Source organism: Enterobacter sp. AN-K1, assembly GCF_020971765.1.
Classification (GTDB): Bacteria; Pseudomonadota; Gammaproteobacteria; order Enterobacterales; family Enterobacteriaceae; genus Enterobacter; species Enterobacter hormaechei_C.
Map to the genome: position 1 here is coordinate 171,736 of NZ_CP087390.1, position 115,343 is coordinate 287,078.

At 56.2% G+C, this 115,343-nt stretch carries 108 protein-coding genes, 1 pseudogene and 1 riboswitch (2 of these 110 only partly in view); of the genes and pseudogenes, 38 read left to right on the forward strand and 71 right to left on the reverse strand.

Going from position 1 to position 115,343, the window contains the following annotated elements; genetic code table 11:
• The 26 genes from LOC22_RS00820 to LOC22_RS00945 form a co-directional block, all read right to left on the reverse strand.
• Positions 1-1,421, reverse strand: partial view of a type VI secretion system Vgr family protein gene (locus LOC22_RS00820; protein WP_230239260.1) — the 5' portion only. The gene continues 1,162 nt to the left of window position 1, outside the view; 1,421 of the gene's 2,583 nt are visible here — the first part of the coding sequence; it begins with the start codon at positions 1,419-1,421; the stop codon falls past the left edge of the window.
• Between the two features lie 197 nt (positions 1,422-1,618).
• The gene (locus LOC22_RS00825; protein ID WP_017384288.1) at positions 1,619-2,380 is read right to left on the reverse strand and encodes an ankyrin repeat domain-containing protein; all 762 of its coding nucleotides are present in this window, start codon (positions 2,378-2,380) and stop codon (positions 1,619-1,621) included.
• The gene (locus tag LOC22_RS00830; RefSeq protein WP_047747132.1) at positions 2,377-3,843 is read right to left on the reverse strand and encodes a hypothetical protein; all 1,467 of its coding nucleotides are present in this window, start codon (positions 3,841-3,843) and stop codon (positions 2,377-2,379) included. Before LOC22_RS00830 ends, LOC22_RS00825 begins: the two co-directional genes overlap by 4 nt.
• Before the next feature lie 25 nt (positions 3,844-3,868).
• A complete protein-coding gene (locus LOC22_RS00835) occupies positions 3,869-5,302 on the reverse strand; it encodes a serine/threonine protein kinase (RefSeq protein WP_017693286.1) in 1,434 nt (477 codons plus the stop codon).
• A 24-nt stretch (positions 5,303-5,326) separates the two neighbouring features.
• Positions 5,327-7,942: a type VI secretion system ATPase TssH gene (gene tssH / locus LOC22_RS00840; protein WP_045330006.1), complete on the reverse strand. Its 2,616-nt coding sequence runs from the start codon at positions 7,940-7,942 to the stop codon at positions 5,327-5,329.
• Between the two features lie 38 nt (positions 7,943-7,980).
• Positions 7,981-9,024, reverse strand: a complete 1,044-nt coding sequence (gene tssG / locus LOC22_RS00845) for a type VI secretion system baseplate subunit TssG (protein ID WP_230239261.1) — start codon at positions 9,022-9,024, stop codon at positions 7,981-7,983.
• Positions 9,021-10,892, reverse strand: a complete 1,872-nt coding sequence (gene tssF, locus LOC22_RS00850; protein ID WP_023296775.1) for a type VI secretion system baseplate subunit TssF — start codon at positions 10,890-10,892, stop codon at positions 9,021-9,023. The genes tssG and tssF overlap by 4 nt, the downstream gene beginning before the upstream one ends.
• 2 nt (positions 10,893-10,894) lie before the next feature.
• On the reverse strand, positions 10,895-11,458 hold the full coding sequence (gene tssE / locus LOC22_RS00855; protein WP_015570336.1) for a type VI secretion system baseplate subunit TssE: 564 nt from the start codon (positions 11,456-11,458) through the stop codon (positions 10,895-10,897).
• A complete protein-coding gene (locus tag LOC22_RS00860; protein ID WP_230239262.1) occupies positions 11,451-12,263 on the reverse strand; it encodes a type VI secretion system accessory protein TagJ in 813 nt (270 codons plus the stop codon). Before LOC22_RS00860 ends, tssE begins: the two co-directional genes overlap by 8 nt.
• A gap of 9 nt (positions 12,264-12,272) precedes the next feature.
• Entirely contained in the window at positions 12,273-13,259 is a 987-nt protein-coding gene (locus tag LOC22_RS00865; RefSeq protein WP_230239263.1) for a hypothetical protein, read from the reverse strand.
• Positions 13,260-13,275: 16 nt separating this feature from the next.
• Positions 13,276-14,073, reverse strand: coding sequence for a PP2C family protein-serine/threonine phosphatase (locus LOC22_RS00870; protein WP_003859969.1), 798 nt, complete (start codon positions 14,071-14,073; stop codon positions 13,276-13,278).
• Positions 14,070-15,845, reverse strand: a complete 1,776-nt coding sequence (tagH, locus tag LOC22_RS00875) for a type VI secretion system-associated FHA domain protein TagH (protein WP_062938816.1) — start codon at positions 15,843-15,845, stop codon at positions 14,070-14,072. The genes LOC22_RS00870 and tagH overlap by 4 nt, the downstream gene beginning before the upstream one ends.
• A 90-nt stretch (positions 15,846-15,935) precedes the next feature.
• Positions 15,936-16,352, reverse strand: a complete 417-nt coding sequence (locus LOC22_RS00880) for a hypothetical protein (protein ID WP_040117764.1) — start codon at positions 16,350-16,352, stop codon at positions 15,936-15,938.
• Positions 16,346-17,335: a hypothetical protein gene (locus LOC22_RS00885; protein WP_230239264.1), complete on the reverse strand. Its 990-nt coding sequence runs from the start codon at positions 17,333-17,335 to the stop codon at positions 16,346-16,348. Before LOC22_RS00885 ends, LOC22_RS00880 begins: the two co-directional genes overlap by 7 nt.
• 75 nt (positions 17,336-17,410) lie before the next feature.
• Positions 17,411-17,893: an Hcp family type VI secretion system effector gene (locus LOC22_RS00890; protein WP_014884229.1), complete on the reverse strand. Its 483-nt coding sequence runs from the start codon at positions 17,891-17,893 to the stop codon at positions 17,411-17,413.
• 180 nt (positions 17,894-18,073) lie between these two features.
• Positions 18,074-18,499 carry a T6SS amidase immunity protein Tai4 family protein gene (locus LOC22_RS00895; protein ID WP_017693279.1) on the reverse strand — a complete coding sequence of 142 codons (426 nt, stop codon included), beginning with the start codon at positions 18,497-18,499 and terminating at the stop codon, positions 18,074-18,076.
• On the reverse strand, positions 18,496-19,002 hold the full coding sequence (locus LOC22_RS00900; RefSeq protein ID WP_017384301.1) for a type VI secretion system amidase effector protein Tae4: 507 nt from the start codon (positions 19,000-19,002) through the stop codon (positions 18,496-18,498). Before LOC22_RS00900 ends, LOC22_RS00895 begins: the two co-directional genes overlap by 4 nt.
• Before the next feature lie 65 nt (positions 19,003-19,067).
• On the reverse strand, positions 19,068-20,567 hold the full coding sequence (gene tssC, locus LOC22_RS00905) for a type VI secretion system contractile sheath large subunit (RefSeq protein ID WP_230239265.1): 1,500 nt from the start codon (positions 20,565-20,567) through the stop codon (positions 19,068-19,070).
• A gap of 3 nt (positions 20,568-20,570) precedes the next feature.
• Positions 20,571-21,095: a type VI secretion system contractile sheath small subunit gene (gene tssB / locus LOC22_RS00910; RefSeq protein WP_008502644.1), complete on the reverse strand. Its 525-nt coding sequence runs from the start codon at positions 21,093-21,095 to the stop codon at positions 20,571-20,573.
• A 75-nt stretch (positions 21,096-21,170) separates the two neighbouring features.
• A complete protein-coding gene (tssA, locus tag LOC22_RS00915; protein WP_017693278.1) occupies positions 21,171-22,187 on the reverse strand; it encodes a type VI secretion system protein TssA in 1,017 nt (338 codons plus the stop codon).
• Between the two features lie 11 nt (positions 22,188-22,198).
• A complete protein-coding gene (gene tagF / locus LOC22_RS00920; RefSeq protein ID WP_015570330.1) occupies positions 22,199-22,915 on the reverse strand; it encodes a type VI secretion system-associated protein TagF in 717 nt (238 codons plus the stop codon).
• Positions 22,916-22,931: 16 nt separating this feature from the next.
• Entirely contained in the window at positions 22,932-26,552 is a 3,621-nt protein-coding gene (tssM, locus tag LOC22_RS00925) for a type VI secretion system membrane subunit TssM (RefSeq protein ID WP_047727188.1), read from the reverse strand.
• Between the two features lie 2 nt (positions 26,553-26,554).
• Entirely contained in the window at positions 26,555-27,793 is a 1,239-nt protein-coding gene (locus LOC22_RS00930; RefSeq protein WP_230239266.1) for a DotU family type VI secretion system protein, read from the reverse strand.
• Between the two features lie 17 nt (positions 27,794-27,810).
• Entirely contained in the window at positions 27,811-29,154 is a 1,344-nt protein-coding gene (tssK, locus tag LOC22_RS00935) for a type VI secretion system baseplate subunit TssK (RefSeq protein ID WP_015570328.1), read from the reverse strand.
• Positions 29,155-29,182: 28 nt separating this feature from the next.
• Positions 29,183-29,686 (reverse strand): type VI secretion system lipoprotein TssJ, encoded by a 504-nt coding sequence (tssJ, locus tag LOC22_RS00940; protein ID WP_022648418.1) that lies wholly within the window; start codon positions 29,684-29,686, stop codon positions 29,183-29,185.
• 23 nt (positions 29,687-29,709) lie between these two features.
• A complete protein-coding gene (locus LOC22_RS00945) occupies positions 29,710-30,204 on the reverse strand; it encodes a hypothetical protein (RefSeq protein WP_006810964.1) in 495 nt (164 codons plus the stop codon).
• 848 nt (positions 30,205-31,052) lie between these two features.
• Between LOC22_RS00945 and LOC22_RS00950 the strand changes: the two genes are divergently transcribed.
• Together LOC22_RS00950 and gap are read left to right on the forward strand one after the other, a co-directional pair.
• Positions 31,053-32,033 (forward strand): GlxA family transcriptional regulator, encoded by a 981-nt coding sequence (locus tag LOC22_RS00950; RefSeq protein ID WP_063859186.1) that lies wholly within the window; start codon positions 31,053-31,055, stop codon positions 32,031-32,033.
• 78 nt (positions 32,034-32,111) lie between these two features.
• A complete protein-coding gene (gene gap / locus LOC22_RS00955; protein ID WP_015570325.1) occupies positions 32,112-33,122 on the forward strand; it encodes a type I glyceraldehyde-3-phosphate dehydrogenase in 1,011 nt (336 codons plus the stop codon).
• 87 nt (positions 33,123-33,209) lie between these two features.
• Here gap and LOC22_RS00960 read toward each other — a convergent pair whose 3' ends face one another.
• Positions 33,210-34,547 carry a carbohydrate porin gene (locus LOC22_RS00960; protein WP_230239267.1) on the reverse strand — a complete coding sequence of 446 codons (1,338 nt, stop codon included), beginning with the start codon at positions 34,545-34,547 and terminating at the stop codon, positions 33,210-33,212.
• A gap of 437 nt (positions 34,548-34,984) precedes the next feature.
• Between LOC22_RS00960 and LOC22_RS00965 the strand changes: the two genes are divergently transcribed.
• Positions 34,985-36,667, forward strand: a complete 1,683-nt coding sequence (locus tag LOC22_RS00965; RefSeq protein ID WP_230239268.1) for an alpha,alpha-trehalase — start codon at positions 34,985-34,987, stop codon at positions 36,665-36,667.
• A gap of 90 nt (positions 36,668-36,757) precedes the next feature.
• On the opposite strand, the gene LOC22_RS00970 is transcribed toward LOC22_RS00965, so the two are convergent.
• On the reverse strand, positions 36,758-38,860 hold the full coding sequence (locus tag LOC22_RS00970; protein ID WP_230239269.1) for a TonB-dependent siderophore receptor: 2,103 nt from the start codon (positions 38,858-38,860) through the stop codon (positions 36,758-36,760).
• Positions 38,861-39,020: 160 nt separating this feature from the next.
• On the opposite strand from LOC22_RS00970, the gene ycgR reads away from it, so the two are divergent.
• Positions 39,021-39,752 carry a flagellar brake protein YcgR gene (ycgR, locus tag LOC22_RS00975; protein ID WP_017384309.1) on the forward strand — a complete coding sequence of 244 codons (732 nt, stop codon included), beginning with the start codon at positions 39,021-39,023 and terminating at the stop codon, positions 39,750-39,752.
• Between the two features lie 37 nt (positions 39,753-39,789).
• Here the strand turns inward: ycgR and emtA are convergent, their stop codons facing one another.
• Positions 39,790-40,401, reverse strand: coding sequence for a membrane-bound lytic murein transglycosylase EmtA (gene emtA, locus LOC22_RS00980; RefSeq protein WP_032648573.1), 612 nt, complete (start codon positions 40,399-40,401; stop codon positions 39,790-39,792).
• Between the two features lie 107 nt (positions 40,402-40,508).
• On the opposite strand from emtA, the gene ldcA reads away from it, so the two are divergent.
• Complete coding sequence (gene ldcA / locus LOC22_RS00985; RefSeq protein ID WP_193135702.1) at positions 40,509-41,423, forward strand: muramoyltetrapeptide carboxypeptidase; 915 nt, start codon at positions 40,509-40,511, stop codon at positions 41,421-41,423.
• Between the two features lie 97 nt (positions 41,424-41,520).
• The gene (locus LOC22_RS00990; RefSeq protein ID WP_017693270.1) at positions 41,521-43,254 is read left to right on the forward strand and encodes a potassium/proton antiporter; all 1,734 of its coding nucleotides are present in this window, start codon (positions 41,521-41,523) and stop codon (positions 43,252-43,254) included.
• A gap of 97 nt (positions 43,255-43,351) precedes the next feature.
• Here the strand turns inward: LOC22_RS00990 and dadX are convergent, their stop codons facing one another.
• Both dadX and LOC22_RS01000 read right to left on the reverse strand, forming a co-directional pair.
• On the reverse strand, positions 43,352-44,422 hold the full coding sequence (gene dadX, locus LOC22_RS00995; RefSeq protein WP_230239270.1) for a catabolic alanine racemase DadX: 1,071 nt from the start codon (positions 44,420-44,422) through the stop codon (positions 43,352-43,354).
• Positions 44,423-44,431: 9 nt separating this feature from the next.
• Positions 44,432-45,730 (reverse strand): D-amino acid dehydrogenase, encoded by a 1,299-nt coding sequence (locus LOC22_RS01000; RefSeq protein ID WP_230239271.1) that lies wholly within the window; start codon positions 45,728-45,730, stop codon positions 44,432-44,434.
• 321 nt (positions 45,731-46,051) lie between these two features.
• On the opposite strand from LOC22_RS01000, the gene LOC22_RS01005 reads away from it, so the two are divergent.
• Positions 46,052-47,584, forward strand: coding sequence for a SpoVR family protein (locus LOC22_RS01005; protein WP_017384314.1), 1,533 nt, complete (start codon positions 46,052-46,054; stop codon positions 47,582-47,584).
• Positions 47,585-47,693: 109 nt separating this feature from the next.
• On the opposite strand, the gene fadR is transcribed toward LOC22_RS01005, so the two are convergent.
• On the reverse strand, positions 47,694-48,413 hold the full coding sequence (fadR, locus tag LOC22_RS01010) for a fatty acid metabolism transcriptional regulator FadR (protein WP_015570315.1): 720 nt from the start codon (positions 48,411-48,413) through the stop codon (positions 47,694-47,696).
• 201 nt (positions 48,414-48,614) lie between these two features.
• Here fadR and nhaB point away from each other — a divergent pair, with 201 nt between their 5' ends.
• Complete coding sequence (gene nhaB / locus LOC22_RS01015; protein WP_017693269.1) at positions 48,615-50,153, forward strand: Na(+)/H(+) antiporter NhaB; 1,539 nt, start codon at positions 48,615-48,617, stop codon at positions 50,151-50,153.
• Between the two features lie 46 nt (positions 50,154-50,199).
• The gene (gene dsbB / locus LOC22_RS01020; RefSeq protein ID WP_230239272.1) at positions 50,200-50,730 is read left to right on the forward strand and encodes a disulfide bond formation protein DsbB; all 531 of its coding nucleotides are present in this window, start codon (positions 50,200-50,202) and stop codon (positions 50,728-50,730) included.
• Positions 50,731-50,829: 99 nt separating this feature from the next.
• On the opposite strand, the gene LOC22_RS01025 is transcribed toward dsbB, so the two are convergent.
• From LOC22_RS01025 to LOC22_RS01035, 3 genes are all read right to left on the reverse strand, one after another.
• Complete coding sequence (locus LOC22_RS01025) at positions 50,830-51,270, reverse strand: YcgN family cysteine cluster protein (RefSeq protein ID WP_015570314.1); 441 nt, start codon at positions 51,268-51,270, stop codon at positions 50,830-50,832.
• 93 nt (positions 51,271-51,363) lie between these two features.
• Positions 51,364-52,023, reverse strand: coding sequence for a fumarylacetoacetate hydrolase family protein (locus tag LOC22_RS01030; protein WP_015570313.1), 660 nt, complete (start codon positions 52,021-52,023; stop codon positions 51,364-51,366).
• Positions 52,024-52,070: 47 nt separating this feature from the next.
• Complete coding sequence (locus LOC22_RS01035; RefSeq protein WP_032653932.1) at positions 52,071-52,346, reverse strand: YcgL domain-containing protein; 276 nt, start codon at positions 52,344-52,346, stop codon at positions 52,071-52,073.
• Positions 52,347-52,469: 123 nt separating this feature from the next.
• On the opposite strand from LOC22_RS01035, the gene minC reads away from it, so the two are divergent.
• Genes minC through minE form a run of 3 tightly spaced genes read left to right on the forward strand, consistent with a single transcriptional unit; the run spans position 52,470 to position 54,282 of the window.
• Positions 52,470-53,177 (forward strand): septum site-determining protein MinC, encoded by a 708-nt coding sequence (gene minC, locus LOC22_RS01040; protein ID WP_015570311.1) that lies wholly within the window; start codon positions 52,470-52,472, stop codon positions 53,175-53,177.
• A gap of 22 nt (positions 53,178-53,199) precedes the next feature.
• A complete protein-coding gene (gene minD, locus LOC22_RS01045; protein WP_003859938.1) occupies positions 53,200-54,012 on the forward strand; it encodes a septum site-determining protein MinD in 813 nt (270 codons plus the stop codon).
• Positions 54,013-54,015: 3 nt separating this feature from the next.
• Complete coding sequence (minE, locus tag LOC22_RS01050) at positions 54,016-54,282, forward strand: cell division topological specificity factor MinE (RefSeq protein ID WP_003859937.1); 267 nt, start codon at positions 54,016-54,018, stop codon at positions 54,280-54,282.
• 86 nt (positions 54,283-54,368) lie between these two features.
• Here minE and rnd read toward each other — a convergent pair whose 3' ends face one another.
• The 5 genes from rnd to LOC22_RS01075 all read right to left on the reverse strand — a co-directional run bounded on the left by rnd (position 54,369) and on the right by LOC22_RS01075 (position 60,748).
• Positions 54,369-55,484: a ribonuclease D gene (gene rnd, locus LOC22_RS01055; protein WP_230239573.1), complete on the reverse strand. Its 1,116-nt coding sequence runs from the start codon at positions 55,482-55,484 to the stop codon at positions 54,369-54,371.
• An 83-nt stretch (positions 55,485-55,567) separates the two neighbouring features.
• A complete protein-coding gene (gene fadD, locus LOC22_RS01060) occupies positions 55,568-57,253 on the reverse strand; it encodes a long-chain-fatty-acid--CoA ligase FadD (protein WP_017693264.1) in 1,686 nt (561 codons plus the stop codon).
• Positions 57,254-57,456: 203 nt separating this feature from the next.
• Positions 57,457-58,038 (reverse strand): Slp family lipoprotein, encoded by a 582-nt coding sequence (locus tag LOC22_RS01065; protein WP_015570309.1) that lies wholly within the window; start codon positions 58,036-58,038, stop codon positions 57,457-57,459.
• Positions 58,039-58,075: 37 nt separating this feature from the next.
• Positions 58,076-58,771: a tRNA (adenosine(37)-N6)-threonylcarbamoyltransferase complex dimerization subunit type 1 TsaB gene (tsaB, locus tag LOC22_RS01070; RefSeq protein ID WP_230239273.1), complete on the reverse strand. Its 696-nt coding sequence runs from the start codon at positions 58,769-58,771 to the stop codon at positions 58,076-58,078.
• A 66-nt stretch (positions 58,772-58,837) separates the two neighbouring features.
• Positions 58,838-60,748, reverse strand: a complete 1,911-nt coding sequence (locus LOC22_RS01075) for an ATP-dependent DNA helicase (RefSeq protein ID WP_230239274.1) — start codon at positions 60,746-60,748, stop codon at positions 58,838-58,840.
• Positions 60,749-60,881: 133 nt separating this feature from the next.
• Here LOC22_RS01075 and LOC22_RS01080 point away from each other — a divergent pair, with 133 nt between their 5' ends.
• A complete protein-coding gene (locus LOC22_RS01080; protein ID WP_230239275.1) occupies positions 60,882-61,226 on the forward strand; it encodes a RidA family protein in 345 nt (114 codons plus the stop codon).
• Between the two features lie 5 nt (positions 61,227-61,231).
• Here LOC22_RS01080 and LOC22_RS01085 read toward each other — a convergent pair whose 3' ends face one another.
• Positions 61,232-61,414: a YoaH family protein gene (locus tag LOC22_RS01085; RefSeq protein WP_003859925.1), complete on the reverse strand. Its 183-nt coding sequence runs from the start codon at positions 61,412-61,414 to the stop codon at positions 61,232-61,234.
• A 61-nt stretch (positions 61,415-61,475) separates the two neighbouring features.
• On the opposite strand from LOC22_RS01085, the gene pabB reads away from it, so the two are divergent.
• The 4 genes from pabB to LOC22_RS01105 all read left to right on the forward strand — a co-directional run bounded on the left by pabB (position 61,476) and on the right by LOC22_RS01105 (position 66,662).
• Positions 61,476-62,810, forward strand: a complete 1,335-nt coding sequence (gene pabB, locus LOC22_RS01090) for an aminodeoxychorismate synthase component 1 (protein ID WP_045348652.1) — start codon at positions 61,476-61,478, stop codon at positions 62,808-62,810.
• Positions 62,807-63,385 (forward strand): CoA pyrophosphatase, encoded by a 579-nt coding sequence (locus LOC22_RS01095; RefSeq protein WP_017384324.1) that lies wholly within the window; start codon positions 62,807-62,809, stop codon positions 63,383-63,385. Before pabB ends, LOC22_RS01095 begins: the two co-directional genes overlap by 4 nt.
• Positions 63,386-63,569: 184 nt before the next feature.
• Positions 63,570-64,934, forward strand: a complete 1,365-nt coding sequence (gene sdaA, locus LOC22_RS01100; RefSeq protein ID WP_003859920.1) for an L-serine ammonia-lyase — start codon at positions 63,570-63,572, stop codon at positions 64,932-64,934.
• Positions 64,935-65,063: 129 nt separating this feature from the next.
• Positions 65,064-66,662: an EAL domain-containing protein gene (locus tag LOC22_RS01105; protein ID WP_015570305.1), complete on the forward strand. Its 1,599-nt coding sequence runs from the start codon at positions 65,064-65,066 to the stop codon at positions 66,660-66,662.
• Between the two features lie 6 nt (positions 66,663-66,668).
• Here the strand turns inward: LOC22_RS01105 and yoaE are convergent, their stop codons facing one another.
• Both yoaE and LOC22_RS22295 read right to left on the reverse strand, forming a co-directional pair.
• Entirely contained in the window at positions 66,669-68,228 is a 1,560-nt protein-coding gene (yoaE, locus tag LOC22_RS01110; protein WP_006810992.1) for a CNNM family cation transport protein YoaE, read from the reverse strand.
• Positions 68,216-68,425: a protein YoaL gene (locus tag LOC22_RS22295; RefSeq protein ID WP_077579975.1), complete on the reverse strand. Its 210-nt coding sequence runs from the start codon at positions 68,423-68,425 to the stop codon at positions 68,216-68,218. Before LOC22_RS22295 ends, yoaE begins: the two co-directional genes overlap by 13 nt.
• Positions 68,426-68,690: 265 nt before the next feature.
• Between LOC22_RS22295 and manX the strand changes: the two genes are divergently transcribed.
• The 5 genes from manX to mntP all read left to right on the forward strand — a co-directional run bounded on the left by manX (position 68,691) and on the right by mntP (position 72,845).
• Complete coding sequence (gene manX / locus LOC22_RS01115; RefSeq protein ID WP_017384327.1) at positions 68,691-69,653, forward strand: PTS mannose transporter subunit IIAB; 963 nt, start codon at positions 68,691-68,693, stop codon at positions 69,651-69,653.
• Between the two features lie 47 nt (positions 69,654-69,700).
• On the forward strand, positions 69,701-70,501 hold the full coding sequence (gene manY / locus LOC22_RS01120) for a PTS mannose transporter subunit IIC (protein ID WP_003859914.1): 801 nt from the start codon (positions 69,701-69,703) through the stop codon (positions 70,499-70,501).
• Positions 70,502-70,513: 12 nt separating this feature from the next.
• On the forward strand, positions 70,514-71,365 hold the full coding sequence (locus tag LOC22_RS01125) for a PTS mannose transporter subunit IID (RefSeq protein WP_006810994.1): 852 nt from the start codon (positions 70,514-70,516) through the stop codon (positions 71,363-71,365).
• 54 nt (positions 71,366-71,419) lie between these two features.
• Positions 71,420-71,878, forward strand: a complete 459-nt coding sequence (locus tag LOC22_RS01130) for a DUF986 family protein (protein WP_230239276.1) — start codon at positions 71,420-71,422, stop codon at positions 71,876-71,878.
• Between the two features lie 198 nt (positions 71,879-72,076).
• A riboswitch (yybP-ykoY riboswitch) is annotated at positions 72,077-72,277 on the forward strand.
• A gap of 1 nt (position 72,278) precedes the next feature.
• Entirely contained in the window at positions 72,279-72,845 is a 567-nt protein-coding gene (gene mntP, locus LOC22_RS01135; RefSeq protein WP_023296797.1) for a manganese efflux pump MntP, read from the forward strand.
• Here mntP and rlmA read toward each other — a convergent pair.
• From rlmA to mgrB, 6 genes and pseudogenes are all read right to left on the reverse strand, one after another.
• On the reverse strand, positions 72,842-73,657 hold the full coding sequence (rlmA, locus tag LOC22_RS01140; protein WP_033486812.1) for a 23S rRNA (guanine(745)-N(1))-methyltransferase: 816 nt from the start codon (positions 73,655-73,657) through the stop codon (positions 72,842-72,844). The genes mntP and rlmA overlap by 4 nt on opposite strands.
• A gap of 39 nt (positions 73,658-73,696) precedes the next feature.
• A complete protein-coding gene (gene ftsI / locus LOC22_RS01145; protein WP_032648589.1) occupies positions 73,697-75,442 on the reverse strand; it encodes a peptidoglycan glycosyltransferase FtsI in 1,746 nt (581 codons plus the stop codon).
• A gap of 216 nt (positions 75,443-75,658) precedes the next feature.
• Positions 75,659-75,868, reverse strand: coding sequence for a transcription antiterminator/RNA stability regulator CspE (cspE, locus tag LOC22_RS01150; RefSeq protein WP_001062678.1), 210 nt, complete (start codon positions 75,866-75,868; stop codon positions 75,659-75,661).
• Positions 75,869-75,880: 12 nt separating this feature from the next.
• Positions 75,881-76,025: pseudogene (locus LOC22_RS01155) on the reverse strand (DUF2627 domain-containing protein).
• Positions 76,026-76,694: 669 nt separating this feature from the next.
• Entirely contained in the window at positions 76,695-76,982 is a 288-nt protein-coding gene (locus LOC22_RS01160) for a YebO family protein (protein ID WP_230239277.1), read from the reverse strand.
• A gap of 74 nt (positions 76,983-77,056) precedes the next feature.
• Complete coding sequence (mgrB, locus tag LOC22_RS01165; RefSeq protein ID WP_003859906.1) at positions 77,057-77,200, reverse strand: PhoP/PhoQ regulator MgrB; 144 nt, start codon at positions 77,198-77,200, stop codon at positions 77,057-77,059.
• A gap of 160 nt (positions 77,201-77,360) precedes the next feature.
• Between mgrB and LOC22_RS01170 the strand changes: the two genes are divergently transcribed.
• On the forward strand, positions 77,361-77,600 hold the full coding sequence (locus LOC22_RS01170) for a YobH family protein (protein ID WP_017384332.1): 240 nt from the start codon (positions 77,361-77,363) through the stop codon (positions 77,598-77,600).
• A 63-nt stretch (positions 77,601-77,663) separates the two neighbouring features.
• On the opposite strand, the gene kdgR is transcribed toward LOC22_RS01170, so the two are convergent.
• Positions 77,664-78,455, reverse strand: coding sequence for a DNA-binding transcriptional regulator KdgR (gene kdgR / locus LOC22_RS01175; protein WP_015570299.1), 792 nt, complete (start codon positions 78,453-78,455; stop codon positions 77,664-77,666).
• 178 nt (positions 78,456-78,633) lie between these two features.
• On the opposite strand from kdgR, the gene LOC22_RS01180 reads away from it, so the two are divergent.
• Entirely contained in the window at positions 78,634-80,007 is a 1,374-nt protein-coding gene (locus LOC22_RS01180; RefSeq protein ID WP_230239278.1) for an MFS transporter, read from the forward strand.
• A gap of 51 nt (positions 80,008-80,058) precedes the next feature.
• Here LOC22_RS01180 and htpX read toward each other — a convergent pair whose 3' ends face one another.
• From htpX to LOC22_RS01200, 4 genes are all read right to left on the reverse strand, one after another.
• Positions 80,059-80,940 carry a protease HtpX gene (gene htpX, locus LOC22_RS01185; RefSeq protein WP_230239279.1) on the reverse strand — a complete coding sequence of 294 codons (882 nt, stop codon included), beginning with the start codon at positions 80,938-80,940 and terminating at the stop codon, positions 80,059-80,061.
• Positions 80,941-81,133: 193 nt separating this feature from the next.
• Positions 81,134-83,182: a carboxy terminal-processing peptidase gene (prc, locus tag LOC22_RS01190; protein ID WP_058700630.1), complete on the reverse strand. Its 2,049-nt coding sequence runs from the start codon at positions 83,180-83,182 to the stop codon at positions 81,134-81,136.
• 19 nt (positions 83,183-83,201) lie between these two features.
• Complete coding sequence (proQ, locus tag LOC22_RS01195) at positions 83,202-83,888, reverse strand: RNA chaperone ProQ (RefSeq protein WP_003859895.1); 687 nt, start codon at positions 83,886-83,888, stop codon at positions 83,202-83,204.
• Positions 83,889-83,984: 96 nt separating this feature from the next.
• Positions 83,985-84,482 carry a GAF domain-containing protein gene (locus LOC22_RS01200; RefSeq protein WP_006811006.1) on the reverse strand — a complete coding sequence of 166 codons (498 nt, stop codon included), beginning with the start codon at positions 84,480-84,482 and terminating at the stop codon, positions 83,985-83,987.
• A gap of 132 nt (positions 84,483-84,614) precedes the next feature.
• On the opposite strand from LOC22_RS01200, the gene yebS reads away from it, so the two are divergent.
• The 4 genes from yebS to LOC22_RS01220 all read left to right on the forward strand — a co-directional run bounded on the left by yebS (position 84,615) and on the right by LOC22_RS01220 (position 90,365).
• Positions 84,615-85,898, forward strand: a complete 1,284-nt coding sequence (gene yebS, locus LOC22_RS01205; protein ID WP_047728099.1) for a membrane integrity lipid transport subunit YebS — start codon at positions 84,615-84,617, stop codon at positions 85,896-85,898.
• The gene (locus tag LOC22_RS01210; RefSeq protein ID WP_047738742.1) at positions 85,867-88,500 is read left to right on the forward strand and encodes a PqiB family protein; all 2,634 of its coding nucleotides are present in this window, start codon (positions 85,867-85,869) and stop codon (positions 88,498-88,500) included. The genes yebS and LOC22_RS01210 overlap by 32 nt, the downstream gene beginning before the upstream one ends.
• A gap of 56 nt (positions 88,501-88,556) precedes the next feature.
• Entirely contained in the window at positions 88,557-90,020 is a 1,464-nt protein-coding gene (gene rsmF / locus LOC22_RS01215; protein WP_193135691.1) for a 16S rRNA (cytosine(1407)-C(5))-methyltransferase RsmF, read from the forward strand.
• A 105-nt stretch (positions 90,021-90,125) separates the two neighbouring features.
• Positions 90,126-90,365, forward strand: coding sequence for a YebV family protein (locus LOC22_RS01220; protein ID WP_006811010.1), 240 nt, complete (start codon positions 90,126-90,128; stop codon positions 90,363-90,365).
• A 34-nt stretch (positions 90,366-90,399) separates the two neighbouring features.
• Here the strand turns inward: LOC22_RS01220 and pphA are convergent, their stop codons facing one another.
• On the reverse strand, positions 90,400-91,044 hold the full coding sequence (gene pphA / locus LOC22_RS01225) for a protein-serine/threonine phosphatase (protein ID WP_193135690.1): 645 nt from the start codon (positions 91,042-91,044) through the stop codon (positions 90,400-90,402).
• A gap of 167 nt (positions 91,045-91,211) precedes the next feature.
• Here pphA and LOC22_RS01230 point away from each other — a divergent pair, with 167 nt between their 5' ends.
• Both LOC22_RS01230 and LOC22_RS01235 read left to right on the forward strand, forming a co-directional pair.
• The gene (locus LOC22_RS01230; protein ID WP_230239281.1) at positions 91,212-92,192 is read left to right on the forward strand and encodes a VirK/YbjX family protein; all 981 of its coding nucleotides are present in this window, start codon (positions 91,212-91,214) and stop codon (positions 92,190-92,192) included.
• Positions 92,193-92,237: 45 nt separating this feature from the next.
• Positions 92,238-92,435 carry a hypothetical protein gene (locus LOC22_RS01235; protein WP_193135688.1) on the forward strand — a complete coding sequence of 66 codons (198 nt, stop codon included), beginning with the start codon at positions 92,238-92,240 and terminating at the stop codon, positions 92,433-92,435.
• A 125-nt stretch (positions 92,436-92,560) separates the two neighbouring features.
• Here LOC22_RS01235 and LOC22_RS01240 read toward each other — a convergent pair whose 3' ends face one another.
• From LOC22_RS01240 to yobA, 3 genes are read right to left on the reverse strand one after another with little or no spacing between them, the layout of a single operon-like run.
• The gene (locus LOC22_RS01240; protein WP_003859787.1) at positions 92,561-92,899 is read right to left on the reverse strand and encodes a YebY family protein; all 339 of its coding nucleotides are present in this window, start codon (positions 92,897-92,899) and stop codon (positions 92,561-92,563) included.
• 16 nt (positions 92,900-92,915) lie between these two features.
• Positions 92,916-93,785 carry a copper homeostasis membrane protein CopD gene (copD, locus tag LOC22_RS01245; RefSeq protein WP_193135687.1) on the reverse strand — a complete coding sequence of 290 codons (870 nt, stop codon included), beginning with the start codon at positions 93,783-93,785 and terminating at the stop codon, positions 92,916-92,918.
• A 1-nt stretch (position 93,786) separates the two neighbouring features.
• Positions 93,787-94,158 carry a CopC domain-containing protein YobA gene (gene yobA / locus LOC22_RS01250; protein WP_194302691.1) on the reverse strand — a complete coding sequence of 124 codons (372 nt, stop codon included), beginning with the start codon at positions 94,156-94,158 and terminating at the stop codon, positions 93,787-93,789.
• 137 nt (positions 94,159-94,295) lie between these two features.
• Here yobA and LOC22_RS01255 point away from each other — a divergent pair, with 137 nt between their 5' ends.
• The 3 genes from LOC22_RS01255 to exoX all read left to right on the forward strand — a co-directional run bounded on the left by LOC22_RS01255 (position 94,296) and on the right by exoX (position 95,975).
• Positions 94,296-94,526 (forward strand): DNA polymerase III subunit theta, encoded by a 231-nt coding sequence (locus LOC22_RS01255; RefSeq protein ID WP_003859784.1) that lies wholly within the window; start codon positions 94,296-94,298, stop codon positions 94,524-94,526.
• Positions 94,527-94,637: 111 nt separating this feature from the next.
• A complete protein-coding gene (locus tag LOC22_RS01260; RefSeq protein WP_230239282.1) occupies positions 94,638-95,288 on the forward strand; it encodes a nitrilase-related carbon-nitrogen hydrolase in 651 nt (216 codons plus the stop codon).
• Between the two features lie 24 nt (positions 95,289-95,312).
• Positions 95,313-95,975, forward strand: a complete 663-nt coding sequence (gene exoX, locus LOC22_RS01265) for an exodeoxyribonuclease X (protein ID WP_194302659.1) — start codon at positions 95,313-95,315, stop codon at positions 95,973-95,975.
• Here exoX and ptrB read toward each other — a convergent pair.
• A complete protein-coding gene (ptrB, locus tag LOC22_RS01270; protein ID WP_062933475.1) occupies positions 95,957-98,032 on the reverse strand; it encodes an oligopeptidase B in 2,076 nt (691 codons plus the stop codon). The genes exoX and ptrB overlap by 19 nt on opposite strands.
• Positions 98,033-98,107: 75 nt before the next feature.
• A complete protein-coding gene (locus tag LOC22_RS01275) occupies positions 98,108-98,758 on the reverse strand; it encodes a tellurite resistance TerB family protein (RefSeq protein WP_015570286.1) in 651 nt (216 codons plus the stop codon).
• 171 nt (positions 98,759-98,929) lie between these two features.
• Between LOC22_RS01275 and purT the strand changes: the two genes are divergently transcribed.
• Positions 98,930-100,108 (forward strand): formate-dependent phosphoribosylglycinamide formyltransferase, encoded by a 1,179-nt coding sequence (gene purT, locus LOC22_RS01280; protein WP_230239283.1) that lies wholly within the window; start codon positions 98,930-98,932, stop codon positions 100,106-100,108.
• 74 nt (positions 100,109-100,182) lie between these two features.
• Here the strand turns inward: purT and kdgA are convergent, their stop codons facing one another.
• The 3 genes from kdgA to zwf form a co-directional block, all read right to left on the reverse strand.
• Positions 100,183-100,824, reverse strand: a complete 642-nt coding sequence (kdgA, locus tag LOC22_RS01285; protein ID WP_003859774.1) for a bifunctional 4-hydroxy-2-oxoglutarate aldolase/2-dehydro-3-deoxy-phosphogluconate aldolase — start codon at positions 100,822-100,824, stop codon at positions 100,183-100,185.
• Between the two features lie 39 nt (positions 100,825-100,863).
• The gene (edd, locus tag LOC22_RS01290; RefSeq protein ID WP_017384346.1) at positions 100,864-102,675 is read right to left on the reverse strand and encodes a phosphogluconate dehydratase; all 1,812 of its coding nucleotides are present in this window, start codon (positions 102,673-102,675) and stop codon (positions 100,864-100,866) included.
• Between the two features lie 233 nt (positions 102,676-102,908).
• Positions 102,909-104,384, reverse strand: coding sequence for a glucose-6-phosphate dehydrogenase (gene zwf, locus LOC22_RS01295; protein ID WP_003859771.1), 1,476 nt, complete (start codon positions 104,382-104,384; stop codon positions 102,909-102,911).
• 356 nt (positions 104,385-104,740) lie between these two features.
• Between zwf and LOC22_RS01300 the strand changes: the two genes are divergently transcribed.
• Together LOC22_RS01300 and pyk are read left to right on the forward strand one after the other, a co-directional pair.
• Entirely contained in the window at positions 104,741-105,610 is an 870-nt protein-coding gene (locus LOC22_RS01300; RefSeq protein ID WP_003859769.1) for a MurR/RpiR family transcriptional regulator, read from the forward strand.
• A 114-nt stretch (positions 105,611-105,724) separates the two neighbouring features.
• A complete protein-coding gene (gene pyk / locus LOC22_RS01305) occupies positions 105,725-107,167 on the forward strand; it encodes a pyruvate kinase (protein WP_003859767.1) in 1,443 nt (480 codons plus the stop codon).
• A gap of 43 nt (positions 107,168-107,210) precedes the next feature.
• On the opposite strand, the gene lpxM is transcribed toward pyk, so the two are convergent.
• From lpxM to znuA, 3 genes are all read right to left on the reverse strand, one after another.
• Entirely contained in the window at positions 107,211-108,182 is a 972-nt protein-coding gene (gene lpxM / locus LOC22_RS01310; RefSeq protein WP_017384348.1) for a lauroyl-Kdo(2)-lipid IV(A) myristoyltransferase, read from the reverse strand.
• A gap of 117 nt (positions 108,183-108,299) precedes the next feature.
• A complete protein-coding gene (gene mepM, locus LOC22_RS01315; RefSeq protein WP_230239284.1) occupies positions 108,300-109,619 on the reverse strand; it encodes a murein DD-endopeptidase MepM in 1,320 nt (439 codons plus the stop codon).
• A gap of 15 nt (positions 109,620-109,634) precedes the next feature.
• A complete protein-coding gene (gene znuA / locus LOC22_RS01320; protein WP_026080689.1) occupies positions 109,635-110,579 on the reverse strand; it encodes a zinc ABC transporter substrate-binding protein ZnuA in 945 nt (314 codons plus the stop codon).
• Positions 110,580-110,656: 77 nt separating this feature from the next.
• On the opposite strand from znuA, the gene znuC reads away from it, so the two are divergent.
• Complete coding sequence (gene znuC / locus LOC22_RS01325; RefSeq protein ID WP_017384350.1) at positions 110,657-111,412, forward strand: zinc ABC transporter ATP-binding protein ZnuC; 756 nt, start codon at positions 110,657-110,659, stop codon at positions 111,410-111,412.
• Positions 111,409-112,194: a zinc ABC transporter permease subunit ZnuB gene (znuB, locus tag LOC22_RS01330; RefSeq protein WP_015570280.1), complete on the forward strand. Its 786-nt coding sequence runs from the start codon at positions 111,409-111,411 to the stop codon at positions 112,192-112,194. Before znuC ends, znuB begins: the two co-directional genes overlap by 4 nt.
• A gap of 52 nt (positions 112,195-112,246) precedes the next feature.
• On the opposite strand, the gene ruvB is transcribed toward znuB, so the two are convergent.
• The 5 genes from ruvB to nudB form a co-directional block, all read right to left on the reverse strand.
• Entirely contained in the window at positions 112,247-113,257 is a 1,011-nt protein-coding gene (gene ruvB, locus LOC22_RS01335; protein WP_003859753.1) for a Holliday junction branch migration DNA helicase RuvB, read from the reverse strand.
• 8 nt (positions 113,258-113,265) lie between these two features.
• Complete coding sequence (gene ruvA / locus LOC22_RS01340; protein ID WP_003859751.1) at positions 113,266-113,880, reverse strand: Holliday junction branch migration protein RuvA; 615 nt, start codon at positions 113,878-113,880, stop codon at positions 113,266-113,268.
• 80 nt (positions 113,881-113,960) lie between these two features.
• On the reverse strand, positions 113,961-114,482 hold the full coding sequence (gene ruvC, locus LOC22_RS01345; protein WP_003859749.1) for a crossover junction endodeoxyribonuclease RuvC: 522 nt from the start codon (positions 114,480-114,482) through the stop codon (positions 113,961-113,963).
• Positions 114,483-114,516: 34 nt separating this feature from the next.
• On the reverse strand, positions 114,517-115,257 hold the full coding sequence (locus LOC22_RS01350) for a YebC/PmpR family DNA-binding transcriptional regulator (protein WP_003859747.1): 741 nt from the start codon (positions 115,255-115,257) through the stop codon (positions 114,517-114,519).
• Between the two features lie 27 nt (positions 115,258-115,284).
• Positions 115,285-115,343, reverse strand: the 3' portion of a protein-coding gene (gene nudB, locus LOC22_RS01355) for a dihydroneopterin triphosphate diphosphatase (RefSeq protein ID WP_006811037.1). It continues 385 nt past the right edge of the window; 59 of the gene's 444 nt are visible here — the last part of the coding sequence; its start codon lies off the right edge, out of view — the gene reads right to left on this strand; the stop codon is at positions 115,285-115,287.

The following is a 115,343-nucleotide window of genomic DNA, read 5'->3' on the forward strand; positions in this document are numbered from 1 at the left end:
CCGTCTTTCGTGCGGCTCATAAAGCCCATCTGCGTCGCGGCAGCCGGCAGCGCCCACGGCGGCATGCTTGCTTCGTTGTATACGCGGCCGGTGATAATCGGACGGTCCGGGTCGCCGTTGATAAAGTCCACCACCACCTCATCGCCGACGCGCGGGATTTGCACCCCGCCGTAGCCCTGGCCCGCCCAGGCGCTCGACACGCGCACCCAGCAGGAGCTGGTGTCATCGCCCTTCGCCAGGCGGTCCCAGTGGAACTTCACCTTCACGCGGCCATATTTGTCCGTCCAGATACTCTCCCCCTGCGGTCCCACGACTTTCGCCGTCTGCGGGCCGTAGGTGCGCGGCCACGCCGTGCTCTGCGCCGGACGGTAGGACACCGACGCCGGGATAACGGTGAAATCGGTGCGGTGAATGGTTTCCCCCTCACCGCTCGCGTAGCGGTTCTCCTCGAAGTGATAGCCCGCCGCCGTCACCAGATACTCGCCGTTGTCACTGAAGAACGGCGCGTTGGTCAGGGTAAAGATGTGGCCCGGCGCAATGCCCGCCGCCGTGGCCGTCGCCTGAATCTGCTGATGCTCCACCTGCCAGCGCTCCTGACGGATGCGGGCGTAGAACTCCGCATGCCCTGTCTCCACAAAGCGGCCCGGCCAGTCGTACACGTCGATGCTGCCCGGCTTCGGGGACGCCGGGTTCTGCTGCGCCTGGAACAGCCACGCGTTCGGCTTGCGGAAGTCATAGTCGTCGAGGCTGTAAATTCCCGGCGTGACGCTGTCCTCCAGCGCCCACTGGCTGATGCCCTCTTCATCCGTACTGCCGCCGGACGGCGTCTGATGGTAAGGAATGACCTCATAGCCGCTGAACGGCTGGTGCTGTGTCGCGGCGTCGGTCAGTACCAGGGTATGCTTGTCCGCCTCGTGGCTGAAGTAGTACGCAATCCCCTCCAGCTCCATCAGGCGGCTGATAAAGTCCAGGCTCGATTCCTGATACTGCACGCAGTAGTCCCACACCCGGTAGCTGCCGGTAAGTTTGTCTTCGAGGTTAACCTGATGCTCACCCAGCAGGGTTTTGACAATCTGCGGTACCGTCTGGCCCTGGAAGATACGCAGGTTACGGTCGCGCTTCATCGGCCACAGGTCCGGCTCCACCGTCAGCTGGTACACCGCGTAGCGGGTGCCCGTCAGCTCCACGGCGCTCACCGCCACGCGCGTCACCTTGCCGTTGATATAGCGGGAAGTGAGCAGGTTCTGCGTCGGGATGGTCACCGTGACCGGCTGGCCCAGCAGCTTGCTGCGGTCAATGCGCGCGTCCGTACCAAGCAGGGTCAGCGTCAGCGCGAACGACTCGGACATCGCCTCACGGCCGGAGAGTTTCCAGAAGAGCAGCCCCTCAACCGGGAGCTGGACGGTAATTCGGTTGAGCATAATCTTTATTCCGTAATGGTTTATGCTGGGAACGTTTATGAACGTAAAGCTAATTTCGACGAGGTGGTTTTGGATTGATGCAATGCTGGGTTGATTTGTCTGGAGGTACGAACTTTCGTTTTTATAAATCCAAAGAGTGCAGGCTTATGGAAACTCCGGAAAAAACCTTATCTCTGGCTTTCATGAAAGTTGAGCAATCACTTAACCGGCGCAGGTGGCCACACGCCCCCTTTCTGAATAAGTTTCTCTTTTATTTCATTTAACTTCTCGTATTGCTCGCTGCCTCTATCAAGTCCACTCAGCGCGTCCGCAAGCGCATTGCTCATTGACCAGCCATTTTTAGCCTTAACTGACGGGTCCGCTCCACGATCGAGCAGTAACAAGACATGATCGTAAGCCTGGTTATCCAGCGCATCAAACACCAGCGTTTTACCCAGTGAATTGGTTGCATTGACGTCAGCTCCGCTATCGAGCATGGCTTCCAGCGTCTCTGTATTTTTCGCTTTTAGCGACTGGAAGATGATGGGTTCGTGGAAGACCTTATCTTTCACATTGGGCGAAAGGCCACCGTCCAGCATAGCGTTGATCCAGTCTGCGCTATCCCCCTTCAAGGCAAATTCGGCAGGGCTGCTTTTTCCCTGCGGTCGAGGCTGGAGCGGATCTGCGCCGGCCTTAACAAGCAACGTAATCACCTTTAAATGGGGCGATGTTTTTTTATCATTAATCGCGTTGCCGATGGCCCAAAAAAGCAGGGTCATATCCTGCTTTCCCGGTTTATTAAGATCGCTGTCTGGTGCAAGCGTCTTCACCGCGTCGACATCACCTTCTTCAATCGCTTTCGCCAGTTCAAGCTGCTGACCGCTGAAGTAGTCCTGTGGATTAAGGTCCATATCCTGCTTACACCCCTGAATCATGAATAAAAAACATAACGCGACAAAAGCCATCAACCGTTTTTTCACAATCGACTCCCGATTATCGAAATATCCTCGTCCTTCTGTTGCTCTATGCAATCAATCGCCTGATTAATCCCGTGGCGGTCCAGCGCGCTTCCGGTTCCACCGGGAAGATCGTGGGGTATTCCGGCAGCATTAGGGCTCAGCGCAGAGATTTCCTCTTTGAGGATCCACGAAGGGACATGCCCTTTCATCGTTTTCAGATCCTCCCAGGGGTTAACTTCCTGAATCTTCGTCAGCAGCTCACCTTCAACCCGATAAGCCTGGATATTATCCGTACTGCCTAATATCTTGCCGCCGTATTTTTCTACGGTTCCGGCATTCAGGCCGGCGGCGTTGAACGTCCACCCCGCTTTCCCGCTGCCCATAGAGGTTGCAGAGGCGAGGCCACCGCCAAGGGAATGACCGGCAATATCAATATTCTGGCCTGACCTTGCCAGCTCCTTACCGATACTCACGGCCTTTTTATAATAATCTGAAGCCATACCCATGCCCTGTGAGAAGTTATTCGACCAGTCAGCCCCGTTTACCACCGGCGCCAGCTCCCCTTTGGTCAGTAAAGAGGAGACATTCTCAGACAGAGAGGCGAAACCAGGCTCGCGCGATCCCCTGAATACCAGTGTGGGGTTCATATCTGTACCAAACACTTCCGGCTTCGGTTGATAGACGCGCGCCAGAAAATTGGGGGACGTATCATCGTCAAAGAGCATTGATTTGTTCAGCCCGAACTTTCCTAACAGCGCATCGTCATTACTGATATCAGTCCACCCCTCCGGCACGCCCGGTGTGGTTTCCAGCGGGTTCACGGTCTTATAAATATTTTCCGCAAGCTTCGCTTTTTCCACCGCGATATTATTCGCCGCCAGACGCTTCGCGGCGATCTGGGCATCCGGATAAAGGCTATTACTCCCCTTCGCAATCAGATCTTTACGCGCCTGCCAGCGCTCTGCTTTGGTCATCTTCTGAAGCTGCCCGGCATAGGTTTTACCGTCCTTGCCCGGAGTAGGTTCATCCGGCACCTGTGCCGTTTTAGATTTCACCACCTGTTTTGGCAGTACCGTTGGCGCAGGGCGAGATCCGTACGTTCTCACCATGGTTTCGTAGCGGTCGACAATCGTACTCACCGGATACCAGCCCAGGCCGACCAGCGAGGCAGCCTGGAGTTGCCCTTTGGCATTGATGTAAAAAATTTCCGTTACTGATGACCAGTCACGAAAACTTTCGTCAATGGCAACCACTCTGCCCATCTCTAAATCCTGCACGATCAGCGTGCGGGTATCGCGCCCGGACTGATAAGGATTCGCACCGGTGATCGTGCGCAGCAGATCATAGCGCGTGAAGAGCGAGCGCAGCGAATGGTCGGGAACCGACATAATCCACTGTCCGGCAACGGACGGGCGGATTATTTTCGCAAACAGCGCTGGCGAGACGTTCTCGTGGAACAGATAGACAAACTTGATGTTATACATTCGCTCTGTCCTGTTACCCGCAGGCTTACGGATTCACCAGCCAGGTGCCTGGCTTCGCAATATCCAGCGTCTGGGTACGCGTTCTTCCATTGCCTTCCAGTTCAATGCGGGTCTCGCCCGCAGGCAATTTCAGCGATGCGTAACCGTTATTGCCCGGACGCAGCGCTTTAGACTCGCCGTTCACCTTCAGCGTCTCGCCATCAAGCATGCGGATGTAGACCAGCGCGACCGGGCTGGCGTCGACAGGCGGCGCACTCTGCTGCGCCGTAGAAGGTGACGCAACCGGCTCGCTCACGTCTGCGGTTGCCGGTCTGGTTTCCGCCTGGGCGGAGGTCTCAGCCGGAGGGCTCACGGCAGGCGTTTGCGCCGTCTGCGCTGGCGTTTCCTGGCTGCCGCCGCCGAACAGCATCGCACCGGCAACCACCCCAACCAGCACGCCCGCGGCCACCAGCCCCGGAAGCTTGTAACGTCGCCAGTCCAGCGCGGAAGCAGATGTCTCCTCTTCCACCGGCACCAGCATCGTGCCGGTCTTCTTCGCGGTAAGCACCTCGTCGATACCGGCGACGGGCATCTCGATCAGCGCCGCGAACTCCTCAATGGATTGCGGACGGTCTTCCATATGCAGCGCCAGCGCCTTGTCGATGGCCTGTAGCAGCGGGATGGAATAGCCCTGCGGCATCAGCTCCACCAGCGGTTTGCAGGTGTCCTGAATCGAGCGTACCACGCTGACCGGTGGCGGAGAGCCGACGATGAGGGTGCGCAATACGGCGCCGAGCGCGTAGATATCCGTCCACGGCCCCTGCTCGCTTTCATTGTCGTCGGTATACTGCTCGATAGGCGCGAAGCCCGGACGCAGCATGGTTTCCGTCTCATCCGAGAGATTACCGATGGTGCGGCGCGCCGATCCGAAATCGAGCAGCACCGGCAGGCCGTTATCCTGAATCTGAATGTTATCCAGCGAGATGTCGCGGTGCAGATAACCCTCGTCGTGGATCGTTTTGATGGCGCCGAAGAGCATTGGCAGCATGCGGCGGATCCACGCCTCGTTAATCAGCTCCGGTTTCTCTTCGCGCAGACGCGACAGCGTGGTACCGCTGTAAAACAGCGTCCCCATATAGGCCGTGTCGTTTTGCACCCAGAAACGCAGTACGTGCAGCAGGTTCGGGTGGTTAAAGCGCGCCAGCAGGCGGGCTTCCTGGATGAAGCTGTTCAGACCGGCAGAAAACGCTTTGCCGAAGCGCTCGCTGCGCAGCACCAGCGTCATATCCTCGCCGCGCACGGCGAGGGAGGAAGGCATAAATTCTTTGATAGCGATAGTGCGTTCGAGCTGGTGATCCCAGGCGCGATAGACGATGCCGAATCCGCCGCCGCCAATCACCTCTTTTATCTCAAACTCATTGAAACGGTACCCGACCGGGAGCGCGTTTGGGACAGTCCGATTGTTATCATTATCCGTCATCTTTTACAGTTCTCTTGATGATTATTACGCGGCAAACTGACAGTGGAACTCGCCCTGCTCGCAGGTGACATGCAGACGTCGGTACTGCTCGTCGCTGCGGCTGGCGGTAAGTAAAATCTGGCTCATCTGAGGCAGCAACGTATTGGTCAGAATCGCATCCACCATACGCCCGCCCGACTCAACCTCGGTACAGCGCTGAACAATCTGTTCGACCACGCTGTCGTCAAATTCAGAAATAATGTTGTGATTCTCTTCCAGACGACGCTGAATGCGCCTGAGCTGAAGACGCACAATCTGCCCCAGCATCTCGTCGCTCAGCGGGTAATACGGCACCACCAGCAGGCGGCCCAGCAGCGCAGGCGGGAACACCTCCAGCAGCGGCTGGCGCAGGGCGCCGCTTAACGCGTCAGGCTCCGGCATCAGTTCCGGGTCGGCGCACATGGCTGCGATCAGGTCGGTGCCGACGTTAGAGGTCAGAATAATAATGGTGTTACGGAAATCAATGTGACGCCCTTCGCCGTCCTCCATCCAGCCCTTGTCGAAGACCTGGAAGAAGATCTCGTGCACGTCCGGGTGCGCTTTTTCAATTTCATCCAGCAGCACCACGCTGTAGGGACGGCGGCGCACGGCCTCGGTTAAGACGCCGCCTTCACCATAGCCCACATAGCCCGGAGGCGCACCTTTTAACGTCGAAACGGTGTGCGCTTCCTGGAATTCACTCATGTTGATGGTAATAACGTTCTGCTCGCCGCCGTAAAGCGACTCCGCCAGCGCCAGCGCGGTTTCGGTTTTACCCACGCCGGATGGCCCGCAGAGCATGAATACGCCGACCGGTTTGTTCGGATCGTCAAGCTTCGCCCGCGAGGTTTTTACCCGACGGGCAATCAGATCCAGACCGTGACGCTGACCAATAACCCGCTGGTTCAGCGTGTCGGCCAGATTCAGCACCGCGTCGATCTCATTTTTCACCATCCGGCCCAGCGGGATCCCGGTCCAGTCTGAGACCACCGCAGCCACCACGTTCTCATCCACCGCGGCAAACAGCAGCGGTTCGTCACCCTGTAAGGTCTTCAGCGCCTGCTGCTGTTCTGCCAGCTGGCCGCGCAGTTCAGCCGTATCCTCATCACCCGCCGCAAACAGCGCGGCACGCAGAAGGATAATCTCCTGCACCCGCGTGCGCTCTTCTTCCCAGCGACGGGCCAGGGCTTCGCGCTGGGTTTCGAACGCGTCACGTTCGGCGGTTAAGGCCGCCACACGCGCCGGATCGCCCGCCCCCACGCGCGCTTCGCGTTCAGCAATCTCCAGCTCCACGTCCAGGGCCGCCAGGTGACGCAGACAGTCTTCCAACTGGGCAGGCGGCGCGCTCTGGCTGACGGCCACGCGCGCGCAGGCGGTGTCCAGCAGCGCCACCGCTTTATCCGGCAGCTGACGCGCAGGAATATAGCGATGCGACAGTTTCACCGCCGCGCTGACCGCTTCGTCGAGGAGTAAAACCTGATGATGAGTTTCCAGCGGCGACACGGTGCTGCGCAGCATCAGCACGGCTTTGGCTTCGTCCGGCTCGTGAACCTGTACGGTCTGGAAACGGCGGGTCAGCGCCGGATCTTTCTCAATGTATTTTTTGTATTCCGCCCAGGTGGTCGCGCCGATGGTGCGCAGTTGCCCGCGCGCCAGGGCAGGCTTGAGCAGGTTAGCAGCATCGCCGGTGCCCTGTTGACCGCCTGCGCCAATCAGAGTGTGGATCTCATCGATAAACAGAATAATTGGCGTGGCGCTGGACTGCACCTCGTTAATCAGCGCCTGGAGGCGCGCCTCAAATTCCCCTTTCATGCCCGCGCCGGCCTGAAGCATGCCGATATCCAGCAGCCACAGCTGAACGTTTTGCAGCGGCTCCGGCACGTCGCCGTCAGCGATACGCAGCGCCAGCCCTTCCACCACCGCCGTTTTCCCGACGCCGGCTTCCCCGGTCAGCAGGGGGTTGTTCTGGCGACGACGCATCAGAATATCGACCATCTGGCGGATCTCTTCATCGCGCCCCACCACCGGGTCGATTTTCCCTTCCCGGGCGCGCGCCGTCAGATCCTGACCATACTGCGCCAGCGTGCCCTGCGCAGCCGGTACTGCCCCGGCAGGCGCGTCCGCAGCGGCGGCGGCCTGCTGGCTCTCTTTGCTGCTGGCGCAAATGGCGTCGAACTGCTCGATCAGCACCTCGACGTTAAGACGGGTGAACTGCGCCGAAATGCTTTTCAGCACGTTAGCCAGATTCCACGTTTTCAGTATGCCGATCAGCAAATGGCCGCCGCGGATGCGGCTGACGCCAAACTTCAACGAGCCGTAGACCCAGGCGCGCTCGACGGCGCTGTCGATATGCTCGGAAAGATCAGACACGGAACTCGCGCCACGCGGCAGGGCATCCAGCGCCGCCACGATATCGCGTGTCAGCTGCTGTTCATCAAGGGCGAAGTGACGAATAACCTGTTGCAGATCGCCATCCTGCTGCTGCATCAGCTGATGCAGCCAGTGCACCAGCTCAACGTACGGGTTGCCGCGCAGCTTACAGAAGGCAGTCGCGCTTTCCAGAGAGGTAAATAACAGCGTATCCAGTTTGCCGAAAAGCACGGCACGGCTAATTTCTGACATGTTAGTTTCCATTAACAATGATTCGGTATACGGAAGGATTATCGCTCTGCGCGATACACCAGATCGCCACGCGGAACAGGCTGAGACTGAAGGCCGAGCCAGGTGTTGTACCCTAATCGCCCGGCGCTACCGAGCGTGGCGCCCTGCACCGCATCGGCGCGCAGGATCACCCGTGTTTCCCATTCAAATTCCACCCCGGCGTACTGTCGCACCCAGTCGCGCAGCTCGGTCACCCACCCTTCGCCCGGCAGAAAACGGTTGTAGTCGTCTGCGCTCAACGGGCCAATCTCGAGCCGGAATTTATGCTGCACGTCGCGTACCGCAATGCCGAGAAAAGCGGACTCTCCCATGCGCGGCAGGCGACGCCCCTCACCCAGCTGTGCCTGCTCCCGCATTGAGAGCGGCATCCACTGCGGGACGTTGGCCACCAGCCTGACCGGCACGTTGAAATAGTTGCGCAGGATTTTCTCCAGCCCTTCCGGGTCCCGTCCGTGGCGGGTCAGGTGCCCGGCGTGAGTAAAGCGGGCGTGCGCGCTCAGGCTGCCTTTCGACATCTGGGCAGGCTGCCCCATACCAATCAGCGATGCCAGATACCCTTCGAAGCGCCTGTTGTCGTCGCGATCCAGTGAAGCGGCAGGCTGCGCGTCCGCCCAGGCGCGGTAGAACAGCAGCGTCAGGCGGTGGTGAAAGAGGTCGGCAAACGCGCTGAGGCTGTGATCCTGATGATGATGAATACGCTCACGGGCATACTCAGTCATGTGCACCGGCAGCGGGCCGTTAGGACCAAACAGGCCGAAGCTCAGTATGGAAACGTCATGCAGTCCGTTCTCTTCCCGCTGCCGGACCTCAGCAACCGTTGACGGCGCAAAGCCCATTGAAGGCTGCTGACCAATACGCAGCGGCTCAAATTTAGGCAGCGGCGCGCGCCCCAGCGGGTAACGTTCACCGCCCTGGGCATCAATGCGTCTTAACAGCTGGAACAGATCATAGCGCCACGGCGTCTCGCGCACCCCGCGCCAGAACGCATCGGGCAGCGGCGTCAGGCGATGCACGCGCAGCGTTGCAGGGGCAACTTCACTCATACCAGCGCCCTTTTACCCATGCGCGGCGCCCAGTAGCCGATTTCGCCGCGCTGCTGGCTCTTGAGCGTGAACTCCGTAAAGCTGTTGATGGAGACCAGGCGGGCAAAAAGGCGTTCCAGCACGCTGCCGAAAAGCCACGGGCTGGCACCGGAAAAGGCGCGTTCGTCCACCGTCAGGGTGATGCCGATCCCGCGGGCGAACACCACCGGGCCGGGTTCCGGCACGCGGCGGTGCACCGGCTCCAGCACGCAGTGACGAACGCCATCCACCTGACGGGCAACCGGGGTCTCGGCCAGGTTGGCGTACAGCCCTAACAGCTGACGCAGCGCGGCAGCGCCCTCTTCGTTTTCGCTGTCCATCAGGCTGAGGTAGTTCATTTGCAGCTGGCTAATGAGCCGCCAGGTGCTGAACCCTTCCGCCAGCGCCGGACGCGGCGGCGTCGGGCCTTTACGCAGGGTTAACGCCTTCACCGGCATGGAGTCGGCCATAATAAACTGCCCAAGCTCCTGCTGGAGCATCAGCGGCAGGTCACGGCTGGTGCACAGCACCTCGGCGGAAATGTAGCGCAAATTCTCCTGCCACGGCGCGTGCTGCGCATCCACCAGCGAGACGAAGACCTCCGAGCCGATATAGCCCGTGCGGGTGCCATAGCGCAGCGCGTGTTCGGAGAGAACGCGTTGCTCACGGCGCAGGGAAAAATAGGCGCCGTAGTTGCCCGCGTCTCCGCTCCAGGTGCTCCAGAAAGGACGAAACGTCTGGTCGTCCCGCTGACCATCCGCGCTGGCATAGATTTTTTTCACGGCATAAATTTCATAATCCAGCGGGCGGATGTTATCCACCACCAGGTGGTATTCATGCTGGCTTTCGCTCAGCTTCTGCCGGGCCGCCACTTTCGGGAACAGGTTGATCACCGGCGTGCAGTGCAGCGCCAGGTGGCTGGCATCCACCACGCGCTCCAGCTGATCGTCGCTCTTGTCGAGCAGAATGAAGATATCAAACGCTTTTTCGTCTTCGCAGCGCTGGATCAGCTTGCCCAGCCCACTCAGGCTGATGAAACGAAAACGCGCCGGGAACGCAAAGTACTCCTGCAACAGGCGATAGCCGTCGAAGTTGCGCAGATCGTCCGGGAGCAGCGCCTGGTCCGCATTAAAGCCTTCCTGACGCAGGGCGTCAGACGACAGCAGCTGGCGCTGGGGCTGCTTGCTGACCGTCTGGCAGACAATACCCGCGTGGTGCTCCATCACCAGCTCCAGCAGCTTCAGCGCCTCGATGTCCGGGCCGCTTAAGAAAAACTCCAGGCGGTCAAAGTCCAGGTGCCCGAGATGCTGCGGGCCATCGCAGGCAATGCGGATCCGTAAGGCGCTGCTGATCCCCCGCTGGCTCAGGCCGAGCTGGGCCAGCGGCAGATCGGCGGGAACGCCGCCCAGCTCGATCCGCTCAATTTTTAACGGCAGCAGGTTCACCTCGTGCGCCGTGGTATAGCTGCACGTAACGCCGGTCTTTTTCAGCGCCAGGCTGTCCATCATGGTGCCGCGCGGCACAATAAAGCCTTTGCTCAGGTCGCCGCGGCTGCTGTCGGGCTGAATTTCAGCGATCGCCATCGACGGCGTAGGCGCCAGATAATTTGGCGCAATCATCTCCAGCATACGCTGTGAAAAGCGCGGAAATTCGGCGTCCATTTTCATCTGCACGCGGGAGGTCAGGAAGGCGAAACCTTCCATCAGGCGCTCAATGTACGGGTCCGCCACTTCGATGCCGCGCATGCCGAGCCGCCCCGCCACTTTCGGGTAGCGCTCGGCGAACTCTGCGCCCATCTCGCGCAGATAGGCCAGTTCACGGTTGTAATATTCGAGCAGTTTGCTTTCCATAATTACCCCGCATCCTTCAGTTCAAAATGGCCGTTCTCAAGATCGACGTCGGTGCGAAAGAGAAATTCCAGCGGATACGGCACGCACCACAGGCGACCTTTGATTTCGATAGACAGAACGTTGTGCAGATCTAACGAGGAGGTATCGGACACGCAGCGAACCTGAAGCCCCTGCGGCAGGATCCGCGGTTCAAAGTTAATAATCGCTTCGGTGAGCTTGCGCTGAATGTCGTGCCATTCAATATCGGACATTCTTTTCCCCGCCAGCGGCGCCACGCCAAAGTTAACGACGGAACGGCTCACCTGCGTCAGCCCGCTCAGATCGCTGGAGGCATCGTGGTTAATGGTGTTAAACAACCACTGTAAATCCCGCAGGACGTTACGACGCAGCGCGGCGTGGGTAATCAGATTGCTGTTGGCGGACTCGCGTTTTTTTTCCGGATCGTTATCCGTCAGGCGATCCAGCAGTGAGGGCTGCATTTTGTCGCGCGCCCCCACTTTCTCCTGCCTGCTGCGGGCCTGCCAGCCGCTGCGCAGCAGATCGCCTTCGCCAGCGGGATTACTCATCCGCACCATCCGAGGTAAATGTCACCAGGCTCAGGGTAAGCAGCGGGCTTTCGCTTTGCTCGCTCAGCCAGGCTTTCTGCCCCATGCCTTCATACAGGGCGGCGTCATCGTCCAGCGGGAGCCACTCGGTGGTGCGCCCCAGCTTAACGCTGTCTGGCGCCCCGTCAGCAAACGGATAACGCGCCGGGATCTGACACACCTGCTCGGTGCCGTCCGTGAGGCGGACCAGCGCATGACGCCACACCAGATCGGTCACGCTGGCCGGAGCCTGAAAACGGATCGCGTCGATGGCGCAGAACGGCACCCAGAAATAACGGCCATTGACCAGGGTTTCACACACCGGCCCCAGACGGGCATCGCCGTCCATCAGCCATTCAAAGGTGTGGCTCTCTTCATTCTCCAGCGTGACCTGCCCGCGGCTTGCCGGGGCCTGTTCGAGTGCCGCCAGGCGCAGCGTTTGCGCTTGCCCTGCGCTTTCGGTCAGCGCCTGGGCTAACGTCGTCAGCCACGGCCACTGCGCCTCGGGCATTGCCGGTCGTACCTCTCCCGCGAACACGCGCGCCCGCTGCTGTTCACCCTGAATGGCCTGCTCCAGCAGCGTTACGGTCGGTTTTGCCTGCGGCTTCAGCGCCAGCCAGCTTTTCAGCTGGGTCAGGGCGCGCGCCCAGTTGCCGCTGAGGATCAGAAACTGCACAAACGCGGCGCGCAGATCGGCATCCGCCGGACGGGCTTTGATATCGGCTTCCAGGCGAAGCAGCGCGTCGCTAATCGACTCCCCCGCCAGACGTTGATAAAGCGTATTCATAGCCCCTCCTTAATTCGCCGCGCGCCAGGCGCCCACTGCCGGATCGCGCAGCTGCGGACGCAGCGTGTCAATCAGAACAACGTTCAGCTCCGCGCCCGGTGCAACCCATGCGTTCCAGATCTTCTTCACCTCTGCGATACGCGCCTGGAGTCTGGCGTCGTCGCTGGCGATCTCACGGGTGATTTCCACCGCCACCGTGCCGTTGCTCTTCCAGCCGTTCAGGGTGCTGTCGTATAGCAGGATCATCCAGCTCTGGTCGCTGTTCGGGGTGCTGAAGACCATGCGTTCTTTGTTGACGGAGGTGATCAGCGCCTTTTCAGGATCGACCGTGTTGTTCAGCCCCATCACCGGGAAGCCGTGAATGTAGGTGACCGGAATCGCTTTCTGCGTCCCGTTACGGTTCTGCGTCACCACGGTGTGGCCGCTGAGCCAGCTGCCGTTGCCGCAGCGGGTGGTGTCGGAATCCGGAATAAACAGCGCTGGCGCGGAGGAACCGCCCTCCCAGAAGGTGCGCAGATGGCAACCGTCCTGAAGGGTGAACTCCTGCCAGGGCGTACGATCTGCCGCCACGGTGTGCGTCTCCGGATTCTGGTCAGGCGGCAGCAGCGCGCCTGAGGTGGAGGTCGTTGCCGCCGCCGTTTCCTGCTGCTTCACCACCAGCGCCCAGTCCTGCGCTTTAGCCGCTGTGCCCCGGGCAAGCGTCGTGCCTTCCGGATCGTTAAGCGTCCAGTTCAGGGTATTCAGCTTGCTGCACTGGTGCTCCAGCAGCGAGCCAAGGCGCGGCACGAAGTTTTCCAGCACCGAAACCTCTTTCTTGCCGTTCGCCACGATACGCAGCGCCACGTCCGCCTTACACCAGCTTTGCGGCGTATTGTCTTTAATGTTGTCGATCCAGATATCCAGCTTCTGCGCAGGAGACTGCACGATGCGGAAGTTTTCAGCCTGTGCGGTGGTCGCCACCGTCAGAAGAGCCAAACCCGATAGCCAAAGTTTCATATCAATCCTTGTGTGTCTAATCAGTTCCGCAGGGAAGAAATTGTGCTGCGTCAGAGAGCGTATGCAGCAAAGTGGTGTCCTGAGGGTTGCCCATCCACACCGCCACGGCGGTATAGTTATCCTGAGCATTGCCCTCCTGTTCGGCATTCTTTTGAATGATTTGGTTCATTAAGGTCAGCCACTCCTGTGGCGTATTGACCATGTGCAGCGACTGCTTCATCTGCTCTTCGCTGACGCCGTGCCAGAAACCGTCGGTGCAGAGCAGGAAGGCATCACCGTCCTCAACCTGCACGACATCGCTGTAGCTCGCTTCCGGTCCGCCATTCTCAATACCCAGCGCCAGATACAGCAGGTTGCTGTTGAGATCGTCGGTCTGATGCCCGGCATCTTTCATCTGCTGGACGAGGCTGTGATCGGTGGTGACATGCCACAGCCAGCCGCGGCGAAACAGGTACAGGCGGCTGTCTCCGGCGTGCGCCCAGTAAGCCAGACGGTAATCCCTGTCGATAAACAGGCTGACCAGCGTGGTGCCCATCCGGCGATAGTCCTGCACGGCCTGTTGTTCGCTGAGGATGGTGCGGTTCGCCGTTTGGACGTAGTCACGAATATGCTGCGCATTCAGGTGCTTGTCGCCGTCAAAGCGGGAAATAATGCTGTTGCGGGCCAGCTCAGCGGCCACCTCGCCGCCCGGCAGGCCCGCGATGCCGTCACAGACGACAAAGCAGGCTGAACGTTCCCCGATGGTTTCTCCCGTCTGATCCTGGTTGCTGGCGCGCGTCCCCTGGCGGGAGAGAGAAGCCGTTGCGATATTCATTTTTCTTCCGATCCGCTTTGTGAGTCTTTGTACTGATTGACCTCCATGTCATAGGCATGGAGGAAGGCTTCGCCAAACAGGGTATGGAAGTCGTCCTCGATCTCGCCCGCCGTCTCGCCATAGCTGCGAACGAAATAATCCCACAGCGCGGCTTTACGGCTGCCCGGCAGCGCCAGGCGTGACGTCATCCCGTTCTGCTTCGCCTGCTCTTCCAGTTGTTCCGGGTTAAAGGATTGCAGCATAGCGGCGATAATGGCGCGGATACCGGAGATCATCCCTAGCTGGTGTGCCTGGAGATCGATCAGCGCATCACGCACCGATTTGGTCGGCGGCATAAAGCCCGGCATCGGCGTGCCGAACATCTGGATCAGCACCGTTTTCCCGGTCGGCAACAGTTTGAACGGGTTGTTCGCATCGTCGAGCACCATGGTCATATCGGCTTTCACCCCACGCTTGAGGATGGAGCGCGAGGAGAGCAGCGCCACGGTCCCCTGCGAGAACATGCCCAGGATCTGCCCCAGCTGACGCATATTTTCCCGGTCAAACTGCGGCACCGGCTGCATTTCGCTCAGGCCCATGCCCTCCAGCAGCGCCTCCAGCAGTTCGCCCTGAAGCACCTCGCCCCGCTCGCCGGTCTGCGCGGAGGCAGCAGGCGATGCAGCGTTTTTAACCGGGTCGATACGCAGACGTCCCTTCGGCGTCTGTGCGCTACTGCGTGCGACGGCCTGCGGCGTTGGCATGGTGAAGCCAGCGTAATCGGGACGCGCGGGCTCTTCTTCCGCGCGCGGCGCATCCTGTGGTTCAGTCGGTTCCGGATCGAACAGCGGTGAGCTGGCCAGCGCATCCTCTTCCTGTGCGGCTTGCGCTTCAGGCTTTGGCTCCGGCTTATCGGCCACGATTTCATCCGGATGGGTTAACGGCGCGCCGCCCATCAGGCCGAGAGGGTCATCGTGACGCGCGGCAGGTGCGCTCGCCGACCCGCCAAACAGGGCTAACGGATCGAGTTCGTCAGACGCCTCTTCCTTTGGCTGGGCAGGTTTGCTTTCGTCCGGCTGTACCAGCGTTGAAGGGGTGACATCGTCAAAGATGCTCTCTTTTTTAAACAACGCTTCATCACTGAACAGCGTGTCCGGGTCAACGTTTTTACGTTCAAGCGACGGTTCGGCGTCGTTAAACATTGCCAGCGGATCTTCGGCATTCCGCTCCGGGGCCGCAGGCTGGGAGAACGGGTCGTGGGAGGCCGCGGGCTGTGGTTTTGCCCGGTTGCTGGAGATGCTGTCGGAGATGGAAAACTCCTGCATCAGGCTGTCCCAGATTTCCGACGGCACGGCCGTAGGTTCAGCTTTTCCGCGAGGCGCGGCGCTGGCCGGTTTCGGTTGCGGTGCTGGCGCAGGTGTCGCCGCTGGACGCGCCTGCTGCATGCTTGCCGCCATGCGGCTTACGGGCTGGGTGTCATGAATGAGTTCGCTGACTTCAATGCGATAATCATCAATACCGAGAATATCCCCATCCTGAAGCTCAACCTGACGCCCACGCTCCAGCGGGATATCATTCAGTACCACGCGGGTAACGCTGCCGCGGTTTGTGACGCGGCATTCGCCACTGGCGTCGACGTGAACGATGGCCTGCAAACGCGAGATGGTGCGGTCATTGTCCGGCAGCACCAGATTGTTATCCGTACCGCGCCCAATGGTGCCGCCCGGGGCATAAAAATCACAGCTGCTTTGCGGCGGCTGATGACCGGGTTTCGTAGAAATAATCGTGAATCGCATGGCGTATTCCTGCTGGTATGATTAGCGCTCAAACGCTGCCGCTCTCAGGGGTGAGAACGGCGGGGTTTGGGGGTTAAGGGCTGATTAAAACTATTTGACTACATTCAGGAAAATAATACCGATAAGCAGCCATAGCGTAAAAAGTAAGGCCTGAGCTTTATAGCGTCGATGCAGTTTTAATATCCAGCCGATTCTCTCTTCCGGTAATGCCTGAACGAATTTATAGGCATCGTCCTGAACATTTCTGTCTTTGGTAAATTTCATCTTCACGCCTTTGCGAAGACGAACAAACCAGATTATTTTTTGATAGTTCGCCAGCGAACCGAAAAAAGATGCGTAATTTGTCACCAGATCGAGATCGTAGCCTTTTTGCCGATATTCTGAAAGAAGCTGATTATATTCGGTCTCGTGTTTTTTAAAATAACGGGAACTGATGAGGTCCATAATTACGACAAGTAAAAATAAAACTACAATCAGAAATAAAAGAATATTTTCTACATTCACCATAGTTTATCCATGACATACTCAGTTGCTCCACCGGCAACTTCGCCACCAATGTATCCACCCGCAGCGGCGCCTACCACAGAACACGCGAGCAACCCTACACCACCTGTTGCCACGCCCAATGCAACACATACGCCAGCCCCAGCCATGGCGCCATATTTTCCGCCATAAATCCCGCCCGCAAGACTGGCCCCGAATTGACTGTACTTCTTAACGGCGACTTTGGAACAACTCTGCTCTCTACCTACAGTACAGGCATCGTAAACTTCATTGGTTGTGTTTGCACCAGCGAAGCCGATAGCAAGCCATCCTCCCATTTTCAGAAAACGGGCAGCTTTTGAAGCATTGTCTACATATGTTGAATACCCTCGTATCGAGGCAACACCCGCAGTACTCCATTCATGGACAATTGACCTGCTTGATAAACCTAAAGCGTGCTTGATTTCTTCATAAGGTTTCAGTTTCAGCGTTAGTCTGGACAGCTTATTTAATAAAACGTCCAGCTCAGAAAAAAGTTTTTGCCTTTCAACAAAAAACTGCTGCCCGATCAATGTGCCTTGCGTTTTGTATTGATTTTGATAAGCCAGTTCGATAGCTTTTAATTTCTTTTCTATTTCGCTAAAGTACCTTTCACCTGCATCAGCAACCACCCCGAGAGATTTATCCATAAAATTAGTTAATGCTGCGATGGTACTAAAATGCTTGTTAAAGAAATTAGCTTCATCTGTATTCAGTTCTGCCAATGCTCCATTAACCTTTTGCTTTGCATTTTGTAATTGTTTTAGCTGAACCGCATTTTCAGCACCCGGAGCATTAAGGATCAATATTTGCCCGGGTTTTAACCACCGTGTGTCCCTGTTCACTTGCATAAAATAACGTGCCGCTTCACTGTCTGGTTTATTGAACAGTAGTCTTGCCTGGAAATCTAACGTACCAGCCTGCTGAACAACACAATAACCAGGAGCAACCGTTGATTTTACGCTCATATTGACATCCCTTTGCAAACGAAATTAAGTCTCTGTAAATAATGACCGGGGAAAACTCCCCGGTCACGCGCGCAATTACGCTTCTTTGTTTTCTTTGATGTTCCAGCCAGCGCTGCTTTCAGCACCTTTACCACCGGCAGTGGTCTGCTCCCAGTACTGCTGTTTCACTTTCGCAGCCTGGAATGCATAGGTCACGCCAACGGTATCGCCGTTGTCTGCACCCGTGTACTGAACGGAAGTCACGAGAACGTCTTCCAGGGTAATGCGGGTGTATTCAACCTGCTGACCACCCGCTTTGCAGACGGACAGTTCAACTTTGGTCAGGTGTTTACCGCTTGCGCAGTGTTTCAGGATTGCTGTAGTGGATTTGTCGATCAGAGCGTTAACGTGCAGATCGTTAAAGTTCACTTTACCGGCACCGCCGCCACCGCCAACGCTCATATTACCTGGCTGGGACGCGCCCCAGGAGAAGGAGGTAATATCAGTCCAGCCGGTGTGGTTAGAATCTTTAGATTCGCCCGTAACACCCTCGACCTTCAGAAACATATCAATAGCCATAATATCTACTCTTCGTGGATGAACAATATTGCTTTCGAAAAAGCCCTTATATGGCAAACAGGAAAGCATGGGGCTGAATAAAACCGTCCATATTTTACCTCTGCCTCATATCAAACGACCCGTGTCATTTGACAGTCTTACATTCCCCCTGAACGAAAGGAAAGAATGTGAAGTCTTATACTATTGTGGATTATCCTGAATCCAGGTGCGGTCAGGATTTCCGATGATTAATTGAGGAGCAAGTTGATTAAGTTCGTCACTATGATAAAGACGCAGGCAGTTTAAGGTTACGCCTTTTACATCGGGTTTTCTCTCAGAATGAAAGGCATTGGTTGCACCTTTATATTTATTAATAAGAGCATTAATTTTGTCATTGCCATTTTCAATATCGAAAGGCACCCATTCCAGTAATGCGCTACTGCTACGGGCTGCATCCAGAGAAAACTGGCTTTTATCATCTGCAACTTGTGCCAGGCAGCGAGAAAAAACAACGTCTTTAACAACTTGCTTATAAGGCATTTTTTTGACAAACGACACCGGATCGTCAGTTGCATACACAGAGGCGGAACTGGTGAGCAACAGTAGACTAGCAATCATTTTTTTCATGGCAACTCCCAAAAATTAGCTTTGGTCGTCGTGTAATTCGTCTCCGGCGCATTGAAATAACAGTGATCCGAACAGGTTAAACCATTCCAGAATGTTGCATGACCTGCGGCGTCACTCCAGCCCTGTACCTCAAACAGAATTACGCCCTTTTTGTTGGCTAATTGCTCAACGGGTAAGGAAGGATAACTCACGATCATGTCAGGTTTACCCCACTGACGCGTCAACCAGGCAATGACATCCTTTACGCGGTAGAAGTACCATTTATTATCAGCACCGGATACCGTGAGATTTGCAATACGAGGAACGGGATGCCCGGTATAGTTAAGAACATAACTCATCCGTACGGCACAACTATTTGACCACCCGCCCTCATCTGGCGCTATTTCGAAGTTGTGCTTAACTTTGCCGCCGATAACTTGCTTAACTTTGCCGATAGAATCATTTGCATCGTAAATACGTGTTGCCGCCGCCCAGGCAGCAACAAACGAAGGTCTCGCGGTCATATTTCCTCTCAAATTTCCATACTATAAAGCTAACGCCGGGCATGGCCCCCCGGCGGCAATTATCATTACGCGTCCTTCGTCTTCAGCGACGGCAGTTTAGATACCAGACGCAGGGAAACGGTCAGACCTTCCAGCTGGTAGTGCGGACGCAGGAAGAACTTCGCGGCGTAGTAGCCCGGGTTGTCTTCGATTTCCTGCACCTGCACTTCCGCCGCCGCCAGTGGTTTGCGGGACTTAGTTTCCTGGGAGGAGTTAGCCGGGTCGCCGTCCACGTAGTTCATCACCCAGTCGTTCAGCCAGCGTTCCATCTCTTCGCGCTCGCGGAAGGAGCCGATTTTGTCGCGCACGATGCACTTCAGGTAGTGAGCAAAACGGCAGCAGGCGAACAGGTACGGCAGACGGGAGGCCAGGCGCGCGTTAGCGGTGGCATCCGGGTCGTGGTACTCGGCCGGTTTTTGCAGGGACTGCGCGCCGATGAAGGCGGCGAAGTCGGAGTTTTTGCGGTGAACCAGCGGCATAAAGCCGTTTTTCGCCAGTTCCGCTTCACGACGGTCGCTGATGGCGATCTCGGTCGGGCACTTCATGTCCACGCCGCCGTCATCGCTCGGGAAGGTGTGGCACGGCAGGTTTTCCACCGCCCCGCCGGATTCCACGCCGCGAATCGAGGTGCACCAGCCGTACTCTTTGAAGGAGCGGTTGATGTTGGCCGCCATCGCATAGGCAGCGTTTGCCCACGAGTAGCTGTTGTGGTTCGCGCCGTCGGTCTGCTCTTCAAAATCAAAGCTGTCGACCGGGTTGGTGCGAATGCCGTACGGCAGACGCGACAGGAAGCGCGGCATCACCAGGCCCAGATAGCGGGCATCTTCGGATTCACGCAGTGAACGCCAGGCAGCGTATTCGGTGTTCTGGAAGATTTTGGTCAGGTCGCGCGGGTTAGCCAGCTCCTGCCAGGACTCCATCTGCATCACGCCCGGCGCGGTGCCGGTGATGAACGGACAGTGGGCCGCAGAGCCGATGCGTGCCATCTCGCCCAGCAGCTCAACGTCCTGCGGGCTGTGGTCGAAGTAGTAGTCGCCCACGATGCAGCCAAACGGCTCGCCACCGAACTGGCCGTACTCCTGCTCGTAGATTTTCTTGAAGATCGGGCTCTGGTCCCAGCCCACGCCCTTGTAGCGCTTCAGGGTGCGGCCCAGCTCCTGCTTGGAGATGCTCATAAAACGGATCTTCAGCATCTCGTCGGTTTCGGTATTGTTCACCAGGTAGTTCAGCCCGCGCCAGGCGCTCTCCAGCTTCTGGAACTCCTCGTGGTGAATAATCTGGTTCACCTGCTGTGAAAGCTGCTCGTCAATACCGGCAATCAGGTTCTGAATGGTGCGGTAGGTATCGTTTGAGAAGGTCACGGTGTTTTCCAGCGCCTGCTGCGCCAGGGTTTTAACCGCGCTTTCTACGGCAGAGCGCGCCTGATCGGTTTTCGGGCGGAACTCTTTATTCAGCAGCGCGCTGAACTCGTCCTGGCTGAACGCCTGGCCCGCCTGCTGATCGTGTTGTTGAGTCTGGTTGCTCATCGATTATTCCTCGCTACCTTTCGCACTTTCGTCATTTTTTGGCAACTGGCTCAGGGATTTGAGCAGCGTCGGATCCTGGAGAATTTTCGCGATCAGCTCTTCCGCACCGTTTTTACCGTCCATGTAGGTCAGCAGGTTGGAGAGCTGGGTACGGGCTTCCAGCAACTTGTTCAGCGGCTCTACTTTGCGGGCCACCGCGTCCGGCAGGAAGTCGTCCATGCTGTCGAAGGTCAGATCGACATTGAGCTTACCTTCGCCGGTCAGGGTGTTATCCACCTGGAACGCCACGCGCGGCTTCAGCGCCTTCATGCGTTCGTCGAAGTTGTCGATGTCGATTTCCAGGAACTTACGCTCGTCGACGGCTGGCAGATTTTCCACCGGCTTGCCAACCAGATCGGCCATAACGCCCATCACAAACGGCAGCTGAATTTTGCGTTCTGCGCCGTAGATCTCTACGTCGTACTCGATCTGCACGCGGGGAGCACGGTTGCGTGCGATGAATTTCTGTCCACTGTTACTCATTGCCATGATGTTCTCCATCAAAGATGCGCGGTGAAGGTGAAACGGCAGACTCCATGCCTGTCGTCATAATGCCAGGACGCGTCATTCGCGGCGTCCAAAGATGTTTTCCAGTTGGTTAACGCCGTCTGGCGCCAGGTCGCGAATAATGTCCATAAAGTTGAGTTCGGACAGCCGCTGCACCCGTTCAATCATCAGCGGTGCGGGATGGCTGGGTTCGTACTGCGCAAAATACTGTTTCGCTTTTTCCAGCATCAGCTGGGCGTCGGCGCGGCTGGTCACCTGCACGCTGCGCCAGTCCGTCACCTGCTGAACGGGCGACGCGGCCACCGGCTGCGGCTCGGCGTGCTGTTCAGCCTGCGCGTCACGGTTCGGCAGCAGCTTGCTGATATCGGTCACCTGACAGGCGCTGGAAACCAGTCCGACGGTTTTCAACAGCTGTTCCATCTCCGGTACGCCACTTTCCCCGAGATAGCCGGTAAGCAGTTCGCGGATGGCCAGCAGGCGTTCGTTGATCACGATTACCGCTTCGGTGCCGGGCTGATCGCCCCGGGCCAGCTCATCGATCAGTCGTGGACGACCGCCCGGATAATCCGGACACTCGGTTTTACTGCCGTCAAGCAGCGCCTGGGCGTCACGGAGTGAAATCTCATCGCCGTTTGAGCGGAGCAGTGAGGCGTTACGCACCGCGACCGTCAGGTCAGATTTATCACTCAGCCCGGCGAGGGCATTGATGCGGTAGAAGGGATCGGTTTCGCCATACTCTTCCAGCAGAGGGTAAAGTTGCTCCCAGTATCGGGACAGGGCTTCCTGCACCAGCACTAGCCCGTCGGCGTAACCTGCCAGACCGCGACGACGTGTCCAGGCATGGGTTAACGCCAGCATGACGCGAAGATCTTTGGTGCGACCCAGCAGGCTGGTGGCGAGTTTTTCCACCGTGTTCCAGTCGGCAGGCTCTGCCGGAATGATGGTGTCGCCAAACTGCTGCTCGGCTTTGCCCTGACTGGCCTGACCCATGGCCTGGAAATCGGCGTCGTACTCCAGATTTTCACCGCAGGGGTTATCGGGGCTTATCGGCGCGAGAAATTCATCGATATTCATAAGATCCCTGCTTATTCAAACATAGGCGGGTAAAGACCGTGGCGGCCCGGACGGGCGCCGCCTGCCGGATCGAACAGCAGCGTAAAGAGCTGCCCGGTGAAGTTTCCACTGTGGACGTGGGTGTACAGCGGATAGCCGTCGCAGCGGTTTGTCCACCAGTAGCTGGTCTGGCGCAGCGGATCAAAACACTCCGCCGCCTGCGGCCAGCCCAGCGTGCTCTGACCATCGTCGTCATAGCCAATCACGTCGAGAATGTCGGAACGCTTTTGCGGCTCAACCGGCTGGGGCGCCGGGATGGTCATCAGCATTTCATCCAGCTGGGAGGCAGAATAGCTGTTACGCACGGCGTGCAGCCCCAGACGGCCAAGCTGCTGGTACCAGCTTTCAGCCTGCCCGAGCAGGCGGGATGACCACTCGGCGGGGGTGAAGCTCAGTTGCAGGCATACCGGATAGTGGCGGCCTACGCTGTCACGGCCCGGCAGCAGGCAGCCCATCTGAATCATCTGGCTACCGAGCATCGGCGGGACGACAAAGTTCCACACCGGGGCTTTTGAAAACGGGCGCTCGCCGCTGCGCTGCTCTTCCTGTTGCCAGGCCAGCAGGCCGACCTGGAACCAGTGCGACCACTGGCGTTGCAGGGTATCCGGAAAGCGACGCTGCAAAAAATCTCCGGCGCTGGGTAATTTGCCATACCAGCTATAACGGTTCATCGCAGGGGTATTCGTCATACGGCTGTCCTTGCGGTTATGGGCATGAGAAACGGGGAAGCTGGAACGGGTTGCGGATGCTGTTCGGGGCAAACTCCAGCGTGACCTGATGTCCGTCGACGTTGAAGGTGGCCTGACGGCTCAGGCTACCCGCGCCAGGGCTGGTGCGCGCCTTGTCGAAAAAGCGGTTGAGCGCCCAGGAACCGTTAGTTACCAGCGTTGCGGTGCTGCCATTGGCCAGACCGAGCTGCATACGCACCTGGTTCGTCCCGCCCGGCCCCGGCCAGGTCATGATCTGCACCGCCTGCGGACCGTGGCTGTAGCGCAGCAGCTGGCCGTCCACGTCCAGCGTCAGGTTCAGAATGGTGTTGTCCATCCGCACGGTGCGCACCGTCACCTTAAAGGATGGCGTGGTCGCGCCGTTGGCAAAGAAGGCATCGCGGACAGACTGCGCCTGCTGGAACGGACGCAACAGCCCTTCGCTGCCCGGCAGCGTTTTACCGTCAATACCCGGCATAAAGCGCCAGTTCGCCTGGGTGGTGTCCACCTTATTGGTCAGGTTGTCGCGGAAAAAGGTGTCCATCAGTCCGGTGCCCGGCGCGAACATGCGAGCGAGGTCGTCCGGCGTCACCTCGGTGCTGGCGCTGCGCACCAGCGGATAACGCCCGGCAATCGCCTGACGGCAGAACCCACCCACTTCCACGTTGATGCGCTTACGCACGTTCTCCAGATCGCGACGCTGGGTGTCGCTGCTGGCGCCGACGGCCATATTGCTGAACATGGTTTGCAGCCCGCCCGGCAGACGGCCCGCGCTGGCTTGCAGGCGGCTGATTGCATCCCCGCCCGGCGCGGGCATACCGCTGTTTGCCGCATCCTGAACGGCGGTCAGGTAGCGATAAAGCTCGTCAACCTGCTTAAGAAAATCGTCAAAGACGATGGTCTTGCCACCCTTCTCCAGCGGCTGCGCCAGCTCAATCATCGGCGCATAGTGGTCGGTCACCAGTTGCTCAGGCGCCTGCGTCACAACCGCGCCCTGCGTCGGGGCGTTGTCACCGTTGCTGAACAGCGCTTCCAGCGTGCGGGTGGCGCGGTTGCTTTGGTCTTCCGCTTTCTGCGCATCTTCCGGCGCAGGCGCAGTGCGCGACAGGGTCAGCACCTTGCTCAGGTTAAGCACCAGACGGCGCAGCGGCGAGTTGGTGCCTGAAAGCAGGCGCGCGGTGTTGATGCGCTGGGAAAGATCGGCGCTGTTGTTGAGCTGAATGTCAGCGAGAAAGCGATCCCAGTTGACGATAAAGTCGCGCATGTAGAGCTGGCGCACGGCGTTGTCGATCTGCTGTTTATCTTCCTGGGCGGTGGTCGCTCCCAGTACCCAGGCGTCGTCCTCGTGCAGGGCGGTGGTCACGCTGTCGATCTGGTCGTTGAAGCTCTTCCAGTAGCCGTCCGGCGTATAGAGGCCCGGTACGCCTTCACTCACCGGCTTGCCGCTTTTACGGGAAAACACCAGCTCGCTCTGCGGGCCGCCGAGATCTGAAAGCGAAACCGGCTTCAGGTTCTCATCATGCTCCAGCAGACGTTTCAGGCGGCCATATACGCGAGTTGAGAGCGGCTGCTGGTTGATAAGCGCCCTTTCACGTGCCACCAGATCCTCATCCTGCGCATACGGTGAAGCCTGAATTTTTGGCTCCAGTAGCTGGGTCAGGTGCCATTCCAGCTCCTGAAGCTGCGCCTGCGTCACGTTCTGCGGCAGGTTGCGTTGCAGGTTGAGCATCACCCACGAGTGCAGGAATTTGCCGTCATAGTGCTTCGGCTGGTAGAGCATCTGATAGGCTTTCAGCGCCTCATAGCTGTACTCCACATCGCTGCCGTTGTCGTTGCGCAGCCAGGTGGTAATGTGCATCGCCACGGCGGGCAGCAGCATCTGATCCAGCGCCTTCTGGTACAGAGACTGCGAGGCATCGCTGACGTCATCCCCGCGATAAAGCCCCATGCGGCGGGAAACCGGCGGGTCGTTAACGTCGAAGGCATTGCTTTTCGGCAGATCCACCAGGCTGTTAAGCAGCGGCAGAAGCGCAAACAGATCGCGCTGGGGCTGGTTTTGCAGCGCCTTGCTCTGCTGCTCCAGCATCGGCACTTTTGCGTCCACTTCTTCCAGATAGGCTTTATTTTTGGCGTAGCTGGTCAGCCACAGGCCACCCAGGATCACCAGCAGGGCCAGCAGCGCCGCGTAGCCGGACCACATCACGGCGCGGTTGCGCAGTTCCCACCAGCGGTTTTCCCCGGCGATGCCCGCTTCCTGGAAAATCACGTTTTGCAGCAGGTTTTTAATGAAGAAGCTTTGGCCCTTCGCGCCTGGGATCGGCGCCTCTTTGCTCACCGAATCCCAGCGCGTGCTTTCCCCCCCTTCAGGTAAGGAGAGCGCGCGATTCAGCTCGCCCATCACGCGGTCAAACGGCATCCCTTCCTGAGTGCCGCTGGCAAAGTAGATGCCACGCGGCGAAAATTCGGTTTCGAAGTTTGAGCGGGCAAAGACCGTGCTCAGGTAGTCAGCCAGCAGCGGACGCAGCGCGGCGAACTCCTGCGGGAAGAGATAGGCTTCCGCACGGGTTTTGGCGTCATGCTCTTTGAGCATGGTTTCCGGAAGGCCAGCATCCAGACGCTGTTGCAGCAGGGAAAATTCCTGCTGGAAGTTGCCCATCAGGTCGTAATCTGCGTGTTTGGTCTGCTCCCACGGCAGCGTAAAGCCCCAGATCTGGTCGCGCTGGGCTTTGTCGTAATCCGCAAACCAGGCGCGGAAGCCTTTAAGCAGGTCCGCTTTGGTCACCATCACATACACCGGGAAGCGAATACCCAGCTGTTCATGCAGCTCGGAGAGACGCTGGCGCAGGTTGACCGCCTGCTGGCGCGAGGCCTCAGCGGACTGCGAAAGCAGGTCGGAAATGCTGATGGTGATAATCACGCCGTTGATGGGCTGGCGACGGCGGTATTTACGCAGCAGGTTGATAAATTCCAGCCACTCCCCGGCGTCCTGAACCTGCTCGCTCTCCTGAGTGGTGTAGCGCCCCGCGGTGTCCAGCAGAACCGCCTCGTTGGTAAACCACCAGTCACAGTTGCGCGTGCCGCCAATGCCGCGCAGCGCGGTTTTACCGAAGCGATCCGCCAGCGGGAATTGCAGCCCGGAGTTGGCCAGCGCGGTGGTTTTACCTGAACCCGGCGCGCCAATAATGACGTACCACGGCAGCTGATAGAGGTACTGTGTGCTGAAGCGCTGCGTCCACTGCGCGCCATGTCCCGCTTTGCTGAAGTGGGCTTTTTTCAGCATCTGGGCGGCTTCATCGAAACGCCCGGCAAGGATCTGCTCCTCGCTGTTCAGACGTTTCTGCGGATCGGCCGCCTCCGGGCTGGTGGTATTTTCGTTGAGCTTGTCCATCAGCTTACGGTTCAGCCAGGCGTTATACAGCCGCGGCAGAATGTGGCTCTGGGCCCAAATCAGGTAGACCACCGCAATGCTGATGACGCGGTTCTGCTCTGATTCAAGGGGCCGGGTATCCACGATGGACAACAGCGGGCCAATCATCCAGATGACCGCCGCGAGCGCCGTTACGCCCAGGAAGCTCCACAGAATGCGATTGGTCAGTATAGAAAGTAGAGTTGTCAGCATCCTTAGTTTCCTTGCGGCAATCCGTTCAGCTCGGCCTGGGTATTGTCAGGCGATACCAGCAGCGTAATCTCTACGCGGCGGTTACGGGCGCGATTTTCAGGCGTGGTGTTAGGCGCTACCGGGTTGATCTCACCCCGTCCTTCGGCTTTGACGCGCCCAGGCTGTGAGAGGCTGCCCTGGAGCTGTTTTTGCACCGAACGGGCGCGCTCAAGCGAGAGTTCATAGTTGGAGGCGAAGCGTGCGCTGCGGATCGGCACGTTGTCGCTGTACCCCACCACCAGAATTTTGCCGCTGACGTTATTCATCGCCTGAGCGATGCGGTCGATGACCGGCTCATAGCGATCGCGCACCACCGTTGAGGCCGAGGCAAAGAGTCCGTCCCCTTTCAGGATCACCACGCTACGATCCGCCTCATCCTTAACGGCCACCAGACCGGCATCAATTTCTGGTTTCAGGAAGCCGCGCAGGTTCAGCACCGCCGGCAGCTGACGCGCAGGCTGCTGGATGGTGGTTTCCGGCAGTTGGGACTGGTAAATTTTCGCCAGCACCGGGCTGGTGTTATCACCCAGACGCCAGTTCAGCACGATATAGAACAGGCAGGCGATAAAGCCGACCAGCGCCACGCACGCCCAAAGAGGGATCATCGGCCGCCAGAGCTTGCGCAGAACGGGGCGATCTTCCGGGTGCGGCGAGAGCGGCGGCGGGTAGCTGCCGCGCACGCCACGGATCATCTGCCACAGGCGCTGTTTGATGGTTTCAAGCTGGGTCCGGCCATTGTCCAGCACGCGGTAGCGGCCTTCAAAGCCGAGCAGCAGACAGTAGTTGATCATCTCCAGCAGCAGAATGTGTTCGCGCGGATTCTGCGACAGACGCGCCAGCAGCTGGAAAAACTTCTCACCGCCCCAGGTTTCGTTATGAAACGTCACCAGCAGACCATTGCTTGACCAGACGCCGCTGCTTCCCCACGGGGTCAGCGCGGCGGCTTCGTCCAGCGCCGTGCAGAGGCAGTAGCGCGCGCCGACAATCACTTCATACGGTAAGCCCGCCTGCTGGCATCGCACTTCGAAACGGCGAATTTCGTCAATCAGGCGCTGGCGCAGCCCGACCTGATCGTCGTGGGAAACCGAATGACGGATTTGCGGAATCGCATTGAGCAGCGGATTGGCGGCCGCCACCAGCTGATTGTTCCCACTGGCTCCGGTAAACACGGCATCACTGCCGGTATCCTGTCGTTCCTGCATATTAAGCGCTCGCTTTATTATTCTGTCGGGCTACGGATGGCCCAGAACTCCATATCGAGACCCGGGAATTCCCCTGCGAGATGCAGCGCGAATGCCCCGGACTTGTCCATCTCGTGCCACAGTTCGCTGCCCCTCTCGAGCTCGAAATAGCTGTAGCCTGCATGCCACGGGATCTGCGGCGGCGCGACGGGCATTGCCCGAAGCATGATGCCCGGCAGCTGGAGCTGGACCAGATCGCGAATTTTCGACACTGGCGCAACCTTCATTTGGGCAGGGAAATGGGTTTGCAGGTGTTCGCCGGGGACATTGGCTTTTACCGCCAGCACGAAGCCAAATTCGCGGACCATGCTGGTCTCCGGCACGGTGGCGATGTTCAGCCCGTGGGAGCGTTCGTGCAGCGGCAGCTGGATGGCATGATCTTCCATGACCAGCGACAGCCCCTGACGCAGCATCAGCATCAGTTTGCTGAAGCAAACGGCGAGATCGTCATGGTCGTATACCGGCAGTATGCTCTCTGCGGTACGCTGCGGCGTCCAGGTGGCGAGCTCCGTGGCAAACGGCAGCCAGCTGCGCCAGAGCGCTTCCGGGTGAAGCAGCGGCAGCGTTTTTAAATGTGAGACGTCGCCAAGGTGGCGGTTGATCAGCGAGAGAAGCGTGAACTCAACCATCTCGGACGTATTGAAACGCCCCGGCTGGCGCAGTCGACCGCCGATCTGCTGGCTACGCTGCACCAGCAAGCCGTGCAGGTCATTGATCATGCCGTACAGCTGCGGGCTGTTATTGGCGTTCAGCATTGGCGGAATGTAGCTGTTATCCAGCCGCACGTGGTTGTCGTTGCGCTTTTCGGTGACGTACGCCACGCCGATGGCGGTCCATTCTGCCGTCAGATCTTTCTCCAGCATCAGGGTCAGACGCAGGCGGCCAAACTGGACCGTCGCCTCCCCGACCGACATGGCGTTGTCGTCTTCCACCTCTTGTTCAAAGGTAATAAAACGCGCCAGAGAAGACTGCTCCTCGCTGAAAATCACCTCTTCACGGCCACCGCGACGAACCGGCAGCGCAAGCACCACCTTTTCGTTGGTGAGATTATCGGGGATTTTTAGCGGGGCCGGACCATTGCGGTCGCTGCGAACCTGGAAAAAGGTGCCGTCAGGCAGCAAACCGCTACAGTAGCTCAGGGCAATACAGCCCTGGCGAAGCATCGCTTCATCCAGCTCAAGGTCGAGAAAGCCCCAAAGATACGATCGCTGCAAGGCCCCCCACTCACGAACGTGGTTGAGGAGGTAACTTTCTGTCCGCTGAAAATGGTGGGGACGCAGGAACATGCCCTCGGTCCAGACGACCTTTTCTGCTTTCGTCATGATGATCTCTTTCCTGTTATGAAGGGCGTTACTGGCTGATGACCCGGATACCATTTACGTCAAGAAAGACGCTGGCCTGGAGTTCATCTGCGGACCATTTCCAGAACTGGTAAATCGCGTTTTCGCCGGGAACAGGCAAAGGAAGTGAGACGCGCCATTTTTTGCCGTCCAGCGCCTGGTATTCCGCCATCACGCCGATATAGCGCGCTTCCGGTGAGCTTTGTCCGCTCAGGGTTTTCGAAAGCTGGCCCGGCATCAGGAAGAACACATCGCTGTTCAGCAGATTCGCGCCAAGCGTGGCTGACGCGTTGTTCTGTAAGGAGTAGAAGTCACTGGACATGAAATCCGCATCGGATTTCAGCAGCAACACTCTGACCTTAAGCGGTGCAGAATCATTGATTTGAGGATGAGCCTGAAACTGAAGATTGTAGCGGGAGGGGTCGCTGTGTGAAGACGACGTACAACCACCGATCAGCGCGAGAATCAACGCAAAAAAAGGGAACCACATCCGATGAAAATTTTTATTATTCATAAAAATATGCTCGTGAAACCCGTTTAGTTCAGGATCCAGGTACCGTTCGCGCTGTCTTTGCAGGCTTTGCTGTTGCCATCGACATCAACACAGGTGGTTTTCTTACGCGCTTTCGGGCGCAGTGCCTGTTTACGCACGGTGGCTTCGTACTGGTCAGCCTTGATCACGGCACGCATCGGCACGTAACCAATCAGCTGTTCACTCCCTTCATCGGCCAGCGCCATCCAGAAATGTTCAACCTGCCCCAGCACAACGTAAGTTTTGCCGGTCTCAAGCGTACGGATCACTTTTCCGCCGTAGTCAGGACGGCTCATCAGGGATGCCGGGTACATGGCACGGTACGGTTCATTCACCTGAGTGAACTCCGCCGGAGGGGTAACAGCGTGACGGTGCGTCAGCGTGATGCCATTCACCTGGCTGGTCACAATCGTATCATCGGTGATCGCTGGTTTCTGCGGCGCCTTACAGCCCGCCACCGCCATAACAAACAAAAGTGATAACAATACGCGCAGTTTCATATGCTTTTCCGTAGCGATATTTAGAGGATGAAGAGAGGGGATAAAATTTGACTTAGGTGCTATTGTTAAAATAGTCGGAATATTTTCAGCAGGTAACTATTTTAAGGCATAGCTACCGCACGAACCCGAAAGAAATGGGCCCAGCATGCTCCTGACATATTTTGACAAACGGTAGACAAGTTTACATGAGCTTGTCATCAATTCAATATTTCCCACCTGCTTAATGGCGTTTAATGATACGCCCAATGCATTATAGGATTAATCTCATAAAAAATGCGCACTTAGGTAAAATCGTCTTTTTCTTAGACAGATTTCGAGCATAACTCTATGAAAATTAATGGCTAAACAGGAAAAAGAGAACCACTATCATTAACGTAACCCCTTATTATCTCCACTACCATAATTAGTAGAATTTCATTTTTTCTGTGCGCTGCGGGATATATCTGGGATATTTTCATTGTTGCATTCAGAAGATAACTTTTATTGTGCACGAGCGTCCCGCATAAACAAATGGCGGCTAAGAAAATGGCAGAAATTTAATTTCGCGATCCGAAATAACCTGAGCAAAATTCCCCTTTGGGGTTATTTTTTGCACCTAAACAATTAAGCCCGGCTACATCTTTTTGCTCTCTCATCGTTCAGCGCGCTCCCTTGCAGCCCATAAACTGGGGGGGTTCAGCGGCGCTGACAGTGAACCTCACGCAAGAAGTTTTACCGTTACTACATATTTATTTTACTTCTTCCCAACATCTGCCGTTCTACTCTTTCACCCGGCACGCCTCATTTGTCTCTTCTACAATGTTCGCCTGCCGCTTGACTTATTTTGTGATAAAGGTACTTTTCAGGACATGAAGAAGATCCTGATTATCGTTCCCGATGGTGGCATGTTGTTTGAGGCCGCCGGTATCGCCGACATTCTGATGCAGGCCAACCGGCTGCACCCGGACGGCCTTGCGCAGCCCCGCTACCGCACCATTATCGCCACCACCCAGCCTCATCTGGTGATCCACGGCCAGTCCGGCTTGAACCTGCTGGCGGACTATCGCCTGCCGGAGCTTGATCCGCGCGAGCCGCTGGACACGATCATCATTACCGGCCGCGGCATGAATGAGCTGGAGAGCACCGCCGTGGTGGACTGGCTGCACCTGGCCGCGCCACATGCGCGCCGCGTCGCCTCTGTCTGCGGCGGGGCCCTGCTGCTGGCACAGGCCGGACTGCTCGATGGGCGCCGGGCAACGACCCACTGGCGGCTTCTGGAAACCCTGAAAACCCGCTATCCTGCGGTCAACGTTGAGGGCGGCCCGCTCTATGTTCAGGATGGCCCCGTCTGGACGTCCGGCGGCGTCAGCTCCGGGTTTGACCTGACGCTGGCGCTGGTGGAAGATGATTACGGCTTCACCCTCGCCCGCAATGTGGCGCAGGATATGGTGATGTACCTGCGTCGGCCTGGCGGTCAGCTACAGTTCAGCCGCTATAATCTGGAGCAGTCCGGCGCGAGCGGACCGGTCAGCGAACTGCAAAGCTGGATCCTGCAAAACCTCACCGCAGATTTGTGCGTCGAAAGGCTGGCCGAACGGGTCGCCATGAGCCCGCGCAATTTCACCCGCGTGTTCACGCGTGACGTGGGCGTGCCTCCGGCCCGTTATGTCACCGAAGCGCGTCTGGCCGCCGCCCGACAGCTTCTGGAGCAGACCCAGGATCCGCTTGAGGTCATTGCCGAAAAAAGCGGGTTTGGTACCAGCATCAACCTGCGCCGCGTTTTTGAAAAGCAGCTTCATCTTACGCCGGGCGAATACCGCCAGCGCTTCCACTGCCGTAGAATGGCGTAATATGATCCTTTTTTGTCATTTACGCCATACGACCTGACGCCTACAGTAACTCCAGACAACACAGATAAGGAGTGCATCATGGTTAAGGTCGGTATTAACGGTTTCGGCCGTATCGGACGTAATGTCCTGCGCGCGGCGCTGGGCAACCCGGATCTCCAGATTGTGGCCATTAACGATCTGACGGACAGTAAAACCCTCGCCCATCTGCTGAAATATGACTCTCTGCTCGGCACGCTGCCGGTGCCTGTGGAAGCGGCGGACGGCGCGCTACAGGTTGACGGGCAACGCATCACCGTATTCAGTGAACGCGACCCGGCAAACATTGCGTGGAAAGACGCAGGCGTTGAGGTGGTAATTGAAGCAACCGGCTTCTTCACCGAACGTGAAAAAGCGGCGGTGCATATCACGAGCGGCGGCGCAAAACGCGTCATTATTTCCGCCCCGGCTAAAAATGATGATCTGACGGTGGTGATGGGTGTGAACCACACGCTGTACGATCCGGCCCAGCATTTTGTGGTCAGCAACGGGAGTTGCACCACTAATGGTCTGGCGCCAGCGGCGCAGGTGCTGCACCAGCAGTTTGGCATTGAGCACGGGCTGATGAACACCACGCATGCCTACACCAACAGCCAGGCGCTGCATGACCAGCCGGAAAAAGATCTGCGCGGCGCGCGCGCGGCAGCATTATCCATTGTGCCTTACTCCAGCGGCGCGGCAAAAGCGCTCGGGAAAGTGATCCCCGAGCTTGATGGTAAACTCACCGGGTATTCTCTGCGCGTGCCGGTTCCGGTGGTGTCGATTGTCGATCTGACGGTGACGCTGAGCCGCAACGTGACCGCCGAAGAGGTGAATGACGCGTTCCGTCAGGCTGCCGCCAGCGGGCCGCTGAAAGGCATCCTGGGCTACAGCGATGAACCGCTGGTCTCCCGTGATTATCAGGGCGACCCGCGCTCATCCATCATCGACGGGCTTTCAACGCTGGTGATTGGCGGGAATATGGTGAAGATCCTGTCGTGGTATGACAACGAGTGGGGCTTCTCGAACCGTCTGGTGGATCTGGCGGTGCTGATGGATAAGAAAGGGTTGTAGCCGATCGTATTGCCGGGTGACGCTTGCGCATACCCGGCCTGCAAAATGGCCCCTCTGCCTGCTAACAGAGGGGCATCATGACACTCTTCAGAAATAATATTTAAACCGCACACGACCGCCATAACGATCGTCGTTCTTATCGCTTCCCTTTTTCGGCGACGCGTTCACCCACGAAGCGTAGGCGCCCAGGTAAATGTTAAAGTTCTTCATCTTCATTACGTTGGGAATAAGGTACGACGCATGGACAGTGTGAATATCATACTCACCCGGATCGGTGATCCAGCAATCATTCTCACACTCTGCGTCAAAGGTTGAAGTGTTAAATTCGTCGATTTCGTTATGCGCATAAATATAGCCCAGCTCAGCGTTACGCCACAGGGCATTGACGCCGGAGGTGAAGTCCGTTTCGTCTGCGGCGTCAAGATACGCTGTGTTGAGATTCACGACTATGCCATCCTCAGGATCGGCTTTCAGACCATCCCAGGTCATGGTGAATCCGTAACCGGTGCGGTCAGACTGATCGACCCAACGACCCGCGTCATCCCGATAGCCATAAGCATTGTTGACCAGATTGGTTTCCATGGCGACGGCCGTTGAGAACGGGCCGTCCTGCCACGAAATAACTGGCCGGACATAGGCGACGTTCTTATCATTTTCCAGTTCCGCGCTATGGTAGCGCTGGTCGACGTACAGATCGCTGCCGTCTTTGAACAGCGTATTCAGCTCGAAATACCAGTTATCCAGCGTTTTACTCATCAGGAAGTTACCGCCGCTGTCGGTACGGCCACGCCCCTCTTTCAGCATATAAATGTAACCATAGCCGTCGCTATAAAGATCGTCCGCTGTATTGCCTGAGTATTCAACAAAGGTATCCTGGTTGAGCGGGAACATATCGTAGGCTTCAAAACGTCCAACTTTAATTTCCCAGTCGTTTTCTGCGCCAAAGAAAAATACCGCATCATCAAGGTACATTTGCCCTGCCAAATCGCCCAGTGGTTGTACAGAAAATCCGGAAAAATGGCCGTTATCCATTTTTCGATAACCATCAAACCCCAGCAAAATACGACCATTAATATCCCACCGTTCTTTATCTCCCGGCGCCCAGTCGCTATTAGCACTTTGCTTAACAGAAGTCAGACTGCCGGTTTTGCTGGCAGCATCCATATTAAATTCCACATCGCCATAAAATTTTATATCTCCAAAGCCCGAAAGCGTCAGCTTCGGTGGTGCGTCTTTATTGACGGGCTCTTCTGACTGGACGACCACGGGAGCAGCCTGCTGACTGGCCGCCTGCTGTTGTTTCAACGCCTCGATTTGCGCCTCCAGTTGCGCCAGTTTTTCATCTACGCTCGTCGCGCTTTGTGCCGCAAAAAGAGAGCCAGAACAGAGTGCCCCCACGAGGACAACCATTTTTTTTAATTGCATAGAATCCATCCTGAAATAAAAGTGAATACCCAAAGTGATGGGCCACTCTATTTCGTCTAAATGCTTTTCGGCAGGCTATTATGTTTTTTGTTATGTCGGTTATGTTTTTTACTTTGTGTGACCTTCACGGAAAGTTATTCGCGGAATGTAATAAAGAAACACAACCCCGTTCACAGAATTAAAAAAGGTTGCAACCCATAAGCCTGGTCAATATTCATAGTGTGCCCTGACAGGATATTTAATTAAAATCATTCCCCAAAAAACATTCCCCGAGTAAATAGTTTTCGGCGCGCTTCTCGCGTCCGGGCGCGGCGGTAAATTGTCTGGTAATGCGCAAAATGGGATATCTAACACGCGAAGCGGGCAATATTCGTCTAAGGTTTTCAGGTGATTGACGACAGCGGTGACGCTGCCCAGCGACGAATGGAGATGAACCGATGATAAAAACTCGAATGCTACGCCCTGGCTTGTTACACCTTACGTTGGCAGGCGCCCTACTCGGTGTTACCGCATTTGGTTATGCTGAAGACCAGCCAACGAGCCAGCAAAGCTCACCTGATATTCTCCTTGGCCCCCTCTTTAATGAAGTACAGAGCGCCAAACTGTTCCCGGATCAGAAAACCTTCGCGGATGCCGTTCCCAAAAGCGACCCGCTAACCATCCTGGCGGATTACCGGATGCAGCATACCCAGTCCGGTTTTGACCTGCGCCACTTCGTAGAGATGAACTTTATCCTGCCGAAGGAAGGTGAGAAATACGTTCCCCCTGAAGGCCAGAGCCTGCGCGAACACATAGACGATCTGTGGCCTGTACTGACCCGCACCACTGACAAAGCGAACAAATGGGACTCCCTCCTGCCCCTGCCAAAGCCCTATGTCGTGCCGGGAGGACGCTTCCGCGAAGTCTATTACTGGGACAGCTATTTCACCATGCTGGGCCTGGCCGAGAGCGGCCACTGGGATAAGATCGGCGACATGGTGGACAACTTCGCTTACGAGCTTGATACCTGGGGCCATATCCCTAACGGTAACCGCAGCTACTACCTGAGCCGCTCTCAGCCGCCGTTCTTCTCGCTGATGGTGGAATTGCTGGCCACGCATGACAGCGACGCGTTGAAGAAATACCGTCCGCAGATGGAGAAAGAGTACGCTTACTGGATGGAGGGGGCTGATGGGCTCCAGGCTGGTCAGGCGAACAAACGCGTGGTGAAACTGGATGACGGCTCGATCCTCAACCGCTACTGGGACGATCGGGACACGCCGCGCCCTGAGTCGTGGCTGGATGACGTGACCACCGCCAAAAATAACCCTAACCGTCCGGCCACCGAGATTTACCGCGATCTGCGCTCTGCCGCGGCCTCGGGCTGGGATTTCAGCTCCCGCTGGATGGACGATCCACAGAAGCTGGGTACCATCCGCACCACCAGCATCGTGCCGGTGGATCTGAATGCGCTGATGTTTAAGATGGAAAAACTGCTGGCCCGCGCCAGTCAGAAAGACGGCGATAACGCCAGTGCAAGTAAATATGACGCGCTGGCCTCCGCACGTCAGAAAGCCATGGAAAGCCACCTGTGGAACGATAAAGAGGGCTGGTATGCGGATTACGATCTGAAAACCGGGAAGGTGCGTAATCAGCTGACGGCCGCAGCCCTCTTCCCGCTGTATGTGAAGGCCGCATCACAGGATCGCGCGGATAAAGTGGCCGCAGCCGCGTCGTCACGCCTGCTGAAACCGGGCGGTATTTCTACCACCACCATCAACAGCGGGCAGCAGTGGGATGCGCCGAACGGCTGGGCGCCGTTGCAGTGGGTAGCGGTGGAAGGGTTGCAGAACTATGGTCAGCAGAAAGTGGCGATGGACGTAACCTGGCGTTTCCTGAAAAACGTTCAGCATACCTACGATCGCGAGAAGAAACTGGTTGAGAAGTACGATGTCTCTTCGACCGGTACCGGCGGTGGCGGCGGTGAGTATCCGTTGCAGGACGGTTTCGGCTGGAGTAACGGCGTGACGCTCAGGATGCTGGACATGGTCTGCCCGAAAGAGAAGCCGTGCGACAGCGTACCGGAGAATCAGCCTGCGGCAAACGATGATGTTGCACCTGCGAAACAGGCGGCGCAGTAGCGCCCCTCACCCTGACCCTCTCCCCGGTGGGGCGAGGGGAAGGTTCCGTGCAATAGATTGGCCCGGTAGCGAAGCGCCACCGGGCTTTTTTCAGAAGCTGTAACTCGCCCCGACCTGGAACGTGCGGTCGCGGCCTATCCAGCAGTTGGTCGCGTCATAGCAGGTGAGCGTCTCTTTGTTGGTGACGTTCTGCGCGCTCGCTTTCAGCGTCAGCCCCTCCAGCGATGGCGCCAGCTCGCCCATGCGGTAAGATGCCGCCAGATCGTATTGCGTCGTACCGCCCAGCTTGCCTGCGTCGTTGGCTGGCGAGATCTCCATCGGCCCGGTGTAGCGTGCCCCTGCCCCCAGCGTTAACCCTCTCAGCGGTGTGCTGTCAAAGGTGTAATCTCCCCACAGATTAAAGGCGTTCTCAGGGACCTGCGTCGGTCGTTTGCCCTGGTACTTGTCATCTTCGGTATTGATGGCGTGGGTGTAGGCATAGTTGGCAATCAGCGTCAGGTTATCCGTTGGACGACTCATAGCGGAAAGCTCCGCACCTTTCGATTCCACTTCCCCGGTCTGGCGATAGTTGAGGAAGCCCGGATCGCTGGTCACCACATTTTTCTGACGAATGTTAAACACCGAGGCGGTGAAGGTGGTTGCGTAATCCGCCAGCAGGTATTTCACCCCACCCTCCACCTGCTTGCTGGTGGTGGGCTTAACGTCTTTCGCGGTCAACGTGCCCTGCGGCGATACCGGGGCGAACCCTTCCGAATAGCTGATAAACGGCGAGAGACCATTGTCAAAGGCATAAAGCGCGCCCAGTCGCTTAGTGAGGCGATCCTGCGATACCCAGGCTTTGTCACCGTTTTGCAGATAGTTGGTGGTGACAGAACGGTAGTCGTCATAGCGCAGGCTGGCCAGCACGTTCAGCCCGCCAAACGCAATCTGATCCTGGAGGTAATAGCCATTCTGCTGATAGCTGAGACGGTTTTTCTGCGCGGTTTCAAGCCCCAGCGCATCGTTATCGATCTGCGAGTGATCCGGATTACGCATATCGATACCCGGTGTGGACGAGGCGTAACGATAATGGAAGTGAGAGTTCAGCTTCTGGTAGTCAAAGCCCGCCAGCAGATGATGTTTCCAGTCCCCCAGCGCGACGGTTCGGGTGACCTGGTTATCAATGTTGAAGCTCTGTAAATCTTCATCCGTGGTATAGGCGAAGCGGTTAAGCTGGTAGACCTCGCTGCCCGTCCCGGTTGAATAGGCGCTGCGCTGGTGGGTGTCCACGTCAAAGTAGCGCGCTTTCTGGCTAAAGCCCCAGCCACTGTCAAACTCATGTTCAAAGCTGTAGCCCAGCATCCACTGACGCTGCTTAAAGCCGCTCCACTCATCCCCGGCATAGTCACGACGATCGGCGTATTTAGACCGTAGATAGCTTAGCGGCATCGGATCAGACGGCGTCAGGCTCGGCGTATTTTGCGCCAGCGCGTCAATGGACAGGCGCGTTTTGTCATCCGGCTGCCAGGTCACGGAGGGGGCCACCAGATAGTTTTCATAGCGCGTGGTGTGCGCCTGTTCGTCACTCTCTGTCGCTTTACCCAGCAGGCGATAGTTCCAGTCGCTGGTCGCAATCTGCCCCGTGGAGTCCAGGTACCCCTCTTTCAGATTGCGGTTTCCGGTGTTAAAGCCCAGTTCTGTTTTCGCCTCTTTCTGCGGCTTTTTACTCTGAATATTGACCAGCCCGCCCGGGGAGCCACCGCCATACAGCACGGATGACGGCCCCTTCAGGATATCGACGCTCTCAATCAGCAGCGGATCGATTCGCGCTTTAGTGTTCCCGGTGACGTTATAGGGAAGTTGCAGGCCGTTGTAGAACTCCTGCTCGACGTTGAACCCGCGGATTTTGTACTCGCTCATGTAAGAGGTGCTCCCGCGCACCTCCGTGGAAACGCCCGGCGCATAGCGCAGGATCTCGTTTACCGAACTGGCGTGCCGCTGCTCAATCTCTTTAGCGGCGATGGTGTTGATCACCTGGGGCGTTTTACTTTCCGCGACGGCTGATTTCGTGGCGCTGTTGGTCCAGGCAGGGAGCGCGCTGCCCTGCTCTGTACCGGTCACCACGATGGTGGGTTCTTCTGCAAAAGCCTGTGTTTGCAATGCCAGCGTGACGGCGCCTGCCAACGCGCATAACGCAAAACGTGAGGTGCTCATAGTGTCGTCTTGTTATTAGATGGTATTGGGAACGCCAATTATTATCATTTCCATTAGCAAATCAATATCGGCGGAGAAAAACAGATCGTTTGTATTAAGTTTCATGCCAGCGTGCCGATAACCCAGAGACAGTCTGTCATCTATCGAGGAGCCATCTGGCGTGAGTAGCTACAGTGAGCAGTTCCTGAAACAAAATCCGCTGGCTGTATTAGGGGTATTACGCGACCTGAAAAAGGGCGAGGTGCCGCTGCGCATCAACTGGTCAACCAGCCAGTTTATCAGTAAGATCCTGGACGTGACGGCAGAACACCTGATCGTGGATCTGGGTAGCCAGAGCGAAGAAAACCGTGCCGCGCTCCAGGCAGAAAACCTCTCGGTGATGGCCGAAACGCAGGGGGCTAAAGTCGAGTTTATACTGCCCCGCCTGACCACGATCGCGTACCAGGGTTTGCCTGCGTTTATCGCTCCCCTGCCCGCTAACCTCTGGTTCGTGCAACGCCGCGAGTTTTTTCGCATCAGCGCCCCGCTTCACCCGGCCTATTTCTGTAAGGCAAAAATGCCGGACAAAAAAGAGATCCGCTTTCGTCTCTTCGACCTGTCACTGGGCGGGATGGGCGCGTTAATGGATACGCCGAAGCCGGAAGGACTGGTGGAAGGCATGCGTTTTAGTCAGATTGAGCTGGATATGGGCGGATGGGGACGCTTCTGGTTTGACGCCCAGCTGATTGCCATCAGCGAGCGTAAGGTGGTGGACAGCAAAAACGAAACCATTACCACGCCGCGACTGAGCTTTCGCTTTCTGAATGTCGGGCCAGGCGCCGAACGCGAACTACAGCGCATCATCTTCTCACTGGAGCGTGAAGCGCGGGAACGCGCGAACAAAGTGCGCTGAAAGGCGTCGGGCAGCATGCAGCCGCCCGACAAAGGCGTTACATGGCGTCCATCGCTTTCTGTACTTTCCAGATATAACGTGGAGCCTGTACTGACGGATGATTCTTCACAACGTGCTCGAAGAATTCATCTTTATCCATATCGTTAATCTCTTCTATCGCCTCTTTGCGATCGGATGAGAAGGTTCGGAGCAGCGCGCCGGCTCCGTTAACGTACGACACCACCAGCGCATATTGCATCACTTCCGGATCGTCAATCCCCTTCAGAATGCCATGCTCGAGAATGCTCAGGTAAGCGGTTCCCATAGAGATATTACGTTCCGGGTTTTTCAGCTCGCTGGTGGATGGCTGTCCCTTCCAGCCCATGTAGCGATAGACCTCTCTTCCCGCCGTCGAGGCTTTTAACTGCATCAGCCCCACCGCATTCGATTTACTCACCAGCGTCGGGTTGCCGCCGGACTCCACGGCAATGATCGCCGTGATCAGACGCGGGCTCACGCCCCAGGCCTTCCCGGCTTGTTCGCTGATCGGCATCCACTGCATGGCCCGCTTTACCGGCACTTCAGGGTTCCAGGGGGGATTTTGATAATCATGTTTTGAACTACAGCCAGCGAGCAGCACAATCAAAAAAGCAAACCATCTCAATTTCACGTCATCTATCCTTATAGCCGGTCATCGCGGTACGTCGCCCCTTGAAGCAGGCGGCGTATAAGCGGCATGATATAGACAATTAGATTCTCATTCAGCAAGGAATTGCCATGCCTCAGTTTCATCTCATCGCACCGTCAGGCTACTGCATCAACCAGGAGGCGGCACAGCGGGGCGTTCAGCGCCTGCTGGAAATGGGCCATCAGGTAGAAAATCAGACAATTATCCCCCGCCGCATGCAGCGTTTTGCCGGTACGGAGGCGCAGAGACTGAGCGATATCAACAGCCTGGCGACGCTGGAAGGTGAAAACACCATTGTGCTGGCCGTGCGCGGCGGCTATGGCGCAAGCCGGTTGCTGGAGAGCATCGACTGGGCAGGGCTGGCCGCGCGCCAGCAGCAGGATCCGCTGTTAATCTGCGGACACAGCGATTTCACGGCGATTCAGCTCGGCCTGCTGGCGTTGCATAACGTCATTACCTTTAGCGGCCCGATGCTGGCCGGCAACTTTGGTGCGCCGGAGCTGGATGCGTTTACCCAGGACCATTTCTGGCGCGCCCTGCAAAACCCGACGTTTACCGTCGAGTGGCAAGGCAACGGACCGCACTGGGAATGTGAAGGACAGCTGTGGGGCGGCAACCTCGCGATGCTGGTGTCGCTGATTGGAACGCCGTGGCTGCCGCAGATCGCGGACGGCATACTGGTGCTGGAAGATATCAATGAACACCCGTTCCGCGTCGAACGTATGCTGTTGCAGCTGTATCACGCCGGGATCCTGGATCGGCAGTCGGCCATTGTGCTGGGCAGTTTTAGCGGTTCAGCCCCTAACGATTACGATGCGGGCTATTCCCTGGAGACGATGATTGATTTCATTCGTTCCCGACTGGATATCCCGGTGATCGCCGGTCTGGATTTCGGCCATGAGCAGCAAACCGTTACGCTGCCGCTGGGTGCCCGGGCGCACCTTGTACACGATAATGCAGGCAGTCGGTTAACAATCAGCGGTCATCCGGTCTTAAAGGCATAAAAAAGCCGTTATTCCCCCTCAATAAAACGCTGTTAACGTTGTTAATATGTTAGGGTTTTAATAACAGCGTTCACATTGAGGTGGGAGTAAGACAACATTGGGTGCCACAGCGATAATCAGTCTTTTCATTCTGGGTTCCATCCTGGTAACCTTCAGCATTTTATTAAGTTCATTTTCATCGCGTCTTGGCATACCTATTCTTGTCATTTTCCTGGCTATCGGCATGCTTGCCGGGATCGACGGAATCGGCGGTATCCCCTTCGATAATTACCCTTTCGCCTATATGGTGAGTAACCTCGCACTGGCGGTGATTCTGCTGGACGGCGGCATGCGCACCCAGGCAAGTTCGTTTCGCGTTGCCTTAGGTCCGGCGCTGTCTCTGGCGACCGTCGGCGTGCTGATCACCTCCGGCCTGACCGGTATGATGGCGGCCTGGCTGTTTAACCTCGATATAATGGAAGGCCTGCTGATTGGCGCGATTGTCGGCTCTACCGATGCGGCGGCGGTTTTCTCCCTGCTCGGCGGCAAGGGGCTGAACGAACGCGTTGGCTCCACGCTGGAGATTGAATCCGGCAGCAACGATCCGATGGCGGTGTTCCTGACCATCACCCTGATTGAGATGATCCAGCAGCACGAAACCGGCCTGAGCTGGATGTTCGCCTGGCACATCCTCCAGCAGTTTGGCCTCGGGATTATCATTGGTCTCGGCGGCGGTTACCTGTTACAGCAGACGATCAACCGTATTACGCTGCCTTCCGGCCTTTACCCGCTGCTGGCCCTGAGCGGTGGGATCCTGATCTTTGCCGTCACCACCGCGCTGGACGGCAGCGGTATTCTGGCGGTTTACCTTTGCGGTTTCCTGTTGGGCAACCGACCGATTCGCAACCGTCACGCCATTTTGCAGAACTTCGACGGCCTGGCCTGGCTGGCGCAGATTGCCATGTTCCTGGTGCTGGGCCTGCTGGTGACGCCGTCGGACCTGCTGCCTATCGCCGTACCGGCGCTGCTTTTGTCGGCCTGGATGATCTTCTTCGCCCGTCCGCTGTCGGTGTTTGCCGGGCTGCTGCCGTTCCGCGGGTTTAACCTGCGTGAGCGGATATTTATCAGTTGGGTGGGTCTGCGCGGCGCGGTGCCAATTATTCTGGCCGTGTTCCCGATGATGGCCGGGCTGGACAACGCCCGTCTGTTCTTCAACGTCGCCTTCTTCGTGGTGCTGGTGTCGCTGCTGTTCCAGGGGACGTCACTGGGCTGGGCGGCGAAAAAAGCCAAAGTGGTGGTACCGCCCATTGGCTGGCCGGTCTCCCGCGTGGGGCTGGATATTCACCCTGAGAATCCCTGGGAACAGTTTGTCTACCAGCTAAGCGCCGATAAGTGGTGCGTGGGCGCGTCCCTGCGCGATCTGCATATGCCCGCTGAAACGCGGATTGCCGCCCTGTTCCGGGATAACGCCCTGCTGCACCCGACCGGCAGCACGCGGCTGCGTGAGAACGATATCCTCTGCGTGATTGGCCGCGAGCGCGACCTGCCTGCCCTCGGCAAGCTGTTCAGCCAGTCGCCACCGGTGGCGCTGGATCAGCGTTTCTTCGGCGATTTTATCCTCGAAGCCAGCGCCCGCTTTGCGGATGTGGCGCTGATTTATGGCCTGGAAGGGGGACTGGAGAATCGCGATAACCAGCAAACCCTGGGTGAGATTATTCAGCAATTATTAGGGGCTGCACCGGTCGTCGGTGACCAGGTGGAGTTTGCCGGGATGATCTGGACGGTAGCCGAGAAAGAAGATAACGCGGTGCGCAAAGTTGGCGTCAGGCCGATGGAGGAGGAGGCGGAGTAGCTGCTTTTTTTGCCGGGTGGCGCTAACGCTTACCCGGCCTACGTTCGGGCTTTTGTAGGCCGGGTAAGGCGAAGCCGCCACCCGGCACACACACAAGTTACACCGTCACAACAGGCACTCTTGGCGCCAGCGCGCACATCAGTTCATACCCGACGGTGCCCGCCGCAGCGGCCACATCATCAATTTTAACCTCGTTGCCCCACAGCTCAACCGGTGACCCGATCCCCGCCTGGGGACACGGCGTTAAATCAATAGCCAGCATGTCCATTGAGACGGTGCCTACCGTGCCCGTGCGCACGCCATCGACCCACACCGGCGTGCCGCTCGGGACGATGCGCGGATAACCATCTGCATAGCCCCCCGCCACGATACCGATGCGCTGTTCACCTGCTGCCCGATAGCGGCTGCCATAGCCCACCGTATCGCCCGCTTTCAGGGTTTGCACGCCGATAATCTCGCTTCGTAACGTCATCACCGGCTTCAGGCCGCTGTTGGCGATATCCTGCCACTGACCTGAGGGTGACGCGCCGTACAGAACGATCCCCGGACGTACCCAGTTGTAGTGCGCTTCAGGATGCCAGAGCGTTGCCGCTGAGTTCGACAGCGAGCGCGGACAGTCCAGCCCTTCTGCCGCCTGCTCAATGCGGACCATGGCATCGGCGATTCCGTCCGGCTTTTCCGCATCGGCGAAATGCGCCATCAGCGTCATCTCACCGACATTTTTCAGCGCACGAAGCTGCTGCCAGACCGTGTGCACCCGTTCAGGCTGGAAGCCCAGACGGTTCATCCCGCTGTTCACTTTGAGATAGATATCCAGCGGGGCATGCAGCTTCGCGTCCTGGATGGCCTTGATCTGCCAGTTACTGTGAACGCTGGTCGTCAGGCGGTACTTATCCAGCAGAGGCAGATCCTGCGCATGAAAGAATCCTTCCAGCAGCAGGATCGGTCCTTTCCAGCCGCGCTCGCGCAGCAGGATGGCCTCTTCCAGATTCAGCAAGGCAAAACCATCGGTGGCGCCGAGCGCACTCCAGATACGGTCGATACCATGACCGTAGGCGTTGGCTTTCACCACCGACCAGACACGAGAACCCGGCGCAGCACGGCGAACAATTTGCAGGTTATCCTTCAGCGCCTGCAAATCCAGCTGGGCCAGAATAGGACGGGACATTGCGACTCCTTAATTATGCGCGCCGTGCAGGTGTTGTGGACGCGATGGGGTAAACCCTGATTGATAGCGTGCGGCGCTCAAATCGTCAAACGGAATTGCCGGCGTCCGCCCGGAGATCAGGTCGCTCAGCAGCTGGCCCGAACCGCAGGCCATGGTCCAGCCAAGCGTGCCGTGGCCGGTGTTGGTCCACAGATTTTTGTATGGCGTACGGCCCACAATCGGCGTGCCGTCCGGGGTCATTGGGCGCAGGCCGGTCCAGAACGTTGCCTGCTCAATGAAGCCGCCGCGCGGGAAGAGATCGCCCACCACCATCTCCAGCGTTTCACGACGCGGTTTGAGCAGCTCGGTATTGAAGCCCACGATTTCTGCCATGCCGCCGACGCGGATCCGGTTATCGAAGCGGGTGATGGCGATTTTGTAGGTTTCATCAAGAATGGTCGAGACCGGCGCGCCGCTGTCCTCTTTCACAGGAATGGTCAGGGAGTAGCCTTTCAGTGGATAGACCGGGATATCCAGGATCCCTTTCAGCATCGCGGTTGAGTAGGAGCCAAACGCCATCACGTAGGCATCGGCTTTGATTACCTCTTCCCCACACTTCACGCCGTAAATCTTCTCCCCTTCCGACAGCAGTTTGTCGACAGAAGTATTGAAGCGGAATTTCACCCCGGCCTGCTCACACATGCGCGCCAGACGCTGGGTGAAAAGCTGGCAGTCGCCGGTTTCATCGTTCGGTAAACGCAGACCGCCCGTCAGCTTATGCGCGACCTCGGCAAGCGCTGGCTCCACCTGCGCCAGCTGGCTGGCTTCCAGCAGCTGATACGGTACGCCCGCATCTTCAAGCACGGCGATATCGCGGGTCGCGTTTTCGTACTGTTGCGCGGTACGGAACAGCTGAAGCGTGCCGCCCTGACGCCCTTCATATTCAATGTCCGTCGAGGCACGCAGCGCTTTCAGGCAATCGCGGCTGTATTCCGCCAGCCGCACCATGCGCCCTTTGTTTTCCATATAGTGGCGGGTGTCGCAGTTGCGCAGCATCTGCCACATCCACTTAAGCTGGAACTGCGTGCCGTCAAGACTTATCGCCAGGGGCGCATGTCGCTGAAACATCCATTTGATCGCCTTCAGCGGAACGCCCGGGGCCGCCCACGGCGCAGCGTAGCCCGGAGAGATTTGCCCCGCATTCGCCGCACTGGTTTCCAGCGCCGGACCGGATTCGCGATCGATAACGGTAACCTCATGTCCCGCCTGACTTAAATACCAGGCGCTGGTTACGCCAACGACACCACTTCCCAGTATGACAACACGCATAGCCACTCCATTATGAGCAAAAGAACAATCATCTAATTACAGATTGATAACCTAGTTGAAAATATTATTCAACATATGACTTTTTTATGGTGACTCAACTCACATATCCCGCTGTATCAGGGGATGGCGCTTATTTGGGATCTCCTGCTGCGCGTTATTTTTAACCAGTAGAAAATTCTGTGAGCACCGCTTTATTTGCCGTATCGAAAACGCGAAATCGCAAAGAAAAAATTTCTGCGCCCCGCGTATTTGAATGGGGTGATCTATGCTTGAAAGGAGGCTCTCCAGTCAGAGAGAGCGACCAACAACGAGGGCGCGCTAATGGCTACACTAGATTCCATGTCCAGGGACAGCACCCGTCTGAGCGATGGACCCGACTGGACCTTCGAGTTGCTGGATGTCTACCTGGCGGAGATCGACCGGGTGGCCAAACTCTATCGTCTGGATACCTATCCCCATCAGATTGAAGTCATCACCTCGGAACAGATGATGGACGCTTACTCCAGCGTCGGGATGCCAATTAACTATCCGCACTGGTCGTTTGGCAAAAAATTCATTGAAACAGAGCGGCTGTATAAGCACGGGCAGCAGGGACTGGCGTATGAAATCGTCATTAACTCTAACCCGTGTATTGCCTATCTGATGGAGGAGAACACCATTACCATGCAGGCGCTGGTGATGGCGCACGCCTGCTATGGACATAACTCGTTCTTCAAAAATAACTATCTGTTCCGCAGCTGGACGGACGCCAGCTCCATCGTCGATTACCTGATCTTCGCCCGCAAATACATTACCGACTGCGAAGAGCGCTACGGCGTGGACGAGGTGGAGAAGCTGCTGGACTCCTGCCACGCGCTGATGAACTACGGCGTTGATCGTTATAAGCGTCCGCAGAAGATCTCATTGCAGGAAGAGAAAGCCCGGCAGAAGAGCCGCGAGGAGTATCTGCAAAGCCAGGTGAATATGCTGTGGCGCACCCTGCCGAAACGTGAAGAGGAGAAAACCGTCGCCGAGGCGCGTCGCTACCCTTCCGAGCCGCAGGAAAACCTGCTCTACTTTATGGAGAAAAACGCCCCACTGCTGGAGCCGTGGCAGCGTGAGATCCTGCGCATCGTGCGCAAGGTGAGCCAGTATTTCTATCCGCAGAAGCAGACCCAGGTGATGAACGAAGGCTGGGCGACCTTCTGGCACTACACCATTCTTAACCACCTGTACGACGAAGGAAAAGTCACCGAGCGGTTTATGATGGAGTTTCTGCACAGCCACACCAACGTGGTATTCCAGCCGGCATATAACAGCCCGTGGTACAGCGGCATTAACCCGTACGCGCTCGGCTTTGCCATGTTCCAGGATATCAAGCGTATTTGTCAGTCGCCCACCGAAGAGGACAAATACTGGTTCCCGGATATTGCCGGTTCCGACTGGCTGGAAACGCTGCACTTCGCGATGCGTGATTTTAAGGATGAGAGCTTTATCAGCCAGTTCATGTCGCCGAAGATCATGCGTGATTTCCGCTTCTTCACCGTACTGGATGATGACCGCAACAACTACCTGGAGATCTCCGCGATCCACAACGAAGAGGGCTATCGCGAGATCCGCTCGCGCCTGTCATCCCAGTACAACCTGAGTAATCTTGAACCGAACATTCAGGTCTGGAACGTGGATCTGCGCGGCGACCGCTCCCTGACGTTGCGCTATATTCCGCACAACCGCGCGCCGCTGGATAAGGGGCGTAAGGAAGTGCTGAAGCATGTGCATCGCCTGTGGGGATTTGACGTGTTGCTGGAGCAGCAGAACGAAGATGGCAGCGTGGAGCTGCTGGACCGGTGTCCGGCGCGGTTGAATACGCTGTAGTTTGTTGCCGGGTGGCGGCTACGCCTTACCCGGCCTACGGGTTTTGTAGGCCCGGTAAGCAAAGCGCCACCGGGCGAAAAAAAACCTCTCAATCGAGAGGTTTTTTATTTTAGCGACTCTGAATCGCTAAATCACCCGGCAGCGTTTTCTGCATCCGGTGCCAGATTTCACCGGAGTCGTGGCCGTAACGACGCACCGTTTCATAGACCTGATCGTGCAGCCCTTCGGTGCAGAGTTTGCTCAGTTTATGGTAGAAGCCGAGCGCCAGGCTGCGGGCTTCAGGGTTAGCAAAGTAGTGACGACCAATGCGCGTATATAACCCTTTCATTCCATTCAGGATCAGACCGTAAACCGGATTGCCGGAAGCAAACGCCAGACCGCGGAACACATTGTAATCCAGGGTCGCAAAGGCATCCGCGTGGTCTTCCACCTCATTAGCGGTGGCAAGCACTTTCAGCGCATCTTCAGGATGCTGACGAAACGCGGTGCGGATGAAAATGGTGGCGATGTTGGTGCGCACGGAAAGCAGATTATCAATCAGCTGCGGTACGCTTTCGTGGTCGAGACGCGCCAGCGTTTCCAGAATGTTCAGCCCGGACGTTTCCCAGAAGTTGTTCACCTTAGTGGGTTTGCCATGCTGTATCGTCAACCAGCCATCGCGCGCCAGACGCTGGAGCACTTCTCGCAGCGTGGTACGGGTGACGCCAATCAGTTCAGAGAGTTCGCGTTCAGCAGGTAGAATTGATCCCGCAGGGAAACGATTATTCCAGATGCTTTCAATGATGTACTCTTCCGCGAAACCCGCCGGGCTCTGCGCCTTAATGACCATAGTGAGATTTCCATTACACAGCTTTAGCAAATTGCACTCATCATACCAGAGGCGCGCAGAGGCAGATAGCGCAGCAGAGACAGAAAAGAGGGATCGCCGTTTCATTTTTATGAAATTTACAAATGGCTTAATCCCCCGCTCTGCCGCCATTTTTGCGTATACTGATGTCTTGTCTTATTTGACGGGTAAAGGACGTCTGTCGTGGAAATTTCATTTGGGCGCGCGCTGTGGCGCAACTTTTTAGGTCAGTCACCTGACTGGTACAAACTTACTTTACTGGTATTCCTGGTCGTTAATCCCGTTATCTTTTTGCTGGATCCCTTCGTTGCCGGGTGGATGTTGGTCGCCGAGTTTATCTTTACCCTGGCGATGGCGCTGAAGTGCTATCCGCTGTTGCCCGGCGGGCTGCTGGCGCTGGAAGCCGTGGTCATCGGAATGACCAGCGCGGAGCATGTTAAAAACGAGATAGCGTCGAATCTTGAAGTCCTACTGCTGCTGATCTTCATGGTGGCGGGGATCTACTTTATGAAGCAGCTTCTGCTGTTTATCTTCACCCGTTTGCTGCTGAGCATTCCGTCGAAAACGCTGCTCTCGCTGGCGTTTTGCCTCGCCGCGGCCTTCCTCTCTGCCTTCCTGGATGCGCTGACGGTCGTTGCGGTGGTGATCAGCGTCGCCGTCGGCTTTTACGGGATTTACCACCGGGTGGCCTCGTCTCGTCCTGGCGATAACTTGCAGGACGACAGCCACGTTGAGGCGCACAACCGCGATGTGCTGGAACAGTTCCGCGCGTTTCTGCGCAGCCTGATGATGCATGCGGGCGTGGGGACGGCGCTGGGCGGCGTGATGACCATGGTCGGGGAGCCGCAAAACCTGATTATCGCCAAAGCGGCTGAGTGGCATTTTGGCGAATTTTTCCTGCGCATGGCGCCCGTCAGCGTGCCCGTGCTGGTCTGCGGGTTAGCCACCTGTGTGCTGGTCGAAAAATTCAACCTCTTTGGGTATGGCGCGAAGTTGCCCGATCAGGTCCGCCAGGAGCTGCATAAGTTTGACGAGCAGAGCCGCAAACAACGCACGCGCCAGGAGACGCTGCGCCTGATTGCACAGGGTTTCATCGGCGTGTGGCTTATCGCTGCGCTGGCCTTCCACCTTGCCGAGGTGGGGCTGATTGGCCTGTCGGTAATTATCCTTGCAACCAGCCTGGGCGGCGTTACGGACGAACATGCTATCGGAAAAGCCTTTACCGAAGCGCTGCCGTTTACCGCCCTGCTGGCGGTGTTTTTCGCGGTCGTGGCGGTGATTATTGACCAACATCTGTTCGCGCCGATCATCGCGTTTGTGCTTCAGGCTACGCCAGATTCGCAGCTAACGCTGTTCTATTTGTTTAACGGTCTGTTGTCCTCTATATCCGATAACGTCTTTGTCGGGACGGTATACATCAATGAGGCCAAAGCCGCGATGGAGCAAGGGATTGTCAGCAGTGAACAGTTCGAGCTGCTGGCGGTGGCGATCAACACCGGAACCAACCTCCCCTCCGTGGCAACCCCGAACGGTCAGGCGGCATTCCTCTTCCTGCTGACCTCGGCGCTGGCACCACTCATACGACTTTCTTATGGAAGAATGGTCTGGATGGCGCTGCCGTATACGCTGGTGCTTACCCTGGTTGGTTTGCTGTGCATCAAAATTACTCTCGTTCCCTGTACGCAATGGTTATTGCAAGCAGGTATACTTGCGGCGCATTAAAATTCGTTTACACTGCGCTGTCTAAGCATGTTCCAGGGAAATGATTATGTTGCGATTTTTGAACCAGTGCTCACGCGGTCGCGGAGCGTGGTTGTTGATGGCCCTGACCGCCTTTGCGCTGGAAATGGTCGCGCTGTGGTTTCAGCATGTGATGGGGCTGAAACCTTGCGTACTGTGTATTTATGAGCGTTGTGCGCTGTTCGGCATTATGGGCGCGGGTCTGGTAGGTGCGATTGCACCCAAATCACCGTTACGCTATGCGGCAATTTCCATCTGGCTGTACAGCGCCGGGAAAGGGATTGCGCTTGCCTGGGAGCACACCCAGATGCAGCTTCACCCGTCGCCGTTTATGACCTGCGATTTTGCCGCCCGCTTCCCGAGCTGGCTGCCGCTGGATAAATGGCTGCCGCAGGTGTTTGTGGCCTCCGGTGACTGCTCTGTACGCCAGTGGGAGTTCCTGACGCTGGAGATGCCGCAGTGGCTGGTGGGCATTTTTGTCGCCTACTTTGTGGTGGCACTGCTGGTGCTGATTGCCCAGCCGTTCAAACCAAAGAAACGCGATCTTTTTGGAAGGTAAAAGCAAAACGGCAACGTCAGTTTTGTTGGTCGGGTAAGCGCAGCGCCACCCGACAAAATTGCGCACAATAAAAAACCCGCCTCGGCGGGTTTTTTATTATCACCGATTAGGGTGATTCATAATGTGGTCTTCCCAGTCGCGCACCTCGGACTCTTTCACCGCAATGTGGCGCACGGAAATACGTTCACCGTGCATCGCCGCTTTCGACCCCGTCAACAGCGGATGCCATGTGGGCAGATCCTTTCCTTCCGCCAGCAGGCGATACGCGCAGGTATGCGGCAGCCACTCAAAGGTCGGCAGATTTTCACGGGTTAACTTGATGCAGTCCGGCTCATATTCGAAACGGCGCTCATAGTTGCGGCACTGGCAGGTTTTGATGTTTAACTGCTTGCAGGCTACGTTGGTGAAATAGATCTCGTCCGAATCTTCATCCATCAGCTTATGCAGGCAGCACTGCCCACAGCCGTCACACAACGATTCCCACTCCGCGTCGGTCATGTCGTCGAGAGTTTTGCTTTGCCAGAAAGGAATGTCGTTCATCGGGATGTCCACACGTCAAAATAGAGCGCACCTTATAACGAGTCTGGCACGTTGATGCAAGTTTTGCCGCCCTTTTCAGGCGGCAAGGTGCTTTTACAGCACGCGGGTTTTCAGCGACAGGCCGTTAAAACTGACGTCCAGCTCGTCGCCACTGTGCAGCGGCCCCACACCTTCCGGGGTGCCGGTAAGGATCACGTCGCCAGGTTTCAGGGTGAAGAAGCGGCTCATGTAGGCAATCAGCGGAACGATCTTATGGATCATGTCAGCGGTCGTTCCCTGCTGGCGGATCTCGCCGTTGACCTTCAGGCTGAGGGGCGTGTTCTGCGGGTCGTCGGTAAATTCACTCACCGGAACGAAACCGGAAATCGGGCATGAATTATCAAAACCCTTGGCTTTTTCCCACGGCTGCCCCGCTTTCTTCATTTTGCCCTGGACGTCGCGCAGGGTCAGGTCGAGCGCGACACCGTAACCCGCAATCGCTTTCTCTACGTGTTCTTCAGTGGCCTGGCGCAGCGTCGCGCCGATCAGCACCGCCAGCTCCACTTCATGATGCACCGAGCCCAGTCCCTGCGGCAGAACCAGCGGCTGGCGAATATCGCACAGTGCGGTTTCTGGCTTAATAAACAGAACCGGCTCTTCCGGCACGGCGCTGCCCATCTCCTGAATATGTTTTGCATAGTTGCTGCCCACGCAGACCACTTTGCTGACGGGATAATCCAGTAATGCACCTTGCCAGTTATGATGTTGATACATGGTCGACCCCTAATCGGTTGATGAGTTGTTCCCGGAAGGACCCGGGCTTATTTCTTTCCGCTCACCTCAAGATGCTGTTTTAATAAATTCTCCGGTGGCGGCGGAAGCTGTAAATAATAGCCCTGCTCGATTAACGCCTTTTTGACTTTCTCAAGATCGGCGTTCACCAGCTTCTTACGGCCGTCCAGCGGCAGCAGCATCGCCAGCTGCGGTCGGCCAAAGCTTTTCATTAATTCTTCAGGCACGCGGGAAAAATCGTCTTTCTTTTCGACATAAAGGTAGGTCTGGTCGCGGCTGGTACTTCTGTAGATCACACAAAACATGTTTTTACTCTGAATTAATGGGTGGTTGCTTGCCTCAATATACTCCTGACTATAACATGCCTGATACTCTTCGGAATATCGCGGCGATGTGTTGCGGTTAATAGCAAATTGAGTAAGGCCAGGATGTCAAATACGCCCATCGAGCTTAAAGGCAGTAGCTTCACCTTATCAGTGGTTCATTTGCATGATGCAAAACCCGAGGTTATTCGTCAGGCGTTAGAAGACAAAATCGCGCAGGCTCCCGCTTTTCTTAAGCATGCTCCTGTCGTCGTCAATGTAAGCGACCTTGAGGGGCCGGTTAACTGGAAGCGACTCCAGCAGGCCGTCGTCTCTACGGGGTTGCGCATCGTGGGTATTAGCGGCTGCAAAGACGCAGAGTTAAAAGCCGAAATTGAACGCGCGGGTTTGCCCTTGTTAAACGAGGGCAAAGAAAAAGCCCCGCGTGCAACGCCTGCAACCGTTCCCGCTCCCCCGCCTCCGGCGCAAAATGTAGCCCCAGTCACAAAAACGCGATTGATTGATCTGCCGGTTCGTTCCGGTCAGCGCATTTATGCGCCAAACTGTGATCTGATTGTTACAAGCCACGTCAGTGCGGGCGCAGAACTGATTGCAGATGGCAATATTCACGTTTACGGTATGATGCGTGGGCGTGCGCTTGCGGGCGCCAGCGGCGATCGAGAAGCACAAATTTTTTGTACTCACCTGACGGCAGAACTGGTGTCTATCGCAGGTGAATATTGGCTGAGCGATAAAATCCCAGCCGAATTTTATGGCAAAGCGGCCCGTCTGCAACTGGCAGATAACGCTTTGACCGTTCAACCGTTAAATTGATCCCTTTTAACAAGGAATTTCTATGGCACGCATTATTGTTGTGACTTCGGGTAAAGGAGGCGTTGGCAAGACCACCTCCAGCGCGGCCATCGCTACTGGTTTGGCCCAGAAGGGAAAGAAAACCGTCGTAATCGACTTCGATATCGGTCTGCGTAACCTGGACCTGATCATGGGTTGCGAGCGTCGCGTGGTGTATGACTTCGTGAACGTCATTCAGGGCGATGCCACCCTTAACCAGGCGCTGATTAAAGATAAGCGTACCGAGAACCTCTACATTCTTCCGGCGTCCCAGACCCGTGATAAAGACGCCCTGACCCGCGAAGGCGTGGAAAAGGTGCTCGACGATCTGAAAAAGATGGAGTTCGACTTCGTGGTCTGCGACTCCCCGGCCGGTATCGAAACCGGGGCTTTGATGGCGCTCTACTTCGCGGATGAAGCCATCATCACCACCAACCCGGAAGTCTCGTCAGTACGTGACTCCGACCGTATTCTCGGCATTCTGGCCTCGAAATCCCGTCGCGCGGAAAATGGCCAGGAGCCAATCAAAGAGCACCTGCTGCTGACCCGCTACAACCCGGGCCGGGTGAACAAAGGTGACATGCTGAGCATGGAAGACGTGCTGGAGATCCTGCGCATCAAACTGGTTGGCGTGATCCCGGAAGATCAGTCCGTGTTGCGCGCCTCTAACCAGGGCGAGCCCGTGATCCTGGATACACAGGCAGACGCAGGTAAAGCGTATGCGGATACCGTTGACCGTCTGCTGGGAGAAGAACGTCCTTTCCGCTTCATTGAAGAAGAGAAGAAAGGTTTCCTCAAACGCCTGTTCGGAGGATAAGTTATGGCATTACTGGACTTTTTTCTCTCGCGGAAAAAAAGCACCGCCAACATCGCAAAAGAACGTCTGCAAATCATTGTGGCGGAACGTCGTCGTAGCGACGCCGAACCGCACTACCTGCCGCAGTTGCGCAAAGACATTCTGGAAGTGATCTGCAAATACGTGCAGATTGACCCGGAAATGGTCACCGTTCAGCTGGAGCAAAAAGACGGGGATATTTCGATTCTGGAGCTGAACGTGACGCTTCCGGAAGCGGAAGAGTCGCGTTAATCCGTTTGTGGTTTTGTAGGCCGGGTAAGCATCGCGCCGCCCGGCAATTTCCCCGGTGGCGCTGCGCTTACCGGGGCTACAATTCTTTAGCGCGGATACCCTTCCAGCAGGATATTCAGGCGTTCGGCCATCAGTTCCCCCCGCCATCCGGCGACCAGTTCCGGTAAACCATTTTGCGGTTTCAACTTCCAGTGCCAGTTCAGCAGCTGGTTAATCTGACGACGTGAAGCCAGCAGTTCGGCACTCAGTTTGCTTTCCCCCGCCACCGTCTGCACCAGCGCTTTGATATCTTTGAACGCCTTGCGGTAGCCCGGCATATCCATCAGGTTAAGCAGCGGTTCTGGCAGTGCGTCCTCTGGCAGCTGCTGAGCTTTCTCTACCAGCGCGAGCAGCGTTTTACCGTGGAAACGGATCTCACTTCCGGAAAGGCCAATGCTGTCCAGTTCACCAAGGCTACCCGGCATATAGCGCGCCACCGCCCACAGGTGTTCTTCACGCACCACGAAGTTAACCGCCAGATCGCGCTCACGCGCTTTACGCAGACGACAGTCAGCCAGCAATTGCAGACAGGCCAGTTGACGGGTGCGCAGCTGCCAGGCGTTAGTGATGTCACGCCAGGCTTCTTTCGGATCAACCACTTCCTGGCGACGCTGCTGCGTCATGCGGCACTCATCCAGTGCGGCAGACAGCCAACCGGACGCCTCAGCCTCTTTCATGAGCTGGCCGGCAATCGGCAGAAGGTAAAAGACGTCTGCCGCGGCGTATTCAAGCTGACGCGCCGTTAGCGGACGCGCGAGCCAGTCGGTACGCGATTCGCTCTTATCCAGCGTCAGACCGGTGTACTCTTCCACCATCGCCGCAAAACCCCAGGAGAGCGGACGACCGCTGAACGCCGCGAGGATCTGGGTATCAATCAGCGGCTGCGGCATGATGCCAAAGGTGTTGAGAAAGACTTCCAGATCTTCACTGCCCGCGTGCAGATATTTGGTCACGGCGGTATCCAGCAACAGCTCGCGCATTGGCGCCCAGTCGGTAATGCCGAGGGGGTCAATCAACGACACGTGTTTGCCGTCATACATCTGAATCAGACCCAGCTGCGGATAGTACGTTCGGGTGCGGACAAATTCCGTATCCAGGGCGATAGCGGGAAATTCACGCGTCACCTCGCACAGCGAAGCCAGCTCGTCGTTGGTAGTGATCATCTGGTAATTCAAATCGGACTCTCTTTTGTTTGCGCCCATAAAAAACGCCGGCTTAACCGGCGTCTGGGCGATTAACGTGAAGCTCAGGCCTTATTGTCCACTTTGGCACGGGCTTCGTCACGTAATTCTCGTCGTAATATCTTCCCGACGTTGGATTTCGGCAGCTCATCCCGGAATTCCACCAGCTTCGGCACTTTATAGCCCGTCAGCTGACGACGACAAAACGTTATCAGCGCATCCTCGGTAAGAGAAGGATCTTTCTTGACCACAAATATCTTCACCGCTTCACCGCTGCTGCCGGAAGGAACGCCCACCGCCGCCACTTCCAGCACGCCGCTGTGCTGCATCACCACGTCTTCGATTTCGTTCGGATAGACGTTGAACCCTGACACCAGGATCATATCTTTCTTGCGATCGACGATGCGCAGGAAGCCTTCGTCATCCATCACCGCGATGTCGCCCGTGTGCAGCCAGCCGTCTTTGATGATCTCATCCGTGGCATCCGGACGTTGCCAGTAGCCCAGCATCACCTGCGGCCCTCTGACGCACAGCTCTCCTGGCTCACCGTGAGGCACTTCGTTATCCTCATCATCCACCAGTTTTGCTTCCGTCGACGGGACCGGCAGACCGATACTGCCGCTGTGATAGTCGATATCATGCGGGTTAACGCTGACCAGCGGGGCGCACTCCGTCAGGCCATAGCCTTCCAGCAGATACTGCCCGGTGAGTTTCACCCAGCGCTCGGCAACCGCCTGCTGAACCGGCATCCCGCCACCCGCAGAGAGGTGCAGCGTGGAGAAATCGAGCTGCTGGAACTCTTTATTGTTAAGCAGCGCGTTAAACAGGGTGTTCACGCCGGTCATGGCGGTGAACGGGTATTTCGCCAGCTCTTTGACCAGCCCCGGAATGTCGCGCGGGTTGGTGATCAATACGTTTTGACCGCCAAGCTCAATAAACAGCAGGCAGTTCATGGTCAGCGCAAAAATGTGATACAGCGGAAGCGCGGTGATCACCAGCTCCTTGCCCGGATGCAGCAGCGGCCCGTAGGTGGCATTAACCTGCTCAAGGTTCGCCAGCATGTTACGGTGGGTCAGCATCGCCCCTTTGGCCACGCCGGTGGTACCGCCGGTGTATTGCAGGAAGGCCAGATCCTCGGACACGATCTCCGGCTTCACGTACTGCATCCGGTAGCCCGCATGCAGGGCGCGGCGGAAAGAGATGGCATCCGGCAGGTGGTATTTCGGCACCAGCCGCTTAACGTATTTAACGACAAAGTTGACCAGCGTACCTTTCGCGGTAGAGAGCTGGTCGCCCATACGCGTCAGGATGACGTGTTTAACCTGGGTTCTTTCAACGACTTTTTCCAGCGTGTGGGCAAAGTTGGAGACAATCACAATCGCCGCCGCGCCGCTGTCATTCAACTGATGTTCCAGCTCGCGCGGGGTATAGAGCGGGTTAACGTTAACCACGATCATCCCTGCCCTGAGGATCCCGAACAGCGCCACCGGGTATTGCAGCAGGTTTGGCATCATCAGCGCGACGCGATCCCCTTTCTGCAAGCCCAACCCTTCCTGTAAATAGGCTGCAAACGCCCGGCTGCGCTCTTCCAGCTTACGGAAGGTCATCACTTCGCCCATATTCACAAATGCAGGCTGGTCAGCGTAACGCCGTACCGAGTGTTCAAATAATTCAATCAGGGATTGATAACGGTCAGGATTGATCTCCGCAGGGACATCCGCGGGATAACGGTTAAGCCAAACCTTTTTCAATGCATCACCTCTGAAATGAGTGTTCGTCGTCATCACAGCCCCGATAATAAACAGTTTGTTAACATTATATTAACTCAGCGTACCAGTTTATTAATTGTTCAGATTGCAGGTTGCGAAGCGCGTCACTCTTTTTTTTCGTTTTATCCGTAAAAAAACAGAGACAGCGGCTGAGCCGCTGTCTCTTTCCTAACAATAACAGTAAGTTACTCAGTTACGATTGTTTGAACCTGTGCAGGGCCTGGATTGTACCAACCCCAGCCACCGTAGCCGTAACGATACGGATGCGGTCCCCACATCCACGGATCGATTGGCTGTGGCGGCATCACCACCTGCTGGGCGATACGCCAGCGTTTGTAGCCGTTAACCTGCATGGTCATAAATTTGTATGGCGTATTGCCGATTTTGCCCGCCACCGAACCGGTAATCGGCCCGACGACGGTCACCAGCTGCCCGCGGAAATCTACCGGATCGAGGAAGCCGCTGACGTCAGCGTAGATCCGCCCGCGCGAGGCTTCACCCAGAACAGGCCGCGCGCCGTCGTCCAGCGGGACAGTGGCAATCTCCAGCCGGGTTTTCCCCTGCTGGTTTAGCACTTCAACCACCTTGCCGCCAAACCGCGCTTCCTGCCCGACATACAGCTCCGGGGCATTCATCACGCGTACCAGATCCTGCTGTGGCGTTGGGCTGGTGCCCTTGATCGCATCAGGAACGGTGACGCACCCGCTCAGTGCTATGGCAACCGCGCCTGCCATAAGAAAGCGTACAACTTTAGTCTGAACCGCCATGATGCGACTCCTTTTTCTCAGTTCCTGTTACTGAGATTCACTCGCGGCCAGGAAGTTTCTTCCACGCGACGGTGTTTCGTAAATAAACCGGTTCAGCATGTTCAACCGCCACGGTTTTTCCTGCGGCAAGTAGCTGACAGGCAATCGGCAGCATATCTTCTGCGGCGGGCAGGAGCATTTTACCGTCCACCAGCGTAAGGCCGGTGTCCTTCGCCATCTCAGGCCATGCCGGCCAGCCGGTTCCGACCGTCGCCCACTCACCGGAGAGCTGTTTCAGGCGCCCTGTGACGGCTTCAGGTTTAAGCACCGCTTCCGTCTCTTCGCCGTGCCAGACGCCGTTTTCGTCACGGGTGTACTCCGCCCAGTAGACTTCCCCCATGCGGGCATCAATCGCAGCCAGCACGCGGGTGGCCCCGGTCATGCGCCAGGCACCCTGAGCCATGGTCGCAAGCGTTGAGACGCCGATCATCGGCAGGTCAGCGCCCAGCGCCAGCCCCTGCGCAATGCCAATCCCGATACGTACGCCCGTAAAGCTGCCCGGACCACGGCCGTAGGCCAGCGCGTCGAGGTCAGTCAGGGCGGTGTTGCCCTCGGTTAAAATGGTTTTTACCAGGGGCAGAATACGTTGGGTGTGTTCCCGTGGGCACTCTTCAAAATGAGCAAAAGTCGTACCGTCGTTCCACAGGGCAACGGAACAGGCCTCTGTCGCGGTATCAATAGCCAGAATTCGCATCAGTCGTCGCGCTCTCGCAATGGTCAGTCACAAAATGGCGCGCATCTTAACACACTCCGGGAAGAATTACTCCGCCGTCGGGTTCGCCAGGAAGCGGACCGCGCGTTTAATATCCCGCGTGCGCGGCGCGGGCGGCAGGCTGGCGAGGAAGGTGGCGCCGTAGGGACGCATCACCAGGCGGTTGTCGCAGATCACCAGCACCCCGCGGTCGGTGACGTCGCGGATCAGTCGCCCTACCCCCTGTTTAAGCGTGATGACCGCGTCCGGCAGCTGGACGTCGTCGAACGGATCGCCCCCGCGCAGACGGCAATCCTCCATGCGCGCTTTCAGGAGCGGATCGTCCGGCGATGTGAACGGCAGCTTATCGATAATCACCAGCGAGAGCGTATCGCCGCGCACGTCCACCCCTTCCCAGAAGCTGCTGGTCGCCACCAGCAGGGCATTACCGGCGCTGACAAACTGCTGGAGCAGCTGGCCTTTGCTGGTTTCCCCCTGCAACAGCACCGGTAGCGTCATGGTGGCGCGGAACTGCTCGGCCAGTTCGCGCATCATGGCGTGTGAGGTGCAGAGCATAAAGCAGCGCCCGTTGTTGGCCTCAATCATCGGCTTCAGCATGGCCGCCAGATGGCGCGCCGCGCCCGGCTGGTTAGGCAGCGGCAGATTGCGCGGCACGCACAGCAGCGCCTGTTTCTCATAGTCGAACGGGCTCGGCAGAAGCAGGGATTCCGCCTGCTCAATGCCGAGGCGCTCGGTAAAGTGGTGCAGATCGTCATTGACCGACAGCGTGGCCGAGGTAAAGACCCAGGTGCCGGGCTTTTGCGCCATCACCTCTTTGAATTTATCAGCAACGGTCAGCGGCGTGAGCGCAAGGGTGAAGTGGCGCGAGGTACATTCGTACCAGTAGCTATAGCCCGGCTGGTTGATCTCTTTCAGCCGCTTCAGCCGCCCACGGTAGAGCGTGGCGCGCTCGAAAGCGGCGTCCAGCAGCGCTGAACGTCCGAGGGACAGCTTCGCCACGTCGTAACAGAGTTCAAGGGCATCATCGAGCAGCAGCAGCGCGCGCTGGATATTTTTGTCTGCGAGCAGTTCGCGCAGGTTGCCGCGATAGCCCGGCTCGCCAAGCTGTAAGCGGAAATCCTGTGCGCATTGCGCCAGGCGGTCCGCGCACTTCTGCAACTGCTGGGTATCTTTGAGTTCGGTGCGATAGGCAATGGTAATATCTTTCGCCAGATCCTGAAGCTGACGGCTGGAGAGCGACTGACCAAAATACTGGCTGGCGATGTCCGGTAGCTGATGGGCTTCATCGAAGATCATCACCTCCGCCTCCGGGATCAGCTCGCCGAAACCACTGTCCTTGACCACCATATCCGCAAGAAACAGGTGATGGTTCACCACCACCACGTCGGCGTCCATCGCGGTTTTACGCGCTTTCACCACAAAACAGTCCTTATACAGCGGGCAGTCGCTGCCGAGGCAGTTGTCATTGGTGCTGGTCACCAGCGGCCAGGCCGGGGAGTCTTCCGGCACGCTCGCGCAGGTGCTGATGTCCCCCTCCTCCGTCTGGTTGGCCCAGGCGCGCAGGACGATCACATCGCTCAGGGTTTGTACCGGCAGGTCGCCGCCCGCCAGCGCCTGCTGTTCAAGACGCTCCAGACACAGGTAGTTAGAACGCCCTTTCAGCAAGGCCAGACGCCCTTGGTATTTCAGCGCTTTCGCCACCGTGGGTAAATCGCGGCTGTAGAGCTGATCCTGGAGCGCTTTTGATCCCGTAGAGATGATCACCTTTTTTTTCGCCCGCAGCGCAGGAGCGAGGTAAGCATACGTTTTCCCCGTACCGGTGCCGGCCTCCACGACCAGCGGCTGCGCCTTGTCGATGGCGTGCGCGACGGCATGCGCCATCTGACGTTGGGGTTCGCGCGGTTTAAAGCCGGGAATAGCCTGTGCTAACTGACCTTCTGGGGAAAAATCGTCTGCCACGGTGTTCTCTCACTGTATTTTTGCACAGGGATTATGTCAGCCCCTTCTCTCCGGTGCCACCCCAAATAGTGACGACGGCGGAACATTATGGCAGTCTTGCCGCCTGACGACGAAAGATAACGAGGATACGTTTATGACAATTACGCGCATTGATGCCGAAGCCCGCTGGTCTGATGTGGTGATCCACAACCAGACGCTGTACTACACCGGCGTCCCTGCCAATCTGGACGCCGACGCCTTCGAGCAGACCGCGAACACCCTGGCGGAGATCGACGCCGTACTGGAAAAACAGGGCAGCGACAAATCCCGCATTCTGGATGCGACGATTTTTCTGGCGAATAAAGACGATTTCGCGGCGATGAATAAAGCCTGGGATGCGTGGGTGGTGGCGGGTCACGCGCCTGTACGCTGCACCGTACAGGCCACGCTGATGAAACCGGAATATAAGGTTGAGATCAAGATTATCGCGGCAGTGTAAGCCGGTTATTCTTCATCTTCATCCTCAAAGCGCGCCACGATCCGCTCGCCGGTATGGGTGGCGCGAAGTTCTTCCGCGACCTGGGAAATTGCCTGTCCGCTGCTCATCCCCTGGGACATCAGCTCCTGAATACGTTCAACGGCTTTCTGCTGTTGGTCATGGCTGAGAGAAGGTAAACCTGCAAACATCGTTAACTCCTGCTAAATTATTCGCGCTAATTATTTCACGCTGCCCGGTAGTATGCCATACATGAACATGCGCTTCCCCACTGTTATGACCTTGCCCTGGCGTGCAGACGCCGCCGAGTTCTGGTTTGCCCGTCTGAGCCATCTGCCTTTTGCCATGCTGCTGCACTCCGGGCATGCGGATCACCCCTACAGCCGCTTTGACATTCTGGTGGCCGACCCGGTTAAAACGCTGACGACCGATGCGCTGTCGCCAACGGACGATCCGCTGATGCGGCTTCAGAACGAGATCCATGCTCTGGGCTTATCTGCCACACCGGATCCGGATCTGCCTTTCCAGGGGGGCGCGCTGGGCCTGTTTGGTTACGATCTGGGTCGCCGTTTCGAAAAGCTGCCCGAGCATGCGCAGGCGGATATTTCCCTGCCGGATATGGCGGTGGGGCTCTATGACTGGGCGCTGATCGTGGATCACCGTAAGCAGACGGTTTCTCTGCTAAGCCACCGGGACGTGCAGGCGCGTCTGGCCTGGCTTGAGGCGCAACGGCCCGCCGCCCCGGAACACTTTATGCTAACCTCCGGCTGGCGCTCGAACATGAGCGCGGAGGAATACGCGGAAAAATTCTCCCGCGTGCAGGCGTATCTTCACAGCGGCGACTGTTATCAGGTCAACCTTGCCCAGCGTTTCCAGGCGGCATACGAGGGAGACGAATGGCAGGCGTTTACCCGCCTCAATGCCAGCAATAAGGCCCCGTTCAGCGCATTTTTACGCCTTGAACACGGCGCCATCCTCAGCCTTTCACCTGAGCGTTTTATTCACCTGGCTGACGGTATGATTCAGACCCGCCCGATAAAGGGCACCCTGCCGCGCCTTGCCGATGCCGACGCCGACCGTCAGCAGGCGGAGACGCTGGCGGCCTCGCCGAAAGATCGCGCTGAAAACCTGATGATTGTCGATCTGATGCGCAATGATATTGGCCGCGTCGCCGAGCCGGGCAGCGTGCGCGTGCCGGAGCTGTTCGTCGTGGAGCCATTCCCGGCGGTGCATCATCTGGTCAGCACCATCACCGCACGTCTGCCGGCCTCGCGAACCGCCTGCGATCTGCTCCGCGCCGCGTTTCCGGGCGGCTCCATTACCGGCGCGCCGAAGGTCCGGGCGATGGAGATCATCGACGAACTGGAACCGCATCGCCGCAACGCCTGGTGCGGCAGCATCGGCTATGTGAGTCTGTGCGGCACCATGGATACCAGCATCACTATTCGCACCCTGACGGCCTGCGACGGTAACCTGTACTGTTCCGCAGGCGGTGGCATTGTGGCCGACAGCCAGGCGGAGGCGGAATATCAGGAAACCTTTGATAAAGTGAATCGTATCCTGAAACAACTGGAGAACTCACGGTGAAGAAAGACAACCTGACGCTGGATGATTTTCTGTCGCGCTTTCAGCTTCTGCGGCCCCAGGTTAACCGCGCCACGCTGAATCAACGTCAGGCGGCGGTGCTGATCCCGGTCGTGCGTCGTGAGCAGCCGGGTCTGTTGCTTACCCAGCGCTCACCGCATATGCGAAAACACGCCGGTCAGGTTGCGTTCCCGGGCGGCGCGGTGGACAGCACCGATGCATCCCTGATTGCCGCCGCACTGCGCGAAGCGCATGAGGAAGTGGCGATCCCCCCGGAGGCGGTCGAGGTGATCGGCGTGCTGCCGCCAGTGGACAGCGTAACCGGTTTTCAGGTCACGCCGGTCGTTGGCATTATTCCGCCCGATCTTCAGTATCACGCCAGCGTCGATGAAGTTTCAGCGGTATTCGAAATGCCGCTGGAAGAGGCCCTTCGTCTGGGTCGCTATCACCCGCTGGATATTCACCGCCGCGGACACGATCATCGGGTCTGGCTGTCGTGGTATCAGCATTATTTTGTCTGGGGCATGACGGCAGGCATCATTCGTGAGCTGGCCCTGCAAATCGGCCTGAAGCCTTGACTATACTTTACATTCCACCCTTTTCTGGCAGGTTTGCGATCGGCGTCGCGCTATTAGCAAAACCATCGTTAACCATTAGTTTAATTCATGTGAATAGTTAAGCCGAGGTTGGTGTTCCCTCTTACACTATGCGCAGTTATAACATCGTTACTGGAACCCCAGTAACCCTGTCAGGAGTGTGAAAGTGATTAGTATATTCGACATGTTCAAAGTGGGGATTGGTCCATCTTCTTCCCACACTGTAGGGCCGATGAAGGCCGGTAAACAGTTCGTCGATGATCTGGTCGAAAAAGGATTACTGGAAAGCGTTACCCGTGTCGCCGTAGACGTTTACGGTTCACTGTCATTAACGGGTAAAGGCCACCACACCGATATCGCCATTATTATGGGTCTGGCGGGCAATATGCCGGACACAGTTGATATTGATGCCATTCCGGCATTTATCCGCGACGTGGAAACGCGCGGTCGTTTGCTGCTGGCTAACGGCCAGCACGAAGTGGACTTCCCGCAGGATGACGGGATGCGTTTTCGTAGCGACAACCTGCCGCTGCATGAAAACGGCATGACCATCCACGCCTGGAGTGGCGAAAAAGAGATCTACAGCAAAACTTACTACTCCATCGGCGGCGGCTTTATCGTTGACGAAGAACACTTTGGTAAAGAGAGCGCGGGCGACGTCAATGTGCCCTATCCGTTTAAATCGGCCACCGAGATGCTGGGCTACTGCAAAGAGACCGGTCTGTCCCTGTCAGGCATGGTGATGCAGAACGAACTGGCGCTGCACAGCAAGAAAGAGATCGAAGACTATTTTGCTAACGTGTGGCAAACCATGCGCGCCTGTATTGACCGCGGGATGAACACCGAGGGTGTTCTGCCTGGGCCACTGCGCGTACCGCGTCGTGCCTCTGCGCTGCGCCGCATGCTAGTCACTACCGACAAGTTCTCCAATGACCCAATGAACGTGGTCGACTGGGTGAACATGTTTGCCCTCGCGGTTAACGAAGAGAACGCAGCGGGTGGTCGCGTCGTGACGGCGCCGACAAACGGCGCGTGCGGTATCGTTCCGGCGGTGCTGGCCTATTACGATCACTTTATTGAGCCCGTGACGCCGGACATCTATATCCGTTATTTCCTCGCGGCAGGCGCTATCGGCGCGCTGTACAAGATGAATGCGTCTATCTCCGGTGCTGAAGTGGGCTGTCAGGGTGAAGTGGGCGTGGCCTGCTCAATGGCAGCAGCGGGTCTGGCGGAACTGCTGGGCGCCAGCCCTGAGCAGGTGTGCGTGGCGGCGGAAATCGGCATGGAGCACAACCTCGGTCTGACCTGTGACCCGGTTGCCGGCCAGGTGCAGGTGCCGTGCATTGAGCGTAACGCCATCGCCTCCGTCAAAGCGATCAACGCCTCGCGTATGGCGATGCGCCGTACCAGCGAGCCACGCGTGTCGCTGGATAAGGTTATTGAAACCATGTACGAAACCGGCAAGGACATGAACGCGAAGTACCGTGAGACCTCGCGCGGCGGTCTGGCCATTAAGGTGCAGTGCGACTAAGCCTTCCTTTCGCCCATCTGCAACGGATGGGCGAATTTTCCCCTCTCGTCTCGTCGCTTCACGTATTCCCCACTACACTGTCACTGTTGCGTCTGGCTTTTCCGGCCGGTGCTTAACAGGCGACCGTTCATGCAAACTGCACAAACGATCATTAAAGACTATCGCCGAAAACGCGTTATCGTCTGTGTCACGGTTGCGCTCGTTACGCTCGTCCTGACGCTGGGTATTCGCTTTATTTCACAGCGCAACATAAATCAGGATCGGATCCACGACTTTACCCACCACACCGTGCGTGCGCTTGATAAGGTGCTTCTTTCGTTAGAGGCCCAGCGGGAAACGCTACTTTCACTGGTTGGCATACCCTGTTCCGAAGCAAATCTGATCCTGCGAAAACAGGCGGCGATCCTCCAGACCGTACGCTCCATCGCCCTCATTCAAGACGGAATACTGTATTGCTCAAGCGTCTTTGGCAGCCGTAATGTGCCCGTCAGTGAGTTTGTGCCGGAGCTGCCGGTCAGTGAATCCAGGCTGTTGCTGCTGACCGATCGGTGGCTGGTAAAAGGCAGCCCGGTACTGATTCAGTGGTCTCCCCTCGCGAGCGACGGCAACGACGGGGTGATGGAGGTGGTGAATATCGATCTCATCACTAAAATGATTCTTGAGCCGCAGCGGCCGCAGATCACCGACGTTGTCCTGAGAGTAGGAGATAACTTCCTCCGCGACGGGCAACAGGTGACGACTACGCCGACCTTCGATGAAAACGCCTCCCTGCTGGAACAATCGTCACAGCATTACCCTTTCAGCGTCACGGTGAGCGGCCCCGGGCCTGGCGAAATGGCGTTAAAAAATCTGCCCACCCAGCTGCCGCTGGCGTTAATGCTCAGCTTACTGATGGGCTATATCGCCTGGCTCGCCACCGCGCGGCGCATCAGTTTCACCTGGGAAATCAATATGGGAATTGCGGCCAGGGAGTTTGAGCTCTTCTGCCAGCCGCTGGTGAATGCCCGCACCCGGGAATGCGTCGGCGTCGAGATCCTCCTGCGCTGGAACAACCCGCGTCAGGGATGGATTTCGCCCGATGTCTTTATCCCTCTGGCCGAAGAACATAACCTGATTGTTCCGCTTACCCGCTACGTCATCAGCGAAACGGTGCGGCAGATAGGCTATTTCCCGGCCTCGCGCGATTTCCATATCGGCATTAACGTGGCCGCCAGCCATTTTCGCCGCGCTGCGCTGATCCAGGATCTCAACCGCATCTGGTTTAACGCCAGCCCTGTTCAACAGTTGATCGTGGAGTTAACCGAACGCGATGCGTTGCTGGATGTGGATTACCGCATCGTGCGGGAGCTGCACCGCAAAGGGGTGAAACTTGCGATTGATGATTTTGGGACCGGCAACAGCTCACTTTCATGGCTAGAAAAACTGCATCCGGATGTGTTGAAAATTGATAAATCCTTCACCACCGCGATCGGCACCGACGCCGTGAACTCAACGGTAACGGATATTATTATTGCGCTGGGTCAGCGGCTGAATATTGAACTGGTTGCGGAAGGGGTGGAAACCGAGGAGCAGTCACGATACCTGCGGCGTCACAGCGTACATATTTTGCAGGGGTACTTGTATGCGCGGCCAATGCCGCTGCGCGAGTTTCCGAAATGGCTGGCGGAAAGTCACTCTCCGCCAGCCCGCCACAACGGACACATCGTGCCCTTACTGCCGTTACGCTAGATAGCGTTACTCTTCTTCGTCGTGTGCAGAGTGCTCTTTAACAATACGCACCATATCAACGCGATAGTCGTTGGCTTCGACGATGGTAATTTGCAGCGGCGGCAGCTCCAGCACATCACCGATACGCGGGATCTGCCCGTTAACGGCAATCACCAGCCCCGCGACGGTGGCAATGTCTTCATCATCATTGACCACGTTTTCGACGCCCAGCGTGTGCGAGAGCGCGTGCAGGTCGGTGGTGCCTTTCACCAGCCAGCCGTCACCGTCGGCAACGATTTCCGGGGTTTCATCCGCATCAGGGAATTCACCGGCAATGGCTTCCAGCACGTCCAGCGGCGTCACCAGGCCCTGTACCACACCAAATTCATTGGTGACGATAACAAAGCTCCCGCGGGCACGACGCAATACGCCCAGCAGGTTGATCGGATCCAGCGTTTCAGGCACCACGATAGCGGGCGACGCGGCCGCTACGGCCTCGACGTTAACGCCCTCTTCCAGCGCCACCAGCATCTCTTTCGCGCGTACCACACCGATAATCTCATCCAGCTCACCCCGGCAGACCGGGAACAGGCTGTGTGGCGAGGAGAGCAGCTGCTGACGAATTTCGTCGACGCTCAGGTTGGCGTCCACCCAGCTGATCTCACCGCGCGGCGTCATAATGCCGCGCAGGGAGCGGGAAGCCAGCGAAAGCACGCCGTTGATCATGTAGCGTTCTTCTTCCACAAACGCGCCTTCCGGCACCGGAACCGGGTTACGGTTCTCGTTATCAGCCTGCACGTTGACCTGACGACGTCCGCCCATCAGTCGCAGAATCGCATCTGCGGTACGGGCTCGCAGCGGCTGATTCGACTGCTGCTTAATAAAGTTACGGCGCGCAATCTGGTTAAACAGCTCGATCAAAATCGAGAAGCCAATCGCGGCGTACAGGTAGCCTTTCGGAATATGGAAGCCAAACCCTTCTGCCACCAGGCTCAGACCAATCATCAGCAGGAAGCTCAGACACAGCACAACGACCGTCGGATGCTGGTTGACGAAACGCGTCAGCGGTTTTGACGCCAGCAGCATTACCGCCATCGCAATCACCACCGCCGCCATCATCACCGGCAGATGGTTCACCATGCCGACCGCCGTAATCACCGCATCCAGTGAGAAGACCGCATCAAGCACCACAATCTGGAGAACAACCACCCAGAAGCTGGCGTAACCCTTACCGTGACCATCATCGTGCTGCCGGTTCTCCAGCCGTTCATGCAGCTCTGTTGTGGCTTTGAACAGCAGGAACAGTCCCCCCACCAGCATGATTAAATCGCGGCCGGAGAAGGTGAAATCCATGACGGTGAACAGCGGCTTCGTCAGGGTAACCATCCACGAGATCACAGACAGCAAGCCCAGACGCATGATCAGCGCCAGCGAGAGGCCGATCAGACGGGCTTTATCACGCTGTTTCGGCGGCAGCTTATCCGCGAGGATGGCGATAAACACCAGGTTATCAATACCGAGAACGATCTCCAGCACGACCAGCGTAAGCAAGCCTACCCAGATTGACGGGTCCATTAAGAATTCCATGACACGCTCCTGCTAAAGGAATGACAAAACGGTGCCCCGCTAATTTCGGGCATTTCAAAGGGAATGAGAGTCGATGCGTGGCGAAGATCGCCGATGAATAAGGCGCGGAATGGCCTGGAAGATGACTGACGTCGGTGACGGTCCATATAGTGGGCTGTAGCCCTATACTCCTGAATAATTAAACGGACGCTAAACATATCAGAGACAATTGGTTTTTAGCAAAGATTTACGTTCCTTTGCAAACTTCTGTAACACACGCGGATTAACTTAAAGAAAAATCTGTAAGGCGTAGCTAAATTACGGATCTTCATCACATAAATTATTTTTTCACTATCTAAAATAATTCGCGGAAGTCTTAGTTTTTTGAACTCTAACCCTTATCTGAATCGATTCGGTTCGCCAATACGATTCTCAGTACGCCTGCCTGGCAGACGTATACATGATAATAAAAGGAGGTAGCAAGTGACCATTGCTATTGTCATAGGCACACATGGTTGGGCTGCGGAGCAGTTACTCAAAACGGCAGAAATGCTGTTGGGCGAGCAGGAAAACGTCGGCTGGATCGATTTCGTTCCCGGTGAAAATGCCGAGACGCTGATTGAAAAATACACTGCTCAGCTTGAGAAGCTGGATACCAGCAAAGGCGTGCTGTTTCTCGTGGATACATGGGGCGGCAGCCCGTTCAACGCTGCCAGCCGCATTGTCGTCGATAAAGAGCATTATGAAGTCGTCGCCGGGGTGAATATCCCGATGTTGGTGGAAACCTTCATGGCGCGTGACGACAACCCAGGTTTTGATGAACTGGTGGCACTGGCGGTGGAAACCGGTCGCGAAGGCGTGAAGGCGCTGAAAGCGCAGCCGGTTGAAAAACCGGCCCCTGCCCCTGCTGCACCAAGGGCGGCAGCACCGGCGAAGCCAATGGGTCCGAACGATTACATGGTTATCGGCCTTGCGCGTATTGATGACCGTCTGATCCACGGCCAGGTGGCAACACGCTGGACCAAAGAGACCAACGTACAACGCATCATCGTGGTCAGTGACGAAGTGGCCGCCGACACTGTCCGTAAAACCCTTCTTACCCAGGTTGCACCGCCGGGCGTCACCGCGCACGTCGTGGATGTCGCCAAAATGATCCGCGTTTACAACAACCCGAAATATGCGGGTGAGCGCGTGATGCTTCTCTTCACCAACCCGACAGACGTCGAACGCATTGTTGAAGGCGGCGTGAAAATCACCTCCGTTAACATTGGCGGTATGGCATTCCGTCAGGGCAAAACGCAGGTCAACAACGCGATTTCAGTGGATGCGAAAGATATCGAGGCCTTCAACAAACTGAATGCACGCGGTATCGAACTGGAAGCCCGTAAGGTTTCCACGGACCAGAAACTGAAAATGATGGATTTGATCGGCAAAGTGGGGAAATAAGCCCGGGCCGGTTTTTCATATAGAGCTTATGTAATAGGAGAAGTGCAATGGAGATTACTACTCTTCAGATTGTGCTGGTGTTCATCGTCGCATGTATTGCGGGTATGGAGTCCGTACTTGATGAATTTCAGTTCCACCGCCCTCTGGTGGCCTGTACGTTGATTGGCGCCGTTCTCGGTGACATGAAAACCGGTATCATCATCGGTGGTACTTTGGAAATGATCGCCCTCGGCTGGATGAACATCGGTGCGGCAGTTGCGCCAGATGCCGCGCTGGCGTCCATTATTTCAACCGTTCTGGTTATCGCTGGTCATCAGAGTATTGGTGCCGGTATCGCGCTGGCCATCCCGCTGGCCGCAGCGGGTCAGGTGCTGACCATTATCGTCCGTACTATTACCGTTGCCTTCCAGCACGCGGCGGATAAGGCGGCCGAAAACGGCAACCTCACCGCGCTCTCCTGGATCCACGTTTCTTCCCTGTTCCTGCAAGCGATGCGTATCGCAATCCCTGCGGTTATCGTGGCGATTTCTGTCGGTACCAGCGAAGTTCAGGGCATGCTGAATGCGATCCCTGAAGTGGTTACCAGCGGTCTGAATATCGCCGGGGGTATGATCGTGGTGGTCGGTTATGCGATGGTCATCAACATGATGCGTGCAGGCTACCTGATGCCATTCTTCTACCTCGGCTTCGTTACCGCTGCGTTCACCAACTTCAACCTGGTTGCGCTGGGTGTGATTGGTGCGGTGATGGCGATTCTTTATATCCAGCTCAGCCCGAAATACAACCGTGTCGCGGGTGCCCCTGCGCAGGCTGCTGGTAACAACGATCTCGATAACGAACTGGACTAACAGGTGAGCGAAATGGTTGATATGACAAAAACTACCACTGAGAAAAAACTCACTCCGGGTGATATTCGTGGCGTGTTCATCCGTTCTAACCTGTTTCAGGGTTCATGGAACTTCGAACGTATGCAGGCGCTCGGCTTCTGCTTCTCCATGGTGCCGGCCATCAAACGCCTGTATCCGGAAAACAACGAAGCACGCCGTCAGGCAATTAAGCGTCACCTGGAATTCTTCAACACCCATCCTTATGTTGCGGCGCCGGTTCTGGGCGTGACGCTGGCAATGGAAGAGCAGCGTGCGAACGGGGCTGAGATCGACGATGGCGCCATCAACGGTATCAAAGTTGGTCTGATGGGGCCGCTGGCAGGCGTGGGCGACCCGATCTTCTGGGGTACCGTGCGTCCGGTCTTTGCGGCGCTGGGCGCCGGGATCGCCATGAGCGGCAGCCTGCTCGGTCCTCTGCTGTTCTTCATCCTGTTCAACGCGGTGCGTCTGCTGACCCGTTACTACGGCGTGGCGTACGGCTATCGTAAAGGGGTGGATATCGTTAAGGATATGGGCGGCGGCTTCCTGCAAAAACTGACTGAGGGGGCGTCAATCCTCGGCCTGTTTGTAATGGGGGCGCTGGTTAACAAGTGGACGCACGTGAACATCCCGCTGGTGGTATCGACGATCACTGGTCAGGATGGTCAGACGCGCGTTACCACCGTGCAGACGATTCTGGACCAGCTGATGCCGGGCCTGGTACCGCTGCTGTTAACCTTCGCCTGTATGTGGCTGCTGCGTAAGAAAGTGAACCCGCTGTGGATCATCGTTGGCTTCTTCGTCATCGGTATCGCGGGCTACGCCGTCGGCCTGCTGGGTCTGTAATAAAATGCGTTACCGACCGGGGGCTTGCCCCCGGTCTTTTTATCTGGAGGATGAATGACTGTCACGGACACCGTACTGGTTTTATTTATTGTTACCCTTCTGGCTTACGCGATCTATGACGAGTTCATTATGCCTCGCCGCCACGGCGAGACGCTGCTGACCCTTCCCCTCTTACGCCGTGGACGCATTGATGCGTTTATCTTCGCCGGTCTGGTAGTCATCCTGATTTACAATAATGTGACCAGCCACGGCGCAATATTAACCACATGGTTATTATGTGCGCTGGCATTAATGGCGATTTACCTGTTCTGGATCCGCTCGCCAAAACTCATTTTTAAAAAACACGGATTCTTCTTCGCCAATGTCTGGATAGAATATAACCGTATTAAAGAGATGAATTTATCCGAAGACGGGGTTCTGGTGATGCAATTAGAACAACGCCGCCTGCTCATCCGGGTCAAAAATATTGATGACCTGGAAAAGATCTACAAATTACTCGTTAAAACTCAATGAGTTAATATTATAGCATCGGCTATATATTGCATTATTCTTAAACCAGCAATATAGCCGGTGCTATATCTCCTCTGTTAATTGCCTTATATTTGTTAACGATATTTTCACGCATAAATCTAAATGAAAATCGTTATCAATATAGTGGCTATATAAAGCCATCTTCGTTGTTGTTTTATATTCTCAAAATATGTTAAGGTTGCGCCCGTCGTTGGGGAGTAGCCGATTTCCTGCCTGCGGGAAATGTACGTGTCAACATACTCGTTGAAAAACGTGGCGCGTACGGATCGTTTTCAGCACACTTACTGTGCCAAAAGCGATCAGGCGAGACCATAGATACATCAACTGCTGTTTACTGGGGGCAGTGATGTGTCATATGGATATCCCCGGTCTGGACGCTCTTATGAATATCTCCGCTACGATCCTTCTGGCTTTTGGCATGTCCATGGACGCATTTGCCGCCTCTATTGGTAAAGGTGCCACCCTCCATAAACCTAAATTTTCCGACGCCCTGCGTACCGGTCTCATCTTTGGTGCTATCGAAACGCTGACGCCGCTTATCGGCTGGGGTCTGGGGATGCTCGCCAGCCAGTTCGTGCTGGAGTGGAATCACTGGATTGCTTTCGTGCTGCTGGTGTTCCTCGGCGGACGCATGGTGATTGAAGGCTTTCGTGGTAACGGCGATGAAGATGATGCGCCGCTGCAACGCCACGGCTTCTGGCTTCTGGTGACAACCGCCATCGCAACCAGCCTGGATGCAATGGCCGTGGGTGTCGGTCTGGCGTTTTTGCAGGTCAATATTATCGCCACCGCGCTGGCGATTGGCTGCGCCACGCTGATCATGTCAACGCTGGGGATGATGGTGGGTCGGTTCATTGGCCCGCTCTTAGGCAAACGCGCCGAAATTCTGGGCGGTATCGTGTTGATCGGGATTGGTGCCCAAATCCTTTGGGCACACTTCGCGGGTTAACCTTCGCGCTGCCAGCAATGGATGCTGAAATCCGTATGGCAGCGAAATTCTGTCTGCGCTGCCAGCGTTTCCCACACCTCTGGTTTTGCCCGCCATGCAAACGGCGTCATTTGCAGTAACGCCACTGCTTCACTTCCCTGCAACGTCATTTCATACGCTACCGACTGCGCCTGCTTTAACGCAAAGCCCGCCAGCTGTTCAGAGTGCGGCGCATGCAGGTGAACTTCATCATAGATCAGCCCTTTTAACTCCAGCAGATGACGCGGCCCTGGCGTGACGGTGATAACCCAGCCGCCAGGCTTAACGACGCGCGCCAGCTCCTCTGCCTTGCACGGCGCATAGATACGCACCACGGCGTCCATACTCGCTTCTTCAAACGGCAGGCGGTGGCTGGAGGCCACGCAGAACGTTACCGCTGAGTAGCGTTTGGCTGCCGCACGGATTGCCACTTTCGACACGTCCAGCCCGAAAGTTTCGGCACCCTTCTCAGCCGCCACGTCAGCAAACGTGGCGGTGTAGTAACCTTCGCCGCAGCCGATATCCAGCATGGCGGATGCGCCTTCTGTCAGATATTGACGGAGTAAGGCGACAACGGCATCCCTGAGCGGTTGATAGTGCCCGGCATCGAGAAACGCCCGGCGCGCCTGCATCATCTCCGCGCTGTCACCCGGGTCCCGGGAGCGCTTGTGTTGTACCGGCAGAAGATTTACATAGCCCTCTTTCGCCCGGTCAAACTGATGTCCCTGTGGACAGATAAACGTTTTCTCCGCGCGCGTCAGCGGCGCGTGGCAAAGGGGACAACTGAAAGACATGACAGCTCCAGGGCGTAAACCAAAAGGCGAAGTGTACCGCTATTCGCCAGGGTTATAAACGGCTGGGTGACGCATCACGATCAGATGGTCAGAATCTGCCGGCAGCCCGTCTGGCTTCACGTTTTCCAGGCGCAGGACGTTACCCATAATTTCGCTGAACACGGGCGCAGAAACGGCCCCGCCATAGTAGGCACCGTTTTGCGGATCGTTGATCACCACCACCAGCGCGAAACGGGGATCGCTGGCAGGCGCAACGCCTGCGGTATAGGCGACGTATTTATCCACATACTTACCATGTTCATCGATTTTTTTGGCCGTCCCGGTTTTTATCGCCACGCGATAGTTACGCACCGCCGCTTTGACCCCGCCACCGCCGGGTAACGCAACGCTCTCCATCATATGTTCCACCTCGTGAACAATTTCCTCGGGCATCACCCGCTTGCCAATCACCGGCGGGTCAATACGAGTGATGGACAGAGGCCGTTCAATGCCGTAGCTGCCGATGGTGGCATACACATGCGCCAGCTGGAGGGGGGTTACCATCAGGCCATACCCAAAGGCAAAGGTCGCCCGATCTAACTGACTCCAGAATTTTCGCTGCGGCAGTAAACCTGCGCTTTCTCCCGTTAAACCAAGCCCGGTACTCTCGCCAAAACCAAAGTTTTTATAGGTATCCAGTAACCGTTGCACGGGCATCGCCAGCGAAAGACGGGATACGCCTGTGTCGCTGGATTTTTGCAAAATCCCGGTCATCGTCAGCTCGGGGTAGTAGCCCACATCACGAATACGATGACCATCAATGGTGTAGGGATGCGTATCTATCACGCTGTCAGGCTGTACCAGCCCCTGCTGTAGCGCCGTCATCAGCACCAGAGGCTTAACGGTCGAGCCAGGTTCAAAGGTGTCGCTGATCGCGCGATTGCGAAAATCATCCAGCGTTGCCCCTTCCCGGTTGTTGGGGTTGAAGTCGGGGAAGCTCGCCATCGCCAGAATTTCGCCCGTTCGGATATTAATCAGCACCGACGCGCCTGACTCAGCTTTGTTCCACGCCACGGCATTATCCAGCGCGTCTTCGGTGATAGTTTGCAGGCGTTCATCGATACTAAGCTGAATATTATGTGCAGGTACGGGAGCCACCTCCGTAAGGTTCTCCACCACATGTCCGTAGCGATCTTTCCTGACCAGCCGCACGCCTGCCTTCCCGGTAAGCTGCGTGTTAAAGCTTTTCTCGACGCCCTCAATGCCCTGACCATCAATATTGGTGAAGCCAATCAGGTTCGCCGCCACGTGCCCGGCAGGATAAAAGCGGCGGGACTCATCGCGAAGGTTGATGCCGGGGAGACGCAGCTTATCGATCCACTTTGCCTGGGCGGGATCAACCTGACGGGCCAGGTAAATAAATCGCCCGTGCGGGTTACTGTTAATTCGCGATGCGAGCGTGCTCAGAGAAAGGTGTAAGGCATTTGCCAGGGCCTGCCAGCGCGAGTCAAAACCGATCCCCCCTTTTTCCAGCACTGTTTTGGGATCGGCCCAGACGGCCTGGACGGGTACGCTCACCGCAAGGGGTCGCCCTTCACGGTCAACAATCATCCCACGCGGGGCGTCTATCGCCACTTCGCGCAGGGAGCGCATATCCTCCTGCTTCACCAGATTATCCGGTTTGATAATTTGTAGCCACGCTACGCGGCCCAGCAGAAACGCAAGGCTACAAAAGATGGCGAGACACAGAAGTGCAAAACGTGCCGGAGTAAAATTTCCGGTGGTGGTTATTGTCTTTTTTTTCACCTTAACCCCAGGGCTGTTAATCAACGCCCTGATTTAACGGGAAAAGCGGATAATAAGGCGGGAAAACAATGCTAATAATCTCGCGGGTTTGCAACAAGATAATAACAGAGGAGGATTACGTAATATTTTGAAAAATAAGCGAATAAAAAAGCCCCGCATCGGCGAGGCTTATGTCTGAGATCGAAGCGCTGAGCGCTTCAGTCAGCAGTGATTCGATCAGATAGCAGTTACGTTAACCGCAGCTGGGCCTTTCTGGCCATCCTGAATTTCGAACTCAACGTTCTGGCCTTCAGCCAGAGTTTTGAAGCCGTTACCCTGGATTGCAGAGAAGTGTACGAACACGTCTTTGCTGCCGTCAGCAGGAGTAATGAAACCAAAACCTTTAGACTCGTTGAACCACTTAACTTGACCTTTAATCTTTGCCATTTGCAAAATTCCTTAGAGTGTTTTCTTAGCCCGCGGGCTTTGACATAGATAAAACTGAGACATTACTGCTTGAGGCACTAATATAAGGTTCGGCAGAGAAGCGGTATTCAACGACAACGTGTTTACTCAGGACTTCTTTACTGAAAATGCCACACATAAACAGAACTGTACCTCGTTTGACCCAAAACGTGTTATCACACACAACGTTTAATATGGCAAGCCATTTTTAAACGTGTCTCGATCCGCCGCACAAATTCAGACGTTACTCCATAACAATCTGCACAGTTATGCGAATTGTCAAATGAAGCGCCACCTGACCTCACTGCCCGCAGGGTGCGTTGACGCGCCCTGTAATCAAAGACTTTTTAAACATAGCTCAATCATTTCAAAGCGTCCATCCCAATCCCAGAATTTCTTTAAAGGAATGACTGAGTTAGAACATTTTGTGAAAAGTTATGCTGAAAACATTGCAACGCACCAACATGTGTCAGGGGATATACGATGTTAATTACATTTTGCTAACTGTATTAAAAACCACCATTTAATAAGTGTTATTCTGCACCAAAATAATGAAATTTTTATGACTCTGCCTCAAAACAAGGCAAGCAAAACGTTTCGATAAAAATAAAACACTTCAGGAAAGATAAAGCACACTATTTATTCAACGAAACTGAATTTGTTAAATAAGAATAAATATTCGCCAGTTTTCAGTGTGCTAAAACATGAGTTAACTGCTGCTTAATTAAATGCCGGGAAGTTTTGGGATGCATTTGATAAGGGAGGGGATTTACGCCGTACGTCAAGCCACCTCCCCGCTCCGGGCAGACTATCGTTCAGCTACCAGGCGAATGAAGTCTTCCTCGTCTTGTTGTTGAGCAACAGCGTCCTTCGGTACCGCTTTCTCCTCCGGCTCGTTGGCTTCGCACAAACGACGCAGCAGCGCAATCTGCCGTTTCTGCTGATCGAGCAATGCTTCCAGCAGCTCAATCTGCTCGTTTGTGCGGGAGCTGGCGCGGTTAACGAAAAACCACAGCACCAGCCCAACGACCAGCACCACCAAAGACATTACCAGGGATGCAATGCTCAGCAGCCCCGAATTCAGTAACTCACCCATTTCACCACCTCAGTAAAAACCGCCATTTTACCACTGCCGCCGCGTAAGGACATCACTCAGCGTAAAAATGGTCTCTACCAGGGGATAAACTTATTGATTGAACAAATGCCGCTAAAGAACTGTACATCCTGATCGCACATCACATTGATAGTCTGCGTCCACAGCACCACGCATGCTATCAACACTATAATCAGAATTACCCAGCGTATTTTTTTCACTCCACACTCCGTCTTATGACCTGATACAGCCAGGTTATCACGGTTATCTTAAACAGGGGCTAACTGTACCTTCAACAGACGCTTTTCGGAATCGTGCACTTGTTTCACTGCGTAAAGCCGTTACGCTTACTCTATGACAACAAAGAAAAAAGAGGCAACGATGCGTTTACTTATTCGTACAGTAATTGTACTGGCTATTGTCTGGATCGGCCTGTTATTAAGTGGGTACGGCGTATTAATGGGGAGCAAAGAAAATGCCGCGGGTCTGGGTATCCAGTGTAAATATCTTACCGCCCAGGGGATAAGCACGGCTCAGTACATCCATTCCGACAGCGGGATCATCGGGTTAACCAACTGTCCTGTGCTGCGTAAATCATCTGTTGTGGTTGATAACGGTTAATCAGCGCTGAACTTCGCTTACAGAAACGCCGCAAAAGTGCGGCGTTTTTATTGGTGGCGTCGATCAGAACGGATAATCGTTATAGCCCATCTGCTCTGAAATTTTGCGCGCTGCGGTATGCAGAATCGCCACATATTCATGAAGACGCTCTTCAGAGAAACGCAGCGTTGGGAACGAAATGCTCAGGCCCGCAATGACAACGCCGAAGCGGTCAAACACCGGCACACCGATGCAACGCAGCCCCTCTTCCTGCTCTTCGTTATCTTCCCCGTAACCCTGCTCACGCACTTTATCCAGCACGCTCAGCAGTTCTTCCGTACTGGTAATCGTGCGGTCGGTGCTGCGTTTGTACTCCACCCCGTCAAGGATTTGCTTCACCTCTTCGCGATCGCGCCAGGCCAGCAGTACTTTACCAATTGCGGTGCTGTATAGCGGGTTACGACGACCGATGCGTGAATACATGCGCAGGTTGTACATGGAGTCAATTTTGTGGATGTAAACAATGCTGTCTTCATCCAGCGCACCGAGGTGAATTGTCTCTTTCGTCAGTCGTGAAAGTTCACGCATCTGAATGTCAGCGCTGCGGATCAGATCCACGTTCTGCAAGGCACGGGCGCCCAGTTCAAACAGTTTCAGGGTCAGAGAATATTTTTCTGATTCTCCTTCCTGCGCGACATAACCCAATGATTTCATCGTCTGCAAAAAGCGATAAACGGTGCTTTTCGACATCATCACACGCTGCGACAACTCTGTAATACCAATTTCACGCTCTTCTCCGAGCGCCTGCAAGATGCCAAACACCTTCAGCACGGAAGAAACAGAATCTGGCTGCTTATCCAAATCTGCGATTGCCATTTATCACCTCATGGAGAGTGTTTTATAAAAATCAGAACCGGTTTTTATTATAAATTCGTGTGATGCGTGCTGCAATCTATCTGGGTTTACTTCGTTACAAATCTGCGACATAAAACCGAAATAACGATGCTAAAATAGTTACTCTGAAAATAATTTCACGCTGAGTCATTCTTTCCCCATGCAAAAAAACGTTTCTGATGGCCTGCCCTTACCGCAGCGGTACGGGGCAATTGCCACTATTGTCATCGGTATTTCGATGGCTGTCCTTGACGGTGCGATTGCCAACGTGGCTCTTCCTACCATTGCCAAAGACCTTAATGCTTCGCCGGCAAGCTCCATCTGGATTGTGAACGCGTACCAGATAGCGATTGTGATTTCCCTTCTGTCATTCTCTTTCCTGGGCGATATGTTTGGTTATCGCCGGGTTTACCAGTGCGGGCTGGTGGTCTTTACCCTCACCTCGCTCTTCTGTGCCCTTTCAGATTCACTGCACACCCTTACGCTGGCGCGTATCGCACAGGGCTTTGGCGGGGCGGCGCTAATGAGCGTGAACACGGCCCTGATACGGCTTATCTACCCTCACCGCCACCTGGGACGCGGGATGGGCATTAACTCCTTTATTGTGGCCGTGTCGTCCGCCGCCGGGCCGACGATTGCCGCCGCCATCCTGTCCGTTGCCTCGTGGCAGTGGCTGTTTGCCATTAACGTGCCGCTGGGCATTGTGGCGATCTTCTTCGCCCTGCGCTATCTTCCGGAAAATGGTCCGAAAAACACCATGCCACGTTTCGATCTGCCCAGCGCTGTGATGAACGCGCTGACCTTTGGCCTGCTGATTACCGCGCTGAGCGGATTTGCGCAGGGACAGTCTCTGTCGCTCATTACCACAGAAATCGTTGCCATGCTTATCATCGGCTTTTTCTTTGTACGACGTCAGCTGGCGCTGCCCGTGCCGTTACTGCCGGTGGATTTGCTGCGTATTCCGCTGTTTTCGCTATCCATTTGTACCTCCATTTGCTCGTTCTGCGCCCAGATGCTGGCGCTGGTTGCGCTGCCGTTCTTTTTGCAGAGCGTGATTGGCCGTTCGGAAGTGGAGACAGGCTTGCTGCTCACGCCCTGGCCTCTGGCAACCATGGTGATGGCCCCGCTGGCCGGTTACCTTATTGAGCGCGTCCATGCCGGGCTTCTGGGGGCGATTGGACTGGTTGTCATGGCGGTGGGGCTGTTTGCGCTGGCGCTCCTGCCCGCCTCGCCGGGGGATCTGGATATTATCTGGCGCATGATCCTGTGCGGGGCCGGTTTTGGTCTGTTCCAGTCCCCTAATAACCACACGATTATCACCTCTGCCCCACGTCATCGCAGCGGTGGCGCCAGCGGGATGCTGGGCACGGCAAGACTGTTAGGGCAAAGCACCGGGGCCGCACTGGTGGCGTTGATGTTTAACCTTGCCGGGCAGAATGCGACACACGTTGCGCTGATTACCGCAGGGACCCTGGCGACCCTCGCGGCTGTCATTAGCGGCCTTCGCGTCACCCAGCCAAAGGCGCAGGCATAAAAAAACCGGGCGGAGAATGGCTCCAGCCCGGTTCTTTTCAACCCGATTACGTTACTTCAGGTATTCGCCGCTACGCAGCGCTTCAATACGTTTATCCAGCGGCGGGTGAGACATAAACAGCTCGCTCAGCGACTTTGATTTGCCGTTGATGCAGAAGGCCATCAAGCTGTTTGCTTCCTGCGGCTCGTAGCTGGTTTTAAGACGTTGCAGCGCAGCAATCATCTTTTCACGACCCACCAGTTTCGCGGAACCGGCATCCGCGTGGAACTCACGATGACGGGAGAACCACATGGTAATGATGCTTGCCAGGATACCGAACACCAGCTCCAGCACCATTGAAACAGCAAAATAGATCAGCGGGTTGCCGTTGCTCTCTTCACCCTCATCACGGTTGCCACCCATAAACCCGGCAGCAATCTGTGCCAGAATACGAGAAATAAAGATAACGAAGGTGTTCACCACACCCTGGATCAGGGTCATGGTGACCATATCGCCATTGGCGATATGGCTGATCTCGTGAGCAATAACCGCTTCCGCTTCGTCACGGCTCATGTTTTGCAGCAGGCCGGTACTGACGGCCACCAGGGACGCGTCACGACGCGCACCGGTAGCAAACGCGTTAATATCCGGCGCGTGGTAGATGGCTACCTGCGGCATGGCAATGCCCGCCTGCTTTGACTGCTGAGCAACCGTGCTCATCAGCCACTGCTCCATATCGTTACGCGGTTGCTCAATAACTTCACCGCCCACGGATTTCAGTGCCATCCACCTGGACATCAGCAGTGAAATGAAAGAGCCACCGAAACCAAACAGCAGCGCCATAATCAACAGACCCTGAACGCTGCTCGACTGAATTCCCGTCAGGCTTAGCACCAGCCCGAATACCACCATCACCGCCAGGTTGGTGAGCAGGAAGAGCGCGATTCGCATCATAATATTCTTTTAACCTCAGTTTAACAAAACGCACTATGCGATTACCCACATCGTATGGGTATTACGGCTATTTTCAAGCATCCAGACGGCGTAAGTCACCAGAAAGACACAACTTTACACAATTGGAAATCTGCCTGACGGAAGGAGGAGGTACATAAAGAAACAGGCACAATTTCTTGTGCCTGTTGGGGGATTATTTTGTCGGAGCAGGTTGCAGGGCAGGTTTCTCTTTTTCCAGCTTCGCGAGATCAAGCGCGATATGCACCGTCTCGTCCAGATACGGATCGGGCTCCTGGTAATCCTTAGGCAGATCGTCCAGTTTTTTGAGCAGAGGCTTGCCTTCACGTTTGAAGCGATCGTTGATACGCGCCAGACGTGTCGCGTCATCTTCATTGTTCTCTTTCTCACGCTGGGCGTAGTTCAGAGACACAATGTTCCGTTTCGCTTTCAAAGCGTTGAAACGCGCGATGTCCTTCATGATGTACTGGAATTCCGGATCCTTCCCGATGCGATCGTTGTGATTTTTCAGCAGTTCTGGTCCGAACTGTTTCATATCACCCGATTTCACGAATGTCGCAGCATCAATGCTATCCCACGGCAGCGCGTTATCTTCAAACTTCTCGCCCGTTTCCGTCTCTTCGGTACCTGTCGGCATCATGATATCCGGCGTCACGCCTTTGCGCTGCGTACTGCCGCCGTTGACGCGGTAAAACTTCTGAATGGTGTACTGTACTGAGCCCAGCGCTGGCCATTCAGGGCGCAGCATCTGGTCGTAAATACGGTTCAGAGAGCGGTACTGCTGAACGGTGCCCTTGCCAAACGTCGGTTCGCCGACGATTAACGCCCGGCCGTAATCCTGCATGGCAGCAGCGAAGATTTCCGATGCAGAGGCGCTGAAGCGATCGACAAGCACCACCAGCGGACCCTTATAGTAGACCACACCATCGGTATCGGCATCTTCACGCACTTTACCGTTGTTATCGCGCACCTGTACCACCGGGCCAGACGGGATAAACAGCCCGGAAAGCGAGACGGCCTCGGTCAATGCCCCGCCGCCGTTGCTGCGCAGGTCAATGATCACGCTGCTGACATTCTGCTTTTCAAGCTTCTGGAGCTGCACTTTCACATCATCGGTCAGGCCGACGTAGAAACCTGGGATATCCAGAACGCCAACCTTCTCTTTACCCACGGTTTTCACCGACATTTTCACCGCGCGATCTTCCAGACGGATACGCTCACGGGTGAGAGTAACGATACGGGTTTTAGTCCCCTTACCGGCTGGCAGGATCTCCAGGCGAACTTTGCTGCCCTTCGGCCCTTTGATCAGCGCAACAACATCATCAAGACGCCAGCCAATCACGTCCACCATGCTCTTTCCGGTTTGACCCACACCGACAATACGGTCGCCTACGCTGATCGCTTTGCTTTTCGACGCAGGGCCACCGGCCACCATGGAGTTGATTACGGTGTAGTCATCGTCCATCTGAAGCACAGCACCGATACCTTCCAGAGACAGGCTCATTTCGGTATTGAACTGTTCGGTGTTACGTGGAGAGAGATAATTAGTGTGCGGATCAATTTCATGCGCAAACGCGGTCATCGCCAGCGAGAAAACATCTTCACTGTTGGTCTGCGCCAGACGACGAATAGCGAATTTGTATCGACGATTTAACGTCTCACGGATCTCTTTCTCGTCTTTGCCTGTAAGCTTGAGGCTCAGTTCGTCATATTTGACTTTTCCGTCCCACAGCGCATTCAGTTCAGCCTCCTCTTTCGGCCATGGCGCTTTGCTGCGGTCCAGATTAAAGGTGTCGTTGCCGGTGAAGTCCATCGGACGTTCCAGCACTTTCAGCGCGTATTGATAACGCTCAAAACGGCGCTTTTGCGATAAGTTGTACAGATCGTAGAACAGATCGAGCTTTCCGGAGCGCAGCTCATCACCCACTTCGGATTTGCGTTTAGCGAACTGTTCGACATCGCTGGCCAGCAGTACGTTATGGCTGTAATCCAGCAAGTTCAGATAACGGTCAAAGATTTTGGCCGAAAAGGCCTGATCGAGATCGAACTGACGATAGTGCGAACGAGTAAAGCGCGACGTCACGCGCTCACTCACCGTCGCGTGCTGAGTCTCTTCCTTGAGCACCGGAATTTGATCAACACGCGTAATATCGTCCACAGCGAAAGCGTGGCCTGTTATAGCAAACAGGCCAGCCAGCGCGGTGAGCTTAAAAAAAGTGTTCATGCCAGGCTCGGCCTCCGTTTCAGAACAACAAGTGTTCTGCGCGTACAATCATTGACATACCAGAAGTCAGCTGTACACGAACGCCATCTTTGGTGATTTCCAGTACGGTGGCGTCCATCGCGTTGTTACCCGCTTTCACCTTCAGAGACTGACCTACGCTCAGCGCATTGATGTCAGAAACCGGGGTGTGACGCGGCTCTTCGCGCGGCGCACGTGGGGCTTTAGCTGCGGGTTTGTCAGCACGCGGTTTGCGATCGTTATTTTCAGTACGACGCGGTGCCGGGCGCGGTTTACGCTCGCGACGAGGGGCGTCTTCCTGACCGTTTGCCGCTGCGGCTTCGCGTTTTTTCGCCTGCTGTTCCGCACGCTGTGCCTGCACGCGAGCTTTGGCTTCTTCAAGCTGCTTACGTGCATGTTCTACGTGCTGCTCGTCCAGCTCACCGCACGGGTTGCCGTCAAGGTCGACACGGGTCGCACCCGGCTTGATACCGTACAGGTAACGCCAGCTCGAGGTATAAAGGCGCAAGGCAGAACGAAGCTGCGTTTTGCTGAGGTTCATCTCCCCCTCAACGCGCGCGACCAGATCCTGAAAGATACCGACTTTCAGAGGACGCGCTTCACCTTCAGCGCTGAAGCACTGCGGGAAACGCTCGGCCAGAAATGCGATAACTTCTTTACTGCTATTCAACTTAGGTTGATTTTCCATGAAATTTCCTGATTACAACGGACGTTGCCAACAAGCGCAGGCATGAACAGGCGACATTATAATGACGCTATCAGTAAATGCTACGTTATCCGTTGATTATCCTGCGACGCTCGCAAAGAATTTATGATAATCGGTCTCTGCCAGAACATTTTCCAGGTTTGCGGCCAGCGCGCGCAGCCCCTGCTCATCCTCGGCAGTAAAGCGGCTGAAGACCGTGCTGTCGATATCCAGAACGCCAATAATCTGATTTTTAACCACCAGCGGCAGTACGATTTCAGAATTGCTGCTGGCATCGCAGGCAATGTGGCCGTCAAACGCATGAACATCTTCGACACGCTGAACCTGACGGGTCGCCACTGCGGTACCGCACACGCCGCGACCTACCGGGATACGCACGCAGGCGAGTTTTCCCTGGAAAGGCCCGAGCACCAGCGTGTCGCCTTCCAGCAGATAAAAGCCCGCCCAGTTCACGTCAGAAAGGCGTTCGAACAGTAATGCACTGGTATTTGCCAGAGTGGCTAAGAAACTGGTTTCCCCTGCCATTAATGCCTTAAAATCGCGATTCAGATCCGCGTAGAATTCTGTTTTGTTCATTATTCAATCACTTAGTTATCTTACATAGTTACCGCATAGCCTATTAAAATAAGCATTAAATGCGCTCATGCTCAAGATGAATCCGTTCATGAGTTATTATAACTTTCAACAATACTAATCTGTGTGCGACTGATGGCCCTAAAAACACCCCAAATTACGCCGACACGAAAGATCGTTGTCCGTACGGTAAGCCAGGCTCTGCCCCGTGCACATTATCAGCGTTGCCCCCAGTGCGATACGCTTTTTATGTTGCCGAAGATGAAATCGCACCAAAGTGCTTTTTGTCCTTGCTGTGATGCCAAAATTCGCGATGGCCGGGACTGGTCATTGACGCGTCTGGCGGCAATGGCTGTCACCATGCTGCTGCTGATGCCCTTCGCCTGGACCGAGCCGCTGTTAAAGCTCTACCTGCTTGGCGTGCGTATTGACGCTAACGTGTTGCAGGGGATCTGGCAGATGACGCGCCAGGGCGATCCGCTTACGGCCGCCATGGTGCTGTTCTGCGTCGTCGGCGCGCCGTTGGTGCTGGTCGCGGCAATTGCCTACCTGTGGTTTGGCAACATACTGGGGATGAACCTGCGCCCTGTCCTGCTCATGCTGGAAAAGCTCAAGGAGTGGGTGATGCTGGACATCTATCTGGTAGGCATTGGCGTGGCCTCCATCAAGGTGCAGGATTATGCGTTTTTACAACCCGGCATTGGCCTTTTCGCGTTTATTTCACTGGTCCTGCTGAGTATTTTGACCCTGATTCATCTCAATGTTGAACAGCTTTGGGAGCGATTTTACCCGCAGCGCCCCGCGACCCGGCCTGATGAAAACCTGCGAGTCTGCCTGGGCTGCCATTACACCGGTTTTCCGGATAAACGCGGGAGGTGCCCACGCTGCCACATTCCGTTAAGATTGCGACGCAACTACAGCCTGCAAAAGTGCTGGGCGGCGCTAATCGCCTCCCTGGTATTTTTGTTCCCGGCCAACATGCTGCCGATCTCCGTAATTTATGTGAACGGCGCCCGTCAGGAAGATACTATCCTTTCGGGGATTATCTCTCTGGCGCACAGTAACGTGGGGGTCGCCGCCATTGTTTTCATCGCCAGTATTCTGGTGCCCTTTACCAAAGTGGTGGTGATGTTTACGCTGCTTATTAGCATTCACTTTAAATGCGAACAAGGACTACGCACCCGCATCCTGCTTCTGCGATTCGTGACCTGGATTGGTCGCTGGTCGATGTTGGATCTGTTCGTGATTTCGCTGATGATGTCGCTCATCAATCGCGATCAGTTACTTGCTTTTACCATGGGACCCGCAGCTTTTTATTTCGGCTCTGCGGTGATATTGACTATTCTTGCAGTGGAATGGCTGGACAGCCGCTTACTTTGGGACGCACATGAGTCAGGAAACGCCCGCTTCGCCGACTGAAGCGAGAATTAAAACAAAACGCCGCATTTCGCCATTCTGGTTGCTGCCTGTTATCGCGCTGATGATCGCAGGCTGGCTTATCTGGACGAGCTATGAAGATCGCGGAAGTACCATCACGATTGATTTCCAGTCTGCGGACGGCATTGTCGCCGGACGTACCCCCGTTCGCTTCCAGGGGGTGGAAGTGGGTACCGTGCAGGATATTTCCCTTGGCAAAGGGCTGAACAAAATCCAGGTCCGGGCGAGCATTAAGTCTGATATGCAGGATGCCCTGCGTGCCGAAACGCAGTTCTGGCTGGTCACGCCTAAAGCCTCCCTGGCCGGCGTTTCCGGGCTGGATGCGCTTGTGGGCGGTAACTATATCGGCATGATGCCCGGCAAAGGTGAGCCACAGGATCACTTTGTTGCGCTGGATACCCAGCCGAAATATCGGCTGAATAACGGCGATTTGATGATCCATCTCCGCGCGCCGGATTTGGGCTCGCTGAACAGTGGTTCTCTGGTCTATTTCCGCAAAATTCCGGTAGGCCGCGTTTACGACTACGCCATTAACCCGAACAAAGATGGCGTGACCATTGATGTACTCATCGAGCGCCGTTTTACCAACCTGGTGAAAAAAGGCAGCCGCTTCTGGAACGTCTCAGGCGTCGATGCCGACCTGAGCTTAAGCGGTGCGAAAGTGAAGCTTGAGAGCCTGGCGGCGCTGGTGAATGGCGCTATCGCCTTCGACTCACCTGCTAACTCCAGCCCTGCCGCCGCAGAAGATACCTTTGGCCTGTACGCCGACCTGGCGCACAGCCAGCGCGGTGTCATCGTCAAGCTGACCCTGCCGGATGCCAAAGGCCTGAAAGCCGGTTCGACCCCGCTGATGTACCAGGGTTTAGAGGTCGGGCAACTGACAAAATTAACCCTCAATGCGGGCGGCTCCGTTACCGGCGAAATGACGGTGGATCCGAGCGTGGTGGATCTCCTGCGGGATAAAACGCGCATTGAACTGCGTAATCCGAAGCTCTCCCTCAGCGACGCCAGCATCAGTTCCCTGCTGACGGGAAGCACCTTTGAGCTGATCCCCGGTGAAGGCGCGCCGAACAAAAACTTTGTTATCGCGCCGGCGGATAAAGCCCTGCTGCAAAAACCGGGCGTGTTGACGGTTACGCTGAATGCGCCGGAAAGCTACGGTATCGAAGCCGGGCAACCGCTGATCCTGCACGGTGTGCAGGTGGGCCAGGTCCTCGAACGTAAGCTGTCGGAAAAAGGGGTCTCCTTCTCCGCCGCCATCGATCCGCAGTATGGCAACCTGGTCCACAGCGACAGTAAATTTGTGGTTAACAGCCGGGTCGACGTGAAGGTGGGTCTGGACGGGGTTGAGTTCCTCGGCGCCAGCGCCAGCGAGTGGGTTAACGGCGGGATCCGCATTCTGCCGGGCAGCAAAGGTGCGCTGCGCGAGAGTTATCCGCTGTTCGCCAATCTCGACAAAGCCATTGAAAATAGCCTCGGCGACCTGCCGACCACCACGCTGACCTTAAGCGCGGAAACGCTGCCGGATGTCCAGGCAGGCTCCGTCGTGCTTTATCGTAAGTTTGAGGTGGGGGAAGTGATCACCGTTCGTCCTCGTGCGGACGCGTTTGATATCGAACTGCATATCAAGCCGGAGTACCGCAAGCTGCTCACGCCAAACAGCGTGTTCTGGGCTGAAGGCGGCGCGAAAGTGCAGCTCAACGGCAGCGGGCTGACCGTACAGGCCTCGCCTCTCTCCAGGGCCCTGCGCGGTGCGATCAGCTTCGATAACCTGAGCGGCGCGGGCGGCAACATGCGTAAAGGTGACAAGCGGATCCTCTTCCCGTCCGAAACCGCGGCGCGCGCGGTTGGGGGGCAGATTACCCTGCACACCTTTGATGCCGGTAAACTGGCGGAAGGCATGCCCATCCGCTATCTCGGCATTGATATCGGGCAGGTCCAGAAGCTGACGCTGATCACCGCGCGCAATGAAGTGCAGGCGACCGCCGTGCTTTATCCGGAATATGTGCAGACGTTCGCCCGGGCAGGCTCGCGCTTCTCGGTGGTTACGCCGCAAATTTCTGCCGCAGGGGTTGAACATCTCGACACCATACTTCAGCCGTACATTAACGTTGAACCGGGTCGCGGCAACGCGCGTCGTGAATTTGAGTTGCAGGAGGCCACCATCACCGACTCCCGTTATCTGGACGGTCTGAGCATTGTGGTTGAAGTGCCGGAAGCCGGTTCGCTGGGCATCGGTACGCCGGTCCTGTTCCGCGGCATTGAAGTAGGGACAGTAACAAGCCTGACGCTGGGTAATCTGTCCGATCGCGTGATGGTCGGCCTGCGCATCAGCCAGCGTTATCAACATCTGGTGCGCAACAACTCGGTGTTCTGGCTCGCTTCAGGCTACTCGCTGGACTTCGGCCTGACCGGTGGCGTGGTCAAAACGGGGACCTTTAATCAGTTCATTCGCGGCGGCATTGCCTTCGCGACGCCGCCTGGCACGCCTCTGGCGCCTAAGGCGCAGGCAGGTAAACACTTCCTGCTGCTGGAAAGTGAACCGAAAGAGTGGCGCGAATGGGGAACGGCGCTGCCGCGTTAATCTCGCAGGCTCCGGTGTCAACGCGCCGGAGCCTTTATGTTACACTGCGCACCTGAATGTTTCCCTGTGGTGTGCCCGTGGCTCAAAACTCCGTATTTCTTCCCGAACAATTCCTCGCACAGATGCGCGAGGCGCTTCCAGCTCATCTCTCTTTCGACAATTTCGTTGCCGCCTGCCAGCGCCCTTTGCGCCGGAGTATTCGCGTCAATACGCTGAAAATCAGCGTCGGGGCGTTTCTGGATCTCGTCTCCCCCTACGGCTGGCAATTCACGCCAGTGCCGTGGTGTGAAGAGGGTTTCTGGATCGAACGGGATGACGAGGAGAGCCTGCCGCTCGGCAGCACCGCCGAGCACCTGAGCGGGCTGTTTTATATTCAGGAAGCCAGCTCCATGCTGCCGGTTGCTGCGCTGTTTGCCGACGGGAACCAGCCTGAGCGGGTTATGGATGTCGCGGCGGCGCCGGGCTCTAAAACCACGCAGATTGCCGCCCGGATGAACAACCGCGGCGCGATCCTCGCCAACGAATTTTCCGCCAGCCGCGTTAAAGTCCTGCATGCCAATATCAGCCGCTGCGGGATCCACAACGTCGCGTTAACGCACTTCGATGGTCGCGTGTTTGGCGCTGCCCTGCCGGAAGCCTTTGATGCCATCCTGCTCGACGCGCCCTGCTCCGGCGAAGGCGTGGTGCGTAAAGATCCTGATGCGTTAAAAAACTGGTCCGTTGAAAGCAACCTGGAGATCGCCGCCACACAGCGCGAACTGATCGACAGCGCGTTTCATGCCCTGCGCCCAGGCGGGACGCTGGTTTATTCCACCTGCACCCTGAATCGCGATGAAAATGAGGACGTCTGCCTGTGGCTCAAGCAACGCTATGCGGATGCCGTCGAGTTTCTGCCGCTGGACACCCTCTTCGACTCGGCCAGTCATGCGGCCACGCCTGAAGGCTTCCTGCATGTCTTCCCGCAGATTTACGATTGCGAAGGCTTCTTTGTTGCCCGTCTGCGTAAAACCCGCGCCGTCGATCCTTTGCCTGCCCCTAAGTTTAAGGTCGGCAACTTCCCGTTCACGCCGGTCAAAGGCCGTGAGGCGGCACAGGCGCAAGCGGCTGCGAGCAAAGTCGGCCTGCACTGGGATGAGAGCCTGCGCCTCTGGATGCGTGACAAAGAGCTATGGCTGTTCCCGGTCAACATCGAACCGCTGATTGGTAAAGTGCGTTTCTCCCGCCTCGGTATTCGCCTGGCGGAGATCCACAACAAAGGCTATCGCTGGCAGCACGAAGCGGTCATTGCGCTGGCCGGCAGTGAGAACACCTTCGCCCTGACGCATCAGGAAGCGGAAGAGTGGTATCGCGGTCGTGACGTTTACCCGGAAGACGGCCCGTCACAGGATGAAGTCATCGTGACTTATCAGGGTTTTCCGCTGGGACTGGCGAAAAAAGTCGGCTCGCGGCTGAAAAACAGTTATCCGCGCGAACTGGTACGTGATGGCCGCCTGTTTACCGGTAACAACCGCAGCGCCTGAAAAAAGCGCATTTTTTTACTGGCGATTTCGCTCTCCTTGTCTAGGATCAAAAATGGGTGACTGCACTGGTCATACCAGATTTTGGGCAACAAACCGGAGAGCATTATGACGAAAACCAGCGTACGCATTGGCGCTTTTGAAATCGACGACGCTGAATTGCGCGGCGAAGCACAAGGCGAACGAACGTTAAGTATTCCCTGCAAATCCGATCCGGATTTGTGCATGCAGCTGGACGCCTGGGATGCAGATACCAGCGTCCCGGCGATCCTTGATGGGGAACATTCCGTTCTGTACCGTGAGCATTACGACAGTAAAACCGATGCCTGGGTCTTGCGTCTTGCCTGACCCAAAGAGAACCCGCCCGAAGGCGGGTTATTTATTACTGAAGCTGCGCCAGCGTCAGAAAGCCCCCGAACACCGCCCCCGTATCAATGTAGTGCAGATTGTTAAAATCGTAGCGTTTGTCCACAGGCGTATGTCCAAACCAGAAGTGATCCGCACCGCTAATGCCCTGCCCTTTGCCCACCATAAAGCCCATTAACCGGTCGCGATCCCACAGCACGCGCCGGGCATCCACCGGCTTATGCCAGACATATTCGGCGGAGGGATAATCCGCATGAGCAATCACGTTAAGACCATTTTTGCAGGTTATTTCAATAATGTGCGGCAAGTCCTGACACGCGTCGAGTAAAACCTTCGCCTGCTTTTGTTGAGCGACCGTAAGCCCGGTAAACCAGTTACCGCCATTTATCGACCAGAGACTAAACTCATTATTTTCAAGCGCATCTAACGCCATTTGCTCGTGATTACCGCGTACCGCATAAAACCAGTTTTCCTGCATCAGCTGTAAACATTTCACGCTGTCAGGTCCGCGATCGATAATATCCCCCACCGAGATCAGCAGATCCATATCAGGATTAAAATGCCGTCGTTTCAGCTCATCCATAAGCCACTGATAGCAACCATGAATATCGCTGACAACCCAGACATGACGCCAGTGTTCTCCCTCTATTTTCTGATACATAACGCCTCCTGTAAGAAGTATAGCTGCCACAGAAAATGTCATGAGCCGGCGTTGGATATCGCGAATCCAAACAAACCATAAACCAGCCGGAAATAAAGATCGCTGCGCTATTAATCCCTTATTCCCTGGCCTCTAAAATAGAGCGGAATAAAAAGAGGGATTTTCACGTGTCAAACATACACCTGCAAAACGATGTTTTTTATCCGCATCGCACAAATATTATTTCTGAACTGGTGAGAGGGAAACGCGTTCCCGGCCCAATCTGGCACAAACGTGATTACCGGTTAAAGTTCCTTCTGCGCTCGCTTTTATTCTGGTCCTCCACCCATCGCATGCTGGAGGCGCTATCCGGGCGCGATGATTTCGACAGGCTGCTCACCTCTCAAATTACCTTGCCGAGCAAAACTCACCGCCAGTATCTGATGCGCGGCCTGAACTCAAACGACCGGGCCGATGCTATCGTCAGCCACTATCAGTGGATTGATAGTCTGAAAAACATCGCCCTCGCCCACGCGCTGACCAGCCCGCAAGAGGTGCCGGTTGTCCGGTTCGAGGCAAAAAACGGCGAAATCTTTACCGTCCACGCCTCGTCCGCAGGTAAGGCCGAACGCGAAGGCGAAAGCACGCTTTGGCTGCACGACAATGACAATACGCTGCTTGCCAGCCTGACGTTCTGTGTCGCACGCAGTAACGGCCGTATGGTGCTGGTTATCGGCGGCCTTCAGGGTCCACGTCGTCATGTTTCACGGGAGTTGATTAAGCAGGCTACCCGTGCCTGCCATGGGCTTTTCCCGAAACGCGTGCTGATGGAGGTGATCTTCCAGCTTGCCTCACGCTCGAACATCAGCGCGATTTTTGCCGTCAGCGATGAAGGCCATGTTTTCCGCGCGCTGCGCTACCGTCTGAGCAAAGGCCGTCATTTTCACGCCAGCTACGACGAGTTCTGGGAAGGCCTGAACGGAAAGAAACTCTCCCCCTTCTGCTGGCAGTTGCCGCTCCAGATGGAGCGTAAAGCGCTGGGGGAGATTGCCAGCAAAAAACGCGCCGAATACCGTCGCCGCTTTGCGTTACTAGATGATATTGCGGCTTGCGTACAGGCGCGCATTGATCCCGCAGTCGTCTCAGGCAAAAAACAAACAAAAATTTAACAAAACAGCCAAAAAGGACTGGACTTACGCCTGCCGGGTTGTGGTATGTTTGAAGCAGGCGCACAGGAAGTGAACCTTATGCTGAGACGAAAACCGGATTTTACCGTTTATTTTCATGCAGATAAAAAGAGACCGAATACGATTCCTGTATTCGGTCCAGGGAAATGGCTCTTGGGAGAGAGCCGTGCGCTAAAAGTTGGCATTAATGCAGGCTCAATCGCCTTGCCCTTTAAGAATAGATGACGACGTCAGGTTTTCCAGTCCACAGTAAAAGTGGTCTGAAAAAAAGCGTCAGAACATCACTAAATGTGAAAAACCGCAGAGCTTTTACAAGCACCTGCGGTTTTTTTTTACTGGAAACCTGACGGCTAACAGAGCTTTTCAGCGCGCTCAATAAACGGTGCCAGACTCTTCTTCTGCCCGGGGTTTGCCGGGTCATCTACCTGGATCACGCTGACAGGCTGTCCGTTACTTTTCCCGCTGGCAACCTGCTGCTCCGCCACGTCATTTAACGGATACTGCACGAGCGTACTGGGATTGATGACATACAGCGCGTTACCGGGACGGCAGGTGAGCATGACCTCTTCACGATTAAATGCCCAGTTGTCCTTGCCCACTTCAAACCGGCTGACGGTGATGACCTGCGGCGCGGCTAACGCACTGCTGGCACAGGTGAGAAGTAAAAGAGAAAGCAGTGTCTTTTTCATATGTTATTTAACCTTGTCAGAAGGGTTCCCAGGTCGCGAACAGGCTGACGGCCGCCAGTACCAGCGCGCCCAGCACCACCTCTGCCTGTGTCATCCTGATAAAAATCTGTTGTTCCCGCCCGGCCTCCGGGCGAAAGCGTGGCACAAGAAAATACCGATTCGCCAGCGCAATTGCCACCATCATCATGACCAGCACACATTTGAACAACAACAGCTGGACATAAGGCGCCTGCCACGGCACGTTTATGCCAACAATAAAGAGCGTATTGATTATCCCGGTCAGCAGCACGCCCGCCACGGCGTAATGCCCCACGCGGGAGAAGCGCATCATGGTAAAGATAGCGGCTGGCTGCCAGCGGCCTTTCGCCAGACGCATGCAAAACAGCAGCGGCAGTAAACCACCCACCCAGGTCGCGGCGCAGAGCAGGTGAAGCGCATGGTTGAGACGATGCAACGCTCCCGGTGCGCCACCGTTCATCGCGGCATGTCCCACGCCCGCCAGCAACACCAGCTGCCCCATCGCGAGCAGTAACAGCCGTGAGCCTTTTTGCGGGGTAAGCCAGGCAGCGCCCGCCGTCACAGCGGCCAGTACCATCTGCCATAACCAGACGCCGCCAAATTGCGTTCCCAGCACGCTTCGCCAGACCGCCGGGCGAATGACATCGCCCCAGCCGTTGCCCATCAACCCACTTTGCAGGCCGAACATCAGCAGAGCCGCCATCAGGCTGATTAAGGCCGCGAGTTTCTGCTGCCGCTGGAAACGCCGGGTCATGAGACGCTGCAACGAAGACGGCGCAAACCAGACGCTGTAAAGCGCGTTGCCAAAAACCAGCATCAGCGCAGCAAAATGGATAAAGCGTAACGCGACGTAGCTCAGGGCCAGCATGCTATTTCACGCTAAAATGATAGCTGCCCTTGGTTTTGTGGCCATCCACGGAGACCACATGCCAGTCCACCGTGTAGGTGCCGGACGTCAACGGTTTCTCAAGAGGAACAATCAGCTTTGCGTTATCCTTCTCGTCACGCTTCACTGCGCCCGTCTGGATCTTGTGCTGCTGCGCGTCCGTCACCACCACGCCGCTGAAGGTAGGCTCAATGCCTTCCGAGAAGTTCAGCGTAATGACCTCTGGTGCCACCGCGACGGTATTTGCCTGCGGGGATTGCTGCTTAAGATGCGCATGGGCCAGAACTGAGGGCGTGATGGCTGAAGAGAGCAGAAAGACCAGCGCGCACGCGACACGGGAAGGGGTAAAATGCATCACAATCATTCCTTTTCGTTATGCCTGAATGCTAAAGAATAACTCTGTATAATTAACGAGTCGAGGAACATCCTTTGCTCCCTTGTCATCGTTGAACAATCGCGGTAACGTTGCCGCCGCAGAAAAAGGAGAAGGAAATGAACGTTAACCTGGCCGCCCTTCCTCAGGACGAGATGGACAAAGTGAATGTCGATCTCGCCGCCGCGGGCGTCGCATTCAAAGAGCGTTACAACATGCCCGTCGTGGCTGAAGTGGTAGAGCGTGAACAACCCGCGCATCTGCGCGACTGGTTTCGCGAACGTCTCATTGCGCATCGCCTCGCCTCCGTCAATCTCTCGCGCCTGCCGTACGAACCTAAAGTTAAATAAGCTTAACGTCTCGTTACACTTCCTTACGCGTTATGTGGCAGGATAAGAAAACCCTGATAAGTTTAGGTGTAATCTTAAAATCCCAGCGACTTAGTGTATAAGGAAGTCACGATGTCACGATGGAATATTGCCGCGGCTCAGTATGCCCCGCGGCACAACTGTGTTGATGAGCACGTAAAACATCACCTGCACTTTATTGCCGAGGCTGCCGGGCATGGGTGCGATTTAATCGTCTTTCCGGAGCTTTCGCTTACCGGCCCTGGCGGAACAACCTTACCCCCACCCCCTGACGATTTGCAGCTTGCCCCCCTCCTTCACGCCGCGCAGTCACGTTTCATCACGGTGATTGCTGGTATTACGCTCCAGCAACACGGCCAGCGCCAGAAAGGACTCGCGCTTTTCACCCCTAACCTTTCGACCATCCGGCGTTATCCGCAGGGCAACGGTGCGGGTGTTATTCCTGGCGATAAACGGTTAACCATCGTGGATAACCAGGCTGACGCCCCGGCACTGGACCCGGAGGCAACGCTGTTCACCAGCAGCCTGGCCGTGGGCGAGCACCGCTGGCGGCAATCCATCGGTTCGTTACAACGCTTCGCGCACAAGTATGCCATCGCGGTATTAATGGCGAACGCGCGCGGCGGTAGCGCGTTATGGGATGAAAAAGGTCAGCTGATTGTACGTGCCGATAAGGGAGAACTGCTGCTAACCGGTTCTTTAGGCCAACAGGGTTGGCAAGGCGATATCATTCCATTAGGCTAGGCATTTTAGGATCAGGAGCGATCAATGCTGCGCGTTATCGATACCGAAACCTGTGATTTGCAGGGTGGAATTGTGGAAGTCGCTTCTGTCGACGTGATTGACGGAAAGATAGTCAACCCAATGAGCCATCTGGTGCGCCCGGATCGTCCCATCAGTGCGCAGGCGATGGCGATACATCGCATTACGGAATCGATGGTGGCGGATAAGCCGTGGATTGAAGAGATCATCCCTCTTTACCACGGTAGCCAGTGGTATGTGGCCCATAACGCCAGCTTTGACCGCCGCGTGCTGCCGGCGATGCCCGGCGAATGGATTTGCACTATGAAGCTGGCGCGCCGTCTGTGGCCGGGGATCAAATACAGCAATATGGCGCTGTATAAGTCGCGTAAACTCAGCGTGCGGACGCCGGAAGGGCTGCATCATCACCGCGCTCTTTACGACTGCTACATCACCGCAGCGCTCCTGATTGATATCATGAATACTTCCGGCTGGACGCCAGACGATATGGCGACCATTACCGGGCGCCCCGCGCTACTGACCACCTTTACGTTCGGAAAATATCGCGGGAAGCCAGTATCGGAAGTGGCGGACAAAGATCCGGGCTATCTGCGCTGGCTGTACAACAACCTCGACAGAATGAGCCCGGAACTGCGCCTGACGCTGAAGCATTATTTAGGCGAAGCCTGAGTCCCCGCCCGGCCTGGCAGCGTATCCTGCGCCAGGCCAATTAAAAAGGCGTACTCCAGCGCCACCCCTTCATAGGATTTAAATCGCCCTGATTTCCCTCCGTGCCCCGAGTCCATATCGGTACACAGCAGCAGCAAATTATCGTCAGTTTTCAGCTCACGCAACTTCGCCACCCATTTCGCGGGCTCCCAGTACTGTACCTGGGAATCGTGCAGGCCGGTGGTCACCAGCATATGCGGATAGGCTTTCGCCTCGACGTTATCGTACGGGCTGTACTCTTTCATGTAGCGATAATAGGTTTCATCCTGCGGGTTCCCCCACTCCTCAAACTCCCCGGTGGTCAGTGGAATGGACTCATCCAGCATGGTCGTCACCACGTCCACAAACGGCACCTGGGCGATAACGCCTTTAAACAGTTCAGGCCGCTGGTTGATCACGGCGCCCATAAGCATGCCCCCGGCGCTGCCCCCCATGCCAAAGCAGAGCTGCGGATCGCCATAACCCTGCGCGATCAGCGCATCGCAAACATCAAGGTAGTCATTAAAGGTATTTTTCTTTTTGAGAAATTTTCCGTCTTCATACCAGTGCTGACCCAGCTCGCCGCCGCCGCGAATATGGGCAATCGCATAAACAAAACCGCGGTCGAGCAGGCTCAGCCTGCTGCTGCTGAAATCGGCGTCCATGCTGGATCCATAGGAGCCATAGCCATAGACGAGGATGGGGTTTTTACCTTTGTTGAAGTGCGCCTTGTGATAGACGAGCGACACTGGGACTTCAACGCCGTCGCGTGCGGTCACCCACAGGTGCTCACTGCGATAATTTTCCGACTCAAAACCCCGGACCTCAGCCTGTTTAATCACCTGACGCTGCCCGGTGTCCATATCCAGTTCAAACAACGTATCCGGGGTGGTCATCGACGAATAGCCGTACCGCAGGCGGGACGATTCCGGTTCCGGGTTAAAGCCGATCCACGTTACGTAAGCCGGGTCATCGAACGCAATGCCCACCACTTCGCGGGTTTTGCGGTTGATTTGGCGGATACTGGTCAGTCCGCGCTGACGCTCTTCCACCACCAGCCAGTCGGTAAACAGGGTGAACCCCTCCAGCATCACCTGATCGCGCGCGGGAATTAACACTTCCCATTTGCGTTCATCGCGCACTTTGGTTTTATAAAGGCCAAAGTTTTTGCCCTCGCGGTTCGAACGCAGGTAAAAGCTGTGCTGGAAGTGATCCAGGCTGTACTCATGATCTTTACGGCGCGGCAGGAAGCACAGAGGCTGCGCATCCGGCAGCTCTGCATCCAGCAGCAGCACTTCTGAGGTGGTGGCGCTGGAGAGGAAAATGATCACGTAGTGGCGAGACGACGTTTTGTGCAGGCTGACATAGAACGTCTCGTCTTTTTCCTCATACACCAGTTCATCGTCGGCGGAATCGGTCCCCACCGTATGACGCCAGACCTGATAAGGCAGCAGCGTTGAGGCATGCTTTTTAACGTAGTAGACCGTTTCTGAATCGTTACCCCAGACGAAATCGGGGGAGACATTATCCAGCATCTCGGGATACCAGTTTCCCGTTTCAAGATTGCGGAAACGCAAACCGTACTGGCGGCGGGAGAGGTAATCCTCAGCCAGCGCCATAATGGCGTTATCGGGGGAAATGGACATGCCTCCCAGCGTATAAAACTCACTGTGGGCCGCACGTTTGTTGGCATCCAGCAGGATCTCCCATTCATCCCACTCGGCGCTCAGCACAGACTGGCGCTGGTAGATGGGATATTCATTTCCCGGCTCATAAATATGGCGATAGCGATAACCGTTTTTGCACCACGGGGCAGAGACATCACGCTGGGGGATACGCTGCACCATTTCCTTCAGAAGTTGATCCTGAAGCGCCTGCTGGCTGGCCATGACCTGACGGCCATAGTCGTTTTCCTCGTGCAGATAGTCGAGCACCTCTGGCCGGGAACGAGAATCGTCCCGCAGCCAGTAGTAGTTATCGATACGCGTATCGCCATGCGTGGTGATCGCATAAGGAGTACGTCGGGCTTTTGGAGGCATGGCATTCTTACTTTTTCGTTTTACATCCTATAAGGTTGGCAAAACACGCGTATGATGCAAGCGAAACATGGCCTTCTAGCCCACGAGGGTCTGCTTCTGCTGCTGAATATCCTGCTCAATTCCCTCACGAACGTCCTGTGGGATCTTCAGCGCATCGCCCAGGGCGTTCAGGTAGCTGCGCTCCATAAAGTGATCGATATCGATGGCGGCACAGCTCAGAAAATAGAGTTCCAGCGCCTCTTCTTCGTTTTTCACGCTTTGCGCCAGACGCTGCGGATCAAGCGGCTGTTCGATGGCCTGCGCCACCAGCGCCCTGCCCTGCTCCTCAACGCCCGCTTCCCGCATCTGCTGTTCAATTGCGGCACGTTCACTGGCATCAATATGCCCGTCGCTCTTGGCCGCAAAGACCAGGGCGAGGATCAACCGCTCGGTGCGTAAATCTAACGGCGATACCTGCTTCCCGTACTGCGGTTCATCCTGATGCGCGCTGCGCACCTTGTCTTTGTATTTGTTCCATAAGACGGAGCCTGCAATAGCCCCTCCGCCCGCCAGCAGCGCGCCGGTACCGTATTTGGTAAGCAGTTTCCGCGATGATTTATTGGCAACCAGCAAACCGGCCAGCCCGCCGAGCGCACCCGGCACCAGCAGCTTGCTCAGACCCTGCTCGCCGGACGACGAGCCTTTTTGTCCCAACAGGGATTGCAGTTGATTCATCCAGCCTGACATATTTTTCCTCACGTAACAGTGCGTAACCTTCACAGCCTAAGCGAGCGGGTGTCAGGAAATGTCTGTCAGTACTAAAGAAGCGCAAATTTCCCTGCTGTCCGGTTATCCCCATACAAGACAGACGCAAACGTTTTCGTTTATACTGCCCGCATCTTTTTCAGGGGGATTTTTATGACTCGTTTAGGAACCGCGCTGCGTCCCGCCGCGACGCGCGTCATGCTGTTGGGATCGGGTGAACTGGGTAAAGAAGTGGCCATTGAATGCCAGCGTTTAGGTGTGGAAGTGATTGCGGTGGACCGTTACGCGAATGCGCCCGCCATGCACGTCGCGCATCGCTCGCACGTCATCGATATGCTTGACGGTAATGCGCTGCGGGGGTTAATTGCCGACGAAAAACCGGATTTCGTGGTACCTGAAATTGAGGCCATTGCCACTGAGATGTTGATTGCCCTTGAACAGGAAGGCCAGCGCGTGGTGCCCTGCGCCACTGCGGCAAAACTGACCATGAACCGGGAAGGCATTCGTCGCCTGGCGGCAGAAGAATTACAGCTCCCGACCTCCAGCTACCGTTTTACCGGGGATAAAGCTGCGTTTCTCCAGGCCGTAGAGGAGATTGGCTACCCGTGCATCATTAAGCCGGTAATGAGCTCCTCCGGCAAAGGGCAGAGCTTTATCCGCGACAGCAGCACGCTGGACAACGCCTGGGACTATGCCCAGCAGGGAGGCCGAGCCGGGGCCGGGCGCGTCATCGTGGAAGGCGTGGTGAAGTTTGATTTTGAAATTACCCTGCTCACCGTCAGCGCCGTGGATGGCGTTTATTTCTGCGACCCGATTGGTCATCGGCAGGAAGACGGCGATTATCGCGAATCCTGGCAGCCGCAGCAGATGAGCGCGCTGGCGCTGGCACGCGCACAGGAGATCGCCCGCAAGACGGTGCTGGCGCTGGGCGGCTACGGCCTGTTCGGCGTGGAATTGTTTGTTTGCGGCGACGAGGTGATCTTCAGCGAAGTCTCCCCTCGTCCGCACGATACCGGGATGGTTACGCTGATTTCACAGGATCTCTCTGAGTTCGCGCTGCATGTACGCGCTTTCCTCGGCCTGCCGGTTGGCGGCATCCGTCAGTACGGCCCGGCAGCCTCGGCGGTGATCCTGCCGCATCTGACCAGCCAGAATGTCACCTTTGATAACGTCGAAGGTGCGGTTGGCGCAGGCTTGCAGGTCCGGCTGTTCGGCAAACCGGAGATCGACGGAAGCCGTCGTCTGGGCGTGGCATTAGCGACCGGGGAAAATGTGGACGAAGCCGTCGCGAGAGCAAAAAGAGCGGCTGCGAACGTCAGCGTAGCAGGATAAAAAAACGGGCCGAAAGGCCCGTTTTAACTGTCTGGCTGGCCGGGTTAGGCGCAGCCGACACCCGGCAAACAAACTTACTGTTTCGCGCCTTCTACCGCTTCGCGAGCCAGTTTAGTGATGCGATCCCAGTCGCCTGCTTCCAGCGCATCCGCCGGAACCAGCCAGGAGCCGCCGATGCACAGCACGCTTTTCAGCGCCAGATAGTCACGGTAGTTGGCCGGAGAGATGCCGCCCGTTGGGCAGAAACGCACCTGGGAGAATGGGCCCGCAATGGCCTGCAACGCTTTGGTGCCGCCGTTCGCTTCAGCCGGGAAGAATTTGAACTCTTTCAGGCCGTAGTCCATGCCCAGCATCAGTTCAGAAACGGTGCTGATACCCGGGATCAGCGGAATAGAACCTTCGGTTGCGGCTTTCAGTAGCGGCTCAGTCAGCCCCGGGCTGATGGCAAACTGTGCGCCCGCTTCGGTCACTTCCGCCAGCTGCTGCGCATTCAGAACCGTACCGGCACCAATGATCGCTTCCGGCACTTCTTTGGCGATAGCACGGATCGCATCCATCGCACAGGCGGTACGCAGGGTCACTTCCAGAACGCGAACGCCACCCGCAACCAGTGCCTTCGCCATTGGGACAGCGTGCTCCAGTTTGTTTACCACAATAACCGGCACGACAGGGCCAGTGGTCAGGATTGCTTCTGCACTTGTTTTCCAGTTTTTCATCAGAGTTTTCTCTCGCCAGATCGTTAAAATCAAGTCGTCTTAAAACGTAATACAGGTTGCGCCCTGCTCCGCACCGGAGAGTTTCTCACGCAACGCACCAAACATTTCGCGTCCGGTACCCACGCGTGACGCGCTCAGGTCAGGAATATGTGGCTGACGCGCCGCCAGCTCTGCTTCATCCACCAGCAGGGTTAACTCGCCTGTCTGACCGTTAACGCGGATCATGTCACCATCACGCACTTTCGCCAGCAGGCCGCCGTCGTAGGCTTCCGGGGTGACATGAATCGCTGAAGGCACTTTACCGGATGCCCCTGAAAGGCGTCCATCGGTTACCAGTGCGATTTTGAAACGGCGGTCCAATAATACACCAAGCGGCGGCATAAGTTTATGTAATTCTGGCATCCCGTTCGCTTTTGGTCCCTGATGACGCACCACGACCACACAGTCTTTATCAAGCAGACCCGCGTCAAAGGCAGGTAAAACGTCGTGCTGGCTTTCAAACACCACCGCCGGGGCTTCGATAACCTGATTCTCTTCCGGCACGGCAGAGGTTTTCATCACGGCACGTCCAAGGTTACCGCTCAGCACTTTGGTGCCGCCGTGAGGAGAGAACGGCTGTTCGAAGGTTGCGATAACCTGAGGATCGAGCGAGTCGCTTGCCCCTTCGCGCCAGTCCAGCTCACCGTTGTTCAGCCAGGGTTCAAGGGTATAGCGATGCAGGCCAAAGCCCGCCACCGTGTTGACATCCTCATGCAGCAGGCCGCCTTTCAGCAGCTCGCGCATCAGCACCGGCACGCCGCCCGCGGCCTGGAAGTGGTTGATGTCCGCCGGACCGTTCGGGTACAGACGCGCCATCAGCGGTACCACGGAGGAGATATCGGAGAAGTCATCCCAGTTGATCAGAATGCCCGCCGCGCGCGCCATCGCGACAAGGTGCATGGTATGGTTGGTTGAACCGCCGGTCGCCAGCAGGGCGACAATCCCGTTTACGATGACTTTTTCATCCACCATTTTGCCCATTGGCATCCACTCGTTGCCGTTACCGGTCAGGCGCGTCACCTGACGGGCTGCGGCTTCGGTCAGCGCTTTACGCAGTGGCGCATCCGGCTGGATGAACGACGAGCCCGGCAGCTGCATACCCATAAACTCCACCACCATCTGGTTGGTGTTGGCCGTACCGTAGAACGTACAGGTGCCCGGCGCATGATAGGACGCGGCTTCCGCTTCCAGCAGTGCCTGACGGTCCGCTTTTCCTTCGGCATACAGCTGGCGGATACGGACTTTTTCCTTGTTTGGCAGACCACTAGCCATCGGGCCTGACGGCACAAAAATCGCTGGCAGATGGCCAAACGACAGCGCGGCCATCACCAGCCCCGGGACGATTTTGTCGCACACGCCCAGATAGAGCGCGCCATCAAACATGTTGTGAGAGAGGCCCACTGCCGCCGACATGGCGATCACTTCGCGGCTCAGCAAGGACAGCTCCATACCGTCCTGGCCCTGGGTTACGCCATCACACATGGCCGGCACGCCGCCTGCAACCTGGCCCACCGCGTTCACGCTGTGCAGCGCATTGCGGATGATAGCCGGGTAGGCCTCATACGGCTGGTGGGCTGAAAGCATGTCGTTATAGGAGGTAATGATGGCGATATTGTTACGCAACATGCTTTTCAGCGCGTCTTTATCACCAGGCTGGCAGGCCGCAAAGCCGTGGGCCAGATTCCCGCAGGCCAGCTGAGAGCGATGGACAGTTTCACTCTTCGCCTGTTCGATGCGGGCAAGGTAGGCAGCACGGGTCTCTTTCGAGCGTTCAACGATGCGTTGTGTTACGCGTAACAATGTCGGATTCATAAAAGCTCCTCTAATTTATCTGTCCAGGCTCGGGAGTTTACACAGTTTCTGACGGTTGTTAACAACGCTGAAACGCCTGATATCCGGAGCACAGGGGCAAAATGTCTGAAGGGAGTGTAATAAAAAAAGCTCCGCGGGTGAATCCACGCGGAGCTTAAAAGATAAAAATTATGCCACTTGCTGTGTTAGATCATGTTACCGGTAAAATAACACCTTTGGGCTAGAGAAGGTGGTTATTCAAACTCGTTCCAGGAGCGGCCATCACGGGTGATCATCGCAACGGAGGCGACAGGTCCCCAGGTTCCCGCCTGATACGGTTTTGGCGCGTCCTGATCGGCTGCCCACGCTTCAGTGATGGAGTCGACCCACTTCCACGCCTCTTCCACTTCATCGCGGCGGACGAACAGCGCCTGGATACCACGCATGGTTTCCAGCAGCAGACGCTCGTAAGCATCGGCGAGATGCGTCTGGTTGAAGGTTTCAGAGTAGCTCAGGTCCAGCTTGGTAGTTTGCAGGTTGTGTTTGTGATCAAGGCCCGGCACTTTATTCAGGATCTGAATATCCACACCCTCGTCCGGTTGCAGACGGATGGTCAGTTTGTTCTGCGGCAGTTCCTGCCAGGATTCTTTGAACAGGTTCAGTTCCGGATTTTTGAAGTAGACCACCACTTCGGAGCATTTTGCCGGCAGACGTTTACCGGTACGCAGGTAGAACGGCACACCGGCCCAGCGCCAGTCGTCGATATCCACGCGGATCGCCACAAACGTCTCGGTGTTGCTGGACTTGTTCGCGCCCTCTTCTTCCAGATAGCCAGGAACTTTTTTCCCCTGGGCAAAACCTGCGGTGTACTGGCCGCGCACGGTTTTCTCGCGCACGTTGGAGCGGTCAATACGGCGCAGTGATTTCAGCACTTTCACTTTGGCGTCACGAATGCTGTCGGCCGTCAGATCTGACGGTGGAGACATGGCAATCATGCACAGAATTTGCAGCAGATGGTTCTGGATCATGTCCCGCATCTGGCCGGCCTGGTCGAAGTAGCCCCAACGGCCTTCGATGCCCACCTCTTCCGCCACGGTAATTTCCACGTGGTCGATAGTGCGGTTGTCCCAGTTGTTCACGAACAGGGAGTTGGCAAAACGCAGCGCCAGCAGGTTCAGTACCGTCTCTTTGCCCAGATAGTGGTCAATACGGTAAACCTGACACTCCTCAAAGAACTCGCCCACCTGGTCGTTGATTTCACGCGAGGTCGCCAGCGACGTACCCAGCGGTTTCTCCATCACCACGCGCGCCGGTTTGGCGTTCAGCTTCGCCTCGCCCAGACCTTTGCAGATGGCGCCGAAGGTGCTTGGCGGCATGGCGAAATAGTTAATAGTGACACGATTTTCCTGGTCAAGCATTTCACCCAGACGGGTAAAGGCGCCTACATCGTTGACGTCCAGGTTGCAGAAATCGAGACGCCCGCTCAGCTTATCCCAAAGGCTTTCATCGATTTTCTCTTTCATGAACGTTTCGAGCGCCTCGCGCACGACTTTGGTATAAGCCTCCTTATCCCAGTCTGCGCGTCCTACCCCAAGGATCCGGGTATCGGGATGGATCTGGCCCGCTTTTTCGAGCTGATACAGGGAAGGCAGCAATTTTCGGCGTGCAAGATCGCCTTTAGCGCCGAAAATGACCAGGTCACATGCCTGGGCTGTTTGCGTTACCGCCATGTCATTCTCCTCAGTTAGATCGCCTGGTACTCTGCCAGGTATCGTTGTAATTTTATTACAATGCACTGTACTGCTTTTACGCGTTTCCTGAAACCATTAGCGCTTAACGTCGCGTGCGATACGGTAATTTTTCGTCGCCCGGGCCATTACGCCCGTCTGATGACGCAACAAACGTCGATTCTTTGCGCAACAGGGTCAGAGCAAAACCCGACGTCGATCAAGTAATGAAAAAAAACAACAACATTTCTTGTCGACGATTACCCTTTCGGGAGTCCCGGGGGTAATATCGGCTAAATCGAATCAAGATTTCATCTCTTTATGAAATCGTTTATGCCCTCATGAGCGTCTTGTTAACAATGAACATGCTGGAAAAAATCCAGTTTCAACTGGAACACCTTAGCAAATCCGAGCGCAAAGTGGCTGAAGTTATTCTCGCCGCGCCCGCTCAGGCGATTCATTCAAGCATCGCCGCTCTGGCACAGGAATCGGGCGTCAGCGAACCGACGGTCAATCGATTCTGTCGTAGTCTGGACACGCGCGGCTTTCCTGATTTTAAACTGCATCTGGCCCAAAGTCTGGCAAACGGCACCCCGTATGTTAATCGCAATGTAGATGAAGACGACAGCGTTGATGCTTACACCGCAAAAATATTTGAATCGGCTATGGCCACGCTCGACCACGTTCGCCAGTCTCTGGACATGAGTTCAGTGAATCGCGCGGTCGATCTTCTCACGCAGGCCAAACGGATTGCCTTCTTTGGCCTTGGCTCGTCCGCCGCCGTGGCGCATGACGCCATGAATAAGTTCTTTCGCTTTAACGTGCCGGTGATTTACTCCGATGACATTGTGCTGCAACGCATGAGCTGTATGAATTGTAGTGAAGATGATGTCGTGGTACTCATCTCCCATACGGGCCGCACCAAGAGCCAGGTGGAGCTGGCGCAGCTCGCGCGTGACAACGATGCGATGGTCATCGCCCTGACGACGGCAGGTACGCCGCTGGCCAGGGAAGCGACGCTCGCTATTACCCTGGACGTACCGGAGGACACCGACATGTACATGCCGATGGTCTCCCGCCTGGCGCAGTTGACGGTCATCGACGTGCTGGCGACCGGTTTTACCTTACGCCGGGGCGCAAAATTCCGGGATAACTTGAAGCGGGTCAAGGAAGCCCTGAAAGAATCGCGTTTTGATAAAGAATTGCTTATAAAGAGCGATGTTCCCTAATAACTACGATGTACGATTTACGGCATTCGGTCCCCTCGCTACTGCCTTGCGATAGATGAAGGCCGATTCTATGTTCACGCAACACCAAAGTTGTTTCAGTCAACGGAGTATTACATGTCCAGAAGGCTTCGCAGAACCAAGATCGTCACCACCTTAGGCCCGGCCACCGACCGCGATAATAACCTCGAAAAGATTATCGCCGCGGGTGCCAACGTGGTGCGCATGAACTTCTCTCACGGTACGCCAGAAGACCATAAATTACGTGCCGACAAAGTGCGTGAAATCGCAGCTAAACTGGGCCGCCATGTTGCTATCCTCGGTGACCTGCAAGGTCCAAAAATCCGCGTATCGACCTTTAAAGAAGGCAAAGTCTTCCTCAACATCGGCGATAAATTCCTGCTGGATGCCAACCTGAGCAAAGGCGAAGGCGATAAGGAAAAAGTGGGTATCGACTACAAAGGTCTGCCTGCTGACGTTGTGCCTGGCGACATCCTGCTGCTGGACGACGGACGCGTACAGCTGAAAGTGCTGGAAGTTCAGGGTATGAAGGTATTCACCGAAGTGACCGTCGGCGGCCCGCTCTCCAACAACAAAGGCATCAACAAACTCGGCGGTGGCCTGTCTGCCGAAGCGCTGACCGATAAAGACAAAGCGGATATCGTGACCGCAGCGCAGATCGGCGTGGATTACCTGGCCGTCTCCTTCCCGCGCTGCGGCGAAGATCTGAACTATGCTCGCCGCCTGGCGCGCGATGCAGGCTGCGATGCGAAAATCGTTGCGAAAGTGGAACGCGCTGAAGCGGTCTGCGATCAGGACGCGATGGACGACGTGATCCTGGCGTCTGACGTGGTGATGGTTGCCCGTGGTGACCTGGGCGTGGAAATTGGCGACCCTGAACTGGTCGGTATCCAGAAAGCGCTGATCCGTCGCGCGCGTCAGCTGAACCGCGCGGTGATCACCGCCACCCAGATGATGGAATCCATGATCACCAACCCAATGCCAACCCGTGCGGAAGTCATGGACGTGGCGAACGCCGTGCTGGATGGTACCGATGCGGTGATGCTGTCAGCGGAAACCGCGGCAGGTCAGTATCCGGCAGAAACCGTGGCCGCCATGGCGCGCGTGTGCCTGGGTGCAGAGAAGATCCCAAGCATTAACGTCTCTAAACACCGTCTGGACATTCAGTTCGACAACGTGGAAGAAGCGATTGCGATGTCTGCGATGTACGCAGCCAACCACCTGAAAGGGGTCACGGCGATCATCACCATGACCGAATCTGGCCGTACCGCGCTAATGACGTCCCGTATCAGCTCCGGTCTGCCGATCTTCGCCATGTCCCGTCACGAGCGTACGCTGAACCTGACGGCGCTGTATCGCGGCGTGACGCCAGTATACTTCGACAGCACCAACGACGGCGTGGCCGCCGCGCACGATGCCGTGAACCTGCTGCGCGACAAAGGTTATCTGGTATCCGGTGATATCGTTATCGTGACGCAGGGTGACGTGATGAGCACCATCGGCTCAACCAATACCACCCGCGTACTGACCGTAGAGTAAGCTCCAATCCCCTCTCCCCTAAGGGGAGAGGGGTGAAGGTTTCCTATTTCTTCGGGAAAAGCTCTTTACGCTTGTACGGCTCTGTTTCGCCAGGTTTACGCGTTTTGAGCAGCTTCAGGATCCACGTATATTGCTCCTTATGCGGCCCCACCAGCACCTCCACCTCTTCATTCATGCGACGTGCGATGGTGTGATCGTCTGCGGTCAGCAGATCGTCCATCGGCGGACGTACCTCAATGCTCAGGCGATGCGTTTTACCGTCATAAACCGGGAACAGTGGGATCACGCGGGCGCGGCAGACTTTCATCAGGCGACCAATCGCGGGTAGCGTAGCTTTATAGGTTGCGAAGAAATCGACAAACTCGCTGTGTTCCGGGCCGTGGTCCTGATCGGGCAGATAGTAGCCCCAGTAACCCTGACGTACCGACTGAATGAAAGGCTTAATGCCATCGTTTCGGGCGTGCAAACGCCCGCCAAAGCGACGGCGCACGGTATTCCAGACGAAGTCGTAGATTTTGTTTCCCTGATTATGGAACATCGCCGCCATTTTCTGGCCCTGCGACGCCATTAACATCGCCGGAATGTCTACCCCCCAGCCGTGCGGCACCAGGAAAATCACCTTTTCATCATTGCGACGCATCTCGTCGATGATCTCCAGCCCTTTCCAGTCAACGCGTTCGACGATCTTCTCCGGCCCTTTCAGCGCCAGTTCCGCCATCATCGCCATGGCCTGTGGCGCGGTGGTATACATGTCATCAATGATTGCTTCGCGTTCGGCGTCGCTTTTATCCGGAAAACAGTACAACAGATTTATTTGCGCGCGGCGGCGTGCGCTTTTACCTAAGCGCCCTGCCAGGCGCCCCACTTTGCCGAGCACCGGATCGCGGAGGGAAGCAGGTAGCAACGCCATGCCAGCAAACGCGTATACGCCAATCCAGGCGCCCCAGTTACGCGGGTGGCGAAAAGATTTTTCAAACTCGGGAATGTACTCAATATTGTTTTTTTTGGTTTCCATGCGGGTTCCAGGGTCTGGTGACGCAAAAATATATTCGGATAGTGTAGCGAGGCTGCCGCCCGCGCACAAAAGAAAAAGCCGGCGCATACTGACGCCGGCTTTTTAAATCAGGAGAGCTTAGTCGAAGCGCAGCTGCGGCATCACCTCTTTCACCTGCGCCAGGTAATCTTTGCGATCTTTGCCGGTCAGCCCTTCGGTGCGCGGCAGTTTTGCCGTCAGCGGGTTAACCGCCTGCTGGTTGATCCACACTTCGTAGTGCAGGTGCGGGCCCGTCGACCGGCCGGTGTTACCGGACAGCGCGATGCGATCGCCACGTTTCACTTTCTGGCCCGGTTTGACCAGCAGTTTACGCAGGTGCATGTAGCGGGTGGTGTACGTACGACCGTGACGAATAGCAACGTAATAGCCAGCAGCACCGCTGCGTTTCGCCATGACCACTTCACCATCCCCTACCGCCAGCACTGGCGTGCCCTGCGGCATGGCGAAGTCAACGCCACGGTGCGGCGCTACGCGGCCAGTTACCGGGTTCAGACGACGCGGGTTGAAGTTGGAGGAGACGCGGAACTGTTTCGCCGTTGGGAAACGCAGGAAGCCTTTTGCCAGACCCGTACCGCTGCGGTCATAGAACTTACCGTCTTCCGCGCGAATAGCGTAGTAGTCTTTGCCGTCTGAACGCAGACGAACACCCACCAGCTGGCTCTGCTCGCGCTTACCATCCAGCATTTCGCGGGACATCAGGACAGAGAACTGATCGCCTTTTTTCAGTTTGCGGAAATCCATCTGCCACTGCATGGCTTTGATCACCGAGCTGATTTCAGCGCTGGTCAGGCCGGCATCGCGTGCGCTGGAAACAAAGCTGCCGCCGACGGTTCCTTTCATGACGCTGTTAACCCAGTCGCCCTGCTGCAATTCGCTGGTCATTTTGAAACCGTTTGCAGTGCGATCGTAGGTGCGGGTTTCGCGACGGGACATCTCCCAGGTCAGACGTTGCAGATCGCCGTCGGGCGTTAGGGTCCAGGAAAGCTGCTGACCAATTTTCAGGTTACGCAGCTCTTTATCGGATGCGGCGAGCTGGCTGATGTTGCCCATGTCGATACCGTACTGGTTCAGGACGCTGCTCAGCGTATCGCCAGTAGAAACAACATATTCATGAATGCCGGCTTCATTCTGGATCTTGTCATCCAGCTCATCCTGGGGAATCGCTTCATCTTCCTGAGCGGCCTGATCGATAGGCTCGCTGGCCTCAGGCAGCAGAGAGCGGATCTCGCTCTTCTCCAGTTCGATGGTTTTAATGATTGGGGCGGAACTCGGGTGGTAAACATAGGGCCGCCAGACGGCGACCGCTATTGTGAGAACTGTAAGCGACCCCAGCATAACGCGGTGGGGTCGAGGCAGATTGTTAAATGCCAGGGCGACAGAGCGGGCTATCTGTTGCACGTATTCACTTCCTCGTTAATCTCCTTTCAGGCAGCTCGCATACTGATTCGCCAGTTGGCTGAGGAACTGCGAATAGCTCGCTTTGCTCAACTGGATGTTCGTACCTAGCGGGTCAAGGGTTCCCATGCGCACGGATGTTCCCCTGGCCACGGCTTCTACGACCGCTGGCCTGAACTGTGGCTCAGCAAAAACGCATGTCGCTTTTTGCTCAACCAACTGTGTTCTGATTTCATGTAAACGCTGCGCACCAGGCTGAATTTCAGGGTTGACGGTAAAATGCCCCAGCGGGGTCAGACCGTAATGTTTCTCGTAATACCCGTAGGCATCATGAAAAACGAAGTACCCTTTTCCTTTAAGCGGTGCGAGCTCGTTACCCACCTGTTTGTCGGTTGCAGCTAATTGAGCCTCAAAATCCTTCAGGTTGGCGTCGAGTTTGATTCGACTTTGCGGCATAAGTTCCACTAATTTGTCGTGGATTGCAACCGCTGTAAGCCGCGCTATCTCTGGGGAGAGCCAGAGATGCATGTTGTATTCGCCGTGATGGTGATGGTCGTCACCTTTTTCACCGTGAGCATGGTCGTGGTCGTGTTCGTCACCCTCGTCCTCAGCTCCTTTCATGAGTAACGGTTTCACGCCGGACAGCCCGGCAATCGTCACCTGTTTCTCAGCGGCAAGCTGACTGGCTGACTTCTGCATGAACGCTTCCATCTCAGGACCAATCCAGACGACTAAGTCCGCGTTCTGTAAGCGTTTTACATCAGACGGACGCAGGGAATAATCATGCTCGGAAGCACCATCAGGCAGCAGAACCTGGGTCTCAGTGACCCCATCCGCGATGGCAGAGGCGATAAATCCAAGCGGTTTAAGCGAAGCGACAACGGCGGCGTTAACATCTTGTGCTGTTGTCCCCCAAAGAGCAGCGGATAAAGCTGCGAAAAGAAGCGTATTTTTCTGTAACATAATGCGACTAATCATCGTAATGAATGCGTGGAATGTGATATTATAACATTCGATGACTTCTGCAAGCTTAAATTGACATGACGACTTTAGTTTCTCTTGAAAATGTTTCGGTCTCATTCGGCCAGCGCCGCGTCCTTTCTGACGTGTCGCTGAATCTGAAGCCCGGCAAAATACTCACGCTGCTCGGTCCTAACGGTGCAGGCAAGTCGACGCTGGTACGCGTCGTATTAGGCCTGGTAGCCCCTGACGCAGGTGTTATCGTCCGCCAAGACAAGTTGCGTATCGGCTATGTGCCGCAAAAATTACACCTCGATGCCACCCTGCCCCTGACGGTGAGCCGCTTCCTGCGCCTCCGTCCCGGTACGCGTAAAGCGGATATCCTCCCGGCGCTTAAACGCGTTCAGGCGGGACATCTTGTTGAGGCACCCTTGCAAAAGCTGTCGGGCGGTGAAACCCAGCGCGTATTACTTGCCCGCGCCCTGCTCAGCAGCCCTCAGCTGCTGGTCCTGGACGAGCCGACGCAGGGTGTTGACGTCAACGGTCAGGTTGCGCTGTACGATCTGATTGACCAGCTCCGTCGGGAGCTAAACTGCGCGGTGCTGATGGTGTCCCATGATCTGCATCTGGTGATGGCCAAAACCGACGAAGTGCTGTGCCTGAACCATCACATTTGTTGTTCCGGCACGCCGGAAGTGGTGTCAATGCATCCGGAATTTATCTCTATGTTTGGCCATCGCGGCGCCGAACAGCTGGGCATCTATCGTCATAATCACAATCACCGCCATGATTTACAGGGACGAATCGTCCTGCGTCGGGGAAATGGACACTCATGATTGAACTGTTACTGCCCGGCTGGCTGGCCGGGATTATGCTTGCCTGCGCCGCGGGTCCACTCGGCTCGTTTGTCGTCTGGCGCAGAATGTCCTATTTCGGCGATACGCTGGCCCATGCTTCATTGCTGGGTGTGGCGTTTGGTTTGTTACTGGACGTGAACCCGTTTTATGCGGTGATTGTCGTCACGCTGCTGCTGGCTGCCGGTCTGGTCTGGCTGGAAAAACGCCCTCACCTGGCAATTGATACCCTGCTCGGCATTATGGCGCACAGCGCCCTGTCGCTGGGCCTGGTGGTAGTGAGCCTGATGTCAAACATCCGCGTAGATCTGATGGCCTACCTGTTTGGCGATCTGCTGGCCGTCACGCCCGAAGATCTGATTTCTATTGCCATTGGCGTGGCAGTGGTGCTCGGGATCCTGCTGTGGCAGTGGCGAAATTTACTGGCTATGACCGTCAGCCCGGATCTGGCCTTTGTCGACGGCGTGAAGCTTCAGCGCGTGAAGCTGCTATTGATGCTGGTGACGGCGTTAACCATCGGCGTGGCGATGAAGTTTGTTGGCGCGCTGATCATTACGTCGCTGCTGATAATCCCTGCCGCCACGGCGCGCCGTTTTGCGCGTACGCCGGAGCAAATGGCCGGTATCGCGGTGATTATCGGAATGATCGCGGTGACGGGCGGGTTAACCTTCTCGGCGTTTTATGACACGCCAGCAGGGCCGTCGGTGGTACTGTGCGCGGCGGTGTTGTTTATTTTCAGTATGATGAAAAAGACCGCGCAGTAGTCAGCATATCCCCGGTGGCGCTTCGCTTACCGGGGCTACCATTTATCGCTGCTTACGGCATCGCGGGCGGCGTAATACCGAAATGATTCCACGCCCGCACCGTCGCCATACGACCACGTGGGGTACGCTGTAAGAAGCCCTGCTGGATCAGATACGGCTCCAGCACATCTTCGATAGTCTCACGCTCTTCGCCAATTGCCGCCGCCAGGTTATCCAGTCCTACCGGCCCGCCAAAGAACTTATCCAGCACCGCCAGCAGCAGCTTACGGTCCATATAGTCAAAACCTTCGGCATCGACATTCAGCATATCCAGCGCCTGGGCGGCGATCTCGGCCGATATAGTACCGTCGTGCTTCACCTCGGCAAAGTCACGCACCCGGCGCAGCAGGCGGTTGGCGATACGCGGCGTACCGCGGGAGCGCTTCGCCACTTCAAACGCCCCCTCTTCGCTCATATCCAGCCCCATGTAGCGCGCACTGCGGCCCACAATATGCTGAAGGTCGGGCACCTGATAAAACTCCAGACGCTGCACGATACCAAACCGGTCGCGTAGTGGAGAGGTCAGCGAGCCGGCGCGGGTCGTGGCGCCAATCAGGGTAAACGGTGGCAGATCGATTTTGATCGAGCGCGCGGCCGGGCCTTCACCGATCATGATATCCAGCTGGTAATCCTCCATTGCCGGATAGAGCACTTCCTCCACCACCGGTGAAAGACGGTGGATCTCATCGATAAACAGCACGTCATGCGGTTCGAGGTTGGTCAGCATCGCCGCCAGGTCCCCTGCTTTCTCCAGTACCGGGCCGGAGGTGGTACGCAGGTTAACGCCCATTTCATTGGCGACGATATTCGCCAGGGTGGTTTTACCTAACCCCGGCGGCCCAAAAATCAGCAGGTGATCGAGCGCATCGCCGCGCAGCTTTGCCGCCTGGATGAAAATCTCCATCTGAGAACGAACCTGCGGCTGGCCGATGTACTCATCCAGCAGTTTGGGACGGATCGCGCGATCCACCACGTCATCTGGCTGAATAGTGCCTGCCGATACCAGGCGGTCTGCTTCAATCATCCTTTACCTCACAATGCAGCGCGCAGCGCTTCACGAATCAGAGTTTCACTGCTGGCATCCGGTTTAGCAATTTTGCTCACCATCCGGCTGGCCTCCTGAGGTTTATAGCCCAGCGCCACCAGCGCGGCAACCGCTTCCTGCTCGGCATCATCATCCGATGCAGGCGCGCCCGGGGAAGTCAGCACCAGATCGGCTGCCGGCGTGAACAGATCGCCATGCAGACCTTTGAAGCGGTCCTTCATCTCGACAATCAAACGCTCGGCGGTTTTCTTCCCGATGCCCGGAAGTTTAATTAACGCAGCCGGATCTTCACGCTCAACGGCGTTCACAAACTGTGGCGCTGACATACCGGACAGAATCGCCAGGGCCAGCTTCGGCCCGACGCCGTTGGTTTTAATCAATTCGCGGAACAGGGTGCGTTCCTGTTTGTTATTGAAGCCGTACAGCAGCTGAGCGTCTTCACGCACCACAAACTGGGTAAAGACAACCGCTTCTTTGCCCGCCTCCGGCAGCTCATAGAAGCAGGTCATTGGCATATGGACTTCATAGCCCACGCCACCCACTTCCAGCAGTACTAACGGGGGTTGTTTTTCAATGATGATGCCTCTGAGTCTGCCTATCACGTGACGCTCCTGCGTTCTGGAAGAAATTAACTGCCGACATAATAAAAAAAGGCTGGATAAACATCCAGCCTGATTTGTCATTATCGTAACCTGCCTCGCGCCAGATTGAGCCGCGACTCGCTCATTTGCATCGCATTCTGGCTGACGTGACAGTGGGTAATCGCAATGGCCAGCGCATCCGCGGCGTCGGCCTGCGGGTTCGCAGGGAGCTTCAGCAGGGTACGCACCATGTGCTGCACCTGGCTTTTCTCCGCGCTACCAATGCCCACCACCGTCTGCTTAACCTGACGGGCCGCGTACTCAAACACCGGCAGATCCTGGTTCACGGCGGCAACAATCGCCACGCCGCGCGCCTGACCGAGCTTTAACGCCGAGTCAGCGTTTTTCGCCATAAAGACCTGCTCGATGGCGAAATAGTCCGGCTGGAACTGGGTGATGATCTCCGACACGCCCGCATAGATGAGCTTCAGGCGCGACGGCAGATCGTCCACTTTGGTGCGAATACAGCCGCTGCCGAGGTAGGTTAGCTGGCGTCCCACCTGACGGATAACGCCATAGCCGGTGACGCGTGAGCCGGGGTCAATCCCGAGAATAATCGACATCACGCGTCTCCCGTAAACGGTTTACAGGCTCTCATCAGAGAGTCGCTGCAACCTCATCAGAGATTTCACCGTTGTGATACACTTCCTGCACGTCGTCGCAGTCTTCGAGCATGTCGATCAGACGCAGCAGTTTCGGTGCGGTTTCCGCATCCATGTCCGCTTTGGTAGACGGGATCATGGAGACTTCAGCGTTATCCGCCTTCAGGCCAGCCGCTTCCAGCGCATCGCGCACGGCACCCATCTCTTCCCATGCGGTGTAAACATCAATAGCGCCGTCGTCGTAGGTCACCACGTCTTCCGCACCGGCTTCCAGCGCCGCTTCCATGATCGCATCTTCGTCGCCTTTCTCGAAGGAGATGACGCCTTTTTTGCTGAACAGGTACGCTACGGAACCGTCAGTGCCCAGGTTGCCGCCAGTTTTGGTGAACGCGTGACGCACTTCCGCAACGGTACGATTACGGTTGTCGGACAGACACTCAACCATCACCGCCGTACCGCCAGGACCGTAACCTTCATAAATGATGGTTTCCATGTTCGCGTCTTCATCACCGCCCACGCCACGTGCGATGGCACGGTTCAGGGTGTCACGCGTCATGTTATTGGACAGGGCTTTATCCACCGCTGCGCGCAGACGTGGGTTAGAAGCCGGATCGCCGCCGCCCAGACGCGCCGCTGTCACCAGCTCACGAATGATTTTGGTAAAGATTTTACCGCGTTTGGCATCCTGTGCCGCTTTGCGGTGTTTGGTGTTGGCCCACTTACTATGACCTGCCATAAAAAGTTCTCCAAAAATCGCGCCTTCTCAGGCAGCGTTAATTACAAATTCTTCAATCGCCTGCCGGTTGCTCCACGACTTGGTCA

Excerpts from the sequence above, each read along its gene's own strand:
- LOC22_RS00830 (WP_047747132.1), bottom strand. The coding sequence starts at position 3,843 with ATGTATAACATCAAGTTTGTCTATCTGTTCCACGAGAACGTCTCGCCA.
- LOC22_RS00835 (WP_017693286.1), bottom strand. The coding sequence starts at position 5,302 with ATGACGGATAATGATAACAATCGGACTGTCCCAAACGCGCTCCCGGTC.
- tssH (WP_045330006.1), bottom strand. The coding sequence starts at position 7,942 with ATGTCAGAAATTAGCCGTGCCGTGCTTTTCGGCAAACTGGATACGCTG.
- tssG (WP_230239261.1), bottom strand. The coding sequence starts at position 9,024 with ATGAGTGAAGTTGCCCCTGCAACGCTGCGCGTGCATCGCCTGACGCCG.
- tssF (WP_023296775.1), bottom strand. The coding sequence starts at position 10,892 with ATGGAAAGCAAACTGCTCGAATATTACAACCGTGAACTGGCCTATCTG.
- tssE (WP_015570336.1), bottom strand. The coding sequence starts at position 11,458 with ATGAGTAATCCCGCTGGCGAAGGCGATCTGCTGCGCAGCGGCTGGCAG.
- LOC22_RS00860 (WP_230239262.1), bottom strand. The coding sequence starts at position 12,263 with ATGAATACGCTTTATCAACGTCTGGCGGGGGAGTCGATTAGCGACGCG.
- LOC22_RS00865 (WP_230239263.1), bottom strand. The coding sequence starts at position 13,259 with ATGAAACTTTGGCTATCGGGTTTGGCTCTTCTGACGGTGGCGACCACC.
- LOC22_RS00870 (WP_003859969.1), bottom strand. The coding sequence starts at position 14,073 with ATGAATATCGCAACGGCTTCTCTCTCCCGCCAGGGGACGCGCGCCAGC.
- tagH (WP_062938816.1), bottom strand. The coding sequence starts at position 15,845 with ATGCGATTCACGATTATTTCTACGAAACCCGGTCATCAGCCGCCGCAA.
- LOC22_RS00880 (WP_040117764.1), bottom strand. The coding sequence starts at position 16,352 with ATGGTGAATGTAGAAAATATTCTTTTATTTCTGATTGTAGTTTTATTT.
- LOC22_RS00885 (WP_230239264.1), bottom strand. The coding sequence starts at position 17,335 with ATGAGCGTAAAATCAACGGTTGCTCCTGGTTATTGTGTTGTTCAGCAG.
- LOC22_RS00890 (WP_014884229.1), bottom strand. The coding sequence starts at position 17,893 with ATGGCTATTGATATGTTTCTGAAGGTCGAGGGTGTTACGGGCGAATCT.
- LOC22_RS00895 (WP_017693279.1), bottom strand. The coding sequence starts at position 18,499 with ATGAAAAAAATGATTGCTAGTCTACTGTTGCTCACCAGTTCCGCCTCT.
- LOC22_RS00900 (WP_017384301.1), bottom strand. The coding sequence starts at position 19,002 with ATGACCGCGAGACCTTCGTTTGTTGCTGCCTGGGCGGCGGCAACACGT.
- tssC (WP_230239265.1), bottom strand. The coding sequence starts at position 20,567 with ATGAGCAACCAGACTCAACAACACGATCAGCAGGCGGGCCAGGCGTTC.
- tssB (WP_008502644.1), bottom strand. The coding sequence starts at position 21,095 with ATGGCAATGAGTAACAGTGGACAGAAATTCATCGCACGCAACCGTGCT.
- tssA (WP_017693278.1), bottom strand. The coding sequence starts at position 22,187 with ATGAATATCGATGAATTTCTCGCGCCGATAAGCCCCGATAACCCCTGC.
- tagF (WP_015570330.1), bottom strand. The coding sequence starts at position 22,915 with ATGACGAATACCCCTGCGATGAACCGTTATAGCTGGTATGGCAAATTA.
- tssM (WP_047727188.1), bottom strand. The coding sequence starts at position 26,552 with ATGCTGACAACTCTACTTTCTATACTGACCAATCGCATTCTGTGGAGC.
- LOC22_RS00930 (WP_230239266.1), bottom strand. The coding sequence starts at position 27,793 with ATGCAGGAACGACAGGATACCGGCAGTGATGCCGTGTTTACCGGAGCC.
- tssK (WP_015570328.1), bottom strand. The coding sequence starts at position 29,154 with ATGACGAAAGCAGAAAAGGTCGTCTGGACCGAGGGCATGTTCCTGCGT.
- tssJ (WP_022648418.1), bottom strand. The coding sequence starts at position 29,686 with ATGAATAATAAAAATTTTCATCGGATGTGGTTCCCTTTTTTTGCGTTG.
- LOC22_RS00945 (WP_006810964.1), bottom strand. The coding sequence starts at position 30,204 with ATGAAACTGCGCGTATTGTTATCACTTTTGTTTGTTATGGCGGTGGCG.
- LOC22_RS00950 (WP_063859186.1), top strand. The coding sequence starts at position 31,053 with ATGAAGAAGATCCTGATTATCGTTCCCGATGGTGGCATGTTGTTTGAG.
- gap (WP_015570325.1), top strand. The coding sequence starts at position 32,112 with ATGGTTAAGGTCGGTATTAACGGTTTCGGCCGTATCGGACGTAATGTC.
- LOC22_RS00960 (WP_230239267.1), bottom strand. The coding sequence starts at position 34,547 with ATGCAATTAAAAAAAATGGTTGTCCTCGTGGGGGCACTCTGTTCTGGC.
- LOC22_RS00965 (WP_230239268.1), top strand. The coding sequence starts at position 34,985 with ATGATAAAAACTCGAATGCTACGCCCTGGCTTGTTACACCTTACGTTG.
- LOC22_RS00970 (WP_230239269.1), bottom strand. The coding sequence starts at position 38,860 with ATGAGCACCTCACGTTTTGCGTTATGCGCGTTGGCAGGCGCCGTCACG.
- ldcA (WP_193135702.1), top strand. The coding sequence starts at position 40,509 with ATGCCTCAGTTTCATCTCATCGCACCGTCAGGCTACTGCATCAACCAG.
- dadX (WP_230239270.1), bottom strand. The coding sequence starts at position 44,422 with ATGTCCCGTCCTATTCTGGCCCAGCTGGATTTGCAGGCGCTGAAGGAT.
- LOC22_RS01000 (WP_230239271.1), bottom strand. The coding sequence starts at position 45,730 with ATGCGTGTTGTCATACTGGGAAGTGGTGTCGTTGGCGTAACCAGCGCC.
- LOC22_RS01005 (WP_017384314.1), top strand. The coding sequence starts at position 46,052 with ATGGCTACACTAGATTCCATGTCCAGGGACAGCACCCGTCTGAGCGAT.
- fadR (WP_015570315.1), bottom strand. The coding sequence starts at position 48,413 with ATGGTCATTAAGGCGCAGAGCCCGGCGGGTTTCGCGGAAGAGTACATC.
- dsbB (WP_230239272.1), top strand. The coding sequence starts at position 50,200 with ATGTTGCGATTTTTGAACCAGTGCTCACGCGGTCGCGGAGCGTGGTTG.
- LOC22_RS01025 (WP_015570314.1), bottom strand. The coding sequence starts at position 51,270 with ATGAACGACATTCCTTTCTGGCAAAGCAAAACTCTCGACGACATGACC.
- LOC22_RS01030 (WP_015570313.1), bottom strand. The coding sequence starts at position 52,023 with ATGTATCAACATCATAACTGGCAAGGTGCATTACTGGATTATCCCGTC.
- LOC22_RS01035 (WP_032653932.1), bottom strand. The coding sequence starts at position 52,346 with ATGTTTTGTGTGATCTACAGAAGTACCAGCCGCGACCAGACCTACCTT.
- minC (WP_015570311.1), top strand. The coding sequence starts at position 52,470 with ATGTCAAATACGCCCATCGAGCTTAAAGGCAGTAGCTTCACCTTATCA.
- minD (WP_003859938.1), top strand. The coding sequence starts at position 53,200 with ATGGCACGCATTATTGTTGTGACTTCGGGTAAAGGAGGCGTTGGCAAG.
- minE (WP_003859937.1), top strand. The coding sequence starts at position 54,016 with ATGGCATTACTGGACTTTTTTCTCTCGCGGAAAAAAAGCACCGCCAAC.
- rnd (WP_230239573.1), bottom strand. The coding sequence starts at position 55,484 with ATGATCACTACCAACGACGAGCTGGCTTCGCTGTGCGAGGTGACGCGT.
- LOC22_RS01065 (WP_015570309.1), bottom strand. The coding sequence starts at position 58,038 with ATGGCGGTTCAGACTAAAGTTGTACGCTTTCTTATGGCAGGCGCGGTT.
- tsaB (WP_230239273.1), bottom strand. The coding sequence starts at position 58,771 with ATGCGAATTCTGGCTATTGATACCGCGACAGAGGCCTGTTCCGTTGCC.
- LOC22_RS01080 (WP_230239275.1), top strand. The coding sequence starts at position 60,882 with ATGACAATTACGCGCATTGATGCCGAAGCCCGCTGGTCTGATGTGGTG.
- LOC22_RS01085 (WP_003859925.1), bottom strand. The coding sequence starts at position 61,414 with ATGTTTGCAGGTTTACCTTCTCTCAGCCATGACCAACAGCAGAAAGCC.
- pabB (WP_045348652.1), top strand. The coding sequence starts at position 61,476 with ATGAACATGCGCTTCCCCACTGTTATGACCTTGCCCTGGCGTGCAGAC.
- LOC22_RS01105 (WP_015570305.1), top strand. The coding sequence starts at position 65,064 with ATGCAAACTGCACAAACGATCATTAAAGACTATCGCCGAAAACGCGTT.
- yoaE (WP_006810992.1), bottom strand. The coding sequence starts at position 68,228 with ATGGAATTCTTAATGGACCCGTCAATCTGGGTAGGCTTGCTTACGCTG.
- LOC22_RS22295 (WP_077579975.1), bottom strand. The coding sequence starts at position 68,425 with ATGTTTAGCGTCCGTTTAATTATTCAGGAGTATAGGGCTACAGCCCAC.
- manY (WP_003859914.1), top strand. The coding sequence starts at position 69,701 with ATGGAGATTACTACTCTTCAGATTGTGCTGGTGTTCATCGTCGCATGT.
- LOC22_RS01125 (WP_006810994.1), top strand. The coding sequence starts at position 70,514 with ATGGTTGATATGACAAAAACTACCACTGAGAAAAAACTCACTCCGGGT.
- LOC22_RS01130 (WP_230239276.1), top strand. The coding sequence starts at position 71,420 with ATGACTGTCACGGACACCGTACTGGTTTTATTTATTGTTACCCTTCTG.
- mntP (WP_023296797.1), top strand. The coding sequence starts at position 72,279 with ATGAATATCTCCGCTACGATCCTTCTGGCTTTTGGCATGTCCATGGAC.
- rlmA (WP_033486812.1), bottom strand. The coding sequence starts at position 73,657 with ATGTCTTTCAGTTGTCCCCTTTGCCACGCGCCGCTGACGCGCGCGGAG.
- cspE (WP_001062678.1), bottom strand. The coding sequence starts at position 75,868 with ATGGCAAAGATTAAAGGTCAAGTTAAGTGGTTCAACGAGTCTAAAGGT.
- LOC22_RS01160 (WP_230239277.1), bottom strand. The coding sequence starts at position 76,982 with ATGGGTGAGTTACTGAATTCGGGGCTGCTGAGCATTGCATCCCTGGTA.
- LOC22_RS01170 (WP_017384332.1), top strand. The coding sequence starts at position 77,361 with ATGCGTTTACTTATTCGTACAGTAATTGTACTGGCTATTGTCTGGATC.
- kdgR (WP_015570299.1), bottom strand. The coding sequence starts at position 78,455 with ATGGCAATCGCAGATTTGGATAAGCAGCCAGATTCTGTTTCTTCCGTG.
- LOC22_RS01180 (WP_230239278.1), top strand. The coding sequence starts at position 78,634 with ATGCAAAAAAACGTTTCTGATGGCCTGCCCTTACCGCAGCGGTACGGG.
- htpX (WP_230239279.1), bottom strand. The coding sequence starts at position 80,940 with ATGATGCGAATCGCGCTCTTCCTGCTCACCAACCTGGCGGTGATGGTG.
- prc (WP_058700630.1), bottom strand. The coding sequence starts at position 83,182 with ATGAACACTTTTTTTAAGCTCACCGCGCTGGCTGGCCTGTTTGCTATA.
- proQ (WP_003859895.1), bottom strand. The coding sequence starts at position 83,888 with ATGGAAAATCAACCTAAGTTGAATAGCAGTAAAGAAGTTATCGCATTT.
- LOC22_RS01200 (WP_006811006.1), bottom strand. The coding sequence starts at position 84,482 with ATGAACAAAACAGAATTCTACGCGGATCTGAATCGCGATTTTAAGGCA.
- yebS (WP_047728099.1), top strand. The coding sequence starts at position 84,615 with ATGGCCCTAAAAACACCCCAAATTACGCCGACACGAAAGATCGTTGTC.
- LOC22_RS01210 (WP_047738742.1), top strand. The coding sequence starts at position 85,867 with ATGAGTCAGGAAACGCCCGCTTCGCCGACTGAAGCGAGAATTAAAACA.
- rsmF (WP_193135691.1), top strand. The coding sequence starts at position 88,557 with ATGTTTCCCTGTGGTGTGCCCGTGGCTCAAAACTCCGTATTTCTTCCC.
- LOC22_RS01220 (WP_006811010.1), top strand. The coding sequence starts at position 90,126 with ATGACGAAAACCAGCGTACGCATTGGCGCTTTTGAAATCGACGACGCT.
- pphA (WP_193135690.1), bottom strand. The coding sequence starts at position 91,044 with ATGTATCAGAAAATAGAGGGAGAACACTGGCGTCATGTCTGGGTTGTC.
- LOC22_RS01235 (WP_193135688.1), top strand. The coding sequence starts at position 92,238 with ATGTTTGAAGCAGGCGCACAGGAAGTGAACCTTATGCTGAGACGAAAA.
- LOC22_RS01240 (WP_003859787.1), bottom strand. The coding sequence starts at position 92,899 with ATGAAAAAGACACTGCTTTCTCTTTTACTTCTCACCTGTGCCAGCAGT.
- copD (WP_193135687.1), bottom strand. The coding sequence starts at position 93,785 with ATGCTGGCCCTGAGCTACGTCGCGTTACGCTTTATCCATTTTGCTGCG.
- yobA (WP_194302691.1), bottom strand. The coding sequence starts at position 94,158 with ATGCATTTTACCCCTTCCCGTGTCGCGTGCGCGCTGGTCTTTCTGCTC.
- LOC22_RS01255 (WP_003859784.1), top strand. The coding sequence starts at position 94,296 with ATGAACGTTAACCTGGCCGCCCTTCCTCAGGACGAGATGGACAAAGTG.
- LOC22_RS01260 (WP_230239282.1), top strand. The coding sequence starts at position 94,638 with ATGTCACGATGGAATATTGCCGCGGCTCAGTATGCCCCGCGGCACAAC.
- exoX (WP_194302659.1), top strand. The coding sequence starts at position 95,313 with ATGCTGCGCGTTATCGATACCGAAACCTGTGATTTGCAGGGTGGAATT.
- ptrB (WP_062933475.1), bottom strand. The coding sequence starts at position 98,032 with ATGCCTCCAAAAGCCCGACGTACTCCTTATGCGATCACCACGCATGGC.
- LOC22_RS01275 (WP_015570286.1), bottom strand. The coding sequence starts at position 98,758 with ATGTCAGGCTGGATGAATCAACTGCAATCCCTGTTGGGACAAAAAGGC.
- purT (WP_230239283.1), top strand. The coding sequence starts at position 98,930 with ATGACTCGTTTAGGAACCGCGCTGCGTCCCGCCGCGACGCGCGTCATG.
- kdgA (WP_003859774.1), bottom strand. The coding sequence starts at position 100,824 with ATGAAAAACTGGAAAACAAGTGCAGAAGCAATCCTGACCACTGGCCCT.
- edd (WP_017384346.1), bottom strand. The coding sequence starts at position 102,675 with ATGAATCCGACATTGTTACGCGTAACACAACGCATCGTTGAACGCTCG.
- zwf (WP_003859771.1), bottom strand. The coding sequence starts at position 104,384 with ATGGCGGTAACGCAAACAGCCCAGGCATGTGACCTGGTCATTTTCGGC.
- LOC22_RS01300 (WP_003859769.1), top strand. The coding sequence starts at position 104,741 with ATGAACATGCTGGAAAAAATCCAGTTTCAACTGGAACACCTTAGCAAA.
- pyk (WP_003859767.1), top strand. The coding sequence starts at position 105,725 with ATGTCCAGAAGGCTTCGCAGAACCAAGATCGTCACCACCTTAGGCCCG.
- lpxM (WP_017384348.1), bottom strand. The coding sequence starts at position 108,182 with ATGGAAACCAAAAAAAACAATATTGAGTACATTCCCGAGTTTGAAAAA.
- znuA (WP_026080689.1), bottom strand. The coding sequence starts at position 110,579 with ATGTTACAGAAAAATACGCTTCTTTTCGCAGCTTTATCCGCTGCTCTT.
- znuC (WP_017384350.1), top strand. The coding sequence starts at position 110,657 with ATGACGACTTTAGTTTCTCTTGAAAATGTTTCGGTCTCATTCGGCCAG.
- znuB (WP_015570280.1), top strand. The coding sequence starts at position 111,409 with ATGATTGAACTGTTACTGCCCGGCTGGCTGGCCGGGATTATGCTTGCC.
- ruvB (WP_003859753.1), bottom strand. The coding sequence starts at position 113,257 with ATGATTGAAGCAGACCGCCTGGTATCGGCAGGCACTATTCAGCCAGAT.
- ruvC (WP_003859749.1), bottom strand. The coding sequence starts at position 114,482 with ATGTCGATTATTCTCGGGATTGACCCCGGCTCACGCGTCACCGGCTAT.
- LOC22_RS01350 (WP_003859747.1), bottom strand. The coding sequence starts at position 115,257 with ATGGCAGGTCATAGTAAGTGGGCCAACACCAAACACCGCAAAGCGGCA.